The organism is Streptomyces sp. NPDC058221, from assembly GCF_042882365.1.
Classification (GTDB): domain Bacteria; phylum Actinomycetota; class Actinomycetes; order Streptomycetales; family Streptomycetaceae; genus Streptomyces.
In genome coordinates this window covers 55,605-149,371 of record NZ_JBHVWF010000002.1, presented here as the reverse complement: position 1 = coordinate 149,371, position 93,767 = coordinate 55,605, and the positions used below count along the sequence as shown (strand labels likewise).

Sequence of the window (93,767 nt, the reverse complement as noted above, 5' to 3'; positions counted from 1 at the left end):
TTTTTTTTTGCTGGGTTTACTTTTTGTTCACGTTTGCGGGGAGCTTTTCTGCTTGGTGGGTGATGAGGGGGTTTTAATCATCTTGCGGGCCCTAAATACGGGGGGGGCGGCCACTTTGGCCCCCGCGGCCGACTGCACAAGTACTACGGTTGCTCTCAGCCCTCGTCGGACTTCTTGAGCGCCTCCATGGCCCGCTCGGTCACATCGGTGACCTTGCCGAGCGCGGAGATGGTGACCACCAGGTCCTGTGCCCTGTAGTAGTCGATGATCGGCTCGGTCTGCGTGTGGTAGACCTCGAGCCGCGTGCGGACCGTCTCTTCGCTGTCGTCGTCGCGCTGGTACAGCTCGCCCCCGCAGGTGTCGCAGACACCCTCGGTCTTCGGCGGGTTGTACGTCACGTGGAACACGTGCGCGCTCTCGTTGCGGCAGATGCGGCGGCCCGCGATCCGCTTCACGACCTCGTCCTCGGGTACTTCGAGGTCGAGGACCGCGTCCAGCTCTACGCCCTCGTCCTTGAGCATCACATCAAGGGCTTCGGCCTGGCCCACGTTGCGCGGGAAGCCGTCGAGCAGGAAGCCGTTGACCGCGTCCGACTGGGACATCCGGTCCTTGGCCATCCCGATCGTGACCTCGTCCGGCACCAGCTGCCCCGCGTCCATGTAGGCGCGGGCCTGCTTGCCAAGGTCAGTGCCCTGGCTGATGTTGGCGCGGAAGAGGTCGCCCGTGGAGATGTGCGGAATCGACAGGTTCTTGGCAAGGTACGCAGCCTGCGTTCCCTTGCCGGCACCCGGCGGGCCGACGAGGACGATTCGCATCAGCGGAGGAACCCTTCGTAATTGCGCTGCTGGAGCTGACTCTCAATCTGCTTCACGGTCTCCAGACCCACACCCACGATGATCAGGATGCTTGTCCCGCCGAACGGGAAGTTCTGGTTGGCGCCACCGAAGCCTGCCAACGCCATCGTTGGCACAAGAGCGATCAGACCCAGGTACAGCGAGCCCGGCCAAGTGATCCTGTTGAGCACGTAGCTCAGGTACTCGGCAGTAGGTCGACCAGCCCGGATACCCGGAATGAAGCCACCATACTTCTTCATGTTGTCGGCGACTTCCTCGGGGTTGAACGAAATCGCCACATAGAAGAAGGCGAAGAAGACGATCAACAGGAAGTACGCGGTGATGTAGTACGGGTGGTCGCCCTTGACGAAGTGGTCCTTGATCCAGGTCGCCCAGCCCGCGGTGGAGTTGGAGAACTGGACGATCAGGGCCGGGATGTAGAGCAGCGAAGAAGCGAAGATGACGGGAATCACACCCGCCTGATTGACCTTCAGGGGGATGTAGGTGGACGTACCACCGTAAGACCTTCGGCCGATCATGCGCTTCGCGTACTGCACCGGGATGCGGCGCTGGGCCTGCTCGACGAAGACCACGAGGGCCACCATCACGAAGCCGATCAGGATGACGGTGCCGAACTCGATCCAGCCGTCCGCGAGCTTGCCGCTCGTCTTGATCGCCCACAGGGCGCCGGGGAAGCTGGCGGCGATCGAGATGAACATCAGGATCGACATGCCGTTGCCGATGCCGCGGTCGGTGATGAGCTCACCGAGCCACATCACGCAGGCGGTGCCGGCGGTCATCGTGGTGACCATGACGATGGTCGTGAAGATGGAGTGGTTCGGGACGATCTGGTCGGCGACCGGGCAGCCGCTGAACAGCGCGCCGCTGGTGGCCGTGGCCACCAGGCCGGTGCCCTGCAGGATGGCGAGCGCGACCGTCAGATAACGCGTGTACTGCGTGATCTTTGCCTGGCCGGACTGCCCCTCCTTCTTGAGCGCCTCGAGTCGGGGAATCACCACGGTCAGCAGCTGAAGAATGATGCTGGCCGTGATGTACGGCATGATGCCGAGCGCGAAGATCGTGATCTGCAGCAGTGCACCACCGCTGAACATGTTCACCAGGCCGAAGAGGCTGTTGTTGCCCTTGCTTGCCTGGTCAACACAGGTCTGGACGTTCTCGTAGCTCACTCCCGGGACCGGGATATGTGCCCCGAGCCGGTAGAGCACGATGATGCCGAGCGTGAAGAACAGCTTCTTGCGCAGGTCGGGCGTCTTGAACGCCCGGGCGAACGCGGTGAGCACGGTGCCTCCTGCGACCCCCGCGCAATGCGTAGAGGTGACGGTCTTGAGGATCGACGAATACGTAATAGTCAAAGGTCCCCGGACGGATGCGTCCAGGGGTTACCACAGCAACGGAGGCCACCTTACCGGCGTACATGCCCCCCTAGGAACGACCAACCGGGGATGCCCCAAATGAGAGGCATCCCCGGTCGGATGTTCAGGCCACCGAATGGTCCGAGTTGCCTCAGACGAGCTCGGTGACGGTGCCGCCCGCAGCGGCGATCTTCTCCTTGGCGGAGCCGGAGACGGCGTCAACCGAAACCTGCAGCGCCACGGAGATCTCGCCCTGTCCGAGGACCTTGACGAGGTGGTTGTTGCGCACCGCACCCTTGGCGACCAGATCGGCCACCGTGACCTCTCCACCCTGGGGGTAGAGCGTCGCGAGCTTGTCCAGGTTCACGACCTGGTACTCGGTGCGGAACGGGTTCTTGAAGCCCTTGAGCTTCGGGAGACGCATGTGGAGGGGCATCTGCCCACCCTCGAAGCGCTCCGGAACCTGGTAGCGGGCCTTGGTGCCCTTGGTGCCACGTCCGGCGGTCTTACCCTTGGACGCCTCGCCTCGACCCACACGGGTCTTGGCGGTCTTGGCGCCGGGGGCAGGCCGGAGGTCGTGGGCCTTCAGCGGCTGGTTCTCCGCCATGTCAGTCGACCTCCTCAACCGTCACGAGGTGGCGGACGGTGTTAGCCATTCCGCGGAACTCGGGGCGGTCCTCCTTGACAACCACGTCGTGCAGGCGCTTGAGCCCGAGCGAACGAAGGGTGTCGCGGTGGTTCTGCTTGCTGCCGATGTACGACTTGGTCTGCGTGATCTTGAGGCGAGCCATCACACACCCGCCGCTCGGGCACGGAGCAGAGCGGCCGGGGCCACGTCCTCGAGGGGCAGACCACGGCGAGCCGCGATCTCCTCGGGACGCTGCAGGCCCTGAAGGGCCGCCACCGTCGCGTGCACGATGTTGATCGGGTTCGAAGAACCGAGCGACTTCGACAGGATGTCGTGAACGCCGGCGCACTCCAGAACGGCGCGCACCGGGCCACCCGCGATCACACCGGTACCGGGGGAAGCAGGCTTGAGCAGGACAACGCCCGCAGCCTTCTCGCCCTGGATCGGGTGCGGGATGGTGCCCTGGATACGCGGAACCTTGAAGAAGCTCTTCTTGGCCTCTTCGACGCCCTTGGCGATGGCCGCGGGAACTTCCTTGGCCTTGCCGTATCCGACACCGACGCTGCCGTCACCGTCGCCCACCACGACCAGCGCGGTGAAGCTGAAGCGACGACCACCCTTCACGACCTTGGCGACACGGTTGATCGCGACGACGCGCTCGACGTACGCGGTCTTCTCGGCCGCAGCACCGTCACGGCCCTTCCGGTCCCGCCGCTCGCCGCCACCGGCACCGCTTCCGCGGCGCTGGGGTCCAGCCATTGGAATTACCTCTCTCTGTTACGTCCGCTGTGCGTAGGAACCGGGGCTTAGAACTTCAGCCCGGCTTCACGGGCGGCGTCAGCCAGAGCGGCAATCCGCCCGGCGTACTGGTTACCACCGCGGTCAAACACGACGGCCTCGACGCCTGCGGCCTTGGCGCGCTCGGCGACCAGGGCCCCGACCTGCTTGGCGAGGGCACTCTTGTCACCCTCGACGCCGCGGATGGAAGCGTCCAGGGTCGACGCCGACGCGAGCGTGTGGCCCGCGATGTCGTCGATGACCTGAGCGACCATGTGGCGGTTCGAACGCGTCACAACCAAGCGCGGACGCTCGGGCGAACCGGAGATGTGCTTCCGGACGCGGATGTGGCGGCGCTTGAGGGCGGCACGCTTGTAGGCGTCGCCCTTGGCAATCTTTACACCGTATGCCATGGCTTACTTACCCGCCTTTCCGACCTTGCGGCGGATAACCTCGCCGGCGTACTTGACGCCCTTGGCCTTGTACGGGTCGGGCTTCCGCAGCTTGCGGATCTTCGCCGAAACCTCGCCGACCTTCTGCTTGTCGATGCCCTCGACAGTGAACTTCGTGGGCGACTCGACCTTGAAGGTGATGCCTTCGGGGGCCTCGATGAGGATCGGGTGGCTGTAGCCCAGGGCGAACTCCAGGTTGGAGCCCTTCGCCTGGACGCGGTAACCGACACCGCTGATCTCGAGCGCCTTGATGTATCCCGTGGTCACGCCGGTGATCATGTTCGCCACCAGCGTGCGGGACAGGCCGTGAAGGGCCTTGTTCTGACGCTCGTCGTTCGGGCGGGCGACGTTCAGGACGCCGTCCTCACCCTTGGTGACCTCGATCGGCGCGGCAACGGTGTGCGAGAGGGAACCCTTGGGGCCCTTCACCGCGACCGTCTGGCCATCGATGGTGACGTCCACACCGGCGGGAACCTGGATGGGGAGCTTGCCGATTCGCGACATGAGCTTTTCCTCCGTTCCCGACTACCAGACGTAGGCGAGGACTTCCCCACCTACGCCCTTCTTGCTGGCCTGCTGGCCGGTCAGGAGACCGTGGGACGTGGAGATGATCGCCACGCCCAGGCCGCCCAGGACCTTCGGCAGATTGGTGGACTTTGCGTATACACGCAGACCCGGCTTCGAGATTCGCTTGATGCCGGCGATCGAGCGCTCGCGGTTCGGCCCGAACTTCAGGTCGAGAACGAGGCTCTTACCGACCTCGGCGTCCTCGACCTTCCAGCCGGTGATGAAGCCCTCCTGCTGGAGGATCTCCGCGATGTGCGACTTGATCTTGCTGTGCGGCATCTTGACGTCGTCGTGATACGCCGAGTTCGCGTTACGCAGACGCGTGAGCATGTCTGCGATGGGATCAGTCATGGTCATGAGTTGGCCTTCGGCCTCTCTCGCCGGGGTTTCCTGTATGCGCCATCCCTCTCCCCACTCAGTGGCGGGACGGGTGCGGTGCGGGGACCTACGGCGTAGTAAGTCGGTCTAGGGCGGCAGGCGCCCAACCACACAAGCCTACGGCATGTGCGGGCGGGCTCCTGCCGACCAGATACTTACCGAGAGCTTCCGGATAATCCCAACGCCCAAGGGGCGAAGGAGGATTACCAGGAGCTCTTGGTCACGCCCGGCAGCTCGCCACGGTGAGCCATCTCACGAAGGCACACGCGGCACAGGCCGAACTTGCGGTAGACGGAGTGGGGCCGGCCGCAGCGCTGGCAGCGGGTGTACCCGCGGACGCCGAACTTCGGCTTGCGGGCGGCCTTAGCGATCAGGGACTTCTTCGCCACGGTCAGTTCTCCTTGAACGGGAAGCCGAGGTGACGAAGGAGGGCACGACCCTCGTCGTCATTGGTCGCCGTGGTGACCACGGTGATGTCCATGCCCCGGACCCGGTCGATCTTGTCCTGGTCGATCTCGTGGAACATGACCTGCTCCGTGAGACCGAAGGTGTAGTTGCCACGGCCGTCGAACTGCTTCGGCGACAGACCACGGAAGTCACGGATACGCGGCAGCGCGAGCGACAGCGTACGGTCCAGGAACTCCCACATGCGGTCACCACGGAGGGTGACGTGGCAGCCGATCGGCTGCCCCTCGCGCAGCTTGAACTGCGCGATCGACTTGCGGGCCTTGGTGACGGCCGGCTTCTGGCCGGTGATCGTGGTGAGGTCGCGCACGGCGCCATCGATCAGCTTGGAGTCGCGGGCGGCGTCGCCCACACCCATGTTGACCACGATCTTGACCAGGCCGGGGATCTGCATGACGTTCTCGTAGGAGAACTCCTCACGCAGCTTGCCGGCGATTTCCTCGCGGTAGCGCGTCTTGAGACGCGGCGCTGTGGTGGTAGTCATCAGATGTCCTCACCGGTGCGCTTGGCAACGCGGATCTTGTTGCCCTCGTCGTCAAAGCGGTAGCCGACGCGAGTAACGACCTTGTTGCCGTCCTTCTCAACAACCAGCTGCACGTTGCTGATGTGGACGGGGGCCTCGGTCGTCACAATGCCACCGGTCTGCGAACCGCGAGCGGTCTGACCGGCCTTCGTGTGCTTCTTGACCCGGTTGACACCCTCGACGAGGACGCGGTCCTGAGCAGGGTAGGCAACGATGACCTTGCCCTGCTTGCCCTTGTCCTTACCGGTGATGACCTGAACCAGGTCGCCCTTCTTGATCTTCATGCTTACAGCACCTCCGGCGCGAGCGAGATGATCTTCATGAACTTCTTCTCGCGCAGCTCACGGCCCACCGGGCCGAAGATACGGGTGCCGCGGGGGTCGCCGTCGTTCTTCAGAATGACGGCGGCGTTCTCGTCGAAGCGGATGTACGAGCCATCCTGGCGACGACGCTCCTTGACGGTGCGAACGATGACGGCCTTGACGACGTCACCCTTCTTCACGTTGCCACCGGGGATCGCGTCCTTGACGGTAGCGACGATGACGTCACCGATGCCCGCGTAGCGGCGACCCGAACCACCGAGAACACGGATGGTGAGAATTTCCTTCGCACCCGTGTTGTCGGCGACGCGAAGTCGCGACTCCTGCTGGATCACGTCTATCTCCTGATCGTCTGCCGGTTCCCGGTGGGGAGCTCCGTAAGTGACTTACGAAGGCTCCCCACCGAGCCTGGCGGAACCTGCCTGAGGGGAATGCCCCTCAGGAATTACTTGGCCTTCTCGAGGATCTCGACGACGCGCCACCGCTTCGTGGCGGACAGCGGCCGGGTCTCCATGAGGATGACACGGTCGCCGACGCCGGCGGCGTTCTGCTCGTCGTGAGCCTTGAGCTTGTTCGTACGGCGGATGACCTTGCCGTACAGCGCGTGCTTGACGCGGTCCTCAACAGCGACGACGACGGTCTTGTCCATCTTGTCGCTGACGACCAGACCCTCACGGGTCTTGCGGAAACCGCGGTCAGTGTTCGTCTCAGTCACAGTCTTCTCGCTCATCAGACGCTCTCCACCGTCTCGATGCCGAGCTCGCGCTCGCGCATCAGGGTGTAGATCCGGGCGATGTCCTTACGGACGGACTTGAGCCGGCCGTGGTTCTCGAGCTGTCCGGTCGCCGCCTGGAAACGGAGGTTGAACAGCTCTTCCTTGGCCTCGCGGAGCTTGTTGAGGAGCTCCTCGTTGCCCAGCTCGCGCAGCTCGGACGCCTTGGTACCGGCCGACATCACGACTCACCTGCCTCGCGCCGAACGATCCGGCACTTCATCGGAAGCTTGTGAGCAGCGCGGGTGAGCGCCTCACGAGCAATCTTCTCGTTCGGGTAGGACAGCTCGAACATCACCCGACCCGGCTTGACGTTCGCGATCCACCACTCGGGAGAACCCTTACCGGAACCCATGCGGGTCTCGGCAGGCTTCTTCGTCAGGGGACGGTCCGGGTAGATGTTGATCCAGACCTTGCCGCCACGCTTGATGTGACGGGTCATCGCGATACGAGCGGACTCGATCTGACGGTTCGTCACGTACGCCGGGGTCAGCGCCTGGATGCCGTACTCGCCGAACGCAACCTGCGTGCCACCCTTGGACATACCGCTGCGCTTCGGGTGGTGCTGCTTGCGGTGCTTGACCCTACGGGGGATCAGCATTTCGGTCAGGCCTCCGTTCCGGTGCTCTCAGCAGCCGGAGCAGCGGCGGGCGCCTCGGCCTTGGGGGCCTCGGCGGCCGGAGCCGACTGCTGCGGCTTGCGGCCGCGACCGCCACGCTCGCCACCACGGCCACCGCGGCCGGCCGGACGGTCAGCGCCGCCACGGGCCGGGCGGTTGCCCGCACGGGCAGCAGCGTTCTCGGCGCGGACCTCGGCGATGTTCTTGACGTCGCCCTTGTAGATCCAGACCTTCACGCCGATACGGCCGAAGGTCGTCTTGGCCTCGAAGAAGCCGTAGTCGACGTTCGCACGGAGGGTGTGCAGGGGCACACGGCCCTCGCGGTAGAACTCCGAGCGGGACATCTCGGCGCCGCCGAGACGACCGCCGCACTGGATCTTGATGCCCTTGGCGCCGGCCTTCATCGTGCTCTGCATGCTCTTGCGCATGGCACGACGGAAGGAGACGCGGGAGGAGAGCTGCTCGGCGACGGCCTGGGCCACCAGCTGAGCGTCCACCTCGGGGTTCTTGACCTCGAGGATGTTCAGCTGGACCTGCTTGCCGGTCAGCTTCTCCAGCTCGCCACGGATGCGGTCGGCCTCGGCGCCGCGGCGGCCGATGACGATGCCCGGGCGGGCGGTGTGGATGTCAACGCGGACGCGGTCGCGGGTGCGCTCGATCTCTACCTTCGAGATGCCGGCCCGCTCCATGCCCTTCGTCATCATGCGACGAATGGCGACGTCTTCCTTGACGTAGTCCTTGTACAGCTTGTCGGCGTACCAACGGGACTTGAAGTCCGTGGTAATGCCGAGCCGGAACCCATGCGGGTTAACCTTCTGGCCCATTACCGGGTTCCTTCCTTGCTGCTGACGACCACGGTGATGTGGCTGGTCCGCTTACGGATCCGGTAGGCACGGCCCTGAGCACGCGGACGGAACCGCTTCAGGGTCGGACCCTCGTCCACAAACGCCTCGCTGATGACCAGCGAAGAAGCGTCGGGGTGGTCGTAGTTGTGTGCAGCGTTGGCGATGGCGCTGTCAAGCACCTTGCCAACCGGCACGCTCGCGGCCTGCGGGGCGAAACGCAGGACCGCCTGAGCCTCCGTGGCATCCATGCCACGGATGAGGTCCACCACTCGGCGGGCCTTCATGGGCGTGACGCGGATGTACCGCGCCTGGGCCCTGGCTTCCATGGTTGTCCCTTCGGTGTGAGTCATAGTCGTTTCCACCCCGCGCTAGCGGCGCTTCGACTTCCGGTCGTCCTTGACGTGGCCGCGGAAGGTGCGAGTCGGCGAGAACTCGCCGAGCTTGTGGCCGACCATCGACTCGGTGACGAACACCGGGACGTGGATCTTGCCGTTGTGCACCGCGATGGTGTGACCCAGCATGGCCGGGATGATCATCGAGCGACGGGACCAGGTCTTGATGACGTTCTTGGTGCCAGCTTCGTTCTGGACGTCCACCTTCTTGACGAGGTGGCCGTCGACGAAGGGCCCCTTCTTGAGACTGCGCGGCATCTAAACCCGCTCCTAGCGCTTCTTGTTCGTCTTGCGGCGGCGGACGATGTACTTGCTCGATGCCTTCTTCGGCGAGCGAGTACGACCCTCCTTCTGACCCCACGGCGAGACCGGGTGACGTCCACCGGAGGTCTTGCCTTCACCACCACCGTGCGGGTGGTCGACCGGGTTCATCGCAACACCGCGGACGGACGGGCGAACGCCCTTCCAGCGCATGCGACCGGCCTTGCCCCAGTTGATGTTCGACTGCTCGGCGTTGCCGACCTCACCGATCGTGGCGCGGCAGCGGGCGTCGACCAGGCGGATCTCACCCGACGGCATACGAAGGTGGGCCATGGTGCCCTCCTTCGCCAGCAGCTGCACGGAGGCACCCGCGGAACGGGCGAACTTCGCGCCGCCGCCGGGCCGCAGCTCGATGGCGTGGATGGTCGTACCGACCGGGATGTTGCGCAGCGCCAGGTTGTTGCCGGGCTTGATGTCGGCGGCCGGGCCGTTCTCGACACGGTCGCCCTGCGCCAGGCCACGCGGCGCGACGATGTAGCGCTTCTCGCCGTCGGCGTAGTGCAGGAGCGCGATGCGCGCGGTGCGGTTCGGGTCGTACTCGATGTGCGCGACCTTGGCCGGCACGCCGTCCTTGTCGTGACGACGGAAGTCGATCACGCGGTAGGCGCGCTTGTGGCCACCACCCTGGTGGCGAACGGTCACACGACCGGTGTTGTTACGGCCGCCCTTGCTGTGCAGGGGGCGGACCAGCGACTTCTCCGGCGTGGACCGCGTGATCTCGACAAAGTCGGCGACGCTGGAGCCACGACGGCCCGGGGTCGTCGGCTTGTACTTGCGGATACCCATTTCTCAGTCCTCGTCCGATTCCGGACGACTCGACCTCCGTTAGGAGGTCGGGCCGCCGAAGATGTCGATTCGGTCGCCCTCAGCGAGGGTCACGATGGCGCGCTTGGTGTCAGCGCGCTTGCCGAAACCGGTCTTGGTGCGCTTGCGCTTACCCTGCCGGTTGATCGTGTTGACCCCGGTGACCTTGACCGAGAAGACCGCTTCCACGGCCTGCTTGATCTGGGTCTTGTTGGAGCCGGGTGCGACGATGAACGTGTACTTGTTCTCGTCGAGCAGCGCGTAGCTCTTCTCCGAAACAACCGGCTTGACGAGAACGTCACGCGGGTCGGAGTAGGTCTTGCTGGTAACGGTCGCCTCACTCATCAGGCGTCGCTCCCTTCGGTCTCAGCGGTCTGGGGGCCAGACACGAAGGACTCGAAAGCGGCCTGGGTGAAGACCACGTCGTCAGAGACGATCACGTCGTACGTGTTCAGCTGGCCCGGGTCCAGGATGTGCACCTGGGGCAGGTTGCGCGCGGAGAGCCACGCGGCCTCGTCGTTGCGGTCGACGACCAGGAGCACGTTCTTGCGCTCCGAGATCTTGCCGAACAGCGTCTTGGCGGCCTTCGTGGACACTGCGGCACCCTCGACCACGCCGGTGACGACGTGGATGCGGGAGTGACGCGCCCGGTCGGAGAGGGCACCGCGCAGGGCGGCGGCCTTCATCTTCTTCGGGGTGCGCTGCGAGTAGTCACGCGGCTGCGGGCCGTGGACGACGCCACCGCCGACGAACTGCGGCGCGCGGGTCGAACCCTGGCGCGCACGGCCGGTGCCCTTCTGGCGGTAAGGCTTGCGCCCACCACCACGGACTTCGCCGCGACGCTTGGTCTTGTGCGTGCCCTGACGGGCAGCTGCCAGCTGAGCGACAACGACCTGGTGGATCAGCGGAACGCTGGTCTTCGCGTCGAAGATCTCCGCGGGGAGCTCGACGGTACCGGCCTTGTCGCCTGCCGGCGAAAGGATGTCAATGGTGCTCATTACCTCAAGCCCCCTTGGCCGCGGTACGGACCAGGACGAGGCCGCCGTTCGGACCGGGGACCGCGCCCTTGATGAGGAGCAGACCCTTCTCCGCGTCAACCGCGTGGATGGTCAGGTTCTGGGTGGTGACGCGCTCGTTACCCATCCGGCCGGCCATGCGCATGCCCTTGAAGACACGCCCAGGGGTGGCGCAGCCACCGATCGAACCGGGGGAACGGTGCTTGCGCTGGACGCCGTGGCCGGCGCCGAGGCCCTTGAAGTTGTGACGCTTCATGACACCGGCGAAGCCCTTGCCCTTGCTCTTGCCCGTGACGTCAACCTTGACGCCGGACTCGAACACCTCGGCAGTGACCTCCTGGCCCAGCGTGTACTCGCTGGCGTCAGGGGTGCGGAGCTCCACCAGGTGGCGGCGCGGAGTCACGTCGGCCTTGGCGAAGTGGCCCTTGAGGGGCTTGTTCACCTTGCGCGGGTCGATCTCGCCGAAGGCGATCTGGACCGACTCGTAGCCGTCGCTGTCGTTCGTGCGGACCTGCGTCACGACGCACGGACCGGCCTTGACGACGGTCACCGGGACAACCCGGTTGTTCTCGTCCCAGACCTGGGTCATGCCGAGCTTCTCGCCCAGGACGCCCTTGATGTTCTTGCTCATCTCGGCCCGTCCCCTCAGAGCTTGATCTCGATGTCGACGCCAGCCGGCAGGTCGAGGCGCATCAGCGAGTCAACCGTCTTCGGCGTGGGGTCGAGAATGTCGATGAGGCGCTTGTGCGTGCGCATCTCGAAGTGCTCGCGAGAGTCCTTGTACTTGTGCGGCGACTTGATGACGCAGTACACGTTCTTCTCAGTGGGCAGCGGCACCGGGCCTGCGACCGACGCACCAGTGCGGGTCACCGTCTCGACGATCTTCTTCGCCGAGGAGTCGATGACCTCGTGGTCGTAGGCCTTGAGCCGGATGCGGATCTTCTGTCCCGCCATGGCTACTAGTAGTCCTGTCTCTCGTAACGCTCTGGAACCCGGGGTTCTGATTACTCCGCCTCCGACCCACGCGGTCGGGCGTGTCGCATCCCCTCTACGAAAATCTTCCGGAGAAGATCCCAACCAAGGGGGTGCGGGCCTGAGACCGCGGATGCCGGGGGAGGAACCCCACCGGGTGCCTGGCCGGTGGCACACATACGCTTCCCGAAAGATTCCCGTACGTCCGGCCCATGGGGCCGACGAGTACTGTGGGACTCGCTTCCGGTCCTCCCGGCGGGAGGCGCGCAGCATTGACACTCAACCGAGCAACCTGGTCAGTGTGCCATACGGGGTGTGAGCCTGGCCAATCGGGCGGAGGATCTTACCCCCCGGGGTCCGATGGTCAAACGCGGGCACGCATCGCCCGTGCCCGTTCGCCTCCCCCGGCAGCTAATTCGGTCGAGTGCGGCGCCCGCCGCCCCTACAGTGGCCGGCCGGGAAGGGCATCGTCACCGGGGGCAGGAATCATGCGTACGCACTATCCGCGGACACCGCATCTTCCCTGGTCGCCCGGGGCCACCTCGGACGACGTACGGATCACGGACCTCGCCGCGCTCACCGGCTCGCAGGTCGTGGTCACCGAGAAGCTGGACGGCGAGAACACCACGCTGTACGCCGACGGCCTGCACGCCCGCTCCCTCGACTCCGCGCACCACCCCTCCCGGGGCAGGGTCAAGGCGCTCCAGGGGCTCATCGGCCCCCGCATCCCCGCGGGTTGGCGGATCTGCGGCGAGAACGTGTTCGCCCGCCACTCGATCCCGTACGACGATCTGGCGGGCCATTTCTACGGCTTCTCCGTCTGGGACGGGGACCGCTGTCTGGACTGGGACCGCACCGTGGCCTTCCTGCGGGACCTGGGCATCCCGACCCCGCCGGTCCTGTGGCGCGGGGTGTTCGACCCCCGTGCGGAGCGGACGCTGCGGGCCCTGCGCCTGGACACCGGACGCCAGGAGGGTTACGTCGTACGGCCCGCCGGGGAGTTCCCCGCCGCCGCGTTCGGCCGCCGGGTGGCCAAGTGGGTGCGGCCGGGCCACGTCCGTACGGACACCCACTGGATGCACGCCGCGGTGGTGGAGAACGGGCTGGGCCCTTCCGCCGCCCTGTGGGACGTGCGCTCGGGCGCCCCGGTGGACCCCGTCGCACTCGCCACCGCCGTGGGCAGCGCCCCGGGCGACGCACCGGCCGCCCGCGCGACGGCCGACGCCCTGGACGTACTGGGCCGCACGGGTGACGACCGGCTGACCGGAGTGCTGGCCGCCCTGCTGCACGGCACCCGCCGGGCCGCGCTGGCACCGACACTGGCCGGTCCGCTCGGCATGCCGCTCGCACGCCGCACCGCGGACCTCGCGGGCCTCGCCCCCCTGCTGCACCGCCCCTACCCGGACGAGGAACGCCGCAGCGGACTGGTGCGGATGTCGTGGGCCGCCGGCCTGCCGGTGCTGCACGCGGTGGCCTCCGGCCTTGCCGCCACCCCGGACGCCCGCGAACAGGTGGAGTGGTCGCAGCTGCACGCCCAGGAGGTGCACGAGCCGGACGGGCTCCGGGAGGCGTTCGCCGGTCTGGAGCCCGATGCGGCCGACCGCTGCCTGGCGCAGGCCCGGGAGGCGTACGCCCTGGGCCGGATCAGCACCGCGGAGGAAGCGGTGGCCGCGACCTGGCGGTGGCGGTCCGGCGACTTCCCCCGCCTGGTCCACCTGGCCGGCCCGTCGGGCAGCGGCAAGAGCACCTTCGGCCGCGGGCTGCCCGGCACCGACACCTGCATCTCCCTCGACGACCTGCGCCGGGCCCGCGGCTCCCGCGCCGACCAGAGCGCCAACGGGGACGTGCTGCGCGAGGGACTGCGACGGCTGGACGAAGCGCTGGTCCCCGGCGCCACCGTGGTCTGGGACGCCACCTCGCTCAACGTGCACCAGCGCTCCCTGGTGCACGCCACCGCCCGCCGCAGGGACGCGCTGGTCACCCATGCCGTGGCCTGGATCGGCGAGGAGGAGCTCACCGCGCGCAATGGGCGGCGCGACCACCCAGTGCCCCCTCCGGTGCTGGCGTCCCAGCTGCACCGCTTCGTGCCGCCGTACCCCGGCCAGGCACACCGCACCTGGTACATCGGCACCAGTGGAACCGTGGAGGACCGGACCTGATGCGTACGAGCGAGGAGATCTACCACCGGGTCCGCTGGGACGCCCGGTTCGACCCGGCACGGTTCGTCCTGGGCGTCGCCCAGCGCGGCCGGGACCCCAAGCGGATACCGCTGGACCGGTTCACGCCGGGCGGCGACATCCCCTGGCACCGGGTGCTGTTCTTCGAGGCGGACGGCGAGACGGTGTGGGACCGCTCAACGGGCGTCGACCGGATCGACGCGACGGACGCCGGGCGGATACGTGCCGCGCGCCGGCTGCCGTCGCCGTACTTCACCTCCCGCGTGCCGCACGCCTTCTCCCCCGCCACGGGCACCTGGCAACCGGCCACGCCCGGGCCTGCGGGCCCGGCCGCCCCGCTCACCGTCCTCACCTGGAACACCCTCTGGGACCGGTACGACAGCGACCGGATCGACACCGCCCGGCGCCGCCCCCTGCTGCTCGACGCCCTGCACGCGGCGGACGCGGACGTCATCGCCCTCCAGGAGGCGGAGCCAGCCCTGCTGGATCTGCTGCTGGGCTGCGGCTGGGTGCGGGACCGGTACACGCTCGCCACCGACCCGGCCGGAGCCGACGTCCGCGACTGCGGTCTGCTGCTGCTCAGCCGGCTGCCCGTGCGCGAGGCGGCGCTGCACTCCCTCGGCCCGCACAAGGCCGTGGCGGCAGCCGTCGTGGACACCGCCGAGGGCCCCCTCACAGTGGCCGTGACCCACCTCAGCAGCGACCACTCCCCCGCGGGCGCCGCCCGCCGGGACACCGAACTCGCCGAACTGGCAACGGGGTTGGCCGGAGTCGAGGGTGAGGTGGTGCTCGTCGGCGACTTCAACGACGGCGGCGACCGCCCGCAGGCACGGCTCGCGATGACGGATGCCTGGCACGAGGTGCACGGCACCGCCGACCGGACCCCGACCTTCGACCCGTCCGCCAACCCCCTGGCAGCCGTCTCCTCGCTCTCCGGCCGCGTCTCCCGGCTGGACCGGGTACTGCTGCGCACGGAACGGCTGCGCCCCCGCACGGCGACCCTGACCGGCGACGTACCCGGCCCCGGGGGGCTCCACATCTCCGATCACTACGGGGTACGGGTCGAGCTGGGCCCGCCCGTACCGACGGCGGCCGCCGGAATCGCGGACCGGGTCGCCGCCGCCCTCCCCGGCGCCCGGGTCCACATCGTCGGCTCCCGGCGCACCGGCTGCGCGCTGCCCGGAGCGGACCTGGACCTGGTGGCGGCGCTGCCCGGCCCCGGCGACCGGACCCTTGTACGGCAACGGCTCGCCGCCGCGCTCCCGGAGGCACGAGAGCTCCGCGAGGTCACCGGAGCCCGGGTGCCGGGGCTGCGCTGGCGCCTGGACGGGATCGGCGTCGACCTGGTCACCGTGGCGACCGGGACGCTCTCCCCCGCCGAGGCGGTGGCCCGCCGGAGCGAACTGGGCGAGGCGGCGGCCGTGGCCCTGAGCGCGGTGAGCGACGCCGACGCGGTGCTCGCGGCCGCGGAGCCCCACCGGCCGGCCTTCACCGCCCTCGCCCGCGACGTCAAGGCATGGGCACGGGCCAGGGGCCTCGACTCCGCCCCCTGCGGCGGGCTGCCGGGACTGGCCTGGACCGTCCTCGCGGCCCGTACCGCCCACGAGGCGGGCGGCCTGCCACCGCTCCCACTGCTCCGGCACTTCTTCGCGACCTGGGCCGCATGGGACTGGCGCGAGGCGATCGGCCCGGTCCCGGCCACCGCCACCGGCGCCCCCGTCACCGTGCTGACCCCGACCGCCCCCGTACGCTCCTGCACCACCCAGGTCTCCCCCGCGGGCCGCGATCTCCTCACCGCCGAGCTCTTCCGCGCCTGGGAGATCCTGGAGGCCGCGGAGGACGGGGCCGACCCGCACGCCCTCCTCCGCACCCCGCCGCCGCCGCACGAACAGCACACCGCCTGGGCCCTCGCCTCCGTCCCGCCCGGCCCGGACGAGGGGCGGCTGCGCGGCCGTCTCCTCGCCCTGACCGGCGCCCTCGCCGACGCGGGCGCCGCCGGCTGCCGCATCTGGCCGCACCCGCTGACGGCCGGCGGCCGTACGGGATACGCGATCGGGCTCGGTACGACGCCACCGGACGGGACCCGGCTGGCGGAGATCGGGGCGGAGGTGCTGCGCGGTATCCGGGACGCCGCGCTGGCGCCGGTGGCCCTCGCGGCCCTGCCGTCCCCTCGCTGAGGGCTGTCCGGCCCTGATCCGCCGGACCGGACCTGGCGCCCGAGGTCCCCGGGTGCCTCCGGGTGTGCGGTGCGCATCCCACTTCAGACAGATATGCCCACCTCCAACTGCCACCGGCCAGGGCCCCTGCGTCCCCCTCTGACAGACTCCCGCCATGCATGTACGTACCACTCAGGACTGGGCTCTGCGCCCCGCCACCCCAGAGGATCTTGAGGCCATGGTCGAGATCCGGGCCGTCGTGATGCGCCCGGACCTGGTCCGCCTCGGCCGCTACGACGAACACCGGGTGCGGCAGAGGCTGCGCGACTCGTACCTGCCCGAGTACACCTCGGTGATCGTCGTCGACGGCCGATTCGGTGGCAGTGTCACGCTGCGGCCCTTCGAGGACGGCCGGTGCCTGGAGAACTTCTTCCTCGATCAGCGGCTCCAGGGGCGGGGCATCGGCTCGGCCGTACTGGGCACCCTGCTGGCCCGTACGGACGCCGAGGGAGCACCGGTCCGCCTCAACGTGCTCCAGGGCAGCGCGGCCCGGCGGCTGTACGAGCGGCACGGGTTCGTCCTGGAGCGCGAGGACCCGGTGGATGTCTTCATGATCCGGCGCCCCACGGCCACCGCCTGACGGCATGCAGAAGGGCCCCGTCCCACCGCTTGCGCGGCGGAACGGGGCCCTTCTCGGTGCTCTGTGCGGAGCAACCAGGTCAGACGATCAAGCAGGAACTACTTGATGATCTTGGTGACCTGGCCGGCGCCCACGGTCCGGCCACCCTCACGGATGGCGAACTTCAGGCCCTCTTCCATGGCGACCGGCTGGATCAGCGCGACGTCCATGAGGGTGTTGTCACCCGGCATGACCATCTCGGTGCCCTCGGGAAGGGTCACAACGCCCGTCACGTCCGTGGTACGGAAGTAGAACTGCGGGCGGTAGTTGTTGAAGAAGGGGGTGTGACGGCCACCCTCGTCCTTCGACAGGATGTAGGCCTGGGCCTGGAACTCGGTGTGCGGCGTGACCGAACCGGGCTTGATGATGACCTGGCCGCGCTCGACGTCCTCGCGCTTGATGCCACGGAGGAGCAGACCGACGTTCTCACCGGCCTGGCCCTCGTCGAGCAGCTTGCGGAACATCTCGATGCCGGTGACCGTGGTGGTGGTCTTCTCCTGCTTGATGCCCACGATGTCAACGGTCTCGTTGACCTTCAGGACACCACGCTCGATACGGCCGGTGACGACCGTACCGCGACCGGTGATCGTGAAGACGTCCTCGATCGGCATGAGGAACGGCTTCTCGACGTCACGCTCGGGCTGCGGGATGGACTCGTCGACGGCCTTCATCAGGTCGAGGACGGTCTGGCCCCACTCCTTGTCACCCTCAAGAGCCTTGAGCGCCGAGACCTTGACGACCGGAAGGTCGTCGCCCGGGAACTCGTACTCGGAGAGGAGCTCACGGACCTCGAGCTCGACGAGCTCCAGGATCTCCTCGTCGTCCACCATGTCGGCCTTGTTCAGCGCGACGACGATGTACGGAACGCCGACCTGGCGGGCCAGGAGCACGTGCTCCTTGGTCTGCGGCATCGGGCCGTCGGTCGCGGCGACAACGAGGATGGCGCCGTCCATCTGCGCCGCACCCGTGATCATGTTCTTGATGTAGTCGGCGTGACCCGGGCAGTCGACGTGAGCGTAGTGACGCTGCTCCGTCTGGTACTCGACGTGCGCGATCGAGATGGTGATACCGCGCTGGCGCTCCTCAGGAGCCTTGTCGATCTGGTCGAAGGCCGAGGCCTCGTTCAGGTCCGGGTACGCGTCGTGAAGCACCTTGGTAATGGCGGCCGTGAGGGTCGTCTTACCGTGGTCGATGTGACCGATGGTGCCGATGTTGACGTGCGGCTTAGTCCGCTCGAACTTTGCCTTCGCCACTGGGTCCTCCTGCGGAGTGGTTCTGTACGCCTTGCTTCATCGGCGCCAGGTGATCTTTGCTGGGATGCCGGGTCCCGGGGGCATTCGCCGCGGTGCTTGCGCGCCGCGCCGAATGCCTCACCGGGCTCCGGTGACAAGCCTAAAGCGTGAGCTCGGGAGAGTTACTCGCCCTTGGCCTTCGCGATGATCTCCTCGGCGACGTTCCGCGGAACCTCGGCGTAGGAGTCGAACTGCATCGAGTAGCTTGCGCGACCCGAGGTCTTGCTGCGGAGGTCTCCGACGTAGCCGAACATCTCCGAGAGGGGCACGAGGCCCTTCACGACGCGAGCGCCGTGACGCTCCTCCATGGCCTGGATCTGGCCACGGCGGGAGTTGAGGTCGCCGATCACATCGCCCATGTAGTCCTCGGGCGTGGTGACCTCGACCGACATCATCGGCTCGAGGAGCACGGGGGACGCCCTGCGGGCACCCTCCTTGAACGCCTGCGAACCGGCGATCTTGAACGCGAGCTCGGACGAGTCGACCTCGTGGTAGCCACCGTCGAGAAGGGTGACGCGAATGCCGACCATCTCGTAACCGGCCAGGATGCCGAACTGCATGGCTTCCTGAGCGCCCGCGTCCACCGAGGGGATGTACTCACGGGGGATGCGGCCACCGGTGACCTTGTTGACGAACTCGTAGGACGCGTCGCCACCCTCGATGGGCTCGATGGCGATCTGCACCTTCGCGAACTGGCCGGTACCACCAGTCTGCTTCTTGTGCGTGAAGTCGATGCGCTCGACGGCCTTGCGGATCGTCTCGCGGTAGGCGACCTGCGGCTTGCCGACGTTCGCCTCGACGCGGAACTCGCGCTTCATGCGGTCGACGAGCACCTCGAGGTGAAGCTCGCCCATACCACCGATGATGGTCTGGCCGGTCTCCTCGTCGGAGTGCACCTGGAAGGACGGGTCCTCCTCGGAGAGGCGCTGGATGGCGACACCCAGCTTCTCCTGGTCGCCCTTGGACTTCGGCTCGATGGCGACCTCGATGACCGGCGCCGGGAAGTCCATGGACTCCAGGATCACCGGCTGCTTGTCGTCACAGAGCGTCTCACCGGTCGTGGTCTGCTTGAGCCCCATGACGGCGATGATGTCGCCCGCGCCCACCGACGCGATCTCCTCACGCTTGTTCGCGTGCATGCGGTAGATCTTGCCGATGCGCTCCTTCTTGCCCTTGACCGAGTTCAGCACCGCGGTGCCGGCCACGAGGCGACCGGAGTAGATCCGGACGAAGGTGAGCTTGCCCAGGTGCGGGTCGCTCGCGATCTTGAACGCCAGGCCGGAGAACGGCTCGTCGTCCGAGGGACGGCGCTCGATGACCTTCTCCGGGTCCTTGACGTCGTGGCCTTCGATGGCCTCGACGTCCAGGGGGGAAGGCAGGTAGCGCACGACCGCGTCGAGCAGGGGCTGAACGCCCTTGTTCTTGAACGCGGTGCCACAGAACACCGGGGTGACGGTGACCGAGTCGGCACTGCCCTTCGACGCCAGGGTGATCCGACGGATCGCCTCGTGCAGCTGCTCCTCGGTGGGCTCGGTGCCCTCCAGGTACAGCTCCATCATGGCGTCGTCGTTCTCGGCCACGGCCTCAAGGAGCTTGCCGCGCCATTCCTCGGCAGCTTCCTTGTGGGTGTCCGGGATCTCGATGGTGTCGTACATCTCGCCCTTGGCGGCCTCTTCGGGCCACACGAAGGCCTTCATCGACACGAGGTCGACGACGCCCTTGAAGTCGGCCTCGGCGCCGATGGGGAGCTGCATGACGAGCGGGACAGCGCCGAGGCGCTGAACGATCATGTCGACACAGCGGTGGAACTCGGCACCGGTGCGGTCGAGCTTGTTGACGAAGCAGATACGCGGCACGCCGTAGCGGTCCGCCTGACGCCAGACGGTCTCGGACTGCGGCTCGACGCCGGCCACACCGTCGAACACGGTGACGGCACCGTCGAGGACGCGGAGCGAACGCTCCACCTCGACGGTGAAGTCGACGTGACCGGGGGTGTCGATGATGTTGATGGTGTGGTCAACATCACTGAGCGGCCAGTGACAGGTCGTCGCGGCCGACGTGATCGTGATGCCGCGCTCCTGCTCCTGCTCCATCCAGTCCATCGTGGCAGCGCCGTCGTGGACTTCACCGATCTTGTAGCTCACACCGGTGTAGAAGAGGATCCGCTCGGTGGTGGTCGTCTTCCCCGCGTCGATGTGGGCCATGATCCCAATGTTGCGGACCTTGGCCAGGTCAAGCGAAGTGGTGGCCATAAGGCTCAATCTTCTCTCGGTCTCGATGGGGTGAGCGACTACCAGCGGTAGTGCGCGAAGGCCTTGTTCGACTCGGCCATCTTGTGGGTGTCCTCGCGCTTCTTGACGGCAGCGCCAAGACCGTTGGAGGCGTCGAGCAGCTCGTTCATGAGCCGCTCGGTCATCGTCTTCTCGCGACGGGCGCGGGAGTAACCGACGACCCAGCGCAGCGCGAGGGTGGCGGCACGACCGGGCTTGACCTCGATCGGCACCTGGTAGGTGGCGCCACCGACACGGCGGGACTTGACCTCGAGCGAGGGCTTGACGTTCTCAAGCGCGCGCTTCAGCGTGATGACCGGGTCAGCGCCGGTCTTCTCGCGGAGGCCTTCCATGGCGCCGTACACGATCCGCTCGGCGGTGGAACGCTTGCCGTTGAGCAGGATCTTGTTGATCAGCGAGGTGACAAGAGGAGAACCATAGACCGGGTCAATGATGACCGGGCGCTTCGGGGCGGGGCCCTTACGAGGCATTCTTACTTCTCCTTCTTGGCGCCGTAGCGGCTGCGGGCCTGCTTGCGGTTCTTGACACCCTGGGTGTCAAGGGAGCCGCGGATGATCTTGTAACGAACACCCGGCAGGTCCTTCACACGGCCACCACGCACGAGCACGATGGAGTGCTCCTGCAGGTTGTGTCCCTCACCCGGGATGTAGGCCGTGACCTCGATGCCGGAGGTCAGACGCACACGTGCGACCTTCCGGAGCGCGGAGTTCGGCTTCTTCGGGGTGGTCGTGAACACACGCGTGCAGACGCCGCGGCGCTGGGGAGAACCCTCGAGCGCGGGCGTCTTGTTCTTCTCGACCTTGTCCTGCCGGCCCTTCCGGACCAGCTGCTGAATCGTAGGCACTACTTCTCCGGTTTCTGTGTGCCGTCGGTGAAACTAACCTGGAACATCGCCGACCCACGCGGTCGGGTGTGTCGAATACTGCGGGCCACTGCCCTGAGACAGTGAATGCACAGATCACGGTGGCCAAAGACGGACTCGCCATGCGGTTGAGGACACGCACACGAGCCCAGGCACACCCCAGGCACAAGGTCTGAGCGTACCTACCTCATCGACTCCGGTCAAAACAAGTGCTGTCCACCCGGACCTGCTGTGCGCCCGTAGCGTCCACAGGAGCCCCGTGAGCGCCGCCCACCAGCACTGTCGTCCCGACGGGTGCCCGGCCCTCGCACACGCCTGAGGGCGGCCACCCCGCATACGGGATGGCCGCCCTCAGGTCGTATCAAGCGACTCGCTTACTGGTTGTACGGACCGTAGTCGTAGTCCTCCAGCGGAACGGCCTGACCGGAGCCCGTGCCGAACGGCGAGTAGTCGATGTCGTCGTAGCCGACGGCCGAGTACATCGCGGCCTTGGCCTCTTCGGTCGGCTCGACCCGGATGTTGCGGTAGCGGGACAGACCCGTACCGGCCGGGATGAGCTTACCGATGATGACGTTCTCCTTGAGGCCGATCAGGGAGTCGGACTTGGCGTTGATAGCCGCGTCCGTAAGGACCCTGGTCGTCTCCTGGAAGGAAGCCGCGGACAGCCACGACTCCGTCGCCAGCGAGGCCTTGGTGATACCCATCAGCTGCGGTCGGCCGGAGGCGGGGTGACCGCTCTCCTGGACCACACGACGGTTCTCGGTCTCGAACTTCGAGCGCTCGACGAGCTCGCCCGGCAGCAGTTCCGCGTCGCCGGACTCGATGATCGTCACGCGGCGGAGCATCTGCCGGATGATGATCTCGATGTGCTTGTCGTGGATCGACACACCCTGCGAGTTGTAGACCTTCTGGACCTCGCCGACCAGGTGGACCTGGACCGCGCGCTGACCGAGGATCCGCAGCACGTCGTGCGGGTTGGTGGCACCCACGGTGAGCTTCTGGCCCACCTCGACGTGGTCGCCCTCGCCGACCAGCAGACGGGCGCGCTTGGAGATCGGGAAGGGGATCTCGTCGCTCCCGTCGTCCGGGGTGACGACGAGCTTCTTGGTCTTCTCGGTCTCCTCGATACGGACCCGGCCTGCGGATTCCGAGATCGGGGCGACACCCTTGGGCGTACGGGCTTCGAAGAGCTCGACGACTCGGGGCAGACCCTGGGTGATGTCGTCACCGGCCACACCACCGGTGTGGAAGGTACGCATCGTCAGCTGGGTGCCGGGCTCACCGATGGACTGGGCGGCGATGATGCCGACCGCCTCACCGATGTCGACCAGCTTGCCGGTGGCGAGCGAGCGTCCGTAGCAGAAGGCACAGGTGCCGACCGCGGACTCACAGGTCAGGACCGAGCGGGTCTTGACCTCCTCGACGCCGGCGCCCACCAGGGCGTCGATCAGGACGTCACCGAGGTCGACGTTGGCAGGCGCGATGACCTTGCCGTCGACGACGACGTCCTCGGCGAGCATGCGGGCGTAGACCGAGGTCTCGACGTCCTCCGTCTTGCGGAGCACGCCGTCGGCGCCCTTGACGGCGATCTTCAGCTTGAGGCCGCGGTCGGTGCCGCAGTCCTCCTCGCGAATGATCACGTCCTGCGAGACGTCCACCAGACGACGGGTCAGGTAACCCGAGTCGGCGGTACGCAGGGCGGTGTCCGCCAGACCCTTACGGGCACCGTGCGTGGAGATGAAGTACTCCAGAACGGTGAGGCCCTCACGGAAGGACGCCTTGATGGGACGGGGGATCGTCTCGTTCTTGGCGTTGGACACCAGACCACGCATACCGGCGATCTGACGCATCTGCATCATGTTTCCTCGGGCACCCGAGTCAACCATCATGAAGATGGGGTTCGTCTTGGGGAAGTTCGCGTTCATCGCCTCGGCAACCTCGTTGGTCGCCTTGGTCCAGATCGCGATGAGCTCCTGCGTGCGCTCGTCCTTGGTGATCAGACCGCGCTCGTACTGCTTCTGGACCTTCTCGTCCTGGTCCTCGTAGCCCTTGACGATGGCCTTCTTGGCCTCGGGGACGACGATGTCCGCGACGGAGACGGTGACTCCGGAACGGGTGGCCCAGTGGAAGCCCGCTGCCTTCAGGTTGTCGAGCGTCGCCGCCACGATGACCTTGGGGTAGCGCTCGGCGAGGTCGTTGACGATCTCGGAGAGCTGCTTCTTGCCGACCGAGTAGTCGACGAACGGGTAGTCCTCGGGCAGCAGCTCGTTGAAGAGCGCGCGGCCCAGGCTCGTCCGCAGCCGGAAGGTGTCACCCGGCTGGTACTCGGGCTCGCCCTCCTCGGCGACCGGCGGCACCCAGCCACGCGGCGGGATGGTGCCCACCGGGAAGCGGATGTCGACGGACGACTGGAGCGCCAGCTCGCCGGCGTCGAACGCCATGATCGCCTCGGCCGTGGAGCCGAACGCGCGGCCCTCGCCCTTGGTGTCACGGAGCTCACCGTCGGTGGTCAGGAAGAACAGACCCAGCACCATGTCCTGGGTCGGCATGGTGACGGGACGACCGTCGGCCGGCTTCAGGATGTTGTTCGAGGACAGCATCAGGATGCGGGCCTCGGCCTGCGCCTCCGCGGAGAGCGGCAGGTGCACGGCCATCTGGTCACCGTCGAAGTCCGCGTTGAACGCGGTGCAGACGAGCGGGTGGATCTGGATGGCCTTGCCCTCGACCAGCTGCGGCTCGAAGGCCTGGATGCCGAGACGGTGCAGCGTGGGCGCACGGTTCAGGAGAACCGGGTGCTCAGCGATGACCTCTTCCAGGACGTCGTACACGACCGTGCGGCCGCGCTCGACCATGCGCTTGGCCGACTTGATGTTCTGCGCGTGGTTCAGGTCCACGAGGCGCTTCATCACGAACGGCTTGAAGAGCTCCAGTGCCATGGCCTTCGGCAGACCGCACTGGTGCAGCTTGAGCTGCGGGCCGACGACGATCACGGAACGCGCGGAGTAGTCCACACGCTTACCGAGAAGGTTCTGACGGAATCGGCCCTGCTTGCCCTTCAGCATGTCGCTGAGGGACTTGAGCGGGCGGTTACCGGGACCGGTGACCGGGCGACCGCGGCGGCCGTTGTCGAACAGCGCGTCGACGGCCTCCTGCAGCATCCGCTTCTCGTTGTTCACGATGATCTCGGGGGCACCGAGGTCAAGGAGACGCTTGAGGCGGTTGTTGCGGTTGATCACACGGCGGTACAGGTCGTTCAGGTCGGAGGTCGCGAAGCGGCCACCGTCCAGCTGCACCATCGGACGCAGGTCCGGCGGGATGACCGGCACGCAGTCGAGCACCATGCCCTTGGGCTTGTTGCTGGTCTGCAGGAACGCGGAGACGACCTTGAGGCGCTTGAGCGCACGGGTCTTCTTCTGGCCCTTGCCGGTGCGGATGATCTCGCGGAGGCGCTCGGCCTCCTCGTCGAGGTCGAAGGACTCCAGGCGCTTCTGCAGAGCAGCGGCACCCATGCAGCCGTCGAAGTACGTGCCGAAGCGGTCACGCAGCTCGCGGTAGAGCAGCTCGTCGCCCTCGAGGTCCTGGACCTTGAGGTTCTTGAAGCGGCTCCACACCTCGTCGAGACGGTCGATCTCGCGCTGCGCACGGTCACGCAGCTGCTTCATCTCGCGCTCGGCGCCTTCGCGCACCTTGCGGCGCACATCGGCCTTGGCGCCCTCGGCCTCCAGCTCGCCGAGGTCGGTCTCGAGCTTCTTCGCGCGGTTCTCGAGGTCCGAGTCGCGACGGTTCTCGACCTGCTGGCGCTCGACGGAGACATGCGCCTCCAGCGACGGAAGGTCGCGGGTGCGGCGCTCCTCGTCGACGAACGTGATCATGTACGCGGCGAAGTAGATGACCTTCTCGAGGTCCTTCGGCGCGAGGTCCAGCAGGTAGCCCAGGCGCGACGGGACACCCTTGAAGTACCAGATGTGGGTGACGGGAGCGGCAAGCTCGATGTGGCCCATGCGCTCACGGCGCACCTTGGCACGAGTTACCTCGACGCCACAGCGCTCACAGATGATGCCCTTGAAGCGGACACGCTTGTACTTGCCGCAGTAGCACTCCCAGTCCCGGGTCGGACCGAAGATCTTCTCGCAGAAGAGTCCGTCCTTTTCGGGCTTGAGCGTGCGGTAGTTGATGGTCTCCGGCTTCTTCACTTCGCCGTGGGACCAGGTCCGGATGTCGTCCGCGGTGGCAAGGCCGATCCGCAGCTCGTCGAAGAAGTTGACGTCGAGCACTTGTCGTCAATCCCTCTTTCGGGGGTTCGAGCCCCCTCGCATCACGCGAGAAATCGGGGCACTTCAGCAATGGTCTGAACGGGTCCGGGGAGAGCCGGCCGGATCACAGGGATCCGGCCGGCCAACCCGTCAGACCTCTTCGACGCTGCTCGGCTCGCGCCGGGACAGGTCGATTCCGAGCTCCTCCGCCGCGCGGAAGACGTCCTCGTCCGTGTCGCGCATCTCGATGGACATGCCGTCCGAGGACAGCACTTCCACGTTGAGGCAGAGCGACTGCATTTCCTTGATGAGCACCTTGAAGGACTCGGGAATGCCGGGCTCGGGGATGTTCTCGCCCTTGACGATGGCCTCGTAGACCTTCACGCGGCCGGTCACGTCGTCGGACTTGATCGTCAGCAGCTCCTGGAGGGCGTATGCGGCGCCATAAGCTTCAAGGGCCCACACCTCCATTTCACCGAAGCGCTGTCCACCGAACTGAGCCTTACCACCCAGCGGCTGCTGGGTGATCATGGAGTACGGACCCGTCGAACGAGCGTGGAGCTTGTCGTCGACGAGGTGGTGGAGCTTGAGGATGTACATGAAGCCGACCGAGACCGGCTCGGGGAACGGCTCGCCGGAGCGGCCGTCGAACAGGTTGGCCTTGCCCGAGGGCTGGACCAGCCGGTCGCCGTCGCGGTTCGGGATCGTGGCCTGGAAGAGGCCGGTGATCTCGTCCTCGCGGGCACCGTCGAAGACCGGGGTCGCGACGTTGGTACCGGCGGCGACCTGGTCGGCGCCGATGGCCTGCAGGCGCTTGGCCCACTCGTCACCGAGACCGGAGACGTCCCAGCCGCGGCTGGCGAGCCAGCCGAGGTGGATCTCCAGGACCTGTCCCGGGTTCATTCGGGACGGGACACCCAGCGGGTTGAGGATGATGTCGACCGGGGTGCCGTCCTCAAGGAACGGCATGTCCTCGATCGGCAGGATCTTCGAGATGACGCCCTTGTTGCCGTGACGGCCGGCGAGCTTGTCACCGTCGGTGATCTTGCGCTTCTGCGCGACGTAGACGCGGACCAGCTGGTTCACGCCCGGCGGCAGCTCGTCGCCCTCTTCGCGGTCGAAGACGCGGACGCCGATGACCTTGCCGATCTCACCGTGCGGCACCTTCAGCGAGGTGTCGCGCACTTCGCGCGCCTTCTCACCGAAGATCGCGCGGAGCAGACGCTCCTCGGGGGTCAGCTCGGTCTCGCCCTTGGGCGTGACCTTGCCGACGAGGATGTCACCGGCGACGACCTCGGCACCGATCCGGATGATGCCGCGCTCGTCGAGGTCGGCGAGGACCTCTTCGGAGACGTTCGGGATGTCCCGGGTGATCTCCTCCGGGCCGAGCTTGGTGTCACGGGCGTCGACCTCGTGCTCCTCGATGTGGATCGAGGAGAGGACGTCGTCCTGCACGAGGCGCTGCGACAGGATGATCGCGTCCTCGTAGTTGTGACCCTCCCACGGCATGAACGCCACGAGCAGGTTCTTGCCCAGGGCCATCTCACCGTTCTCGGTGGCCGGGCCGTCGGCGAGCACCTGGCCCTCGATGACCCGCTCACCCTCGGCGACGACGACCTTCTGGTTGACCGAGGTGCCCTGGTTGGAGCGCATGAACTTCGCGATGCGGTACGTGGTGTACGTACCGTCATCGTTCGTCACGGTGATGTAGTCCGCGGAGACCTCCTGGACCACACCGTCCTTCTCGGCCTTCAGAACGTCACCGGCGTCGGTGGCGCAGCGGTACTCCATGCCGGTGCCGACGAGCGGCGCCTCGGACTTGATGAGCGGCACCGCCTGACGCATCATGTTCGCGCCCATGAGGGCACGGTTGGCGTCGTCGTGCTCCAGGAACGGGATCATCGCGGTGGCGACGGACACCATCTGGCGCGGCGAGACGTCCATGTAGTCGACTTCGGTGCCGGGCACGTAGTCGACCTCTCCGCCACGACGGCGGACCAGGACGCGGGGCTCGGTGAAGCGCAGCTCGTCGTCGGAGAGCGTCGCGTTCGCCTGGGCGATGACGTAACGGTCCTCCTCGTCGGCCGTGATGTAGTCGACCTCGTCGGTGACCTGACCGTCGACGACCTTGCGGTACGGCGTCTCGATGAAACCGAACGCGTTGACGCGTCCGTACGAGGCGAGCGAACCGATCAGGCCGATGTTCGGGCCTTCAGGGGTCTCGATCGGGCACATGCGTCCGTAGTGGGACGGGTGCACGTCACGGACCTCGAAGCCGGCCCGCTCACGGGAGAGACCACCCGGGCCAAGAGCCGACAGACGGCGCTTGTGGGTGAGACCCGACAGCGGGTTGTTCTGGTCCATGAACTGCGACAGCTGGCTGGTGCCGAAGAACTCCTTGATGGAGGCGACGACCGGCCGGATGTTGATCAGGGTCTGCGGCGTGATCGCCTCGACGTCCTGAGTCGTCATGCGCTCACGCACGACGCGCTCCATCCGCGCCAGGCCCGTACGGACCTGGTTCTGGATGAGCTCGCCGACGTTGCGCAGACGACGGTTGCCGAAGTGGTCGATGTCGTCGGTCTCGACGACGATCGAACGGCCGGACTCGCCCACCGTCTCGGTCTCGCCGGCGTGCAGCTTCACCAGGTACTTGATGGTCGCGATGATGTCGTCGCTGGTGAGAACACCGGCGTCGAGCGGCTCTTCCGCGCCGAGCTTCTTGTTCACCTTGTAGCGGCCGACCTTCGCGAGGTCGTAGCGCTTCGGGTTGAAGTAGAGGTTCTCGAGCAGCGTCTGAGCAGCTTCGCGGGTGGGCGGCTCGCCCGGACGCAGCTTGCGGTAGATGTCGAGCAGCGCGTCGTCCTGGCCCTGGGTGTGGTCCTTCTCCAGGGTGGCGCGCATCGACTCGTACTCGCCGAACTCTTCGAGGATCTGCTCGGTGGTCCAGCCGAGAGCCTTCAGGAGCACGGTGACGGACTGCTTGCGCTTGCGGTCGATGCGGACACCGACCATGTCGCGCTTGTCGATCTCCATCTCCAGCCAGGCACCCCGGGAAGGGATGATCTTGGCGGAGAAGATGTCCTTGTCGGACGTCTTGTCGATCGACGAGTCGAAGTAGACACCCGGCGAGCGGACCAGCTGCGACACAACGACACGCTCGGTGCCGTTGATGACGAAGGTGCCCTTGTTGGTCATGAGCGGGAAATCGCCCATGAAGACCGTCTGGGACTTGATCTCGCCGGTCTCGTTGTTGGTGAACTCGGCCGTGACGAAGAGCGGAGCGGCGAACGTGAAGTCGCGCTCCTTGCACTCGTCGATCGAGTTCTTCGGGGGCTCGAAGCGGTGGTCGCGGAACGTAAGCGACATCGACCCGGAGAAGTCCTCGATCGGTGAGATCTCCTCGAAGATCTCCTCCAGGCCGGACTTGGTGGGGACGTCTTGTCCACTGTCCAGAGCAGCCTCGACGCGAGCCTTCCAGGCGGCGTTGCCGAGGAGCCAGTCAAAGCTCTCGGTCTGCAGCGCGAGGAGGTTCGGAACCTCGAGGGGCTCCTTGATCTTTGCAAAAGAGATGCGCAGCGGGGCGGTGCTGGCGCCGTTGTTCGTATTCGCGGTCGAGGCGTTGCGCGAGGCGGCCAAGAGGGGGTCCTTCCGAGGGCTCGGACTCACTACGCGCGTACCGGTCCCAAACTGGACACATGGATAGATGTCCCTCTTCAGGGAGTCTCAGTCCACGGTGCACAAGATGGGTATGCCCCTGGTGACGGGCAGGAGGCAGCTAACAGGCAGCGCAAAGGGTCAGTGTAGCCAAGCGGCACACTGATGTCCAGTCGGGGTTCTCAGAGACCCACGTTGCTCTCAACAGCTTGTTCTCAACGCCTATGTCTAGCCCTGCATAGCCCTGCTTGAGCTGCGCTCTTCTTTACTGCCCTCTTCGCCGACGATCCATGCCTCGGATCCGGATCGATATGGCGACGCGCCTTGAGAATTGCGCGCCTCGTGCGGTTCGTCAAGGCCCCCCAGCCCGTACAGGGCCCGGAGACCCGCCCATGCCGCCCCTCAGCAGCGTCCACGCCCCCCTCGGAGAGGCGCACGGCGAAGATCACCATACTCGTCAGCACGGCAAGAGCAAGGCACCCGCCACGGGTACGCCGAAAGGCGACCACCCGTACGGGTGATCGCCTTTCGCGGTGTGACGTCCGTGCCTCGCGGCACGGGTGTCCAGACGAGTCAGATGACTCGCAAGGTCACTTGACCTCGACGGAGGCGCCGGCGCCCTTGAGGGACTCGGCGGCCTTCTCGGCGGCGTCCTTGGCGACCTTCTCGAGGACGGGCTTCGGGGCGCCGTCCACGAGGTCCTTGGCCTCCTTGAGACCCAGCGAGGTCAGCTCACGCACGACCTTGATGACCTGGATCTTCTTGTCGCCGGCGCCGGTGAGGATGACGTCGAACTCGTCCTGCTCGGCCTCGGCCTCGACAGCGGCACCGGGGGCACCCGGGGCGGCGACGGCGACGGCCGCGGCGGCGGTGACGTCGAACTTCTCCTCGAACGCCTTAACGAACTCGGAGAGCTCGATGAGGGTGAGCTCCTCGAACTGAGCGAGCAGGTCTTCCTGGCTGAGCTTCGCCATGATGGCGTCCTTCCACTAATTCGGCAGGTGCCGGGTGTATATGAAGGCGGGCGTACATTCGGCCCGCTGCGACCGTCGCCCTAGCGGGCGGCGGTCAATGCGCGAGCCGAATTACTCGGCACCGCCCTGCTCGGCCTTCTTGGCGCGAAGCGCTTCCGCGGTGCGGACGAACTTCGACGGCAGAGCCTGGAAGAGCTGCGCAGCCTGAGTCTGCTTGCCCTTCATGGCACCGGCCAGCTTGGCGAGCAGAACCTCGCGGGACTCGAGGTCCGCGAGCTTCTTGATCTCATCGGCGGACAGCGCCTTGCCATCAAGGACACCGCCCTTGATGACGAGGTTGGGGTTGTCCTTGGCGAAGTCACGAAGACCCTTCGCCGACTCCACCGGGTCACCGGTGACGAAGGCAACCGCCGTCGGACCTGCGAACAGGTCGTCCAGCGTGTCGATCCCGGCCTCGTTGGCCGCAATCTTGGTCAGCGTGTTCTTCACCACGGCGTACTGGGCGTTCTCACCGAGCGAACGGCGCAGCTGCTTGAGCTGTGCCACGGTGAGACCCCGGTACTCGGTCAGCACGGCGGCGTTCGAGCTGCGGAACTGCTCCGCGAGCTCGGCTACCGCGGCAGCCTTGTCGGGCCTTGCCATGAGCGTCGGCCTCCTTCCGGGTGATGAGGACCGCTCAGAAGGGGCCGTGAAAGACGAAACGCCCCGGCACAGGTGCCAGGGCGTAGCTCGACCGCACGAAGTCCGGGAGCTTTCCACAGTCACCTGCGCAGGTCGTCCGTGCTCAACGGATCCTTCGGTTGCTGTTCCCCCTTGCGGGAGTGCAGCAACGACCAGCGGTCTTTGGCTTCTGCAGAAGAGTACGCGACCGGGGTCGCGCTGAGCAAATCCGTCCCTCTTCGTCCGCTGCGGGAGGTTTAGGACGCGCCCGCCGTCGCTCCCTGCTGCTGCTTCAGCAGGTCCTTGAACTCGATCGTCTCGCCGGCCGGCGGCCGCTCCGCCGAGACCTTGGTCCCGTAGTCGCTGTAGAACACCGTCGAGTTGAGCTCGCCGGTCTTCATCTGACCGCGCTCGGTCTTCTTCACCAGCAGGTCGTTCCCGTCGACCCAGATGTCGACCTTCTCCGTGGTGATACCGGCGTCGTTGAGCTGCTTCTTGAGTGCGGTGAGCTGCTCGGCGTCGAGCTTCGAGGTCTTGGCGGTCAGGTCGGCGACGTCGACCGTGCCTGAGTAGTGCGTGGTGGTGACACCCCGGACGTTCTCCTTGCCGACCTTCTTCACGTCGCCGGAGGCCAGCAGGGGCTTCACGCCCTGGTCGGGGCTGGTGTTCTGCATCTGCTCCTGCATGGCCGCTCCCGAGGCTCCCCCGATCGCGGCGAGGTCGTCGTAGGAGTAGCTGATCCAGCGCTTGCCACCGGTCTGCTGGGCCAGCGCAGCGCCCATGTCCGCCGCGTAGCCGTCCTTGAAGTAGCGGGCCTGCATCGTGCCGTCGCTGCCGAGCTTCTTCATGGAGTCGGCCATGTCGCCGCCCGTGTACGCGATCGTCATGGCGCCGGTGATGCCGTCGGACCAGTCCAGGGCGCCCGACTGCTTCATGGACATCGTGGAGCCCATGGTGGTGGTGCCCTCGACCTTGGCGGAGCTCGCCGCCCCGGTCTTCTTCTGCACGGTGAGCAGTGCGGATATCGAGTCGGCCTTCACCACCGAGCCGGTGTCGCTCCCGGCCTTGCCGCTGTCGTCCTTGTCCGAACCGCCGCAGGCCGCGACCGACGTCAACGCCGCTGCCACTGCCACGGACAGCCCCACGCGCCGTACGGTACTGGTCCTCATATCCGCTCCCACCCCTAGTTCGGCCCTCGGTGACCCCACGCTAACGCACGGCTCCGACAGCCACTGGTACACACGTACGAAGACGGGCCCCGCACCTCGAAAGGTTGCGGGGCCCGTCAATGTCACACGTGACGCGGCGTACGTACGAGCACGGAGGCTCAGACGGAGGCCGGGTCCTCCTCGACGAGGAGGTTACGGGTGCGGTTGGCGTCCAGCGGGATGCCGGGGCCCATCGTGGTGGCCAGGGTGGCCTTCTTGATGTAGCGGCCCTTGGCGGCGGACGGCTTCAGACGGAGGATCTCGTCCAGCGCCGCTGCGTAGTTCTCCACCAGCTTGGTCTCGTCGAACGAGCTCTTGCCGATGATGAAGTGCAGGTTCGAGTGCTTGTCGACGCGGAACTCGATCTTGCCGCCCTTGATGTCGTTGACAGCCTTCACGACATCGGGGGTGACGGTGCCGGTCTTCGGGTTCGGCATCAGACCACGCGGACCGAGCACGCGGCCGAGGCGGCCGACCTTGCCCATGAGGTCCGGGGTCGCGACGACGGCGTCGAAGTCCAGACGGCCCTTCGCCACCTCGTCGATGAGCTCGTCGGCGCCGACGATGTCGGCGCCCGCGGCTTCCGCGGCCGCAGCACGGTCACCGGTCGCGAAGACCAGGACCCGGGCGGTCTTGCCGGTGCCGTGCGGGAGGTTCACGGTGCCACGGACCATCTGGTCGGCCTTGCGAGGGTCAACACCCAGAGCAAACGCGACCTCGACGGTGCTGTCGAACTTCGTGGAGGCGGTGTCCTTGGCGAGACGGACGGCCTCGAGGGGGGCGTAGTTGCGCCCCGCGTCGATCTTGGCGTCCGCAGCGCGGAGGTTCTTGCTGCGCTTCACTTCTACTCCTGTGGTTTCAGAGTGTGGAGTCGTGGTGCGGACCAGCGCTTGGTCCTACCACTGAGGGGGTGGGGCTGAATCAGCCTTCGACCGTGATGCCCATGGAACGGGCGGTGCCGGCGATGATCTTCGACGCGGCGTCGAGGTCATTGGCGTTCAGGTCGGGGAGCTTCGCCGTGGCGATCTCACGGACCTGGTCAGCCGTCAGCTTGGCGACCTTGGTCTTGTGCGGCTCGCCGGAGCCCTTGTCCACACCCGCGGCCTTGAGGATCAGCTTGGCGGCCGGCGGAGTCTTGGTGATGAAGGTGAAGGAGCGGTCCTCGTAGACCGTGATCTCCACCGGCACGACCATGCCACGCTGCGACTCGGTCGCGGCGTTGTAGGCCTTGCAGAACTCCATGATGTTGACGCCGTGCTGACCCAGTGCGGGGCCGACCGGCGGGGCCGGGTTGGCCGCACCGGCGTTGATCTGGAGCTTGATAAGCCCCGTGACCTTCTTCTTCTTGGGAGGCATGTGCTCTCTCCGGGTCCTAGTGAGAGTTTTCGCCGTCATCCGGTCATCCGGATGCAGGCATACCGCACAACGATAACGGGTATAGCTGCGCGACCAAAAACCAAGCAGGTCAGACAGGCTTTGACAGCCGGTCTGACCTGCTCGGTAGGCATGTGTCCAGAAGCTGGCGGGCGCCCTCTCGGGCAGTCGCTAGTTCTTCTGGATCTGGTCGAAGCTGAGCTCGACCGGCGTCTCGCGGCCGAAGATCTCGACGAGACCCTTGACCTTCTTCGAGTCGGCGTTGATCTCGTTGATCGTCGCCTGCAGGGTCGCGAACGGACCGTCGGTGACGGTGACGGAGTCGCCCACCTCGAAGTCCAGCACCTGGACCTCGACCTTGCGGGACGGAGCCGGCTTGCCCTCGGCCTCGGCGGCCTCACGGGCTGCCTTCTCCTCGGCCTCCGGAGCCAGCATCTTGACGATCTCGTCCAGCGTCAGCGGGTACGGGTCGTAGGCGTTGCCCACGAATCCGGTGACACCGGGAGTGTTGCGCACGACGCCCCAGGACTCGTTCGTCAGGTCCATGCGCACCAGGACGTAGCCCGGGAGCTTGTTCTGACGGACGTTCTTGCGCTCGCCGTTCTTGATCTGGACGATTTCCTCCTCAGGCACCTCGGCCTGATAGATGAACTCCTCCACGTTCAGCGAGACGGCGCGCTGCTCCAGGTTGGCCTTCACACGCTTCTCGTAACCGGCGTACGTGTGGATGACGTACCACTCGCCCGGCAGGCCGCGCAGTTCCTCGCGCAGGGCCGTGACGGTGTCGACGGGCTCGGCCTCTTCCTCGGCGGCGGCTTCCTCGGCCTCGTCGGCGGATGCGTCCGCCTCGGCGGCCTCGTCGTCGGCGTTCTCGACCTCGGCGTCGGCCTCGGTGTCGTCGGCGGCTGCGATCACGGCCTCGACCTCGGCGTCATCGGTGGCCGCGGCCTCGTCGGTGGACTCGGGGTGCACGGCGGCCTGCTCGGCGGGCTCGCCTGCGGCTTCGTCGGCAGCTTCAGCCTGGTCCGGCTCCACAGCGTCCGCCGCCTCGACGATGTCGAGCTCGTCCTCGGCGGACTCGAAGGCGCCCGCCGTCGGCTCGACGGCGTCGTTCAGGTTCGGGTCAGACACGGTGGCTGCTTCTTCCTGGATACAAATGGGTGGAACATGCGAAAGGGGCGCCCATGAGGCGCCCTCCGCGGGATCAGCCGAAGACGTACTTGATGACCCGCTGGAATCCGAAGTCAATCACGGTCACGAGACCAATCATGACGACTACGAACACAATCACCACTGAGGTGTATGTCGTCAGCTGGTTGCGAGTCGGCCAGACAACCTTGCGGAGCTCGGCGACGATCTGGCGGTAGAAGAGCGCGAGACGGCCCAGAGGGCCCTTCTTGCCGCGCTTGCCGCCCTTCCGGGTCTTCTTCTTCGACTCGGGGACTTCATCCTCGGCATCAGGCATGTCGATGGAGCCCACGGCGTCCGTCACGCTTCTCACCTGATTCCGGGTCATGGCCGTGCCGCGCCCGGTGGAGCCGCACGGCGATGCATTGAAGTACGTACATGCGCACACATCCTGGCGAAGGAGTGTGTAGCAGGGCCGGAGGGACTTGAACCCCCAACCGCTGGTTTTGGAGACCAGTGCTCTACCAATTGAGCTACGACCCTTTGTGGTTTCCACCAACCTACCGCATGCTCCCGGATGCTCCGAGTGCAGGAACGGCGTGACTGGTGAAGGCCAACGACAGGTGAGTGTACGTGTTCAGCGGCCCGGCGTCGAACAGATAGCTCCCGACCGTTCCTGTCCGATGCTGCCCGGTTGTCTGTCCGCATGCTGTCCAGGTGCTGTCCGGTCCCTGAAACCCCTGTGCCGACGCGGAATGCGGTCTGCGAGCATGGGGCGCATGAGCGCTGCTACTTCTCCCTCCGAGCGCCGGGTCTCCGCCCGCGTCGGTGCCATCTCAGAGTCCGCCACCCTCGCCGTCGACGCCAAGGCCAAGGCCCTCAAGGCCGCCGGCCGTCCGGTGATCGGCTTCGGTGCCGGCGAGCCCGACTTCCCGACCCCCGGCTACGTCGTCGACGCCGCGGTCGAGGCCTGCCGCAACCCGAAGTACCACCGCTACACCCCGGCCGGCGGGCTCCCCGAGCTCAAGGCCGCCATCGCGGAGAAGACGCTGCGCGACTCCGGCTACGCGGTCGACGCCTCCCAGATCCTGGTGACCAACGGCGGCAAGCAGGCCATCTACGAGGCGTTCGCCGCGATCCTCGACCCGGGCGACGAGGTCATCGTCCCGGCTCCGTACTGGACCACCTACCCCGAGTCGATCCGCCTCGCGGGCGGTGTTCCGGTGGAGGTCGTCGCCGACGAGACCACCGGGTACCGGGTCTCCGTGGAGCAGCTGGAGGCGGCCCGTACCGAGCGTACGAAGGTCGTCCTGTTCGTCTCCCCGTCGAACCCGACGGGTGCGGTCTACAGCGAGGCGGACGCCGAGGCGATCGGCCGCTGGGCCGTCGAGCACGGTCTGTGGGTGCTGACCGACGAGATCTACGAGCACCTGGTCTACGGCGACGCGAAGTTCACCTCGCTGCCGGCGATCGTGCCCGAGCTGCGCGACAAGTGCATCGTCGTCAACGGGGTCGCCAAGACGTACGCGATGACCGGCTGGCGCGTGGGCTGGATCGTCGGCCCCAAGGACGTCGTGAAGGCCGCCACCAACCTGCAGTCGCACGCCACGTCCAACGTCTCCAACGTGGCCCAGGTCGCCGCGCTGGCCGCTGTCTCCGGGAACCTGGACGCGGTCGCCGAGATGCGCACCGCCTTCGACCGGCGCCGGCAGACCATCGTGCGGATGCTCAACGAGATCGACGGCGTGCTGTGCCCGGTGCCCGAGGGCGCGTTCTACGCGTACCCCTCGGTGAAGGCGCTGCTCGGCAAGGAGATCCGCGGCAAGCGCCCGGCCACCTCGGTCGAGCTTGCGGCGCTGATCCTGGACGAGGCCGAGGTCGCGGTCGTCCCGGGCGAGGCCTTCGGCACCCCCGGCTACCTGCGCCTCTCCTACGCACTGGGTGACGAGGACCTCGTCGAGGGCGTCTCGCGGCTCCAGAAGCTGCTGGGCGAGGCCAAGGCCTGACACCGTCCGGATCCTGAGAGCGACCCCCGGCCTCGGCCGGGGGTCGCTCTTTCGTTCGGTCCCTTGTTCGATGGGCAACTCGATGGGGAAAGCGGGTACCGCGACACCCCGTCCGTGCGGCAAGATCTTGGAATGGAGCGTGATGTACGGCTGTTGCCCAAGGCCCACCTGCACCTGCATTTCACCGGGTCGATGCGGCCCACGACGCTGCTCGAGCTCGCCGACAAATACGGCGTGCGGCTGCCGGAGGCGCTGACCGGCGGCGAGCCCCCCAGCCTCCGCGCGACGGACGAGCGCGGCTGGTTCCGGTTCCAGCGGCTCTACGACATCGCCAGGTCCTGTCTTCGGTCGCCCGAGGACATCCAGCGGCTGGTGCGCGAGGCGGCCCAGGAGGACGTCTCGGACGGCTCGGGCTGGCTGGAGATCCAGGTCGACCCCACGTCGTACGCCCCGCTGCTCGGCGGGCTCATCCCGGCGATCGAGATCATCCTGGACGCCGTGGACAGCGCTTCGCGCGAGACCGGGCTGCCGATCCGGGTGGTCATCGCGGCCAACCGGATGAAGCACCCGCTGGACGCCAGGACGCTGGCCCGGCTGGCGGTGCGGTACACGGACCGGGGCGTCGTCGGTTTCGGGCTCTCCAACGACGAGCGGCGCGGCATGGCCCGCGACTTCGACCGGGCCTTCGCGATCGCCAGGGAGGGCGGCCTGCTGGCCGCCCCGCACGGCGGTGAGCTCTCCGGCCCCTCCAGCGTCCGCGACTGCCTGGACGATCTCGACGCGTCCCGGGTCGGGCACGGCGTACGGGCCGCCGAGGACCCGCGGCTGCTGCGCAGGCTGGCGGAGCGCGGGGTGACCTGCGAGGTGTGCCCGGCGTCGAACGTGGCACTCGGCGTCTACGAGAAGCCGTCCGACGTCCCCCTGCGCACGCTGTTCGAGGCCGGTGTGCCGATGGCGCTCGGCGCCGACGACCCGCTGCTCTTCGGCTCCCGGCTGGCCGCGCAGTACGACCTCGTGCGGCGCCACCACGCGTTCACGGACGAGGAACTGGCGGAGCTGGCACGTCAGTCGGTACGGGGCTCGGCGGCGCCCGACGCGGTGCGGGCCGAGCTACTGGCGGGCGTGGACGACTGGCTGGCGAAGCCGGTGGCCTGACAGCTGCCGGCAGAGGACTCGCCGCCGAAGCCGGTGGCCTGACAGCTGCCGGCAGACGACTCGCCGGCCAAGCCGGTGGCCTGACAGCTGCCGACGCGGCCCAGGGTCTGTCCGACCCTGATCCGCCGGGCAGGCCCTACGCCGTCAGTCCGCTCAGCAGCATCCGGGCGACCGACACGGCGAAGGCGTCGAGCGACTGCGGCGGCCCGCCCGTCTCCGTGGCGTCGTAGGCGAACGCCCGCTGGGCGCAGGCCCCCATCAGCAGGGACGCGGCCGCGTACGTGTCGGCGTCCGCCCGCACCCGGCCCGCGGACTGCTCGGCGCGCAGATACGCGTCCACCCCGCGGATCGGCACGTGGGGTCCGGTGCCCAGCTCCCGCATGGCCGCGTTGTGCCGCTCCTTGAGCCTTGGCTCGGCGTACAGGGACGCCGCGATCGGGAAGCTCTGCTCGTAGAAGAGGGCGGCCTCCCGGGCGATCTCGGTGAGGTTCCGCTCGACCGTCCGCTCCCCCTCCCCCGGGTCGGCGATCAGCCGCTTCAGGATGCCGTCGACCTTGGGCAGCCGTTCCTTCAGGACCACCACGAAGAGCTCCTCCTTGCTCGGGAAGTGCTTGTAGAGCGCGGCCTCCGAGCAGCCGGCGGCCTTGGCGATCTCCTTGGTGGTGGCGCGGGCCAGGCCGATGGTGAGCATCAGCCGGTGAGCGGCGTCGATGATGCGGGCGCGGGCCGGCTTCTGCTCCATGTGCACTCCAACGAAGCTTGACGAGCGGGTGAGTACTCACTCACTCTAGAGGTGAGTGAATACTTACCCACCCTAGGAGGGTGTGCCATGAGGCTCACAGTGTTCGGCGCGACAGGCGGTATCGGACAGGAGATCGTCCGCCAGGCGGTGGCAGCGGGGCACGAGGTGACGGCGGTGGTGCGCGATCCCGCGCGGCTGCCGGTCCCGCTCTCCGACGTCACGGTCCACACGGTGGCCCGGATCGACGATGCGGAGGCGCTGCGCGAGGCGGTCGCGGGCCGCGACGCGGTCCTCTCCGGTCTGGGGTCGCGGGGCCGCAAGGCCGACGGGATCGCGGAGCGGCTGACCCGCGCCGTACTGGCGGCGATGGAGGCCGAGGGGACGCGGCGGCTGCTCGTGGTGAGCGCGGCCCCGGTCGCACCGAAGCCGGCGGACGACCCGCTGCTCGACCGGATGATGCTCGGGGCGATCGGCGCGATCCTGAAGGAGGTCTACGCGGACCTCGCCGCGATGGAGGCCGCGCTCGCCGCCTCCGCGACGGACTGGACGTCCGTACGGCCTCCGAAGCTCACCAACGGCCCGCTGACGGGCACGTACCGGACCGTCCACGGCAGCAACCCGCGCAGCGGCCGGTCCATCTCCCGGGCCGATGTGGCGCACGCGATGCTGGCGCTGATCGACGACCCGGCGGCGGTGAAGCAGGGCGTGGGCGTGGCGTACTGAGCGGCATGCCCGTGCGGGGCCTTGCTACAGCCAGGGCCCCGCTACAGCGTCACGCCCACGGTCACCGGTTCGTTGACGAGCGTGACGCCGAAGACCTCATGGACCCCGGCGACGACCTCGCGGGCCAGGGCCAGCAGGTCCTCGGTGCTCGCGGCGCCCCGGTTGGTGAGGGCGAGCGTGTGCTTGGTGGAGATACGGGCCGGTCCGGTGCCGTATCCCTTGGTGAATCCGGCCCGGTCGATGAGCCAGGCCGCCGAGGTCTTGGTGCGTCCCTCGCCCGCGGGGAAGGCGGGGGGCGCCACCTCCGGGCCGAGCCGGTCCGCCACCCGGGCGAGGAACGCGTCGAACTGCTCCTGGTCCAGGATCGGGTTGGTGAAGAACGAGCCCGCCGACCAGGTGTCGTGGTCCTCCGGGTCGAGCACCATGCCCTTGCCGGCCCGGAGCCCGAGCACGGTCTCGCGGGCGGCGGCGGCCGGTACGCGCTCGCCCTCCGCGACGCCCATGGCACGGGCTGTCTCGGGGTACTTGAGGGGCGCGGACAGACCACCCGCCTCTTCGAGCCCGAAGCGGACGCGCAGCACCACGAAACGGTCGGGTTCGGCCTTGAAGCGGCTGTGCCGGTACGAGAAGTCGCACTCGACGTTCGGGATGGTGACGGTCTCGCGGCTGTGCCGGTCGTAGGCGACGACCTCCGTGATGGTGGACGACACCTCCTGGCCGTACGCCCCGACGTTCTGGATGGGGGTCGCTCCGGCGGAGCCGGGGATGCCGGCCAGGCATTCGAGCCCGGCGAGTCCGGCCTCCACACTGCGGGCGACGGCGTCCGTCCAGATCTCTCCGGCGGCCAGTTCGAGCGTCGCGCCGTCCAGCACGAATCCCTTGGTGGCGATGCGCAGGGCGGTGCCGTCGAAGCCCTTGTCGCCGATGACCAGATTGCTGCCGCCGCCGATGACCAGGAGCGGGGTACCGCTGTCGTCGGCCGCGCGCACCGCGTCGACGACTTCCGCGTCGGTCGTCGCGGTGAGGAGACGGGTGGCGGGGCCACCGAGCCGGAAGGTGGTCAGGGGGGCGAGGGGCGCGTCGTGGAGTTCCTGCACGGGGACAAGAGTACGGTCCGCTCCCCCGCCGTCAGGGCGGGGCCGCGGACCGTACGGGAGTGCCGACCCGTCAAGCGGGTACGGGGACCCGCTCCTCGGCCTGGCCGGGTTCCTGCGCGGGGGTGGTGGCACGGCGCGGGATCAGCAGGGCGACGAGCGCGGCGAGGGCCACCACCGCGGCGCCGATCCAGACCGCGGGGACGGTCCCGTCCGTGAAGAGCCGCGGCGTGCCGTAACCGCCCTGCGCGGAGAAGACCGCGGCGAGCACGGCGACCCCGAGGGCGCCGCCGACCTCGCGCAGTGCGTTGTTGGCACCAGAGGCGATGCCCTGTTCGCCGGGGCGGACGCTGGACATCACCAGGCTGGCGGCGGGTGCGAAGTACAGGGCCATTCCGACGCCGCCGACGATCAGCCCGGGCAGCTGCGCGGCGTAGGAGACGTCGGGGGCGAGGACTATGGCGAACAGCGCGAGGCCGAGGGCCTGGAGGGCGAGCCCGGTCACGACCACCGGACGGCCGCCGAACCGGTCGGCGAGTATCCCCGCGACGGGCGCCACCAGCATCGGCATCCCGGTCCAGGGGAGCATCCGCAGACCGGCCTCGGTGGGCGAGTAGCCCAGGGCGCCCTGCAGGTACTGGCTGAGCAAGAAGATCGAACCGAACATGCCGAGGAACATCAGCATGCTGGCCATGTTGATCCCGAAGAACGCCCGGTCCTTGAAGAGCCGCATGGGCAGCATCGGGTTCTTCGCGTGGAAGCCGTGGTGGATGAACCCTCCTATGAGTGCGGCACCGGCGATCAGGGCGGTGAGGACGGTGGGGCTGGTCCAGCCGTCGGCGTTGGCGTTGACCAGCCCGTAGACGATCCCGAAGAGCCCGCCGCTGACGAGGAGGGTGCCGGGGATGTCGATCCGGGCGTTCGGCGCGTACGACTCGGACAGGCGCAGTCGGGCGAGCGGCAGGAGGAGCAGACCGATCGGGACGTTCAGCCAGAAGATCCACTGCCAGGAGATGTGCTCGGTGAGGCTGCCGCCGATCAGCGGCCCGCTGGCCACCGCAAGACCGGTCACGGCGCTGAAGATACCCAGCGCGGCGCCCCGGCGGGCGGGTGGCACGGCAGCCGTGAGCAGGGTGAGGGTCAGCGGCATCATGACCGCCGCGCCCACGCCCTGGACCGCCCGGAAGGCGATCAGTTCGCTGATCCCCGGCGAGAGCGCGGCCGCGGCGGAGGCCCCGGTGAAGACGGTGAGTCCGGCGATGAAGAGCCGGCGCCGGCCGAACCGGTCACCGAGGGAGGCGCCGAACATCAGCAGGACGGCGAAGGTGAGGGTGTACGCGTTCACGGTCCATTCCAGCTCCTCCAGCTCACCGCCGAGGCTCTCGCGGATGGACGGCAGGGCGGTGGTGACGACGAGATTGTCGAGGGCCGCCATGAAGCCGGCCACGCTGGTGATGACAAGAGCCCAGGCCGCCCCCGAGCGGCCTTTCGTCTGCTGGTTCACTGCTCGCTCCCCCTGAGGGTTAGTAATCGATGACTAACTTTTCTGGGCAGAAATCCGGGCCGAACCCGGGGTTTGCACGGTTCAGACGGCCGGCCTGGCCGGTTAGCAGAACTTGGACCAGATCCGGTGACCCATGGGGAAGCCGAGTGAGGTCAGCGTGTTCATGAGCATGCCGTGCGCCAGGAACTCGGTGGCCTCTTCGGTGTCGCCACCGAGCGCGAGCGTGAGGTCGTCGAACATCTGCAGCCAGCCCGCACGCACCGACTCGCCGAACTCGTGGTCCCCGGCGGCCTCCGCGGCCGCGACGGCCGCGTACATCTGCATCTGCATCAGCAGCCGGTCGGGGTCGTCGACGATCAGGCGCTCGTACGCCGCGGCCATGGCGCCCTGCGCCTCTTCACCTTCGAGCCCCTCGGCGGCTTCCGCGAGGACCCTGCGGGTGTCCGTCAGGCACCGCTCGGATGCGGCGAGGAACATGGCCTGCTTATTGGGGAAGAGCCGGAAGAGATACGGCTGCGAGACACCTACACGCCTGGCGATCACCTCGGTGGACGTGGCGCTGTACCCGCCGCGCGCGAATTCGGTGATCGCCGCCCGGATGACACTCTCGCGCCGCTCGTCTGCACTCATCCTGACCATGCGGCAAAGTTAGTACTCAATCACTAACCTGGTCAAGCCGTGAGGAGCCGGTGCCCATGGGTAAGGGGCACGGCCCCATGGACCGCGCCCCTTACGTCCCTCAGCTCTTCACGGTGTCAGCCGAGCTGCACCACGGCGCGGGACATGCCCAGCACCTTCTTGTCGTCGCTCATCGCCGTCAGATCGACGCGCACCCGCTTGTCGTCCAGCAGGGCGGCCACCTTGCCGCTGACCTCGATCAGGGCGCCCTTGTCGTCGTTGGGCACCACGACCGGCTTGGTGAACCGCACCCCGTACTCGACGACCGCACCGGGGTCGCCGGTCCAGTCCGTGACCACCCGGATCGCCTCGGCCATCGTGAACATGCCGTGCGCGATCACGTCCGGCAGTCCGACCTCGCGGGCGAACTTCTCGTTCCAGTGGATCGGGTTGAAGTCCCCGGAGGCGCCCGCGTACTGCACCAGCATCGCCCGGGTGACCGGGAACGACTGCGCCGGCAGCTCCGTACCGACCTCGACCGAGCCGTAGCTCACCTTCGCCGTCATCACGCCTCCTCGGCGGCGCGCGCCACCAGCTTCGTCCACGCCGTCACGACATGCTCCCCGGACGCGTCGTGGACCTCGCCCCGGACGTCCAGGATGTCGTTGCCCGCCATGGACTTGACGGCCTCGATGGTCGAGGTGACCGTCAGCCGGTCCCCCGCCCGCACCGGACGCACGTAGACGAACTTCTGGTCGCCGTGCACCACCCGGCTGTAGTCCAGGCCCAGCTGGGGGTCCTGTACCACCTGCCCCGCGGCCTTGAAGGTGATCGAGAAGACGAAGGTCGGCGGCGCGATCACATCGCTGTGACCGAGAGCCCTGGCCGCCTCGGGATCGACGTACGCGGGGTTGGCGTCGCCCACCGCCTCGGCGAATTCCCGGATCTTCTCCCGGCCGACCTCGTACGGCGCGGTGGGCGGATAGGTCCGCCCCACGAAGGACTGGTCGAGCGCCATGAGCTCGCTACCTCCTGATGAAAGACGAATGGGCCGAAGTACAGACCTATACAACACAGCCCTGTACAACGACACGAGGCCGCCCCCAACGGGGACGGCCTCGTGTACGAGCCTGATTCAGCGCGTTTCGCGGTGCGCAGTGTGCGAGTTGCAGCGCGGGCAATGCTTCTTCATCTCAAGACGGTCCGGGTTGTTACGCCGGTTCTTCTTGGTGATGTAGTTCCGCTCCTTGCACTCCACGCAGGCCAGCGTGATCTTCGGGCGGACGTCGGTGGCAGCCACGTGAGTGCTCCTTGGACGGACGATGGACGGATGAACGCAAAAAAGAGTAGCCGATCGAAGGACCGACCCCACAATCGGCTACTGTTAGTAGCGGTGACCGGACTTGAACCGGTGACACAGCGATTATGAGCCGCTTGCTCTACCGACTGAGCTACACCGCTTTGATGACGAGTCTCCCCGCCGAAGCGGGGTTTCCCGATCACCAGAGCCCCAATGCGGAATCGAACCGCAGACCTTCTCCTTACCATGGAGACGCTCTACCGACTGAGCTATTGGGGCGAGCGATGAAGACATTACACGGTCGGTCGCCGATCGCCCAAATCCGTTTCGAAGCCCCATCCCGAGCCCTTGATCGACCCCGCCACGGACCCTCGATCTGCCGCTCGTCCGGCACTTGATCAGCGGTTCGGCGGCGGCCCGCCCGCCTCTCGTCCGGCACTCCCGAAGGGTCGGCGTGCCCCTCCGGACGGCACCGGTACGACTATTCAGCTCCTCCTCGAACCTGACACATCACACCTCTAGGCTCGACTCACTCTGCGTGACCCTGTCCCCTTCCCTGGAGCGCGATGCCCGACAGCCGGCCGCGGCCGCCAGAAGACCACGCCGCCGACGCGGCGAACGGCCAGAGTTCCGCGCTGACGCTCCGCGGCGCCCGTCTCACCGACGGCCGCATCGTGGACGTACGGCTCGGCAACGGCCGCATCGAGGCCGTCGGCACCGCGGGCAGCCTCGTCGCACCCGGCACCCGTATCGATCTGCGCGGCCACCTCCTGCTCCCCGCGCCGGCCGAGCCGCACGCCCACAGCGACACCGCGCTCACCGCCGACGGCGCCGGACCCGGCCTCCCCGGACCGGCGTCACAGCGCCCCGAGGACGTCCAGCGGCGCGCCACCGAGGCCGCGTTGCTGCAGGTCGGCCACGGCGCCACGGCGCTGCGCTCGCACGTACGGATCGGGGACGTACAGGGCCTCGCCGCCCTGGAGGCCGTCCTGCAGGCACGCCGCTCGCTGCGCGGACTCGCCGATCTGACCCCGGTAGCCGTCCCCCGGCTGCTCACCGGCGTCGCGGGCGCCGACGGCCTGGCCATGCTGCGCGACGCGGTGAAGATGGGGGCCGGTGCGGTCGGCGGTTGCCCCGACCTGGATCCCGACCCCACGGGCTACGCGGAAGCGGTCCTGGAGATCGCCGCCGAACACGGCTGCCCCGTCGACCTGCACACGGACGGTGACGACCCGGCGCGGCTGGCCCGGTTCGCCGCCATGGCAGGCGGGCTGCGCCAAGGGGTCGCCATCGGCCCCCTGGCGGGCCTTTCGCTGCTCGGCGGCGCCGCCGCCGGCCGCGCGGCCGACCAGCTCGCCGCATCCGGGGTGACGGTGATCTGCCTGCCCCAGGGCGGCTGCTGCGGAGCGGAGCGCCGGGGCACCGCTCCGGTACGACTGCTGCGGGCGGCCGGGGTACGGGTCGCGGCGGGCAGCGGGGCGCTGCGGGACCTCGCCAACCCGGTGGGACGCGGCGACCCGCTGGAGGCCGCCTTCCTGCTGGCCTCGCAGAACGGGCTGCGGGCCGAGCAGGCCTACGAGGCGGTGTCCGCGGAGGCCAGGCTCGCCATGGGGCTGCCGGAGGTGCGGATCGAGGCGGGCTTCCCGGCCGAGCTGCTCGCCGTGCGCGGCGAGCAGCTCACGGGGGTGCTCTCACTGGCCTACAGCCGGATCGTGGTGCACCGCGGCCGGGTGGTCGCCCGGACCAGCGCGGTACGCGAGTACTGCGACTCGGATACGGACGGCGGACAGGGTCTCCCCCGCCAGGGGCGGCCGGAAACCGGTGTCGGCGGCGGGCCTTGAGCGCGCCGCGGCGCGCTCCGGCGTACGGTCGTGACCATGCGCATTGTCATCGCAGGTGGACACGGTCAGATCGCGCTGCGGCTGGAGCGGCTGCTCGCTGCACGCGGGGATGAAGCGGCAGGCATCATCCGCAATCCCGAACAGAGTGACGACCTCCGGGCCGTCGGCGCCGAGCCGGTGGTCCTGGATCTCGAATCGGCCACCGTGGAGGAGACCGCGGAGGTGCTGCGCGGTGCCGACGCGGTGGTCTTCGCGGCCGGAGCGGGCCCCGACAGCGGCACGGGCCGCAAGGACACGGTGGACCGGGGCGCCGCGGTGCTCTTCGCGGACGCGGCGGAACGGGCGGGGGTGCGGCGCTACGTCGTGGTCTCGTCCATGGGCGCAGACCCCGACCACCCCGGCGACGAGGTGTTCGATGCGTACCTGCGGGCCAAGGGTGCGGCGGACGCCTATGTGCGCTCCCGCACGGCGCTCGACTGGACGATCCTGCGCCCCGGCATGCTGACCAACGACGCGGGCACCGGCGAGGTGCTGCTCGCCGCGTCGACCGGCCGCGGCCCGGTGCCGCGCGACGACGTGGCGGCCGCGCTCCTGGAACTGCTGGACACCCCGGCGACCGCGGGACTGACGCTGGAGCTCATCTCGGGCAGCGTGCCGGTGATGGTCGCGGTGAAGGACATCGCGGGGAACTGACGCACTGACCGGGACGGCGGTGCGCCCGCCGTCCCGGTCAGCCGCCGGGTGCCGGCCGTACGGTGATGCCGTGCCGCTCCAGCAGGGCCGCGGTGACGCCGTCGCCCGCGCGCAGCCGGCCGGCGAACGTACCGTCATGGACCGTGCCGCGCCCGCACGAAGGGCTGCGGGGCATCAGCAGCGCCTCGGCGCAGCCGGTCCTCCGTGCCGCCTCCAGCGCCCGCTGCGCACCGTCCAGGAAGGCTTCGGTCACATCGTGCCCGGCGTCGTCCACGACGCGTGCGCGGCCGTCCAGGACGTCGTGCCCGTCGCCCCCGACGATCTCCGCGGGGCGACGGGGCGTGGGCAGCCCCGCGGCGACCTCGGGGCAGAAGGCGACGGGCCGGCGGTCACCGATGGCGGCCGCCATCTCGGGCGAGGCCTTGCCCCTGCCGTCGAATCGGCAGGGAACCCCTTGAAGACAGGCACTGACCAGCACGGGTTCCATGTTCACGCCTCTCACCACGGCACAACAGAGAAGGCCCCCGTCCGAGGACGAGGGCCTTGCTTTGTGGCGGCGCCAGGGTTCGAACCTGGGTAGGCTGAGCCGGCAGATTTACAGTCCGCGCAGGCCACCGCCTCTGAGCTGCGATTTCCCGCTCGGCCTGGCCCCCTGCCCCACTGGCGCCCCGCGCGGCTTAACGACCCAGCCCGCGCGCTTGATGTAACCCCGTGCACCCGCCGGTCAAAGTCGAAGCGACAGCCCCGCAGAAGGCTCCGCCAACCCCTTCCCACCTGAGTCTTCTGCGTCGCCAGGTGCCCCTGGGTAGGGGCTCCAAGACCACCTCTGGGCTCCCGCAGTGGGCTTCGCTCAGCCTGGCGGGTGGCTCCGGTGAACGATGGCGACCGCCGCTGTCTGCTGCCGTTAATGCCAGGCGCGGATGTCAGCGAGTCCAACTTTGCCACCGTTAAAAGCGGGCGGCCGCCCAGACCACCCGTTAAGCCCCTGGGTCGTGGTGAATTAATCTCGGCGAGGCCAGGACTATGGAATCACAAAACGAACAACCGCGTCTGCACGCCTCCCTATCGCAGGTCAAGACTCAAAACCAGACACGGCGGTTGATCTCGTCCGCCAAGGATGACTGGGAGAGCCCAGATAGGATATACGCACTACCCCAAAGCGGACCGCTGGAATTGCAGCCCGGAGCCATATACTTTTTCACCACGAAACAGCCCGACTATGCCATTTCTGTAAAATTTTCGCTCTTTCCTCGGAGACACAAATGGAATCTCCACTTCCCAAGCATTCTCGATTGCCTCATAAAGCTCGTCAATAAGCGTCCTCTCCATGCTCAAATCCTCTGACCAATAGCGACTAAAGGAACCTCGACTACTTCGCTCGTTGACGTAGTAGACCACATTTTCTACCCCATCCAACTGAACCTCCTTGTCCCCGAGAAAGGTACTAGACTGTGAGTAGTCAACGGCCCGAAACTTCTTCCGTTGACTGATCCATTGAACCAGGCTGGCCCAGTCAACCCAATCATTTTCAACACGCCATATACGTAGTGGACGGACATCCGCACCGAATGCACATAGCGTCTCAGCCGCATTCGCGCACCATTCACCGTATGCATCGTCGCGGGCAGAAAGGTTACCCACCTGCAGGTCGGCCCAAGCCGTGTACTGCTCACGGGCTGCCAGAGGACGCGCCGCGTCTCTCGCTGCCCGCGCCGGCTTGCCGATTAGGAGTCCTGCTATCGACTCCTGCGTACTACGCGTTCGAGTGGGTCCTGCTGTTATGAGACACGTTTCATTCATCATGTACGACTCGGACAGGGTATGCGGGTCAAGAAGAGCTATTCTACCGACGTGCACACCATTCTCGTCATCCACGAATGACAACTCGTTGGCTACTTCTCTGGCAATTTTTCGAGCTTCCTCGAACGGGCTAATTCTGTAATCTTTGATTCGCCCCTCTGTCTCTTCCTCTTCTTCTTCCTCTTCCTCTTCGTATTCCTCTTCGTATTCCTCATAGCCTTGATCTGGCAGTTCCAGGGGAACCCCAAAAACCCTCATAAGAAAGTCCTTGCCATCAAGGGTCATCCAGTCATCTTTTTCCATTATTCTTCGTGGATCGGCTCCATCGGATACCCAAACATCTACCTCTGGCGCGGGAATCAGGTACCGGACGAGGTCACTCAGTGACAGGTAACCGCTAAATATGGTCTTCGCCATCCTAAGATCTCGAATCCGTAGGGCAGGCTTGCCATCAATCTTCTGGACCAGCGGCTCCTCAAGACATACACTCACTTCCGTACCTGGCTCGTCCAATTGCTCAGCATGAGTCGCACGACGTATGATTGGCCGACCTTCGATACCCTCACCAAATTCAAGTACCCAAGTGTCTGCTGGACCACCCGCGATTGCGCGAGACGTAACGCGAACCCTTTTCCCCATCATAAAGACCGAAAAGAAGCCGATGCCGAACCTTCCAGTGGGTTCAAAGCTGCTTGCCAGCAGGCCGGGATTTTCCCTGACCACTTCTTGACTAAGCCATGATGACGTGCCGAAATCCAGGAGTTTGCCTCCAAGGACAGCCGGACTCATTCCAATGCCGTTATCAGTGCACGATAGCCAATAAGACGATCCATCCTCCTTAAGGATGACGGATACTCGACCAAGGAACTGATGACCGCCCTTGTATGATGAGAGAGCCATTCTGGCTTTGGTTGCATCGCTGGCATTCGTTATCAGTTCACGCAACCCGATACTCCAGTCTTGTCCGTATAGCTCCGCTCCGCCGAGGCGCCGCACTAGACCTGCCACATCGCCAACATGTACTTGGGCAGCAACCGGAGCCCAGCCCCGACAAAGAACCATCTGGCTCAGCTCTTTCGGCGACTCAACGTTCGCTACTCCACGAGCCGCAAAGACACTCCTGCCGTTCTCAGACAGAATGCTGTCTGTGCTTCTGAGCTCATTGTCAACTACTCGAAGAGCGTCGTACCCGAGCCACCATGCTCCAATTTCTTCCTGGGAAAATCCATCCGGAGCAGTGAAAACTAGCCGCCCGTTATTCAGATATGGCCGCTGAAATCTACTCTGAAATATCCAGTGCTCTTTCGACGACGTTGGAAGATTTCGCACCGCTGCAAGCAGGTCGGGTGCTCGTGTTGAATCTAGATGAGCTGAGTCTGCAGTCCTAAGCAAACAAGCAATAAGCAGGGTGTCTACTTTCCACTCAACGGGCGCAAATCCAGGCGCCCCCACGGGCGAAGCCAGCCGTGTCACGAGCTCGTCGTGATTCCAGTGATGGCTTGCAGCAACTTGACCAATGAGCCGCCCGTAAGCACTTCTCAGCTCTGGATCCACGATCAAATTAACAATGCTTGAGTCCAATGCTTTCCACGACCCTAGAGGCAACTGCTCGGCCAATTCCGCATGTAGAGACCTAAGCAATACTTTTTCGGCTCTTTGCGCAATGTCCGCTGGGGGTGATGCCAGCTCAGAGGTGTATGGGGACCTGTTGTATTCCTTCCTGAGCTCATGAGCCAATGCATCTGGCCACTCTCGACGCTCTCGTATGGCTGCTCCGGAGACGTGGTAGGCCGCATTAGACATGGCCAAGTCGTGGACAAGTATGGATGCACCCAGGACGAATGCCTCGGCTGGGTTCAATGTGATCTCTGGACCCGCGATCAGGTCAGCCACTTCCCACAAGGCGGTCATATGAGAACCGTCGTGCTGCGTAAGTTCAGGCAAGTCGCGTGCTGTCTCGTTGGAGAGCGTGAATGCGCGCTCTCGCATATCTTCCAAGGCTCGCAAGAAACGTATTTTAGTGCCATCGTGGTCGTTGAATGCTTCTGGGCCAAAGGAACGCCGGTAGAGGCTGCTTCTACTTGTGCTCGCCTGGGTCATGTGCGGTAGTATGCCGCCTGGGCGGTTCAGCCACTAGCGGAACTGAGATAATCGCAGGTGGCTGGGGGTTCCAGGGTCACTCAGAGGGATGTCTGGCTGCACAAGGGGTGGGAAAGAGTGGCGTCAGAAAGCATCAAGAAGACCGATGAATCAGATCTCGCGAAGGGCATTGTGCCGCGATTTGCGTGGAGTTCCAGCGAGGCTTCCGAATCGACGAATGGACTTTTTCGCTGGGTCGAGTCGGAGGCATTGAAAGCGCATGACTGGTACCTTGTCGAGAAACAAGCAAAGTCGCGGGCATCGAAAATCCTAAGGATCATCGCGATTGGCGCTGTCACAATCGGCGCGGTTCTGCCAGTGGTGTCATTGCTCACTGATGGGGGCGTCAGATCAGAATCTGGCTACGTTGCGCTAGCACTCGGCGGTGGAGCGATGCTGCTGGATCGTGCGTTCGGATTTTCTGCATCCTGGACCCGCTATATGGCCACTGCAAGCTCTCTATCGAAGAGCATAATAAAATATCAAATAGAATGGACCCTTTGGCAAGCGAGCAATCCCGACGCGTCCAGTGCTGACACCCTCAAGGCAATCGAGGACATTATCCTGCCGTTTTCGAATGATGTGGCCGAGCTGATCGAACTGGAAACGTCATCTTGGTCTTCAGATTTTTCAGATAACCTCTCCGAGTTGCATTCATCGCTTTCTCAGTGAAGTTTCAGTCTGGGCGCATGATGTTCGCAATGTCGCGTTCTATGGTCGTGTTGGAAGCGACCATGGACCTTCTGATCTTATGCTTCCGCGCCCACGTCTGGGTGGGCGTCGGCGCAGCCGGAAGCCCGCCCAGCCAAGCGGAGCCGGGTGCTTGATGAGGTAGAGGAAGTTCCACCGCGCTGGAATCAGGACGACTCCTTAATGCCGTGCCCCTCACCGTCCGGTACGAGCCGACTCGTAAAGCCTGCGCTGCGCAGTCGCTCGTACGCTGCCGTTACATCCGTTGGCACCGACTGGCTGATCATGAACCCCTGGTCCGGGTAGATCAACAGACGCTGAAGTGCACCAACAAGCATGTCGATCACCAGGCGAGCATCTCCGATCGACTCGACGTAGTCGTCGAACGTCATCAGCGTGGACGCACTCACGATCTCGACCGCAGGCCACAGTTTGCGCGCTGTCGCATAAGCACGCCGCTCTTCGTACGGTTTGCTGACGAGCAGGACTGACGAGACATTCGTACCCGACTCCTCAAGAAGAGCCCGGGAGAAGCGGATGTTTTCTCCGGTGTTTCGAGCGTTCGGTTCAACTAGCACGTCGACGCTCGGGACGCCGAGTTCCAAGGCCCTTTCGCGGTAGTGGACCGCCTCGCCGCGCGGCATCCGCTCCTGGGTGGTGCGACTGGTAGCCCCAGTGAAGACGATGAGCGGCACTAGGCCGCGTTTGTATAGCTTGACCGCGGCATCAGCCACGCCAAGGTCGTGGCTACCCAAACCGACCGCCACAGAGCACGGCCGCAGCTCGTGCTGCATCTGGTGGTAATCCCACAGACGATGTGCATCTGCCCATGATTCTGTCGTGATCACCGTTCTGCCTTTCAGCCCTGTGTCGAATCGGGCACCTTGAAGTCGTACTCCCACGCGAAGCGGGACGCCGCGTGAACACCGATCGCGAACTCGACCACCGTGTCGTCGGCCGTGAACGTGGTCCTGTGCAGCTCGACTACCCATTCGCCGGCCGCCAGCTGCAGGAGCTTCGCCTCGTCCGACGTGGGTACGCGCGCGAAGAGTTGCTCCTTCATGTGGTCGATCTCGTAACCCGCGTCGTACAGGACACGGAAACCCCCGCCGCGGCCGGCGGGACCCGGTGTGGGGTCGACGATGCGCGTGCCCTCGACGTGCTCGGGCCTGTAGTAGCTGGTCAAGGTGTGTGTGGGCTGGTCGCCCTCCTTCACCAGCCGGGCTCGTGCGTAGACATCCGCACCGACCGGTAGGCCGTGCGCCTCCGCTACAGCCGGCGGGGCTTCGACGAGGGAGACCGTCTGCGTCTGATCTCCCCGGCGGTAGGCCCGGCCAGTGGCAACCCTGTCAGCAATGAACGCCACCTGGTCGCCGTCGCGCCACTTCGCCTTGTCGTACCGGGCGACGCCGAGCCGCTTCAGCGGTGTCTGCTGACGCACGACCGTTCCGTGCCCCCGCGATGACGCAACCAGCCCTTCGGCCTCCAGCGCCTTGTAGGCCGCGTGAACCGTGGACTTTGAGCCCTCGCCGGCCTCGACGAGCTCCCTGATGTGCGGCAGCTGCTGGCCAGGGGCGTACTCGCCCGACCTGATCCGAGCAGCCAGTGTGTCGGCGAGCTCTCGCCATTTCGGTGCCATTCCAGCCTCCTCTCTACTCGCCCAGTCAAACACAGTCCCAGGACTGCTGACAGTCCTGGGACTGTGGGTGCATTGTCTCACTAGCGGTCAAGCAGTCCCGGGACTACAAGGCTTGGGGGTCTCTTCTGCGTGCCTGCTCGCACCGCCCGGAGGGCTCCGTGAAACGGGTCCAAAGGAAGCGGCCGTTCATTGAGAACTGAACAGTGTGCCAAGGATCGCCGGCTCTCCTGCGCCCCAAGCAGGCGGCAGCGCGGGGCCTCGTCCCGCGCGCTCGACCGCGTCACTCGACCACTTCGCAGCGCCCATGACCGCTGCGGCCGGTTGCCTCCTCCGCCCGTCCGGCCCCATTCCTGGGCTGTACGGGCGGGGCTGAGGGGAGCCGGATGGTCCGGAACCAGGAGCGGCACCCCGGGGGCAACCGGGGTGCCGCGAACAGGCACCTGTGTAGGAGGCACCTGTGATTAGCAGTCTGACAGAGCAGGAACGCGACGAACTGTCCAAGAAGGTCAGCGAAGCCAACCGCCGTTCCTCCGGCGGCTCCGGTCGCTGAGCATGCACCGCCCCGGATCACGGCGTGAGGCCGCTGGATCGAATCCGGCCCGGGGCACTCGCCGCCAGGTCCTGGCGGCCGGGCCGGCCACATGACGTGGCAGCCCATCCCTGAACGGCGCGCGGCCCCGGTGGGCAAACACCGGGGCCGCTTTCAGGCCGTCTCACTGCGAGGAGAAAACGACCCATGAAGCACATCGCTGCTGGTCGCGAGCCTGTTACCGCGACCGAGTTCATTGAGCTGGCTCTGGGCATCGACTTGGAGCTGTTCACCGGCTCGGCCACGGAGTCCGCGATGGAGCGGGCCGCGCGGCTGGACGTCGCCCAGGAGGTCCTCTCGGACCTGTGGGAGAGCGACCCGGAGACCGCGGCCTACGCCGCGAGCCTGCTGCGGACGCTGCCCCTGAAGACGCAGGCGAACGGCCGGCGCCCGCGCCGTACGGGTCGCCGCCCGGCCAAGCGGCGCACGGTTCCGGGTTCGGCGGTGGCCGCATGAGCGAGCACACCGCGCAGTTGTCCGTCCGGACTGGTTCTTGGGGCCTGTACGTGGCGCTGATGGGCGTTCCGGTGTCCCAGTGGCCGGAGCACGACTTTGGCCGCGGGCCCGTCGTGCCGACGCCGGCCGAGCGTTCACGGGCACTCGCCGCTCTCGGGTTCGTGTTCACCGTGGGCGCTGAGTGGGAGTGGACGGAGTACAGCGAGAGGCCGGATGACGGCACGTCGCCGGTGCGGTTGCTGGCTTCGGCCCAGGTGTGTTCACGGGACGGGGACGTGTCGTGAACAGTGTTCAGATTCGTTCAGCGGAGCGCGCCTTGTCCGCCGGAACGTGGTTGATCGTCGGTGGCGCAATGCTCTTCTCTATCCTCACCGTCACTCCGCTGATGGCTGCGCACACCGCCGAGCAGTGGCGGTGGACGGCTCCGATCCTGCCTCTGGTGGTGGACGCCGCGGTCGTGATTGTGGTCCGTCTCGACTCGGTGCTCGCCCGCTTGGGCGGGCATGGGGGCCGGTGGCCGGTGGTGCTGCGTTGGATGACCGGGTCCATGACCCTGGCCCTGAACGTGGCCGACTCCGCGTTGAAGAAGGACCTGGTGGGAGTGGCCGTGCACGCGGTGGCTCCGCTGCTGCTGATCGTCACGGCGGAGACCGGGCTCGCCTACCGGCGGGCCATTAACACCGCCCAGGCCGCCCATGAGGCCCGGCAGAAGGCCGAGCAGCGCGAGTGGGAAGAGGCCGCCACCGCCCGCCGGGAGGCCGCCGAGCGGCACGAGCGGGAGGCGCGCGAGCACGCTGCGGCGGAGGCGCGTGAACAGCGCGAGCACGAGGCCCGGCTGCTCCGTGAACAGGCGGCGCGGGAAGAGGCCGCACGGCGTGAGGAGGGCGAGCGGACCGAGGCTCGGGAGTGTGCTGAGCGGGAGGCCCGTGAACGCCGTGAACGCGAGCGTGAACAGCAGCAGGTAGAGCGTGAACGCCTCGAACAAGTGGCCGCTCAGCGCCGTACGGCTGAGCGCTTGGAGCGTGAGGAGCGTGCACGACGTGAAGAGGCCCAGCGGCAGGAGCGGGCCACGCGTGAACGTGCCGCGCTCCTGGCGGCCGGCCCCGCGACGGAGAAGCAGCCCGAAGAGCTGGCCCGGGCAACTGCCCGCGCCGCGTTCGAAGCCGAGCTGTCGGTGCGGGCCGCTGCCGAGTTGACCGGCTGGTCTGTCGGCTGGATCTCCAGCCGCTACCAGGAACTGCGCGACGACTCGGCCACCCGAGCGCTTGAAGGCGCGCACCAGTGAGCGCGTTGCCAATTGGAGTTCACGCGGGTTCCTTCGCGATGTGCCTGCTGAGAAGAGTGCAAGTGGGGAGGTGGGAGGCCTTCTACCGGGCTTCATCCGTACGTGTGAGGTATTCGCAGTAACTGGCAGATTCCACGAGTACGGCCAGTAACTTGCGATGCCATGCAGGATTCGGGAAGTCACCGCCGTCTGAAGCTGCTGACTGGGCAGGCAGAGGACGGTGACGCACAGGGCACGGTCGAGACCGAGGACCGCGGTCTGGCCGATGTCCAGATACTCCAGCGGCGGGCTGCCGCACTGAGCGATGCCGTCGATGAACAGGGCTTCTATCTGGAAACCGTGTCGGAGTATCTGTGGGCCCGCGATGTCGCCGGTCTTGCTCCCAGCACCTTGGAGAACCTGGTCAGGCCGGTGCTGGAGCTGTGTTCCTTTTACGACCTGGTGCCGTGGCGGCTCATTCCGCGCCATGTGGACCGGTTCTACACCGGGCCGGGACGCCGGGCCCGTTCGACGGTACGGAGCAAGCTCACCAAGCTCGACAGCTACTTCGCGTTCCTGGAACAGCGATACGCAGGGGAGATCGCACGCCGCTTCGGCGCGAGGGTGGAGTCACCGGTCGACACGTTCAACAGGCCGGTTCATCGCGGGGACTTCGGACTGCGGATTCCTCCCTCGCAGCGAGCACTGGCCGAGTGCTTCTCGAAGTGGCGGGCGTCGCTTCCGTCAGCACGCAAGTATCCGGTGGCCGTACGCGACTACGTGATGGCGAAGATCGCTTACGTCTCCGGTGTCCGGGCGAGCGAGCTCTGCGCGGTCCGTCTCGGGGACATTCACTGGGAGCTTGGCCAGTGGGGCCGGTTTGTGGTCCAAGGCAAAGGGGCCGGAGGGTCGGGCAAGCGCGAACGGCAGGCCTACCTCTTCGCGGAGGGGCGTGAATTGCTGTGGTGGTACATCGAGGACGTCCGCGGTCTGTTCAGCGACGACGCCCTGGACCCAGCTGCGCCGCTGTTCCCCTCGGAACGGCGGCCGCGGGCGGTGGCGGACCTGAACATCGCGGTGGGTATGCCGGTGCGTCCTGATGCGTTCCGCAAAGCGCTCAAGACTGCCGGCGGTCTCTACCTTCCAGGCCCGGTGACCTGCTTGTTCCCACATCTGCTGCGGCACGCGAGGGCGACGCACCTCTACGAGAGCGGCATGGCGCTCTGGGACGTGCAGAAGGTCCTCGGCCATATCTGGGCCAGTACCACGGTCGGCTACCTCTCGACCGTCCAGGCCGATCCCGAACTGGCGAGTCTGCAGTCCGCGCGCCGGGCAGTTCGACGTTTGAGCATGGAGGCATGAGGGTGAAATGGAATCTGCGGATGGTCGCCGCCCAACGTGACATCTGGCGCCCGACCCAGTTGCAGGCGGTTCTGGCCGAGGTGGGCTTCACTCCCTCGTTGAGCAAGGTCGCGGCGTTGTGGAGCGGGAAGCCCGTGACGGTGAGGCTGGAGGATCTGGACAAGATCTGTGCGGCTCTGGACTGCACCGTCGCGGACCTGATGCAGGCCGAGCCCGAGCCGCACCTCGCCTCCCGGGAGCAGGAGGAACGCAGGGTGGCCGGCGCCCGGCCGGACCGCGGTTCCGCGGTCCGGCCGATCCCGGGAACGGGCCGTGGGCCGCGCGGCCTTCCGCCCAACTGAGGCCAGGACCCGATGCACTGGCGTCAGCGGGTTTTCCGATTCCCCGAGCTGCCCATACCGGACGGCCACTGGCGGCCCTTGGCGCTGGAGCCACAGGCGCCGCTGGTCCGTGACGACCCACGGATCTGCCCGGCACAGGTACACGGCCAGATGTCCTGGCCGTCACCACCGCGGGCACTGAGGGTCGATCACGCACAGCGGATCATGGACCGGGACTTCCCGGAACTGCCCGCCCTGACCCCCGTCATCGCGCAGATGACAGCCGAGCGGAACCTGAGCGACGCCTGGGAAAGGCTCGCCCTCCACATGGCCCGCCTCGCGCTCGCCGTCCGGGAGGCCGACCAAGTCCTGGTGAGCGAACAGGACATCGCTCAACTGCCACAATTACGTGGACCCATAGTGGAGATCTTCCGTCGCGCGGGTCTGCTTCGGCGACGCCCGAACCAGTGGCACCTCGCACTTCACCCCCAACCGTCGGCCGTCAGCTGCGGGCACTGCCTGTCCTGGTCGGGAACCACCGCGAAACTGTGCTCCGCCTGCAAGAACTGGCGACGCTCCAGCCAGAACGGCCCTTGCCGACGCTGCCACCGGACGCTTCCTCTCTCCCTGGGACGCTGCCGTCGCTGCCGCGTCGTCGAGCTGGAGCAGACGCTCGCCGATGCCCCGATCCCTGACCAGCTGTGGTTCGGCGGCGACGTCGACATCTACGTGAACAAGACCGGCCGCGACCTCAACAACGCGCGCGACCGGCAGGCTCAACAGCGCCGGGCAGAGCTTCGCTACTGGCCCCGGCACCTGATCGACCCCACACAGCTCGAACTCTTCCCGGCACCGGAGAGGCACTGGAAGGCCATCCAGAACCCTGGCCTGCTGAGGATCAGCGAACCGGGACAGGCGATCGTCAGCGAGCTCGACCGGCTCGCCCGCGACCAGGCATGGTCGAGCGCCACCCGCAAGAAGAGCCTTCGCACCCTGCGAGTTCTGATGGCCTGGCTCGGCACCGGAACTCCGATCCCTGAACGGGACGTCGTGGGCGTCGGTGACCTCTCCCCGCACTACAACACCGTCCGAGTCGCCGGATTCCTGCAGACCAAGGGCATGCTGGCGCTCGACTCGGACACCATCGGCACCCACGAGGCATCGGTTCGCCGATGGGTGGACCAGGCACCAGCCCAGTTCCAGGCAGACCTCCGCTCCTGGATGGCCGTGCTCCGGGGCCGCGGCAAACGCCCCTCCCCGCCCATGCGCTGGGACACGATCCGCGGCTACACCCTGCACGTCGTGTCCGTCCTCGGCACGTGGGAGCATCTCGCCTCGCTGGGCGAAGTGACCGAGCAGGAAGTGAAGACGGCGGCCGTGAACTATTCGGTGTTCACCTCACTGCGCTCGCTGTTTCGAGCCCTGCGACGCGAGCGCCGCATCTTCCGCGATCCGGCCAGAAACGTGCACCTCACCACCCCGGTGAGAGTCCCCCGGCCGATCCCGGCGGACCGCCTCAAAGGCCTGCTCAACCTGGCCGGCGGCGCCAAGGACCGGCTCGCCCTGGTCCTGATGGCTGTCTACGCGGTTCGCCCCAAGCAAGTTGCTGAAATTTTTCTCGACGACCTTGACCGGTCCACAGGGCGGCTACGGATCCGCAGGCCGAACCGGCTCGATCACGTGATCTGCCTCGACGAGTTCGCTCTGCGACTCGTCAAGGAGTGGCTGGTCGAACGTCACCGCAGGTGGCCCCTGAGTACCAATCCCTATCTGATCGTCAGTCCTCTCACTGCACTGCACGTCGATCGTCCGTCCGTGGGAATCGCCAACTTCTCATCGCTTCGCGACCGCGTCGGCATCAACTTCACCCAGCTGCGACAGGACCGGTTCCTGGACGAAGCACGGGAGACCGCTGACCCGGTCAGGCTGATGCGTCTCTTCGGGATCACCTCCTACACCGCGATCCACTACGTCCGCACCGCCCACCCCGAGCGCTTCGCCATCGATCCGACGCAGGCATAGCAGCTGCGTCACAGCCAGCCGACCTTCTTGATCACATCGGCTGCGACCTCGCCAACCGAGCGCGTCGTGGTGTCAACGCTGAAGTCATCGACTGCTGCTTGGTCGAGGATCCTAACCAGCTCGCTAGCTCTGGCCAGGTGCCATCGCAACGCGTCGGGCTCGTTCTCGTGGCGCCGCATGAGTCGCTGGTGGTTGACAGGCAAATCGACCTGAAGTCGACACACCGAAAGCTCAGTGCCGACTGCATCGCCGCACAGTCTTCGCTCGCCCAAGTTCTCGATCACACCGGCGAGGACCAGCCGAGTAGCCCCAGCAGCACGGTAGTTGCCAGCCATGCTGCGCAGGTTCCGCAACATCATGCCGAAGTTGAAGCGGTCTCCCGAAGGCGTTGGCCAAGACTGGCGCAGCCAGTCGAGGTCGATAACGGCATGAGGTATCCCGGCATCGGCGAGAAGGTCGCCCACGCTCTCAGCCACCGACGTCTTGCCGACGCCGACAGTGCCGTTGATCAGGAGAGAACGTGGTTCCAGAGAGCTATCTGCTTGCATGCACGAGACCCTACGGCCCAGCGCGGTGGCAAGCCCGTCGGCCTCTTTCAGGGGCGCAGACCAACGGTCCCGAACTTACCCTCCATCCGGCGACCGCACCTCAGTCACAAGCGGGTTCGCTGATCGACCACCTTCAGAATCCGCGAACCCACTGGTTTCGGTCTACCGGTGGCGTCTCGCACCGCCCGGCTACGCCACGGTTCGGCAGCTTCGCGCTCTGGGGCTGCGGCCGGGCGGGCAGGACGGCGCTGCGGTGCTCGAGTGCCCGCGGAAGCGCCGGGGCCCACTGGTCGCCTACCTCTACCTCGTCGCCCGGGCCAAGCCGGTCCGGCCGATGACCCCGGCCCGTTGGGCGGCGCTCACCAAGGCGAACGCCGCCCGGCAGGTCTGCCCGAACTGCCACCAGGACGCCGGTTACCGCATCCCGAGCTCGCTCGGCATGTGCGTGACCTGCGCCTACCCCGAAGAACAGTGCGCCGCCTGAAAGTTCGCAGGGCCCGGCTCTTCTCCGCTACAGATCCGGCCGGGCCCCTTACTCCGTGAAGGAGTGCACTCAGCATGACCGACACCACCTTCACCCCGGTAGTGGCCCCCGAGGCCACCCCGGGCACCCCGCCCCCGGCACCCGAGCCCAAGCCCGCACCAGTCGATGCCGGGGTGGAGCACACCCCGGGCGGCTGGCCGGTCGTCCCGCTCGCGGTGACCGGCACCAACGCCACCACCTCCCTGCTCGCCGCCGCAGCCCTCGTCGGAGGCCCGGCCGCCCTGGCCGTCGCGGCCACCGGCGCCGTCGTTCTCGGCACGGCAGCAGCAACCCGCAAGCACCGCGACAAGAAGCAGCCCCACAAGGCCACCGGCCGCACGCAGCGCTCTGGGTCCGGTACGGGATCGGCTGGTCGGTCCTCCCGGCACGGCGGATCCGGGCGGGTGCCGGGCCAGGGCCGTAGCGGGAGCGCCGGCACTAGTAAGAGCGCAGGTCGTGGCCGGGGAAAGTCGGGCCGCGGCGTTGCCGGTTCGCTGCTCAGCTCTGGCAAGTCGAGCCGACCGAAGAGCAGCCCGGCCGCTCTCCGCAAGGCGTCGGCCAAGAAGGCTTCCGCCGGGGCTGCCCCGGGGAAGTCGGCGGGCCTTGTGGGGCAGGTCAAGGCTCTGCGGGACTCGGCCCGTAGGGCGCCCGCGTCCCGGTCGGGCCGCCGGTCCGAGACCACCGGGGCACGGCGCTCTCTGGCCGATGCCCGCCGGGGTGCCAAGACCGCAGCCCGGTCCGCGTCCATGGCCCGTCAGGGGCCGGTCGGCCGGTCGGTGAGCAAGGCCGCGGGGAAGGTCGGGGCCGTCAAGGGCCGGGCGATCGAGCGCAACAGGAAGGCCCGCGACCAGCGGACCGCCGGACAGGTCGCCGCACGGCGCGACGACGTGCGGAAGGCACCGGCCAGGAAGAAGGCCCGCAAGGCCCTGCGGCGGTCCGCCGTCCGGTTCCAGGGACGGCGCCTGCTCGCCGCACTGCTTGCCGGAGCCTTCGGACTCATCGGGATGGTCTCCACCCCGCTGGGCCGGAAGCGCGGCTTGGCCTGGCTCCAGTACCCCGGGCGCCGCCTCTACGCCCGCCTCACCCGCACCGCCGAGGAACAGCGCCAGGAGCGGGACGACGCCATACACGCCGCCCAGCAGGAAGACGAGGCCGCCGCCGACCAGGAAGCGGCAGACACCCACGAGCAGATCAGCGACACGGCCGAGCGCCCCGAAGGGCTGACGCCGGCAGCACCCACCACCACCCCGGATGAGGGAGAGAACGTGTCTGGTTTCCGGTTCGAGGAGTACGCCGCGGAGATGGAATCCGCAGCTCAGCAGTACGACCCCGAGAACGCCATGGAGATCCTGGCCATGGTCGAAGGGCTCCCGGCCGCGCTCACGAGCGTGGCGAACGTAATGCGGGTCCTGGCCGAGCGGGCCGACTCGGAGTTCCCGCTGGAGAAGGAGGTTGCGGACGGCTTCAACGACATCTTCGGCGCCGTCATGAGCGCCGTGGCGGTGGCCGAGGACATGGGGCCGCTGTTCCGCCAGTCCCACAGTCCCACGAACAGGACATCGCCCGCCACGAGGACCCGCGCAACGGGTCCGAGGCCGAGAAGGGATGGAACGTCTGACATGACCACCACCACACAGGCCAACACTGGGCCGGTGTGGGACTGGGCCGCCGGTCACGGACCCGTGACCGGCGCCCTATCCGCCACCACCGGATGCCTTGCAGTCGCCACCACCGGCGCCGCTACGTCCATGCCTGCGGGCTGGGTCCTCACGGTCGGCGCGGCCGGGGCGATCGGCCACACCATCAGCAGCCTGCGCGAACGCCTCTCCGCCCGCACCATCGCCATGCGCTCCGCCTCCTGGCTCGTCGGCGCCGGGTGGACGACGTGGGCCATGACCACCGGCCCCCTCACGTGGGCCGCACTCGGCTCCCTGGCCACGATCGGTGTCGGCATCGGGGCCGCCGCCCGCTCCACCCTCCTGTACGAGGAGGCGCGGGAGCTGGAGGCCATCGCCGCCGATGAACACCAGGTCTCCCGGGAGCTCTCTGCGGAGCGTCGGGCGATTGCTGCGGAGTGGGTGGACCGGGTTCAGCGGGTCTGCAACCTCACGCTGCGGGTCCTCGCGGTGGAGATCTGGCCCACCGGTACCGGGTTCACGATCGACGCCGAACTCCCCGCCGGCGGAACGACGTACGACCGGATCGCGCAGCACTCCGCAGCGCTGTCGGCCGATGCCCGGCTGCCTCACGGCTGCACGGCGGTCGCCTCGCAGGGTGTGCATCAAGGGCGGGTGCTCATCGACGTGACCACGGTCAACGTGCTTTCCGAGGAGCGCACCTACCCGACGGACTACACGCCGGTGTCGATCTACACCGGGATCCCGTGGGGTTACCGCACCAATGCCGAAGAGATCTGCGTGTTCCTGCGCGAGCAGTGCGCGCTGGTCGTCGGCCCCACCGGGTCTGGGAAGACGAACATGGTCCACGTCATCCTGGCTGGGTTCGCCCGTGCCACCGACGTCCTGACCTGGGTGATCGACCTGAATGCCGGGTCCGCCGGCCTGCCCTGGGTCCGCGCGGCGTTCGACTCCGACGGGTCCCCGGTCGAGGGGGTGCGGCCGGGTGTTGACTGGCTCGCCTCGACTCACGAGGAGGCCGCACGGATGCTCGATGCGGCCCTGGCGATCGGCATGCGCCGCAAGGTCGCCTACCAGGACCTGATGGCCGAGCGGAACACCGACCAGCTCCCCATCAGCACGAAGATCCCGCAGATCATGCTGGTCGTGGACGAGGGTGCGGAGATCCTGACCAGCACCGACCGGTCCATGAAGGACCTCGCGAAGAAGATCCTCGAAGTGATCCGCATGCTGCGGGCCATGGGCGTCCGCACGGTCCTCACCGCACTCGGTGCCACCGGGTCCGTGCTCGGAAACCTGATGATCCGCCGCGAGGCCAAGGCGCGGGTCTGCCTCACCGGCGGTGAGGTGGAGGGCATGGACTTGAGCAAGGTCTTCCCCGGCGCCCGTGGGCTCCGTGTGGACCAGGCTCCGTACAAGGGGGCCGGGTTCATGGGTACGCCGGAGTCCGCGGCGGCGCTGTTCAAGAACTGGCGGATCCTGCCCAACCAGATCCGCGACATCGTCCACGCCACCTCCGACATGCACCCCACCCTCGACGACGTCTCGGCCAAGGCCGGTGGCGACGCCTACGCGAACCGGTGGGCACCGGAGCGCACCGCGTGGATGCGGGACACCGCCAACACCCCTGCCACCGGAGCGGACGAGCAGTCCGCAACTGGTGGCGGGCTGAACCTGTCTGCGCTGCGAACCGGCCTGGAGTCGCAGGAAGAGGCGCTGGCCCGGAAGTTCCGGGAGCAGATCGATGCCGAGTTCGCCACGTTCACCCAACCCGACGCCAACACCGAGCAGCCGACGTCAGGCGGGCTGAACCTGTCGGCGCTGCAGAACGAGGACAACGCCGCCCGGCAGGCCGCCCACTCCCTGCTGCTCGCCGCCGGACCGGACGGCACCGGCGCCTCTGCGATCGCCCGCGCGCTCGCCGAGGAGCACGGCACGACCCGGCAGACAGTCGTCGGCTGGCTCAAGACCTGGACCGAGGACGGCACCGCCGTACGCGTCGGGACCGGCACGAAAGCCCGCTACGTCCACCGCCAGCACGCCCCCGACAACCCCGCCGAGGGCTGACCGCCTGTCGCTTGTCGTCACCGGTTCAAGAAGGGCCCTGGATGGGTCCGTGCGGGCCGGAAACGGCTTGTGACCTACAAGGCGACAAGCGACAAGGCACACGACAAGCCGGACGACAAGCAACACGACAAGCCGCCGGGGACCACACCTTGACGATCAGGGGTGGTCCCCACGCGCTGCTGAAGGAGCCCCGTCGTGCATGAGACCGCGTACGAGATCACCACCCTCACCCCCCAGCAGCCCACCCAACACCCCACGATGCTGCCCACCGAGATCCCCCCGGGAGTCCAGATGGTCACCCTCCCCGGCGGCATCCGCACCCTCGCCTACACCCCCCAGCAGGCCCCGCCCGCGCCGCCCGTCCCGGTCGCGCAGCCGATCCCGACATGGGCCAAGACCACCGCCCTGCTCACACCGACGATCGGCGGGGGCGTCGCCGCCGCCGGTATCGGCATCTCCTACGCCGCCCCCGGACTGATCGCCATGAGTGAAGCCCTCTGGGCCGCCGTCGCCCTCATCGCCGCCGCAGCCGTCGGCGTCCCGGTCCTGCTCCGGCTCGGCCGCAGTACGGCCAGCACGGGGCGGGGGACGACGCACATCACGCAGAACATCACCGCGTCCGGGATGTTCGGCAAGGCCAACGGCACCATCAACCACCACTAACCCCGGGAGCTGGTCGTGCCGCTCCTGGACTGGCGGGACGCCCGCCACTTCGACGCCTCCCGGGACCTGCCGTGCGTGCTCTGCGGCAAACCCACCCCCATGCGCAGCCACGACCGCGAACCGGTCCACAAGGTGTGCGCCGAGGAATGGTGCGACCAACACCCCCGCTCCGACCGCTTCCACAACTGACCCGAGAGCAGGAACCCATGCCCAACCTGAAGCCCTACGCGAACCAGGTATCCGACGCCATCGCCCGACTCAACGGCATGCGCACCCTGCGCTGTCCGGCACCGGACTGCACCCTGCGGATCCGCTACCGCGCCGTCACCCCCGACGAGGCCGGCCGACTGGCCGCCCTCGCCCACGACCACACCCGCCACGGCAACCGGAAGTAGCTACGCCGACGGCGGCCCCTCTCTCGCCAAAGAACCAGGGCCGCCGTCGTCTGCCAGCACTCAACACAGAACTGGAGACATCCAGCATGACCCATGATGTACGTTCCGCGCTGCTGTCCGCAGCGCTCGATGCCGCCGCCCGCGGCTGGGCGGTCTTCCCGTTACGGCCTGGCGGCAAGCCGCCCGCCCTGCACGGTGAAGCCTCCTGCCCCCGCACGGGCGACTGCACCACCGGTCACCGCAAGTGGGAGCAGCGCGCCACCACCGACCCCGACCGCATACACCGCGCGTGGTCCACCGGCCGGTTCAACATCGGGATCGCGACCGGCCCTTCCGGTCTGGTCGTCGTCGACCTCGACATGCCCAAGCAGAAAGGCAACACGGACACGCCTTGCGGCCTGACGACCTTTGAGGCGCTCTGCGAGCGCGCCGGGCAGCCAGTCCCCACCACCTATCGGACCCGGACCGCGAGCAGCGGAGAGCACCTGTACTTCAACGCCCCGGACAGCATCAGGCTCGGCAACACCGCAGGGTTCCTCTCCCCCTCGATCGACACCCGGGCCTGGGGCGGATACGTCGTCGCCCCCGGCAGCACCGTCAACGGCCGGGCGTACGAGGTGATCGACCCCGCGTCGGTGGCTGCGATGCCCGGGTGGCTGCTGGCCGCACTCAGACCCGTGGAGCGTCCCGCCGTGCCCCTGCGGCTGTCCGTTCCGAAGCGGGGCAACCGGGCTGCTGAGACCGCGCTGGAGCGCGAGACCGCCCTCGTGGCAGGCACCGCCGAGGGCGGCCGTGAAGCGCAGCTCTTCGAGAGCGCCCGGAAGGTGGCCCGCTTCGTCGGATGGGGCGACCTCACGCGGCACGAGGTGGAAGAGGCATTTCAGAGGGCGGGCGAAGCGGCCGGACTCCCTGCCTCCCAGTGCCGCTCGACTCTGCGCAGCGTTCTGAACTGGTCCCTGCGCACCTGCCGGCCACGGGAGACAACATGAGCCCCCGGCCGAACCCCCCTCTGAAATGCCTGCCCTCCACCCCCACCGGCCCCTACCTCGCCGAACCGGCCCCGGCAGTCACCGGCGGTGGGGCGGCGAAGGGCGTCGCCGAAGGCGTCCTCACTGATGCTCTCCCTGACCAGCAGATGGGAGACGGGCGTTACCCCATCGCCTGGCTCACCGTCAGCGCCCCCCGCGGCGCGGTCCCGACCGCCACGAGCATCTGCGCGTGCGGCCGCAACCGGTTCGCCGCCGGCCAACGCAAAGCCCTCGCCCTGATCGAAGACCACACCCGCCACCGCGACCTCTGCCCGCTCCGCACCCACCAGGAAGGCGCCGCCGTATGAACGCGACACCGACGAGCCCGCCCATCGACGGCGCCGCCCTGCTCAACGAAGTGGAGACCTTCCACCGGCGGTTCAACGCCTTCCCGGCCGAGGCCGCGTACGTCGCCGTCGCTCTGTGGGACGCGCACACCCACCTGCTCGACGCCTTCGACTCCACCCCGCGCATGGCCTTCTTGAGCCCCGAACCGGGCAGCGGCAAGACCCGGGCACTCGAAGTCATCAGTACCCTCGTGCCGCACCCCATGCACGCGGTGAACGCTTCACCAGCCGCTCTCTTCCGCGCGGTAGCGGACACCGCAGGACGGCCCACGATCCTCTTCGATGAGATCGACACCGTCTTCGGCCCGAAGGCCAAGGACAACGAGGACCTGCGCGGCCTGCTGAACGCCGGACACCGCAGGAGCGGCGTCTCCTACCGGTGCGTTGGAGACGGCGGCGCACAAACGGTCGTCGCCTTTCCCTCGTACTGCGCGGTCGCCATGGGCGGACTCGGATCGCTGCCCGACACGATCCTGGCCCGCTCGGTCATCATCCGGATGCGACGCCGGGCCCGCAACGAGACCGTTGAGCCGTTCCGCGCCCGCATCCACGAGCCGCAGGGCCATGCCCTGCGCGAACAGCTCGCCGCCTGGGCCGACCAGGTCCGGGACCGGATCGAAGGTGCCTGGCCGGACATGCCCGACGGCATCACCGACCGCCCCGCAGACGTCTGGGAACCCCTGCTCGCCGTCGCCGACGCAGCCGGTGGTGACTGGCCGCAACGGGCCCGCCAGGCATGCGTCGACCTGGTCAACGCGGTAAACGAAGACGACCGCGCCTCGCTCGGAGTCAAGCTCCTCACCGACCTGCGGGACCACGTCTTCCCCGGAGCCGACACCGTGTCCACAGCCGAGATGCTCCACATGCTCAACGCCATGGAGGAGTCCCCTTGGGGCGACCTCGACGGCCAGCACCTCACCGCGCGAGCCCTCTCCAAGATGCTCAAGGAGTACGTCACCTCCAAGAACAAGCCCATCTCACCCCGCCCTCTGCGCATCGGCGGCCAAGTCGTCAAGGGCTACCACCGCGACGACCTGGCCGACGCCTGGAGCCGGTACTGCCCCCCGCCCCCCGAATCCTCGGTTACACCGGTTACACCCCTCTCACTGCCTGTCTGACCTGCGGCGCACCTGTAACCGATCAAGGCGGTGTAACCGGTACACCCCCGGTTACACCGCCCTCGGCACTCGTCGCCCGTAACCGCACGCCATCGGTTACACCCCGCCCGTCGGTTACAGAAAACAGGCCCCTGACCTGCGCTGTAACCGACGTAACCGCTGTAACCGCACTCGTGAGACCGAACCGAGCCAAGGAGTCGGGCCATGGCACGCCCTCAGATGCTCAAACTTCCCGAAGTCCTCGCCGAACTCGGCATGAGCCGCGCCGCCTTCTACCGCATGCGTGCTCGCGGCCAGGCACCGCTCATCCGGAAGTTGCCGAACGGGCAGGTCCGTGTGAGCCGTAGCGACCTTGACGCCTGGTGGCAGTCCTGCGCGCAGTCCGCCGTATAGGCGCCACAACCAATCACCTGGGGGCCCGTCACACCGGCGGGCCCCTTCTCCATGGGAGCAACATGCACACGTACGACGTGCGAATCTGGGCAGTGCGTCAGCGAAAGGACCGAGGACAGAGTTCCGCGGAACTGCGGTGGAAGACCGGCCTGACGCCGCATTCACAGACGTTCCGCACCAAGACGCTCGCTGACGGCAGGCGGGCAGAACTGCTCCGCGCCGCCCACGCGGGCGAGCCCTTCGACGAAGCGACCGGCGTACCGGTTCGGGAGCTCCGTCAACGCAAGGACGTGAGCTGGTACCAGCACGCGCGTGACTACATCGAGATGAAGTGGCCGCACTCCCCCGGGTCGACGCGACGCACTCTTTCCGAAGCGATGGCGACCATCGCGCCCGCCCTGGTCACGGACACCAAGGGCATGGCTGACCCGAGGACGGTACGCACCGCGCTCTACGGCTGGGCCTTCAACATGAACCGGCGTTCCGAGGAGCCCCCTGCCGAGGTGGCCAAGGTGCTGGCCTGGTTCGAGCGGAAGTCGCTGCCCACGTCGGCTCTGGCCGACCGCATGCACGTCCGGGCCGCGCTCGATGCCCTCACCAAGAAGCTGGATGGCGCCACCGCGGCCGCGTCGACCATCCGTCGGAAACGTGCGATCTTCCACAACGCCCTGGGCTATGCCGTCGACGCCGGGCACCTGCCGCTGAACCCCTTGCCGCAGGTCCAGTGGAAGGCGCCCGAGCAAGTCGAGGAGGAGCTGGACCCGGCCACCGTCCCCGATCCTCGGCAGGCTCTCGCCCTGCTCGATGCCGTGCGGGCCCAGAGCGCTCGTGGGCGCCACCTGGTCGCCTTCTTCGGGTGCATGTACTACGCCGCGGCGCGGCCGGCGGAAGTGATCGGTCTATCCGTCAACGACTGTGACCTCCCCCGCCGCGGTTGGGGCACGCTGAGGCTGCGCGAGACGCGTCCCCGCTCCGGATCGGCCTGGACGGACAGCGGAACTGCCCACGACCGGCGAGGGCTCAAGCACCGCCCGCGGAAGGCAGTCCGCACGGTGCCGATTCCGCCTGACCTGGTCGCCCTGCTCCGCTGGCACCTCGTGGCCTACGGAGCGGCCCCGGACGGGCGGCTCTTCCGCACCCAGCGTGGTGGGCTGATCCAGGACACGGGATACGGGGAGGTCTGGGCAGAGGCCCGCTCGCGAGCCCTGACTTCTGCTCAGCGGGCTTCGACTCTGGCCAAGCGCCCGTATGGCCTACGTCACGCAGCCGTCTCGACCTGGCTCAGTTCGGGTGTGGAGCCTCAGGTGGTGGCTCAGCGCGCCGGCCACAGTGTGGCCGTACTGTTCCGCGTCTACGCCAAGTGCCTGGACGGAGCCGCAGCGACAGCGAACGCCCGGATCGAAGCGACGCTGCGGGGCGGCCGGTAGCCGCCGAACGTGCCCCACACCCGCCCCACACAAGCTGATCAACAGTGGGATTCGGGTGAGACAGGGTGAGAACACCGGGCCGCTCGGCACCTTCCGCGGCCACGCCTCCACACATGCAGAAACCCCGCCCGACCTGCGGTTTAAGCAGGTCGGACGGGGTTTCACTTCCAGTGGCGGCGCCAGGGTTCGAACCTGGGTAGGCTGAGCCGGCAGATTTACAGTCTGCTCCCTTTGGCCACTCGGGCACACCGCCAAGGGATGCTGCCGTGAGACCCGTCTGTCGACGGCGCTCTGTGGCAACGACGTAAACGATACCTGATGCCCAGGGGTGCTACGCCACTGGATTGACCAGCGGCCCCGGGGGGCGCGGGTGGCTAGGCTTTGGGGGCGGGCATGGCGCCGACAGGCGTTGCGGCCGCCCCGTACGCATTCCGTTTCCAGCACCCCGATACAAGGAGCCACACGTCATGGCCGACTCCAGTTTCGACATCGTCTCGAAGGTCGAGCGGCAGGAGGTCGACAACGCCCTCAACCAGGCCGCCAAGGAAATCTCGCAGCGTTACGACTTCAAGGGAACCGGCGCCTCGATCTCCTGGTCGGGCGAGAAGATCCTCATGGAGGCGAGCGGCGAGGAGCGGGTCAAGGCGATCCTCGACATCTTCCAGTCCAAGCTGATCAAGCGCGGCATCTCGCTCAAGTCGCTGGACGCGGGCGAGCCGCAGCTGTCCGGCAAGGAGTACAAGCTCTTCGCGACCATCGAGGAGGGCATCTCCCAGGAGAACGCCAAGAAGGTCGCGAAGATCATTCGCGACGAGGGCCCCAAGGGCGTCAAGGCGCTGGTCCAGGGTGACGAGCTGCGGGTCAGCTCGAAGAGCCGGGACGACCTGCAGGCCGTTCAGGCACTGTTGAAGGCCCAGGACTTCGACTTCGATGTGCAGTTCGCGAACTACCGGTAGGACCCGACGGTCCGGGCGCGGAGCGGAATGCGTTGTTCCGCGTCCGGACGTCATGTCCGAATACCGCCGGTTGCGGCAGTTCGGGCGACGCAGACTGGTCCGTGGGCTGCCGATGATCCGGCCGCCCGAGGACGAGGAGAGGGACGAGCCATGACCATCTACGCGACGGTCGACAGCCCGCTGGGCGAACTGCTGCTGGTCGGCGAGGAGGCCACGGGACCGGCCGGGGTTGCGCTCCTCTCGCTCTCCCTGCCGGGCCAGAAGGGCGCTGCGGCCGTCCAGGACGACTGGACGTGTGCGCCCGGGGCCTTCGCGGGGATCGCCACCCAGCTGAGGGAGTACTTCGAGGGGCGGCGGACCCGTTTCGACGTCCTGTACGCGGACGGCCGGGGCACGGAATTCCAGCGCCGGGTCTGGGCCGCGCTGGACGACGTCCCGTACGGCGAGACGGTGTCGTACGGGCAGATCGCCGAGCGGGTCGGTGCCTCCGGGGCCGGGGTACGCGCCGTGGGCACGGCGATCGGGCGCAACCCGCTGCTGGTCCTGCGGCCGTGCCACCGGGTGATCGGCGCCGACGGGGCGCTGCGCGGCTACGCGGGCGGCCTGGAGCGCAAGGAGCGGCTTCTGGGGCTTGAGGGCGCCCTGGCGGTGCGCTGATGTCCGGTCTCTTCCCCAGGCCGCGTGCGGTGGTCGCGCCGGGGGCCGTGCATGTCCCCGAGTGGCTGTCGGCCCAGCAGCAGCGGGAGTTGGTGGCGGCCTGCCGGGAGTGGGCGCGCGGGCCCGTACCGCTGCGGCACACGGCGTTGCCGGGCGGCGGGGTGATGTCCGTGCGGACGGTGTGCCTGGGGTGGCACTGGCAGCCGTACCGGTACTCCCGTACGGCGGATGACGTGAACGGCGCGCCGGTAGCTCCGTTCCCGGAGTGGCTCGGGGAGTTGGGGCGGGCGGCGCTGGTGGAGGCGTACGGGCCGGACGGTGCGGCCAGGACGTACGCGCCGGACACCGCGCTGATCAACTTCTATGACGACGCGGCGCGGATGGGCATGCACCAGGACAAGGAGGAGCGGTCCGGTGCGCCTGTGGTGTCGCTGAGCATCGGTGACACCTGTGTGTTCCGCTTCGGCAACGCGGAGACCCGGGGACGGCCCTACACGGACGTGGAGTTGGCCTCGGGGGATCTGTTCGTCTTCGGCGGGCCGTCGCGGTTCGCGTTCCACGGAGTGCCGAGGATCCGGCCGGGAACGGCCGGTCCCGCGACAGGCATGAGCGGTGGTCGGCTCAATCTGACCCTGCGCGAGACCGGGTTGGACGTCTGAAGGACCTTCGGATCAGCGGCGTTCGCGGGAGTTGCCGAAGAACAGCCGGTAGACGATCAGCAGGACCAGCGATCCGCCGATGGCCGAGACCCAGGTCCCGGCGTCGAAGAAGTCCCCCGAGATCGGACGGTCCAGGAACTTCGACGATATCCAGCCACCCAGGAAGGCACCGACGATGCCGGTCAGGGTGGTGCCCACGAGGCCGCCCGGGTCGCGGCCCGGCAGCAGAATCTTGGCGATGACGCCGGCAATGAGTCCGAGAATGATCCAGCCAATAATGCTCATGCGTGCGAACCTACCCGTCACTCGGTCTTGGAATCCAAAGACGTTCGTGACGGCCGGGCGGTTGCGGGGCACCGCAGGTGAACTGCGTGTGCCCCTCCCGCCCGGACGCTCTACCAGCCGGCGAACTGCTCGTCGGTGCTGACGATCTCCTTGCCGAAGGGCATCAGCGACACCGGGATCAGCTTGAAGTTCGCGATGCCCAGGGGGATGCCGATGATCGTGATGCACAGGGCGATGCCGGTGGTGATGTGCCCCAGCGCCAGCCACCAGCCGGCGAGGATCAGCCAGAGGACGTTGCCCACGCAGGAGGGGGCGCCCGCGTCCCGGCGGTCGACGACGCGGTGCCCGAAGGGCCACAGGGCGTAGACGCCGATCCGGAAGGCCGCGAGGCCGAACGGGATGCCGATGATCGTGATGCACAGCAGGAGGCCCGCGGCGAGGTAGCCGAGGAACATCCAGAAGCCGCACAGGACCAGCCAAATGACGTTGAGAATGGTTTTCACGGACGATGACCTGCCATCTGCTCGAGTCGGGCAATGCGCTCCGCCATCGGCGGATGTGTCGAGAACATCTTGGACATGCCCTGCCCGGGGCGGAAGGGATTGGCGATCATCATGTGGCTCGCCGTCTCGATCCTGGGTTCGGGCGGCAGGGGCAGCTGTTTCGTGCCGGCGTCCAGCTTGCGCAGGGCGCTCGCCAGAGCCAGCGGGTCCCCGGTCAGCTGGGCGCCCGAGGCGTCCGCCTGGTACTCACGGGAGCGGCTGACGGCCAGTTGGATCACGGAGGCGGCGAGCGGGCCGAGGATCATGATCAGCAGCATCCCGACGATGCCGGGGCCCTCGTCGTCGTTGGAGCGGCCGACCGGGATCAGCCAGGCGAAGTTGACCAGGAACATGACGACGGAGGCGAGGGCGCCGGCGACGGACGAGATCAGGATGTCGCGGTTGTAGACATGGCTGAGCTCGTGGCCGAGGACGCCGCGCAACTCCTGCTCGTCCAGGATCTGGAGGATGCCGTCGGTGCAGCAGACCGCGGCGTTGCGCGGGTTGCGGCCGGTCGCGAAGGCGTTCGGGGCCTGTGTCGGGGAGATGTAGAGCCGGGGCATGGGCTGGCGGGCGGCGGTGGAGAGCTCGCGGACCATGCGGTAGAGCTGGGGCGCCTCGAATTCACTCACCGGGCGGGCGCGCATGGCCCGCAGCGCCAGCTTGTCGCTGTTCCAGTACGCGTAGGCGTTGGTGCCGACGGCTACCAGGAGCGCGACGATCAGGCCGGTACGTCCGAAGAAGCTGCCGATGAGGATGATGAGTGCGGACAGGCCCCCGAGGAGTACGGCGGTTCTCAGCCCGTTGTGCCGGCGGTGCACGGTACGCCCTCCAAGTGGTGCAAGCAGGGGAACCCTTTGCTTGGTGGTGCTCCACTCCCCAGTGGAGCCTCCCGTACTGGTCAACGCCAGGCGAGGAGAGCTAGTTCCCTTGTGCTCACGCCCGCGGGACCGGGCCGCTCCGGCTGATCGCGGCGGAGCGGCCCGTAGGCCGTACGGGTGGAGGGGCGGGTGGATCAGCGCTGGACGGGGACCTTCGCGAGCGCCACGGCCTCGGGGTCGGGCTCGACCTCGCTGGTGCAGTGGGCGCACCGGGAGGCGATGGCCGGGATCTCCGTGTAGCAGCGGGGGCAGTCGCGCAGGGCTGCCTTGATGTCGATCTCTTCCTGGTTCTTCCTGGCGGTGAAGCGGTCCTGGACCTTGGACATGGGCATGACGACGCAGAAGTAGAGGACCGCGGCGGTGATGAGGAAGGCGATGGCGGCGCTGATGAAGATTCCGTACGGGAAGGTCACACCGTCGAACGTGAACTCGGCCTTGCTGAAGTCGCCGGTGCCTCGGGTGATGAGACCGATCAACGGCACGATGAAACCGTTGCTGAACCCGGTGACGACTGCGGTGAACGCGGCTCCGACGGCGAGGCCGACCGCCATGGAGATCACGTTTCCGCGCAGGATGAAGTCCTTGAAGCCGCTCAGCACTGCTCTTGCTCCTCTGTGATGTCGACGCTCTCTGCGTCGTGTGCGGGCATGACCCTGCCCTGTGCGGGCTGCCGGGGGCAAGCCGATCTTGGGGCCGTCGGAACGGTTCGAAGCCGTCAGAACAGGCTGACGGCGGCGAACCTGAGGACGGTCTGCGGGGCTCCGGAGAGGGCGATCCCGGCGACGGCGGTGAGGACGATCGCGACGGTCAGCGGGACCGGCGTCCGGTGCCCGGTGGTGGTCTGCGGCTGCTCCGTACCGTCCTCGGCGGGACTCCGGAACAGGGCGGCGGTCCACTGCAGGTAGTAGTAGAGCGCGATCACGACGTTGACGGCCATGACGACGGCGAGCCAGCCGAGTCCGGCGTCGACGGCCGAGGAGAAGACGGTGACCTTGGCGAAGAGGCCGATGATGCCCGGCGGCAGTCCGGCCAGGCAGAGCAGGAAGAAGCCCATAGCGAGGGCGGCCAGGGGCCGGGACGCGTACAGGCCGCGGTAGTCGGCGATGCGGTTGCCCGGGTGGGTACGGGCGACCAGGGCGGCCACCGCGAAGGCGCCGAGGTTCACGACGGCGTACATCAGGGCGTACGCGACAGTGGAACCGATCTGCCGGTCGCCGGCGTACGCGGCTGCGGCGATCGGCACCAGCAGGTAGCCGGCCTGGGCGACGGACGACCAGGCGAGGAGGCGTACGGCACTGCGGGCGCGGGTGGCGCTCTGGCGCAGTGCGGCGACGTTTCCGACGGTCATGGTGAGCGCGGCGAGGACGGCGAGTGCGGGGCCCCAGACGTCCGAGTACGACGGGAACGCGACCACCGTGACGAGGATGAGGCCGGAGAAGCCGACTGCCTTGCCGACGACCGAGAGGTAGGCGGCGATCGGCAGGGGGGCGCCGACGTAGGTGTCGGGCACCCAGAAGTGGAAGGGCGCCGCTGCCGTCTTGAAGGCGAAGCCGACGAGAGTGAGGGCGACGCCCGCCTCGGCCAGGGTGGAGAGCTGTCCGGGCACGTCGTCGAGACGGCCGGCGATCTCCGTGAGGTGGAGGGTACCGGTCGCCGCGTACACGAAGCTGACGCCGAGGAGCATCACGGCGGTCGCGACGACGGAGGACAGGAAGAACTTCAGCGCGGCCTCGGAGGAGCGCCGGTCGCCGCGCTTGATGCCGACGAGGGCGAACGCGGGCAGTGAGGCGACTTCGAGGGCCACGACGAGGGTGGCCAGGTCGCGGGCGGCGGGCAGCAGGGCCGCGCCCGCGGCGGAGGACAGCAGCAGGAACCAGAACTCGCCGGCGGGGAGCTTGCGGGTGTCGCCGATCGAGAGCAGCGCGGTGAGCAGGGCGCCGCCGAGCACGAGGGCCTGGATGACCAGGGTGAAGTGGTCGGCGGTGTAGCTGCAGGCGCGGGTGCCACCGGTGAGGCAGAAGGTGGAGCGGTCGCCGTCGAGCAGCGGGACGAGGAGGGCGAGGGCGGCGACGAGCCCGGCGACGGCCCCGTAGCCGAGGAGCGGTTTGCGTTCCTGGGGTACGAAGAGGTCGGCGACGAGGACGACGAGTGCGACGGCCGCGACGGTGACCGGGGGCGCGATGGCGAGCCAGTCGACGGACTGGACGAGGCCCGTGGTGCTCTCGGCCGCTGACTGGACGAGGCCGGTGGTGCTCTCGGCCGCTGACTGGACGAGGCCGGTGGTGCTCTCGGCCGCTGACTGGACGAGGCCGGTGGTGCTCTCGGCCGCTGTGGTCACGACTTGCCTCCTGCGAGGAGCTTCTGCACGGCCGGGTCGGTGAGGCCGAGGAGGACGGCGGGCCACAGGCCGGCCAGGACGGTGAGGGCGGCGAGGGGGGTCCAGGCGGCGAACTCGTGGTGCTGGATGTCGGGGATCCGGTGCGGTTCGTCGCGCTTGGCGCCCATGCAGACGCGGCGCACCAGGATGAGCATGTACGCGGCGGTGAGCAGGGTGCCGAACGCGGCGATGGCCATGAAGGTCAGGAACGCGGGGCGGCTCAGGCCGTCGGCGGGGTCGAAGGCGCCGAACAGCGCGAGCATCTCGCCCCAGAACCCGGCGAGGCCGGGCAGGCCGAGGGAGGCGATCGCGGTGAACGCGAGCAGGCCGCCGAGGCGGGGCGCGCTGCCGTAGAGCGCGGCGCCGGTGGCGCCGGAGAGGGTGTCGAGGTCGGCGGTGCCGTAGCGGTCCTTGACGGCGCCGACCAGGAAGAACAGCAGGCCGGTGATGAGCCCGTGGGCGATGTTGGCGAAGAGCGCGCCGTTGACGCCGGTGGGCGTCATGCTGGCGATGCCGAGGAGCACGAAGCCCATGTGGCCGACGGAGGAGTACGCGATCAGGCGTTTCAGGTCGCCCTTGGCGCCGGGCCTGGCGAGGGCCAGGCAGGCGAGCGATCCGTAGATGATGCCGGCGACGGCGAAGGCCGCGAGGTAGGGCGCGAACGTGTGCATGCCGTCGGGGGCGACGGGGAGCAGGATCCGGACGAATCCGTACGTGCCCATCTTCAGCAGGACGCCGGCGAGCAGGACCGAGCCGACGGTGGGGGCGGCCGTGTGGGCGTCCGGGAGCCAGCTGTGCAGCGGCCACATCGGGGTCTTCACCGCGAGCCCGATGCCGATCGCGAGAACGGCGACGACCTGCACGGACGAGGTGAGGCCGCGGCCGTTGTCAGTGGCGAGTGCCACCATGTCGAAGGTGCCGCTCTTCAGTCCGATGAGGAGCAGCCCGAGCAGCATGACGACCGAGCCGAGCAGTGTGTAGAGGATGAATTTCCAGGCCGCCGCCTGCTTCTGCGCACCGCCCCAGCGGGCGATGAGGAAGTACATCGGGATGAGCACCATCTCGAACGCCAGGAAGAACAGCAGCAGATCGAGGACGGCGAAGGTCGCGAGGGTGCCGGACTCCAGGACGAGGACGAGGGCGACGAAGGCCTTCGGGGAGGGGCCTTCGGGCATCTTGAAGTAGCTGTGGAGCGCGCAGAGGAAGGTCAGCAGCGCGGTCAGTACGAGAAGGGGGAGCGAGATGCCGTCGGTGCCGAGATGGATGCGGACGTCGAGCGCCGGGATCCAGCTGATGTCGGTGGTGGCCTGCATCTTCGACGGGTGGTCGTGGTCGAAGCCGAGGGCGAGCACGATCGCGGCGACGAGGATCACGCCGGTCACGGTCACGCCGTGGCGGAGCACGGCCTGGTCGGGGTTGCGGCCCTTCATTCCGGGCGGGGCAGGGAGCAGCGCTGCCACGGCGCCGAGCAGCGGGGCGGCGACGATGAACGCGAGAAGGAACTGCATCACGGATTCGCTCATATCGATCACAGCTCACGACCCGGCGTTGACGTTGGCGAAGACGACGGCGGCGACCGCCAGGACCAGGGAACCGGCGAGCAGCGCGCTGAGGTAGGTCTGCGCGTTGCCGGTCTGGGCGCGGCGGACGGCGGTGCCGAGCCAGCGTGCGCCGGTGGCGGAGCCGCGTACGTAGGTGTCGACGACCTCGCGGTCCAGGAAGCGGACGAGGCTCGCCGCCGCCTGGACGGGGCGGACGAACAGCGCCGCGTACAGGGCGTCCAGGTGGAAGCCGGTGGCCGCGTGGCGGTGGAGGGGGCCGAGCAGCAGCCGGCCGGGGTCGGCCGGGTCGGGGGCGTCACCGGCGTCTCCGTAGGCGGCGGTGTGGCTCTCCAGGGCCTCGGCCTCGATGAGGGCGGGTTCCGCGTCGGGGTGGGCGGTGACGGATCCCATGGGGATCCGGGCCGCCATGGCCGCGGTGTGGCGCCAGGCTCCGTAGGTGACGAGGCCGCCGACGAGGCCCACGCCGGTGGAGAGGACGGCGGTGGTCAGGGACGGGGTGAGGCTGTGGCCGTCGAACCAGTCGCCGATCACGCCGACGGTGAGTCCGAAAGCGATGGTGGGGACAGCCAGTACCCAGAGGACCGAGGTCATGGCGACGGGCTGCCTGCCGTGGTCGGGGGCCTCGGCGCCGCGGCCTCGGAAGGCGAGGAGCCAGAGGCGGGTGGCGTACGCGGCGGTGAGGACGGCGGCCAGCAGTCCGGCGATCAGGACGGTCCAGCCGGCGGCGGCCGGGGCGACGTGCCGGTCGCCGAGGGCGGTGTGCTCGGCGGCGACGAGGACGGCTTCCTTGGAGAAGAAGCCGGCGAACGGCGGGATGGCGGCCAGCGCGAGGAGCGCGACGGTCATCGTCCAGTACGCGTCCGGGATGCGCTTGGCCAGGCCGCCCATGCGGGACATCGCGGCCAGTGAGTTGGTGCCGGCGGCGTGGATGACGACGCCCGCGGCAAGGAAGAGGACGGCCTTGAACGCACCGTGCGAGAGCAGGTGGAAGACGGCGGCGCCGCGGTCGCCGACGGCCAGGGCGCCGGACATGTAGCCGAGCTGGCCGATCGTGGAGTAGGCGAGGACGCGCTTGATGTCGTCCTGGGCGAGGGCGGCCAGACCGGAGCCGATCATCGTGACGGCGGCCATGACGGCGAGGACGACGAGCGCCGCGCCCGAGGACGCGAAGACGGGGAGGAGCCGGGCCACGAAGTAGATACCGGCGGCGACCATCGTCGCCGCGTGGATCAGCGCGGAGACGGGGGTGGGGCCGGCCATCGCGTCGGGCAGCCAGGTGTGCAGCGGGAACTGCGCGGACTTCCCCGCGACACCGGCCAGGAGCAGCAGGGCGATCACGGTGGGGTGGTCGAGACCGCCGTGGGCGACGGAGCCCAGGATGCCGGTGATGCGGAAGGTGCCCGTGTCGGCGGCGAGGGCGAACAGACCGATGAGGAAGGGGACGTCGCCGAGCTTGGTGACCAGGAACGCCTTGAGGGAGGCGGCGCGCGCCTCGGGCGTCTCCCAGTAGTGGCCGACCAGGAAGTACGAGCAGATGCCCATGATCTCCCAGCCGACCAGCAGCACCATCAGGTCGCCGGAGTAGACGACGAGCAGCATCGCGGAGGTGAAGAGGGAGACGAGAGCGGCGTACGAGGGGTAGCGGGGGTCGTCACGCAGATACGCGGTCGAGTAGATCTGCACGCAGCTCGCGACCAGGGCGACCAGGACCGCGACCAGGACCGCGAAGCCGTCCAGGTGCAGGGCGAGGTCGACCGGGACCGAGCCGGTGGGGGTGAGCTGGGTGGCGGCGTCGATGGCCCGGCCGCCGCCCTGGCGTGCCGCGACGACGGCGGCGATGACGAGGGAGGCCAGGGACGGCAGGACCGCGAGCGGGCGGACGAATCCGGGGGCGTTGCGTCCGAGCAGGAGTCCGGCCGCGGCTCCCAGGAACGGCAGGAGGGGGACGAGGACGGCGAGGGTCGTGGTGGTCACGGGGTGGCCTCTGCCTTCTTTGCCTTCCCTGCCGGAGCAGTGGCCTGGTCTTCGGTGCCGGTCCCGGCGTCGGTGCCGGCGCGGTCGGTGCCTTCGTCGTCCTCGTCGTCTCCGTCGGGGACCGTCTCGGCCTCGTCGGTCTCGGCGGTGTCGCGGAGGCGGTCGACGTCGGAGCTGCCGCGGTTGCGGTACACGGCGAGGACGATGGCCAGTCCGATACCGATCTCCGCCGCAGCGATGGCGATGGTGAACAGGGTGAGGGCCTGGCCGGAGTGCAGGGCGTCGCGGAGCCAGACGTCGAAGGCGACGAGGTTGAGGTTGACGGCGTTGAGCATCAGCTCGACGGACATCAGGACCAGGATCGCGTTGCGGCGCGCGAGCACTCCGTAGAGCCCGGTGCAGAAGAGGAGGACGGCGAGCACTGCGGGATAGGCGAGGTGCATCAGCTCTTGTCCTCTCGGCCCTTGCCGGCCAGTCGGCCCTTGCGGGACAGGACGATCGCGCCGACGAGGGCTGCGAGCAGGAGAACGGAGAGCGCTTCGAAGGGCAGCACCCAGTGCCGGAAGAGGAAGGCGCCGGTGGCCTCGGTGGAACCCTGTGCCGGTCCGTCCAGCTTGATCCAGGTGGTGCGGAAGGCGTCCACGACAACCCAGACGAGCGTGCCCGCCGCGGCGACGGCCACCGCGAGGGCGGCCCAGCGGTTCTCCGAGTCGGCGTCCGGGGAGCGGCCGATGGGGGCCCTGGTGAGCATCAGGCCGAAGAGCAGGAGGACGACGACGGAACCGACGTAGATCAGTACCTGTACCCAGGCGATGAACTCGGCCGTGAGCAGGAGGTATTCGACGGCGAGGCCGCCGAGCGCCACGATCAGCCAGAGGGCGGCGTGCACCAGCTGCCGGGTCGTGACGGTGACGAGGGCCGCGCCGAGGGTGGCGATGCCGACGAGGACGAAGGCGATCTCGATGCCGGTCGGGGAGAGGAAGCCGGAGTGGCTTTCGGTGATGGTGACGACGGGGCCGGAGGCGGCGCCGAGTGCGGTGCCGGTGGCGGCGATCACGCCTGGCCCTCCTGGTCCGTCGGAGCGGGCGGTTCGGACGCGGGCGGTTCCGCGGCGGGCGGTTCGGACGCGGGCGGTTCCGCGGCGGGCGGTTCGGACGCGGGCGGTTCCGCGGCGGGCGGTTCGGGCGCGGGCGGTTCCGCGGCGGGCGGTTCGGGCGCGGGCGGTTCCGCGGCGGGCGGTTCGGGCGCGGCCGCCGCTTCCTGCTCGCGCTGGGTCCGCAGCTTCTCCGCGCTCTTGCGGGCCGCGGCGATCTCCTTCGGTTCCTCGGCTCCCGGGTCGAGCGCGGGTGGTTCGGGCACCGTCCACATCCACTCGCGGAGCTTGTCGCGCTCATGGGTGAGTTCGAGGATGTCCGTCTCCGCGTACTCGAACTCCGGCGACCAGAACAGCGCGTCGAAGGGGCAGACCTCGATGCAGATCCCGCAGTACATGCAGAGCGAGAAGTCGATGGCGAAGCGGTCCAGCACATTGCGGCTGCGCTCGCGGCCGCCCGGGGCCGCAGCGGGCACCGTCTCCTTGTGGGAGTCGATGTAGATGCACCAGTCGGGGCACTCACGGGCGCAGAGCATGCAGACCGTGCAGTTCTCCTCGAACAGCGCGATGACACCGCGCGAGCGGGGCGGCAGTTCGGGCTGCACGTCCGGGTACTGGGCGGTGACGGTCTTCTTCGTCATCGTCCGCAGGGTGACGGCGAGGCCCTTGGCCAGGCCGGCTCCGGGGATCGGGGCCACTAGTTGATCGCCACCTTCACGATGCCGGTGAGCGCGATCTGCGCGAGAGCGAGCGGGATGAGTGTGGTCCAGGCGAGCTTCTGCAGCTGGTCCTCACGGAGCCGGGGGTAGCTCACGCGCAGCCAGATGACGACGAAGGCGAGGATGCCGGTCTTCAGGAGCGTCCAGACCCAGCCGAGTCCGTCGGCGCCCATCGGACCGTGCCAGCCGCCGAGGAACAGGACGGTGGTCAGTCCGCACAGCACGACGATGCCCGCGTACTCGGCGAGCAGGAACAGCGCGAAGCGGAGGCCGGTGTACTCGGTGTACGCGCCGAAGATGATCTCCGAGTCCGCGACCGGCATGTCGAACGGCGGGCGCTGGAGTTCGGCGAGTCCGGCCACGAAGAAGACCAGGGCGCCGATGATCTGCCACGGCAGCCACCACCACTCGAAGGCGTCGAGGATGCCGGGGAGCGAGACCGTGCCGGCTGCCATCGCCACGGAGGCGGCGGCGAGCAGCATCGGCAGCTCGTACGCGAGCAGTTGTGCGGCGCTGCGGAGGCCGCCGAGCAGGGAGAACTTATTGGCCGACGCCCAGCCGGCCATGAGCGAGCCGAGCACACCGATGCCCATCACGGCGAGCACGAAGAAGATGCCCGCGTCGACGACCTGGCCGACCGCGCCCTCGCCGGGGCCGATCGGGATGGCGACGAGCACGAGGAGGTACGGGAGCAGCGCGACGGCGGGCGCGAGCTGGAAGACACGGCGGTCGGCCTCGGCCGGGACGATGTCTTCCTTCTGTGCGAACTTCACGCCGTCCGCGACGAGCTGGGCCCAGCCGTGGAAGCCGCCGGCGTACATGGGGCCCAGGCGGCCCTGCATGTGGGCCATGACCTTGTGTTCGGCCTGACCCACGATGAGGGGGACGACCATGAACACCGCGAAGACGATGACGAGGCGGAGGGCGACGTCCAGTACGTCGTTCACTCGGTATCGCCTCCGGCGGGGGCGTCGGGGTCGGGGGCAGGGGTGTCCGGGCTTTCCCGGGTTTCCCGGGTTTCCGGTGCTTCCCGGGTTTCCGGTGCTTCCCGGGTTTCCGGTGCTTCCGGTGCTTCCGGTGCTTCCGAAGTGCGGGGGGTCTCGGGGGTGGCGCTGCGCTGGGCCTCTCCCCCACCCGCCCCTTCCCGAACCGGGGGCTCCGCCCCCGTACCCCCGCTCCTCAAACGCCGGAGGGGCTGGGGTGTCGACCGGAGGGGCTGGGATTTCGATGAGTCGTCGAACGCCGGGCGGGCGTTGTGCCAGGGTGCGTCGTCCGTGGTCGGAGCGGCGTCCGAGGACGCGCTCTTCCCTGCTGGATCCTTCCCTGCCGCGTCCTTCTCCGCCGCGTCCTTCCCCGCCGCATCCTCCACCGACCCTTGGCTCGCCGATCCCTGGGACGCGGTGCGGGTGCGTCGCGGAGGCCGCGTCCCGGGCGCCGGTTCCGTACCCGCGGCGCCCTCGCCACCTGCACCGGAAGCAGCATCCGCACCCGCGCTCGCCGTCTCTCCCGCCGCCGGCCGGCCCGTCGAGCCGTCGCTCGCGCTGCGGGTGCGGCGGGCCGGGCGGTCGCCCGCAGGCCTCGCGCCGCGCGCCGGGCGGGCGGGGGCCGGGGGAAGCTGGCCCTTCAGCGGGCCCCATTCGTTCGGGTCGGGGACGCCGGGCGGGAGCATCGTGCGGCGCTTCGGGCCGCCGTGTTCCGACTCGCCCGGTTCCTTGGCGCCCGGCCAGGCCTTGGCCACCCGGGCCGCCAGGACGAAGTCCTTGCGCAGGGGGTGGCCCTCGAAGCCCTCGGGCAGCAGCAGCGGGACCAGGTGCGGATGGCCGTCGAAGCCGATGCCGAACATCTCGTGCGTCTCGCGCTCGTGCCAGGCCGCGCCCGCGTAGACGTCGATCGCGCTGGGCAGCACGGCCGCCTCGTGCGCGACGGTCGTACGGACCATGAGCCGGCGGACGCTTCCGCCCGGGGCCGGCAGTGCGACGAGATGGGCGCAGACGCGGAAGCCCGTGCCCGGTTCGTCCACGGCGCTCAGCCAGTCGAAATAGGTGCAGCCGAGGCCGTCGCGCGCTGTCTCCAGGGCGCTGATCCAGGAGGCGGGCGGCACATCGACGGTCAGCAGGTCGTACGCCCGCTCCGCCGTGGCGTCCTCGCCGAAGATCTCGGTGACGGCGTCCGGAAGCCGGTCGTAGGTATCGGTGCTCTCGGCGGCGGTCACTTCCCCTCCCCCGAGGCACCCGCGTCACCGGAGCCACCCGAGGCGCCAGGGGCACTGGAGGCACCCGAACCACCCGACGCGTCCGACGCGTCCGACGCCGGAGCCGGCGGCGCCGGAACCAGGCCGCTGCGCAGCGCGGACGTGGACGGGCGGGCGGCGCCGCCCGTCGCATAGCGCTCGCCCAGCGATTCGCGCGCGATCTTCTCCTGGAGCTTGAGGATGCCCTGGAGCAGCGCCTCCGGCCGTGGCGGGCAGCCGGGGACGTAGACGTCGACCGGGATGATCTGGTCGACGCCCTTCGTCACGGAGTACGAATCCCAGTACGGGCCGCCGCAGTTGGAGCAGGCGCCGAAGGAGATGACGTACTTGGGCTCGGGCATCTGCTCGTAGAGCCGCTTCACCGCCGGGGCCATCTTGTCCGTCACCGTGCCGGAGACGATCATGAGGTCGGCCTGCCGGGGACCCGGGGCGAACGGGATCACGCCGAGCCGGATGAAGTCGTGGCGCGCCATGGACGCGGCGATGAACTCGATGGCACAGCAGGCGAGTCCGAAGTTGAACACCCAGAGGCTGTAGCGACGGCCCCAGTTGAGGACCACCTTCATCGGCTCGGGTGCGAGCCGGGACAGCACACCCAGCCGCTTCGGCTCGGGGAGGAATGTGGGGACGGGCTCGGGCGCGGAGGCCTCGGCGGCTCCCGCCTCCGCTCCCGGCCGACCGGAGGACGACGGGCTCGTCACGTCCATTCGAGGACGCCCTTCTTCCATGCGTAGAGCAGTCCCACGGCCAGGAAACCGAGGAAGATGAACATTTCCACCAGCGTCGTCGCGCCGTATCCCGGCGCGGCGAAGACGGTCGCCCACGGGAACAGGAAGATCGAGTCGACGGCGAAGATCACGTACAGGAAGGCGTACACGTAGTAGCGGACCTGGGTGTGGGCCCAGCCCTCCCCCACGGGGTCCACGCCGCATTCGTACGTGAGGAGTTTCTCCGGCGTCGGGACCACGGGGCGCAGCAGTCGGCCGGCCCCGAAAGCGACGGCGACGAACAGCACCCCGACCACGGCAAGGAGTCCGACGACCGAGTAGCTGTGGAAGTAGTCCGACGCGAGAACGGCCGGTCCCGACGGGTGCGTCACGTCCGACAGGTGCGTCACGTCCGACAGGTGCGTCACGTCCGACAGGCCGGACAGGTCCGTCACATCCGACAGGTCTGCCACGTCCGTCACGTCCGCCCCTCGCTCCCTCAAACCTGTTCGACGATCTGTACGCACGGGAGTCTAGGCCCTGTAAAGGGACGGTAAGCAGCCGCGTCGGACAACTGGTGGGGTTATCCCTACTTCATCGCCACCCATGAGCCCCATGGCGTCCGGGTGCCTCACCGGGCAGGCTGGGCATATGACCATGAGCCCCCAGGTACCCGACAACGACCGGCCGCCGCCCGTCCGCTCCGCCCTCGACGCGTGGACGTGGAAGGAGATCGCGCATCTCCTGTCCAATCTCCCGACGGCGATCCTCGGGTTCGTCTACACGGTCCTGATGGTCAGCGTCGGTGTGGGGCTCGCGGTCACGGTGATCGGCCTGCCTCTGCTGGCCGCCGGACTGCAGGGTGCGCGACTGCTCGGCCGGTCCGAGCGGGGCCGGGCGCGGGGACTGCTCGGTCTGCGGATCGACGAGCCGAGCGCGATGGCTCCGGTCCGCCGGGAGGAGGGCTTCTTCGCCTGGCTCTGGTCGACCCTGAAGGATCCGGTGGGCTGGCGCGCGGTGCTGTACTCCTTCATCCGGCTGCCGTGGGGGGTGCTCACCTTCACGTTGACGTTCGTGAGCCTCTTCGTGCTGTGGCCGGTGCTCCCCTATACGGCGCGGCTCATGTCCAACGCCGACCGGGGCATGGTGCGCGGGCTGCTGTCGCCCTCCGACGAGCTGGAACGCCGGATCGTGGAGCTGGAGTCGGACCGGGGCGTGGTCGTCGACACGGCCGCCGCCGACCTCCGTCGCATCGAGCGCGATCTGCACGACGGCGCGCAGGCCCGCCTCGTCGCCCTGGCCATGGGACTCGGGCTGGCCAAGGAGAAGCTGACCGCCGATCCGGAGGCCGCGGCCAAGATGGTCGACGAGGCGCACGGCGAGGTCAAGGTCGCCCTCCAGGAACTGCGCGACCTGGCCCGCGGCATCCACCCGGCCGTCCTCACCGACCGTGGACTCGACGCCGCACTCTCCGCCATCGCCTCCCGCTGCACCGTCCCCGTCACCGTGGGGGTGGATCTGCCGGGACGGCCGGCGCAGGCCATCGAGGGCATCGCCTACTTCACCGTGTCCGAGCTCCTGCAGAACGTCAGCAAGCACAGCGGGGCGCGTTCGGCGTCCGTCGATGTGTGGCGGACGGCGGACCGGCTGCTGATCCAGGTCACCGACGACGGTCAGGGCGGGGCCTCCATGGACGGCGGTACGGGGATGTCGGGGCTGGCGGAGCGGCTGGGCGCGGTCGACGGTCTGTTCGTGCTCGACTCCCCGCCCGGCGGCCCGACGACAGTCACCGCCGAGCTGCCCTGGCGCGACCGGGAGGACGAGAAGGGCGCCGCCGGGCCCCGTACGGACCGGGCCGGCGCGTCCGAGCGGCGCTGAGGGTGGGGAAAACCCCCGGCCGAAGACGGATACCGCCCTCATGGTGGGCGGGCCCACGGAGCAGCACCCTTGACGTAGGCACAGCGGCACGCGGAAGTACGCACGGCGGCACAGGCTGCCGCACAGAAGCGTCGGACAGACACGTCGGACAGAAGCAGAGAAACGGACGGAACCCATGGCCACGGCATACGGACCTGACACACGGGACCATGAGCGACCGGGAACCGGCTCCGGGACGGGGCACTTCCTCCCGGCCTGGCTGCGTGCCCCCGTCGAGGCCAGGACCTGGCGCGAGTTCGCCTATCTGCTGCTGAGCTTCCCGATCAGCACCGCGCTGTTCTGCTTCGCGATCACCATGACGTCGGTGAGCGCAGGCCTCCTCATCACCTTCCTCGGGATCCCGCTGCTGGCCGTCGGGCTGGCCGTGTGCCGCGGCTTCGGCGCGTTGGAGCGGGCCAGGGCCCGTGCTCTGCTGGGGCTGGACGTGCCCGCTCCCGCGCGGGTGCGGGGCCGGACCGGCGGTCTGATGTCCTGGGTCGGGGCGGTCCTGAAGAGCGGGGTGTCCTGGCGGCACCTGCTCTACTCGGTGCTGCACTTCCCGTGGGCGGTCTTCGCCTTCTGCGTCTCGCTGACGCTCTGGTCGTGGGGCTGGGCCGCGTTCACCTACCCGCTGTGGCACTGGGTCTTCCCGACGCACGTGGGCGTCAGCGGCATCCAGCTGTACGGGGACGCCACCCACCAGTTCTATCTGGACTCCGATCTCGAACTCGCGGCGACCTGCGCTCTCGGTCTGGTGATCGTCCTGATCACTCCGTGGGTCATCCGCGGCCTCGCCTCCGTGGACCGGGTGATGGTGGCCGGGCTGCTGAGTCCGTCCCAGCTGGCCACGCGCGTCACCGAGCTGGAGTCGGACCGGGGCGTGGTCGTCGACACCGCAGCCGCCGACCTCCGTCGCATCGAGCGCGATCTGCACGACGGCGCGCAGGCCCGCCTCGTCGCCCTCGCGATGGATCTGGGACTGGCCAAGGAGAAGCTGACGGCCGACCCGGACGCCGCGGCCAAGATGGTCGACGAGGCGCACGGCGAGGTCAAGGTCGCCCTCCAGGAACTGCGCGACCTGGCCCGCGGCATCCACCCCGCCGTCCTCACCGACCGCGGACTCGACGCCGCACTCTCCGCCATCGCCTCCCGCTGCACCGTCCCCGTCACGGTCGAGGTCGATCTGCCGGGACGGCCGGCGCAGGCCATCGAGGGCATCGCCTACTTCACCGTGTCCGAGCTCCTGCAGAACGTCAGCAAGCACTCCCGCGCCACCCGTGCCTCGGTCGACGTGTGGCGGACGGCGGACCGGCTGATGCTCCAGGTCACCGACAACGGCCGCGGCGGCGCCGACCTGGCGTCGGGCAGCGGTCTGGCCGGGCTGACCGACCGGCTGGACGCGGTGGACGGCGTCCTGGTCGTCGACTCCCCGGCCGGCGGCCCGACCAAGGTCACCGCCGAGCTCCCGTGGCGCGGCTGACCGACTCCCGCTCCTCCCGGCCCGGCTGCCGGGCGGGCCCTGACCCGGGCCTGCCCGGCAGCCGGGCGTTCCGCACGGGGCGAGGTGACGCAACCCTTCGGGCGTTCGTTACGTCACCGCCGGTGCCGGGATGCTGGGATGCTGAACGGCATACGGGCGGGACCATCGAGCAGTGGGGGAAGAAACGTCGTGGTGGAGGACAGGGTGCGCGTAGTCATCGCCGAGGATTCGGTACTGCTCCGGGAGGGACTCACCCGGCTGCTGACAGATCTCGGCCATGATGTCGTGGCAGGCGTCGGGGACGGGGAGGCGCTGATCAAGACGGTGGGCGAGCTGGCCGCTGAGGGCGTACCGCCGGACGTGGTGGTCGCCGACGTGCGGATGCCGCCGACGCACACCGACGAGGGTGTGCGGGCCGCGGTGCGGCTGCGCAAGGACCACCCGGGGATCGGGGTGCTGGTCCTTTCGCAGTACGTCGAGGAGCAGTACGCCACCGAGCTGCTGGCCGGATCCAGCCGGGGTGTGGGATATCTGCTGAAGGACCGGGTCGCCGAGGTCCGGGAGTTCGTGGACGCGGTGGTCCGGGTGGCGCAGGGCGGTACGGCGCTGGACCCCGAGGTGGTGGCGCAGCTGCTGGGCCGGAGCCGTAAGCAGGACGTGCTGGCCGGGCTGACGCCCCGTGAGCGCGAGGTCCTCGGCCTGATGGCGGAGGGGCGGACCAACTCCGCGGTGGCCCGTCAGCTGGTGGTGAGCGACGGCGCGGTGGAGAAGCACGTCAGCAACATCTTCCTGAAGCTGGGGCTCTCCCCCAGCGACGGCGACCACCGGCGGGTACTGGCCGTGCTGACCTACCTCAACTCCTGACCCTGAACTCCTGCCTCTGAACTCCTGCCCCGGAAGTCCGCACTCCGGAGTGCGGATCCTGCAGGCCCTGGTCCTGAAGCCCTGACCCCGAATCCCTGATACCGCACCCAAAGATCTGACACCCTGTCAGATAGTTGCCGGGACCCCTCCCGGCGACGTCCGGACAGGGGGTCCGGCGACTCGCTCCACGTCGGCTCCCGCGAGGGTCCGACGAGGAACCGGGTGGCTGATGAATCATGACGGAACAGCGCAGAGAAGCGTCTCAAAATGCCGTCCATCATGTGATCGGCCAGAGGAAGGCGACCCTTACAGACGTAGGGTGGGGCCAGGGACCGCCGGCGGGCCGGACGGTTCCGAGCCGCCGCGCCGAGGGAGGTCCAGTAAGTGACCAGCCAGGTCAGTAGCCCAGCCGAACAGGCCGATGAGGCCAGTGACGCGCTCGTAGGGGGACAGCGTGCCCCCCAGTCCGCAGCCGGCAACGGTGACAAGGAGATCCGCCGCCTGGACCGGGTGATCATCCGTTTCGCGGGTGACTCCGGTGACGGCATGCAGCTCACGGGTGACCGGTTCACCTCGGAGACCGCTTCCTTCGGGAACGACCTCTCCACCCTGCCGAACTTTCCCGCCGAGATCCGGGCCCCCGCAGGCACCCTGCCGGGCGTGTCGTCGTTCCAGCTGCACTTCGCCGACCACGACATCCTGACCCCCGGCGACGCGCCCAACGTGCTCGTCGCGATGAACCCGGCCGCACTCATGGCGAACATCGCCGATGTGCCGCGCGGCGCCGAAATCATTGTCAACACCGATGAGTTCACCAAGCGGCCGATGGCGAAGGTCGGTTATGCGTCAAATCCGCTGGAGGACGGCTCGCTGGAGGCGTACAACGTCCACCCGGTGCCGCTGACCACCCTCACCATCGAGGCGCTGAAGGAGTTCGGGCTCCCCCGCAAGGAGGCCGAGCGCTCCAAGAACATGTTCGCGCTCGGGCTCCTCTCCTGGATGTACCACCGGCCGACCGAGGGCACCGAGGCCTTCCTGCGGGCCAAGTTCGCCAAGAAGCCGCAGATCGCCGAGGCGAACGTGGCCGCGTTCCGGGCCGGCTGGAACTTCGGCGAGACCACCGAGGACTTCGCGGTCAGCTACGAGGTGGCGCCGGCCTCCCAGGCCTTCCCCACCGGTACGTACCGCAACATCTCGGGGAACCTGGCGCTGGCCTACGGGCTGATCGCCGCGGGCCGCCAGGCGGACCTGCCGGTCTATCTGGGCTCGTACCCGATCACCCCGGCCTCCGACATCCTGCACGAGCTGAGCAAGCACAAGAACTTCGGCGTACGCACCTTCCAGGCCGAGGACGAGATCGCGGGCATCGGCGCCGCACTGGGCGCCGCGTTCGGCGGTGCCCTCGGGGTGACGACCACGTCGGGGCCCGGGGTGGCGCTGAAGTCGGAGACCATCGGCCTGGCCGTCTCCCTCGAACTGCCGCTGCTGGTCATCGACATCCAGCGCGGCGGCCCCTCCACCGGCCTGCCCACCAAGACCGAGCAGGCCGACCTGCTCCAGGCGATGTACGGGCGCAACGGCGAGGCCCCGGTGCCGATCGTGGCCCCGAAGACCCCGGCGGACTGCTTCGACGCGGCGCTCGACGCCGCCCGGATCGCCCTGACCTACCGCACCCCGGTCTTCCTGCTCTCCGACGGGTACCTGGCCAACGGCTCCGAGCCGTGGCGCATCCCGGAGGTCGACCAGCTCCCGGACCTGCGCGTGCAGTTCGCCGGCGGCCCCAACCACGAGCTGGCCGACGGCACCGAGGTCTTCTGGCCGTACAAGCGCGACCCGCAGACCCTGGCCCGCCCCTGGGCGGTCCCCGGCACCCCCGGCCTCGAACACCGCATCGGCGGCATCGAGAAGCAGGACGGCACCGGCAATATCTCCTACGACCCCGCCAACCACGACTTCATGGTCCGCACCCGGCAGGCCAAGATCGACGGCATCGAGGTCCCCGACGTGGAGGTCGACGACCCCGCCGAAGCCCGGACGCTGGTCCTGGGCTGGGGCTCCACGTACGGCCCCATCACCGCCGCCGTCCGCCGGCTGCGCGCCGCCGGACAGCCCATCGCCCAGGCCCATCTGCGCCATATCAATCCGTTCCCGCGGAATCTCGGCGAGGTGCTGAAGCGTTACGACAAGGTGGTCGTCCCGGAGATGAACCTCGGGCAGCTGGCCACGCTCATCCGGGCCAAGTACCTGGTGGACGCGCACAGTTACAACCAGGTCAATGGCATGCCGTTCAAGGCCGAGCAGCTTGCGACGGCCCTCCAGGAGGCCATCGATGCCTGAGACCAACGAACTCCTCCAGCTGGTGCCGAAGACCGAGGCCAAGCAGTCCATGAAGGACTTCAAGTCCGACCAGGAAGTGCGCTGGTGCCCCGGCTGCGGCGACTACGCGGTCCTCGCCGCCGTGCAGGGCTTCATGCCCGAGCTCGGTCTGGCGAAGGAGAACATCGTCTTCGTCTCCGGTATCGGCTGCTCCTCCCGTTTCCCGTACTACATGAACACCTACGGGATGCACTCGATCCACGGCCGCGCCCCGGCCATCGCGACCGGACTCGCCTCCTCCCGGCGGGACCTGAGCGTCTGGGTGGTCACCGGTGACGGTGACGCGCTCTCCATCGGCGGCAACCACCTCATCCACGCGCTGCGCCGCAATGTGAACCTGAAGATCCTGCTGTTCAACAACCGGATCTACGGGCTGACCAAGGGCCAGTACTCCCCGACCTCCGAGGTCGGCAAGATCACCAAGTCGACGCCGATGGGCTCGCTGGACTCCCCCTTCAACCCGGTGTCACTCGCCATCGGCGCGGAGGCGTCCTTCGTCGCCCGTACGGTCGACTCCGACCGCAAGCACCTCACGAGCGTGCTGCGGGCGGCGGCCGACCACCCCGGCACGGCCCTGGTGGAGATCTACCAGAACTGCAACATCTTCAACGACGGCGCGTTCGAGGTCCTCAAGGACCGGGAGCAGGCCGAGGAGGCGGTGATCCGGCTGGAGCACGGGCAGCCGATCCTCTTCGGCGCCGACGGCTCCAAGGGGGTCGTCCGGGACTCGCTGACCGGCGATCTGTCGGTGGTCGCGGTCACCGAGGAGAACCGTTCGCAGATCCTCGTCCACGACGCGCACGCCACGAGCCCGAACACCGCGTTCGCGCTGTCCCGGCTCGCCGACCCGGACACCCTGCACCACACCCCGATCGGGGTGCTGCGCAGCGTCGAACGGCCGGTCTACGACACGTTGATGGCCGAGCAGCTGGACACGGCTGTGGAGCGGGACGGCAAGGGCGACCTGGCCGCGCTGCTCGCGGGCAACGACAACTGGACGGTCGTCGGCTGACACCCGCCCGCTGGCCATGCGCCGGCCCTGCCCACCACGGGCAGGGCCGGCGCTTCTGTCTTCACTCCCCCTGTTGACGCGCGTCGTACGCCGTGCGCGCCGCGCCGACCGCGTCGAGGCTCCGCTCCGACCAGCGCGCCAGGGCCCACACCTGCTCGGCGGCCTCCCGGCCCAGGCCGGTGAGGCTGTAGTCCACCCGGGGCGGGATGACCGGCCTGGCATCCCGGTCCACGAAGCCGTCGCGCTCCAGCGTCCGGAGTGTCTGCGCCAGCATCTTCTCGCTGACCCCGCCGACCTCGCGGCGCAGCTCGCTGAAGCGGTACGAGCGCTCCAGCAGGGCGGCGAGGACGAGGACGCCCCAGCGGCTGGTGACATGCTCCAGCACCAGCCGGGAGGGACACATCGGCTCCCGTACGTCGGGCACGCGCTCCAGGTTGCTCACGCTCATACAGGTACCTTACTTCAAAGTGGGTACTTTCGTTTGGTTAGTGCTGCCCCTAGGGTGAGTGACAGAGCACGCGAACAGGAACATGAGCACCTGAAGAGGAGCAACCCCCCATGAGCATCGTCGTCACCGGAGCCACCGGAGCGCTCGGCCGTCTCGTCGTCGAGCAGCTGCTGACCACCGTCCCGGCGAGCGACATCGCCGCCGTCGTCCGTGACAAGGAGAAGGCCGCCGGCCTCGCCGCCCGCGGTGTCGAGCTGCGGATCGCCGACTACAGCAGGCCCGAGACGCTGACCGGCGCCTTCCGGTCCGGCGACCGGGTCCTGCTGATCTCCGGCAACGAGGTCGGCAGCCGCGTGCCCCAGCACACCGCGGTCATCGAAGCGGCCAGGGCCGCGGGCGTCGCGCAGCTCGCGTACACCGGCATCCTGGGCGGCCCCGACGCGGACGTCGTGCTGGCCGACGAGCACAAGGCGACCGAGCAGCTGATCCTCGACTCCGGCCTGCCGTACACCTTCCTGCGCAACGGCTGGTACACCGAGAACTACACGGAGAATCTGGCGCCGGTCCTGGAGCACGGCGCCGTCGTGGCCAACGCGGGCGACGGCAGGATCGCCTCCGCCACCCGCGCCGACTACGCCGCCGCGGCCGCCGCCGTACTGACCGGCGAGGGCCACCTCGGCAAGGCCTACGAGCTGGGCGGGGATGTCGCCTGGTCGCTCGCGGAGTACGCGGCCGAGGTCGCCAAGGCGTCCGGCAGGGAGATCGTCCACAACGACGTCCCGGCCGCCGTGCACCAGGAGATCCTGGTCGGCGCCGGCCTGCCCGAGGGGTTCGCCGCGATCCTGGTGGACGTGGACGAGGGGGTGCGGCGCGGGCTGCTGGCCGGCACCAGCGGGGACCTGGCCCGGCTGATCGGCCGCCCGACGACCCCGCTCGCCGAGACCGTCGCCGCGGCGGTCGCGGCCCAGTAGCGGCAGACGGCAGTTTGACGACGACAGGCCCTGGCCCCCCGGCCCGGTGTCATGACCGTCTGGCGATACGGCAATGACACCGGGCCCGGTCGGCGCTACCTTCGTCTGGCCGGCGAAGCGTCGGCGCACAGCTGCCGGGAGGGCCCGTGAAGGGGACGAACGAAAAGCGGGCCGGACTCCTGTCCGGGTTCGGCGCCTACGGACTCTGGGGTGTGATCCCGCTCTTCTGGCCGCTGCTGAAGCCGTCCGGCGCGGTCGAGATCCTCGCCCACCGGATGGCCTGGTCGCTCGGCGTCGTCGGCATCGCACTGCTCGCGCTGCGCCGCTGGTCCTGGATCGGTGAACTGCTGCGACAGCCGCGGAAGCTGGCGCTGATCGCCGTCGCCGCCGTCGTGATCAGCATCAACTGGGGCCTGTACATCTGGTCCGTGAACCACGGCCATGTCGTCGAGGCCTCCCTCGGCTACTTCATCAATCCGCTGGTCACCATCGCCATGGGCGTCCTGCTTCTGGGCGAGCGGCTGCGCCCCGTGCAGTGGGTGGCGGTCGGCACCGGCGTGGCATCGGTGCTCGTCCTGGCGATCGGCTACGGGCAGCCGCCGTGGATCTCGCTGGTCCTGGCGTTCTCCTTCGCGACGTACGGCCTGATGAAGAAGAAGGTCAACATGGGCGGCCTGGAGTCGCTCGCGGCCGAGACCGCGGTGGTGTTCGTGCCCGCGCTCGGCTATCTGCTGTGGCTGGCCGCGCGGGGCGAGTCGACGTTCACCTACGGGGGCGCCGGACACGCGGCCCTGCTCGCCGCGACCGGAGTGGTCACGGCCGGTCCGCTGATCCTGTTCGGGGCCGCCGCGATCCGCGTACCGCTCTCCACGCTCGGCCTGCTGCAGTATCTGGCGCCGGTCTTCCAGTTCATCCTCGGGATCGTGTACTTCCACGAGGCGATGCCGCCCGAGCGATGGGCCGGGTTCGCTCTGGTCTGGCTGGCACTCACGCTGCTGACCTGGGACGCGTTGCGGACGTCACGGCGCACCAGGGTGCAGGCGCCGGCCGCACGGGCAGTCGCGGCGAAGCCGTCCCCGGCCGCTGCGGAGGATTCCGGTTCCCCCTCCTCGATGACGACCCCGGCACCGTGACCCACACCTCTGGATAATTACCCGGTTGCCTT

Annotated in this window: 98 protein-coding genes and 5 tRNA genes; 36 read left to right on the top strand and 67 right to left on the bottom strand. The window is 68.1% G+C overall.

Translation table 11 applies throughout. The features are described 5' to 3' along the window. Positions 1-155 precede the first annotated feature (155 nt). From ACFVW8_RS01630 to rpsJ, 23 genes are all read right to left on the bottom strand, one after another. The gene (locus ACFVW8_RS01630) at positions 156-815 is read right to left on the bottom strand and encodes an adenylate kinase (protein ID WP_389685540.1); all 660 of its coding nucleotides are present in this window, start codon (positions 813-815) and stop codon (positions 156-158) included. After that, positions 815-2,134 (bottom strand): preprotein translocase subunit SecY, encoded by a 1,320-nt coding sequence (gene secY, locus ACFVW8_RS01625; protein WP_384123298.1) that lies wholly within the window; start codon positions 2,132-2,134, stop codon positions 815-817. The genes ACFVW8_RS01630 and secY overlap by 1 nt, the downstream gene beginning before the upstream one ends. A gap of 223 nt (positions 2,135-2,357) precedes the next feature. Further along, positions 2,358-2,813, bottom strand: coding sequence for a 50S ribosomal protein L15 (rplO, locus tag ACFVW8_RS01620; RefSeq protein WP_123524185.1), 456 nt, complete (start codon positions 2,811-2,813; stop codon positions 2,358-2,360). 1 nt (position 2,814) lies between these two features. Continuing rightward, complete coding sequence (gene rpmD, locus ACFVW8_RS01615) at positions 2,815-2,997, bottom strand: 50S ribosomal protein L30 (RefSeq protein ID WP_024491595.1); 183 nt, start codon at positions 2,995-2,997, stop codon at positions 2,815-2,817. Beyond that, the gene (rpsE, locus tag ACFVW8_RS01610) at positions 2,997-3,593 is read right to left on the bottom strand and encodes a 30S ribosomal protein S5 (RefSeq protein ID WP_384123300.1); all 597 of its coding nucleotides are present in this window, start codon (positions 3,591-3,593) and stop codon (positions 2,997-2,999) included. Before rpsE ends, rpmD begins: the two co-directional genes overlap by 1 nt. Positions 3,594-3,640: 47 nt before the next feature. Further along, positions 3,641-4,024 (bottom strand): 50S ribosomal protein L18, encoded by a 384-nt coding sequence (gene rplR / locus ACFVW8_RS01605; RefSeq protein WP_024491593.1) that lies wholly within the window; start codon positions 4,022-4,024, stop codon positions 3,641-3,643. Positions 4,025-4,027: 3 nt separating this feature from the next. After that, complete coding sequence (gene rplF, locus ACFVW8_RS01600) at positions 4,028-4,567, bottom strand: 50S ribosomal protein L6 (protein WP_389685539.1); 540 nt, start codon at positions 4,565-4,567, stop codon at positions 4,028-4,030. 21 nt (positions 4,568-4,588) lie between these two features. Further along, positions 4,589-4,987 (bottom strand): 30S ribosomal protein S8, encoded by a 399-nt coding sequence (gene rpsH / locus ACFVW8_RS01595; RefSeq protein WP_024491591.1) that lies wholly within the window; start codon positions 4,985-4,987, stop codon positions 4,589-4,591. A 224-nt stretch (positions 4,988-5,211) separates the two neighbouring features. Next, on the bottom strand, positions 5,212-5,397 hold the full coding sequence (locus tag ACFVW8_RS01590) for a type Z 30S ribosomal protein S14 (RefSeq protein ID WP_024491590.1): 186 nt from the start codon (positions 5,395-5,397) through the stop codon (positions 5,212-5,214). Positions 5,398-5,399: 2 nt separating this feature from the next. After that, the gene (rplE, locus tag ACFVW8_RS01585) at positions 5,400-5,957 is read right to left on the bottom strand and encodes a 50S ribosomal protein L5 (RefSeq protein WP_018550615.1); all 558 of its coding nucleotides are present in this window, start codon (positions 5,955-5,957) and stop codon (positions 5,400-5,402) included. Continuing rightward, positions 5,957-6,280, bottom strand: coding sequence for a 50S ribosomal protein L24 (rplX, locus tag ACFVW8_RS01580; RefSeq protein WP_389685538.1), 324 nt, complete (start codon positions 6,278-6,280; stop codon positions 5,957-5,959). The genes rplE and rplX overlap by 1 nt, the downstream gene beginning before the upstream one ends. A 2-nt stretch (positions 6,281-6,282) precedes the next feature. Next, the gene (gene rplN / locus ACFVW8_RS01575) at positions 6,283-6,651 is read right to left on the bottom strand and encodes a 50S ribosomal protein L14 (RefSeq protein WP_003966950.1); all 369 of its coding nucleotides are present in this window, start codon (positions 6,649-6,651) and stop codon (positions 6,283-6,285) included. A gap of 110 nt (positions 6,652-6,761) precedes the next feature. Next, positions 6,762-7,046: a 30S ribosomal protein S17 gene (gene rpsQ, locus ACFVW8_RS01570; RefSeq protein WP_024494977.1), complete on the bottom strand. Its 285-nt coding sequence runs from the start codon at positions 7,044-7,046 to the stop codon at positions 6,762-6,764. After that, a complete protein-coding gene (gene rpmC / locus ACFVW8_RS01565; RefSeq protein WP_014047786.1) occupies positions 7,046-7,270 on the bottom strand; it encodes a 50S ribosomal protein L29 in 225 nt (74 codons plus the stop codon). Before rpmC ends, rpsQ begins: the two co-directional genes overlap by 1 nt. Further along, entirely contained in the window at positions 7,270-7,689 is a 420-nt protein-coding gene (gene rplP, locus ACFVW8_RS01560) for a 50S ribosomal protein L16 (RefSeq protein WP_003966953.1), read from the bottom strand. The genes rpmC and rplP overlap by 1 nt, the downstream gene beginning before the upstream one ends. Before the next feature lie 5 nt (positions 7,690-7,694). Beyond that, positions 7,695-8,531 carry a 30S ribosomal protein S3 gene (gene rpsC, locus ACFVW8_RS01555; protein ID WP_250968190.1) on the bottom strand — a complete coding sequence of 279 codons (837 nt, stop codon included), beginning with the start codon at positions 8,529-8,531 and terminating at the stop codon, positions 7,695-7,697. After that, positions 8,531-8,878, bottom strand: coding sequence for a 50S ribosomal protein L22 (rplV, locus tag ACFVW8_RS01550; protein ID WP_073733141.1), 348 nt, complete (start codon positions 8,876-8,878; stop codon positions 8,531-8,533). Before rplV ends, rpsC begins: the two co-directional genes overlap by 1 nt. Before the next feature lie 42 nt (positions 8,879-8,920). Continuing rightward, positions 8,921-9,202, bottom strand: a complete 282-nt coding sequence (gene rpsS, locus ACFVW8_RS01545) for a 30S ribosomal protein S19 (protein ID WP_015610726.1) — start codon at positions 9,200-9,202, stop codon at positions 8,921-8,923. A 12-nt stretch (positions 9,203-9,214) separates the two neighbouring features. Further along, entirely contained in the window at positions 9,215-10,051 is an 837-nt protein-coding gene (rplB, locus tag ACFVW8_RS01540; RefSeq protein WP_123461066.1) for a 50S ribosomal protein L2, read from the bottom strand. A gap of 39 nt (positions 10,052-10,090) precedes the next feature. Further along, on the bottom strand, positions 10,091-10,414 hold the full coding sequence (gene rplW, locus ACFVW8_RS01535) for a 50S ribosomal protein L23 (protein WP_014154589.1): 324 nt from the start codon (positions 10,412-10,414) through the stop codon (positions 10,091-10,093). After that, a complete protein-coding gene (gene rplD / locus ACFVW8_RS01530; RefSeq protein WP_389685537.1) occupies positions 10,414-11,067 on the bottom strand; it encodes a 50S ribosomal protein L4 in 654 nt (217 codons plus the stop codon). The genes rplW and rplD overlap by 1 nt, the downstream gene beginning before the upstream one ends. Before the next feature lie 4 nt (positions 11,068-11,071). Beyond that, positions 11,072-11,716: a 50S ribosomal protein L3 gene (gene rplC, locus ACFVW8_RS01525; protein WP_014154591.1), complete on the bottom strand. Its 645-nt coding sequence runs from the start codon at positions 11,714-11,716 to the stop codon at positions 11,072-11,074. A 14-nt stretch (positions 11,717-11,730) separates the two neighbouring features. Then, entirely contained in the window at positions 11,731-12,039 is a 309-nt protein-coding gene (gene rpsJ, locus ACFVW8_RS01520; RefSeq protein ID WP_003948644.1) for a 30S ribosomal protein S10, read from the bottom strand. Positions 12,040-12,545: 506 nt separating this feature from the next. Between rpsJ and ACFVW8_RS01515 the strand changes: the two genes are divergently transcribed. From ACFVW8_RS01515 to ACFVW8_RS01505, 3 genes are all read left to right on the top strand, one after another. Next, on the top strand, positions 12,546-14,216 hold the full coding sequence (locus ACFVW8_RS01515) for an RNA ligase family protein (protein ID WP_389685536.1): 1,671 nt from the start codon (positions 12,546-12,548) through the stop codon (positions 14,214-14,216). Continuing rightward, positions 14,216-16,411, top strand: a complete 2,196-nt coding sequence (locus ACFVW8_RS01510; protein WP_389685535.1) for an RNA repair domain-containing protein — start codon at positions 14,216-14,218, stop codon at positions 16,409-16,411. Before ACFVW8_RS01515 ends, ACFVW8_RS01510 begins: the two co-directional genes overlap by 1 nt. Before the next feature lie 154 nt (positions 16,412-16,565). Further along, entirely contained in the window at positions 16,566-17,030 is a 465-nt protein-coding gene (locus ACFVW8_RS01505; protein WP_389685534.1) for a GNAT family N-acetyltransferase, read from the top strand. Between the two features lie 98 nt (positions 17,031-17,128). Here the strand turns inward: ACFVW8_RS01505 and tuf are convergent, their stop codons facing one another. From tuf to ACFVW8_RS01435, 14 genes are all read right to left on the bottom strand, one after another. Beyond that, positions 17,129-18,322, bottom strand: coding sequence for an elongation factor Tu (tuf, locus tag ACFVW8_RS01500; RefSeq protein ID WP_389685533.1), 1,194 nt, complete (start codon positions 18,320-18,322; stop codon positions 17,129-17,131). 161 nt (positions 18,323-18,483) lie between these two features. Beyond that, positions 18,484-20,613, bottom strand: a complete 2,130-nt coding sequence (fusA, locus tag ACFVW8_RS01495) for an elongation factor G (RefSeq protein WP_389685532.1) — start codon at positions 20,611-20,613, stop codon at positions 18,484-18,486. A 38-nt stretch (positions 20,614-20,651) separates the two neighbouring features. After that, the gene (rpsG, locus tag ACFVW8_RS01490; protein ID WP_014047773.1) at positions 20,652-21,122 is read right to left on the bottom strand and encodes a 30S ribosomal protein S7; all 471 of its coding nucleotides are present in this window, start codon (positions 21,120-21,122) and stop codon (positions 20,652-20,654) included. Between the two features lie 2 nt (positions 21,123-21,124). Next, positions 21,125-21,496 carry a 30S ribosomal protein S12 gene (gene rpsL, locus ACFVW8_RS01485; RefSeq protein WP_003948652.1) on the bottom strand — a complete coding sequence of 124 codons (372 nt, stop codon included), beginning with the start codon at positions 21,494-21,496 and terminating at the stop codon, positions 21,125-21,127. 392 nt (positions 21,497-21,888) lie between these two features. Next, a complete protein-coding gene (locus ACFVW8_RS01480; RefSeq protein WP_389685531.1) occupies positions 21,889-25,788 on the bottom strand; it encodes a DNA-directed RNA polymerase subunit beta' in 3,900 nt (1,299 codons plus the stop codon). 129 nt (positions 25,789-25,917) lie between these two features. Further along, positions 25,918-29,406 (bottom strand): DNA-directed RNA polymerase subunit beta, encoded by a 3,489-nt coding sequence (gene rpoB, locus ACFVW8_RS01475; RefSeq protein ID WP_389685530.1) that lies wholly within the window; start codon positions 29,404-29,406, stop codon positions 25,918-25,920. A 608-nt stretch (positions 29,407-30,014) separates the two neighbouring features. Beyond that, positions 30,015-30,398 (bottom strand): 50S ribosomal protein L7/L12, encoded by a 384-nt coding sequence (gene rplL / locus ACFVW8_RS01470; RefSeq protein WP_389685529.1) that lies wholly within the window; start codon positions 30,396-30,398, stop codon positions 30,015-30,017. A gap of 111 nt (positions 30,399-30,509) precedes the next feature. Then, a complete protein-coding gene (gene rplJ, locus ACFVW8_RS01465; RefSeq protein ID WP_389685528.1) occupies positions 30,510-31,040 on the bottom strand; it encodes a 50S ribosomal protein L10 in 531 nt (176 codons plus the stop codon). A 275-nt stretch (positions 31,041-31,315) separates the two neighbouring features. Further along, positions 31,316-32,227, bottom strand: coding sequence for a hypothetical protein (locus ACFVW8_RS01460; RefSeq protein ID WP_389685527.1), 912 nt, complete (start codon positions 32,225-32,227; stop codon positions 31,316-31,318). A 158-nt stretch (positions 32,228-32,385) separates the two neighbouring features. Continuing rightward, entirely contained in the window at positions 32,386-33,108 is a 723-nt protein-coding gene (gene rplA / locus ACFVW8_RS01455) for a 50S ribosomal protein L1 (protein WP_389685526.1), read from the bottom strand. A gap of 79 nt (positions 33,109-33,187) precedes the next feature. Further along, on the bottom strand, positions 33,188-33,622 hold the full coding sequence (gene rplK, locus ACFVW8_RS01450) for a 50S ribosomal protein L11 (protein WP_389685525.1): 435 nt from the start codon (positions 33,620-33,622) through the stop codon (positions 33,188-33,190). A 189-nt stretch (positions 33,623-33,811) separates the two neighbouring features. Further along, positions 33,812-34,771: a transcription termination/antitermination protein NusG gene (nusG, locus tag ACFVW8_RS01445; protein ID WP_389685524.1), complete on the bottom strand. Its 960-nt coding sequence runs from the start codon at positions 34,769-34,771 to the stop codon at positions 33,812-33,814. Positions 34,772-34,844: 73 nt separating this feature from the next. After that, positions 34,845-35,132, bottom strand: a complete 288-nt coding sequence (secE, locus tag ACFVW8_RS01440) for a preprotein translocase subunit SecE (protein WP_073732696.1) — start codon at positions 35,130-35,132, stop codon at positions 34,845-34,847. Positions 35,133-35,238: 106 nt separating this feature from the next. After that, positions 35,239-35,311 (bottom strand) — tRNA-Trp (locus ACFVW8_RS01435). Positions 35,312-35,547: 236 nt separating this feature from the next. Between ACFVW8_RS01435 and ACFVW8_RS01430 the strand changes: the two genes are divergently transcribed. Next, the gene (locus ACFVW8_RS01430) at positions 35,548-36,774 is read left to right on the top strand and encodes a pyridoxal phosphate-dependent aminotransferase (RefSeq protein ID WP_389685523.1); all 1,227 of its coding nucleotides are present in this window, start codon (positions 35,548-35,550) and stop codon (positions 36,772-36,774) included. Between the two features lie 132 nt (positions 36,775-36,906). Beyond that, a complete protein-coding gene (locus ACFVW8_RS01425; RefSeq protein ID WP_389685522.1) occupies positions 36,907-37,929 on the top strand; it encodes an adenosine deaminase in 1,023 nt (340 codons plus the stop codon). 136 nt (positions 37,930-38,065) lie between these two features. Here ACFVW8_RS01425 and ACFVW8_RS01420 read toward each other — a convergent pair whose 3' ends face one another. Next, on the bottom strand, positions 38,066-38,671 hold the full coding sequence (locus ACFVW8_RS01420) for a TetR/AcrR family transcriptional regulator (RefSeq protein WP_389685521.1): 606 nt from the start codon (positions 38,669-38,671) through the stop codon (positions 38,066-38,068). Between the two features lie 87 nt (positions 38,672-38,758). Here ACFVW8_RS01420 and ACFVW8_RS01415 point away from each other — a divergent pair, with 87 nt between their 5' ends. Then, on the top strand, positions 38,759-39,394 hold the full coding sequence (locus tag ACFVW8_RS01415; RefSeq protein ID WP_389685520.1) for an NAD(P)-dependent oxidoreductase: 636 nt from the start codon (positions 38,759-38,761) through the stop codon (positions 39,392-39,394). Positions 39,395-39,435: 41 nt separating this feature from the next. Here ACFVW8_RS01415 and ACFVW8_RS01410 read toward each other — a convergent pair whose 3' ends face one another. The 8 genes from ACFVW8_RS01410 to ACFVW8_RS01375 all read right to left on the bottom strand — a co-directional run bounded on the left by ACFVW8_RS01410 (position 39,436) and on the right by ACFVW8_RS01375 (position 44,189). Further along, complete coding sequence (locus ACFVW8_RS01410; RefSeq protein WP_389685519.1) at positions 39,436-40,491, bottom strand: UDP-N-acetylmuramate dehydrogenase; 1,056 nt, start codon at positions 40,489-40,491, stop codon at positions 39,436-39,438. Positions 40,492-40,561: 70 nt separating this feature from the next. After that, positions 40,562-41,992, bottom strand: coding sequence for an MFS transporter (locus ACFVW8_RS01405; protein WP_389685518.1), 1,431 nt, complete (start codon positions 41,990-41,992; stop codon positions 40,562-40,564). Between the two features lie 102 nt (positions 41,993-42,094). Further along, positions 42,095-42,622 carry a TetR/AcrR family transcriptional regulator gene (locus ACFVW8_RS01400; RefSeq protein ID WP_389685517.1) on the bottom strand — a complete coding sequence of 176 codons (528 nt, stop codon included), beginning with the start codon at positions 42,620-42,622 and terminating at the stop codon, positions 42,095-42,097. Positions 42,623-42,747: 125 nt separating this feature from the next. Beyond that, entirely contained in the window at positions 42,748-43,176 is a 429-nt protein-coding gene (locus tag ACFVW8_RS01395; protein ID WP_389685516.1) for a MaoC family dehydratase, read from the bottom strand. Then, entirely contained in the window at positions 43,176-43,628 is a 453-nt protein-coding gene (locus ACFVW8_RS01390) for a MaoC family dehydratase N-terminal domain-containing protein (protein WP_389685515.1), read from the bottom strand. The genes ACFVW8_RS01395 and ACFVW8_RS01390 overlap by 1 nt, the downstream gene beginning before the upstream one ends. A 117-nt stretch (positions 43,629-43,745) precedes the next feature. Continuing rightward, positions 43,746-43,910: a 50S ribosomal protein L33 gene (rpmG, locus tag ACFVW8_RS01385; protein WP_003956487.1), complete on the bottom strand. Its 165-nt coding sequence runs from the start codon at positions 43,908-43,910 to the stop codon at positions 43,746-43,748. A gap of 88 nt (positions 43,911-43,998) precedes the next feature. Further along, positions 43,999-44,071: transfer RNA gene (locus tag ACFVW8_RS01380), tRNA-Met, on the bottom strand. A gap of 45 nt (positions 44,072-44,116) precedes the next feature. Next, positions 44,117-44,189: transfer RNA gene (locus ACFVW8_RS01375), tRNA-Thr, on the bottom strand. A gap of 287 nt (positions 44,190-44,476) precedes the next feature. On the opposite strand from ACFVW8_RS01375, the gene ACFVW8_RS01370 reads away from it, so the two are divergent. Both ACFVW8_RS01370 and ACFVW8_RS01365 read left to right on the top strand, forming a co-directional pair. After that, complete coding sequence (locus tag ACFVW8_RS01370; protein ID WP_389685514.1) at positions 44,477-45,751, top strand: amidohydrolase family protein; 1,275 nt, start codon at positions 44,477-44,479, stop codon at positions 45,749-45,751. A gap of 36 nt (positions 45,752-45,787) precedes the next feature. Next, entirely contained in the window at positions 45,788-46,444 is a 657-nt protein-coding gene (locus ACFVW8_RS01365; RefSeq protein ID WP_389685513.1) for an SDR family oxidoreductase, read from the top strand. Positions 46,445-46,481: 37 nt separating this feature from the next. Here the strand turns inward: ACFVW8_RS01365 and ACFVW8_RS01360 are convergent, their stop codons facing one another. Together ACFVW8_RS01360 and ACFVW8_RS01355 are read right to left on the bottom strand one after the other, a co-directional pair. Further along, a complete protein-coding gene (locus ACFVW8_RS01360; protein WP_389685550.1) occupies positions 46,482-46,931 on the bottom strand; it encodes a DUF523 domain-containing protein in 450 nt (149 codons plus the stop codon). A 662-nt stretch (positions 46,932-47,593) separates the two neighbouring features. Next, positions 47,594-50,344 (bottom strand): ATP-binding protein, encoded by a 2,751-nt coding sequence (locus ACFVW8_RS01355; RefSeq protein ID WP_389685512.1) that lies wholly within the window; start codon positions 50,342-50,344, stop codon positions 47,594-47,596. Positions 50,345-50,461: 117 nt separating this feature from the next. On the opposite strand from ACFVW8_RS01355, the gene ACFVW8_RS01350 reads away from it, so the two are divergent. Next, on the top strand, positions 50,462-51,055 hold the full coding sequence (locus tag ACFVW8_RS01350; protein WP_389685511.1) for an SLATT domain-containing protein: 594 nt from the start codon (positions 50,462-50,464) through the stop codon (positions 51,053-51,055). A 185-nt stretch (positions 51,056-51,240) separates the two neighbouring features. Here the strand turns inward: ACFVW8_RS01350 and ACFVW8_RS01345 are convergent, their stop codons facing one another. Then, entirely contained in the window at positions 51,241-51,921 is a 681-nt protein-coding gene (locus tag ACFVW8_RS01345) for a YdcF family protein (protein ID WP_389685510.1), read from the bottom strand. A gap of 11 nt (positions 51,922-51,932) precedes the next feature. Next, on the bottom strand, positions 51,933-52,712 hold the full coding sequence (locus ACFVW8_RS01340; protein ID WP_389685509.1) for a GntR family transcriptional regulator: 780 nt from the start codon (positions 52,710-52,712) through the stop codon (positions 51,933-51,935). 536 nt (positions 52,713-53,248) lie between these two features. Between ACFVW8_RS01340 and ACFVW8_RS01335 the strand changes: the two genes are divergently transcribed. The 7 genes from ACFVW8_RS01335 to ACFVW8_RS01305 all read left to right on the top strand — a co-directional run bounded on the left by ACFVW8_RS01335 (position 53,249) and on the right by ACFVW8_RS01305 (position 58,725). Then, a tRNA-Ser gene (locus ACFVW8_RS01335) sits at positions 53,249-53,319 on the top strand. Positions 53,320-53,448: 129 nt separating this feature from the next. Next, entirely contained in the window at positions 53,449-53,757 is a 309-nt protein-coding gene (locus ACFVW8_RS01330; RefSeq protein WP_389685508.1) for a hypothetical protein, read from the top strand. After that, entirely contained in the window at positions 53,754-54,041 is a 288-nt protein-coding gene (locus tag ACFVW8_RS01325) for a DUF6303 family protein (RefSeq protein ID WP_389685507.1), read from the top strand. Before ACFVW8_RS01330 ends, ACFVW8_RS01325 begins: the two co-directional genes overlap by 4 nt. Beyond that, complete coding sequence (locus ACFVW8_RS01320) at positions 54,038-55,042, top strand: DUF2637 domain-containing protein (protein ID WP_389685506.1); 1,005 nt, start codon at positions 54,038-54,040, stop codon at positions 55,040-55,042. Before ACFVW8_RS01325 ends, ACFVW8_RS01320 begins: the two co-directional genes overlap by 4 nt. Before the next feature lie 162 nt (positions 55,043-55,204). Further along, complete coding sequence (locus ACFVW8_RS01315) at positions 55,205-56,383, top strand: tyrosine-type recombinase/integrase (RefSeq protein ID WP_389685505.1); 1,179 nt, start codon at positions 55,205-55,207, stop codon at positions 56,381-56,383. 2 nt (positions 56,384-56,385) lie between these two features. Further along, positions 56,386-56,724: a helix-turn-helix domain-containing protein gene (locus ACFVW8_RS01310; protein WP_389685549.1), complete on the top strand. Its 339-nt coding sequence runs from the start codon at positions 56,386-56,388 to the stop codon at positions 56,722-56,724. Positions 56,725-56,874: 150 nt separating this feature from the next. Next, entirely contained in the window at positions 56,875-58,725 is a 1,851-nt protein-coding gene (locus ACFVW8_RS01305; RefSeq protein ID WP_389685504.1) for a hypothetical protein, read from the top strand. Between the two features lie 8 nt (positions 58,726-58,733). Here the strand turns inward: ACFVW8_RS01305 and ACFVW8_RS01300 are convergent, their stop codons facing one another. Continuing rightward, positions 58,734-59,273, bottom strand: a complete 540-nt coding sequence (locus ACFVW8_RS01300) for a hypothetical protein (RefSeq protein WP_389685503.1) — start codon at positions 59,271-59,273, stop codon at positions 58,734-58,736. Positions 59,274-59,424: 151 nt separating this feature from the next. On the opposite strand from ACFVW8_RS01300, the gene ACFVW8_RS01295 reads away from it, so the two are divergent. The 10 genes from ACFVW8_RS01295 to ACFVW8_RS01250 all read left to right on the top strand — a co-directional run bounded on the left by ACFVW8_RS01295 (position 59,425) and on the right by ACFVW8_RS01250 (position 68,871). Then, positions 59,425-59,757, top strand: a complete 333-nt coding sequence (locus ACFVW8_RS01295) for an RRQRL motif-containing zinc-binding protein (RefSeq protein WP_389685548.1) — start codon at positions 59,425-59,427, stop codon at positions 59,755-59,757. A gap of 1,658 nt (positions 59,758-61,415) precedes the next feature. Continuing rightward, positions 61,416-63,500, top strand: a complete 2,085-nt coding sequence (locus ACFVW8_RS01290) for an FtsK/SpoIIIE domain-containing protein (protein ID WP_389685547.1) — start codon at positions 61,416-61,418, stop codon at positions 63,498-63,500. Between the two features lie 195 nt (positions 63,501-63,695). Then, a complete protein-coding gene (locus ACFVW8_RS01285) occupies positions 63,696-64,163 on the top strand; it encodes a hypothetical protein (protein WP_389685502.1) in 468 nt (155 codons plus the stop codon). Positions 64,164-64,178: 15 nt separating this feature from the next. Continuing rightward, positions 64,179-64,352, top strand: coding sequence for a hypothetical protein (locus ACFVW8_RS01280; protein ID WP_389685501.1), 174 nt, complete (start codon positions 64,179-64,181; stop codon positions 64,350-64,352). 17 nt (positions 64,353-64,369) lie between these two features. Then, positions 64,370-64,558 carry a hypothetical protein gene (locus ACFVW8_RS01275; RefSeq protein ID WP_389685500.1) on the top strand — a complete coding sequence of 63 codons (189 nt, stop codon included), beginning with the start codon at positions 64,370-64,372 and terminating at the stop codon, positions 64,556-64,558. Positions 64,559-64,644: 86 nt separating this feature from the next. Next, the gene (locus tag ACFVW8_RS01270) at positions 64,645-65,547 is read left to right on the top strand and encodes a bifunctional DNA primase/polymerase (RefSeq protein WP_389685499.1); all 903 of its coding nucleotides are present in this window, start codon (positions 64,645-64,647) and stop codon (positions 65,545-65,547) included. Next, positions 65,544-65,894: a hypothetical protein gene (locus ACFVW8_RS01265; protein ID WP_389685498.1), complete on the top strand. Its 351-nt coding sequence runs from the start codon at positions 65,544-65,546 to the stop codon at positions 65,892-65,894. Before ACFVW8_RS01270 ends, ACFVW8_RS01265 begins: the two co-directional genes overlap by 4 nt. Beyond that, entirely contained in the window at positions 65,891-67,051 is a 1,161-nt protein-coding gene (locus ACFVW8_RS01260) for a DUF3631 domain-containing protein (protein ID WP_389685497.1), read from the top strand. Before ACFVW8_RS01265 ends, ACFVW8_RS01260 begins: the two co-directional genes overlap by 4 nt. A gap of 204 nt (positions 67,052-67,255) precedes the next feature. After that, the gene (locus ACFVW8_RS01255; RefSeq protein WP_147959020.1) at positions 67,256-67,444 is read left to right on the top strand and encodes an AlpA family transcriptional regulator; all 189 of its coding nucleotides are present in this window, start codon (positions 67,256-67,258) and stop codon (positions 67,442-67,444) included. A gap of 62 nt (positions 67,445-67,506) precedes the next feature. Further along, positions 67,507-68,871 (top strand): tyrosine-type recombinase/integrase, encoded by a 1,365-nt coding sequence (locus ACFVW8_RS01250; RefSeq protein ID WP_389685496.1) that lies wholly within the window; start codon positions 67,507-67,509, stop codon positions 68,869-68,871. A gap of 171 nt (positions 68,872-69,042) precedes the next feature. On the opposite strand, the gene ACFVW8_RS01245 is transcribed toward ACFVW8_RS01250, so the two are convergent. Next, positions 69,043-69,124 (bottom strand) — tRNA-Tyr (locus ACFVW8_RS01245). 214 nt (positions 69,125-69,338) lie between these two features. Between ACFVW8_RS01245 and ACFVW8_RS01240 the strand changes: the two genes are divergently transcribed. The 3 genes from ACFVW8_RS01240 to ACFVW8_RS01230 all read left to right on the top strand — a co-directional run bounded on the left by ACFVW8_RS01240 (position 69,339) and on the right by ACFVW8_RS01230 (position 71,143). Beyond that, a complete protein-coding gene (locus tag ACFVW8_RS01240; protein WP_389685495.1) occupies positions 69,339-69,827 on the top strand; it encodes a YajQ family cyclic di-GMP-binding protein in 489 nt (162 codons plus the stop codon). 150 nt (positions 69,828-69,977) lie between these two features. Beyond that, positions 69,978-70,484 carry a methylated-DNA--[protein]-cysteine S-methyltransferase gene (locus tag ACFVW8_RS01235; RefSeq protein WP_389685494.1) on the top strand — a complete coding sequence of 169 codons (507 nt, stop codon included), beginning with the start codon at positions 69,978-69,980 and terminating at the stop codon, positions 70,482-70,484. Next, positions 70,484-71,143 (top strand): alpha-ketoglutarate-dependent dioxygenase AlkB family protein, encoded by a 660-nt coding sequence (locus ACFVW8_RS01230; RefSeq protein ID WP_389685493.1) that lies wholly within the window; start codon positions 70,484-70,486, stop codon positions 71,141-71,143. The genes ACFVW8_RS01235 and ACFVW8_RS01230 overlap by 1 nt, the downstream gene beginning before the upstream one ends. A gap of 12 nt (positions 71,144-71,155) precedes the next feature. On the opposite strand, the gene ACFVW8_RS01225 is transcribed toward ACFVW8_RS01230, so the two are convergent. The 14 genes from ACFVW8_RS01225 to ACFVW8_RS01160 form a co-directional block, all read right to left on the bottom strand. Next, positions 71,156-71,428 (bottom strand): GlsB/YeaQ/YmgE family stress response membrane protein, encoded by a 273-nt coding sequence (locus tag ACFVW8_RS01225; protein ID WP_389685492.1) that lies wholly within the window; start codon positions 71,426-71,428, stop codon positions 71,156-71,158. 110 nt (positions 71,429-71,538) lie between these two features. Then, positions 71,539-71,931 (bottom strand): YccF domain-containing protein, encoded by a 393-nt coding sequence (locus ACFVW8_RS01220; protein ID WP_389685491.1) that lies wholly within the window; start codon positions 71,929-71,931, stop codon positions 71,539-71,541. Continuing rightward, entirely contained in the window at positions 71,928-72,791 is an 864-nt protein-coding gene (gene htpX / locus ACFVW8_RS01215; RefSeq protein ID WP_389685490.1) for a zinc metalloprotease HtpX, read from the bottom strand. The genes ACFVW8_RS01220 and htpX overlap by 4 nt, the downstream gene beginning before the upstream one ends. 194 nt (positions 72,792-72,985) lie before the next feature. Next, on the bottom strand, positions 72,986-73,450 hold the full coding sequence (mscL, locus tag ACFVW8_RS01210) for a large conductance mechanosensitive channel protein MscL (RefSeq protein WP_389685489.1): 465 nt from the start codon (positions 73,448-73,450) through the stop codon (positions 72,986-72,988). A 116-nt stretch (positions 73,451-73,566) separates the two neighbouring features. Further along, positions 73,567-75,033 carry an NADH-quinone oxidoreductase subunit N gene (locus ACFVW8_RS01205; protein ID WP_389685546.1) on the bottom strand — a complete coding sequence of 489 codons (1,467 nt, stop codon included), beginning with the start codon at positions 75,031-75,033 and terminating at the stop codon, positions 73,567-73,569. A gap of 152 nt (positions 75,034-75,185) precedes the next feature. After that, positions 75,186-76,736 carry a NuoM family protein gene (locus ACFVW8_RS01200; RefSeq protein WP_389685545.1) on the bottom strand — a complete coding sequence of 517 codons (1,551 nt, stop codon included), beginning with the start codon at positions 76,734-76,736 and terminating at the stop codon, positions 75,186-75,188. A gap of 27 nt (positions 76,737-76,763) precedes the next feature. Further along, positions 76,764-78,764, bottom strand: a complete 2,001-nt coding sequence (locus ACFVW8_RS01195; RefSeq protein WP_389685488.1) for an NADH-quinone oxidoreductase subunit L — start codon at positions 78,762-78,764, stop codon at positions 76,764-76,766. Beyond that, positions 78,761-79,207, bottom strand: a complete 447-nt coding sequence (gene nuoK, locus ACFVW8_RS01190; RefSeq protein ID WP_389685487.1) for an NADH-quinone oxidoreductase subunit NuoK — start codon at positions 79,205-79,207, stop codon at positions 78,761-78,763. Before nuoK ends, ACFVW8_RS01195 begins: the two co-directional genes overlap by 4 nt. Beyond that, a complete protein-coding gene (locus tag ACFVW8_RS01185) occupies positions 79,207-79,767 on the bottom strand; it encodes an NADH-quinone oxidoreductase subunit J (protein ID WP_389685544.1) in 561 nt (186 codons plus the stop codon). Before ACFVW8_RS01185 ends, nuoK begins: the two co-directional genes overlap by 1 nt. Positions 79,768-79,817: 50 nt before the next feature. Beyond that, positions 79,818-80,555: a NuoI/complex I 23 kDa subunit family protein gene (locus tag ACFVW8_RS01180; protein WP_389685486.1), complete on the bottom strand. Its 738-nt coding sequence runs from the start codon at positions 80,553-80,555 to the stop codon at positions 79,818-79,820. Further along, entirely contained in the window at positions 80,555-81,523 is a 969-nt protein-coding gene (locus tag ACFVW8_RS01175) for an NADH-quinone oxidoreductase subunit H (protein WP_389685485.1), read from the bottom strand. Before ACFVW8_RS01175 ends, ACFVW8_RS01180 begins: the two co-directional genes overlap by 1 nt. Beyond that, entirely contained in the window at positions 81,520-82,788 is a 1,269-nt protein-coding gene (locus ACFVW8_RS01170; protein WP_389685484.1) for an NADH-quinone oxidoreductase subunit C, read from the bottom strand. The genes ACFVW8_RS01175 and ACFVW8_RS01170 overlap by 4 nt, the downstream gene beginning before the upstream one ends. Next, positions 82,785-83,534 carry an NADH-quinone oxidoreductase subunit B gene (locus tag ACFVW8_RS01165; protein WP_389685483.1) on the bottom strand — a complete coding sequence of 250 codons (750 nt, stop codon included), beginning with the start codon at positions 83,532-83,534 and terminating at the stop codon, positions 82,785-82,787. The genes ACFVW8_RS01170 and ACFVW8_RS01165 overlap by 4 nt, the downstream gene beginning before the upstream one ends. Further along, on the bottom strand, positions 83,525-83,935 hold the full coding sequence (locus ACFVW8_RS01160) for an NADH-quinone oxidoreductase subunit A (RefSeq protein ID WP_389685543.1): 411 nt from the start codon (positions 83,933-83,935) through the stop codon (positions 83,525-83,527). The genes ACFVW8_RS01165 and ACFVW8_RS01160 overlap by 10 nt, the downstream gene beginning before the upstream one ends. Before the next feature lie 250 nt (positions 83,936-84,185). On the opposite strand from ACFVW8_RS01160, the gene ACFVW8_RS01155 reads away from it, so the two are divergent. The 5 genes from ACFVW8_RS01155 (at position 84,186) to ACFVW8_RS01135 (ending at position 91,183) form a co-directional block, all read left to right on the top strand. Next, the gene (locus ACFVW8_RS01155) at positions 84,186-85,412 is read left to right on the top strand and encodes a sensor histidine kinase (protein ID WP_389685482.1); all 1,227 of its coding nucleotides are present in this window, start codon (positions 84,186-84,188) and stop codon (positions 85,410-85,412) included. 175 nt (positions 85,413-85,587) lie between these two features. Next, positions 85,588-86,931 (top strand): sensor histidine kinase, encoded by a 1,344-nt coding sequence (locus tag ACFVW8_RS01150; protein ID WP_389685481.1) that lies wholly within the window; start codon positions 85,588-85,590, stop codon positions 86,929-86,931. Positions 86,932-87,135: 204 nt separating this feature from the next. Beyond that, positions 87,136-87,795 (top strand): response regulator, encoded by a 660-nt coding sequence (locus tag ACFVW8_RS01145; RefSeq protein WP_389685480.1) that lies wholly within the window; start codon positions 87,136-87,138, stop codon positions 87,793-87,795. A 384-nt stretch (positions 87,796-88,179) separates the two neighbouring features. Beyond that, a complete protein-coding gene (locus tag ACFVW8_RS01140) occupies positions 88,180-90,132 on the top strand; it encodes a 2-oxoacid:acceptor oxidoreductase subunit alpha (protein ID WP_389685479.1) in 1,953 nt (650 codons plus the stop codon). Beyond that, the gene (locus ACFVW8_RS01135) at positions 90,125-91,183 is read left to right on the top strand and encodes a 2-oxoacid:ferredoxin oxidoreductase subunit beta (RefSeq protein ID WP_389685478.1); all 1,059 of its coding nucleotides are present in this window, start codon (positions 90,125-90,127) and stop codon (positions 91,181-91,183) included. Before ACFVW8_RS01140 ends, ACFVW8_RS01135 begins: the two co-directional genes overlap by 8 nt. 61 nt (positions 91,184-91,244) lie before the next feature. On the opposite strand, the gene ACFVW8_RS01130 is transcribed toward ACFVW8_RS01135, so the two are convergent. Next, a complete protein-coding gene (locus ACFVW8_RS01130) occupies positions 91,245-91,631 on the bottom strand; it encodes a winged helix-turn-helix transcriptional regulator (RefSeq protein ID WP_389685477.1) in 387 nt (128 codons plus the stop codon). 110 nt (positions 91,632-91,741) lie between these two features. Here ACFVW8_RS01130 and ACFVW8_RS01125 point away from each other — a divergent pair, with 110 nt between their 5' ends. Then, positions 91,742-92,602, top strand: coding sequence for an SDR family oxidoreductase (locus ACFVW8_RS01125; protein ID WP_389685476.1), 861 nt, complete (start codon positions 91,742-91,744; stop codon positions 92,600-92,602). Positions 92,603-92,748: 146 nt separating this feature from the next. Beyond that, positions 92,749-93,735, top strand: a complete 987-nt coding sequence (gene rarD, locus ACFVW8_RS01120) for an EamA family transporter RarD (RefSeq protein WP_389685475.1) — start codon at positions 92,749-92,751, stop codon at positions 93,733-93,735. The last annotated feature ends 32 nt before the right edge of the window (positions 93,736-93,767 follow it).

Bases quoted from the DNA above. Each gene is read 5' to 3' on its own strand.
- ACFVW8_RS01630 (WP_389685540.1), bottom strand. From the start codon at position 815: ATGCGAATCGTCCTCGTCGGCCCGCCGGGTGCCGGCAAGGGAACGCAG.
- rplO (WP_123524185.1), bottom strand. From the start codon at position 2,813: ATGGCGGAGAACCAGCCGCTGAAGGCCCACGACCTCCGGCCTGCCCCC.
- rpmD (WP_024491595.1), bottom strand. From the start codon at position 2,997: ATGGCTCGCCTCAAGATCACGCAGACCAAGTCGTACATCGGCAGCAAG.
- rpsE (WP_384123300.1), bottom strand. From the start codon at position 3,593: ATGGCTGGACCCCAGCGCCGCGGAAGCGGTGCCGGTGGCGGCGAGCGG.
- rplR (WP_024491593.1), bottom strand. From the start codon at position 4,024: ATGGCATACGGTGTAAAGATTGCCAAGGGCGACGCCTACAAGCGTGCC.
- rplF (WP_389685539.1), bottom strand. From the start codon at position 4,567: ATGTCGCGAATCGGCAAGCTCCCCATCCAGGTTCCCGCCGGTGTGGAC.
- rpsH (WP_024491591.1), bottom strand. From the start codon at position 4,987: ATGACCATGACTGATCCCATCGCAGACATGCTCACGCGTCTGCGTAAC.
- rplE (WP_018550615.1), bottom strand. From the start codon at position 5,957: ATGACTACCACCACAGCGCCGCGTCTCAAGACGCGCTACCGCGAGGAA.
- rplX (WP_389685538.1), bottom strand. From the start codon at position 6,280: ATGAAGATCAAGAAGGGCGACCTGGTTCAGGTCATCACCGGTAAGGAC.
- rpsQ (WP_024494977.1), bottom strand. From the start codon at position 7,046: ATGAGCGAGAAGACTGTGACTGAGACGAACACTGACCGCGGTTTCCGC.
- rpmC (WP_014047786.1), bottom strand. From the start codon at position 7,270: ATGTCGGCCGGTACCAAGGCGTCCGAGCTGCGCGAGCTGGGCAACGAG.
- rplP (WP_003966953.1), bottom strand. From the start codon at position 7,689: ATGCTGATCCCCCGTAGGGTCAAGCACCGCAAGCAGCACCACCCGAAG.
- rpsC (WP_250968190.1), bottom strand. From the start codon at position 8,531: ATGGGCCAGAAGGTTAACCCGCATGGGTTCCGGCTCGGCATTACCACG.
- rplV (WP_073733141.1), bottom strand. From the start codon at position 8,878: ATGGAAGCCAGGGCCCAGGCGCGGTACATCCGCGTCACGCCCATGAAG.
- rpsS (WP_015610726.1), bottom strand. From the start codon at position 9,202: ATGCCGCGCAGTCTCAAGAAGGGGCCCTTCGTCGACGGCCACCTCGTC.
- rplB (WP_123461066.1), bottom strand. From the start codon at position 10,051: ATGGGTATCCGCAAGTACAAGCCGACGACCCCGGGCCGTCGTGGCTCC.
- rplW (WP_014154589.1), bottom strand. From the start codon at position 10,414: ATGAGTGAGGCGACCGTTACCAGCAAGACCTACTCCGACCCGCGTGAC.
- rplD (WP_389685537.1), bottom strand. From the start codon at position 11,067: ATGAGCACCATTGACATCCTTTCGCCGGCAGGCGACAAGGCCGGTACC.
- rplC (WP_014154591.1), bottom strand. From the start codon at position 11,716: ATGAGCAAGAACATCAAGGGCGTCCTGGGCGAGAAGCTCGGCATGACC.
- rpsJ (WP_003948644.1), bottom strand. From the start codon at position 12,039: ATGGCGGGACAGAAGATCCGCATCCGGCTCAAGGCCTACGACCACGAG.
- ACFVW8_RS01515 (WP_389685536.1), top strand. From the start codon at position 12,546: ATGCGTACGCACTATCCGCGGACACCGCATCTTCCCTGGTCGCCCGGG.
- ACFVW8_RS01510 (WP_389685535.1), top strand. From the start codon at position 14,216: ATGCGTACGAGCGAGGAGATCTACCACCGGGTCCGCTGGGACGCCCGG.
- ACFVW8_RS01505 (WP_389685534.1), top strand. From the start codon at position 16,566: ATGCATGTACGTACCACTCAGGACTGGGCTCTGCGCCCCGCCACCCCA.
- fusA (WP_389685532.1), bottom strand. From the start codon at position 20,613: ATGGCCACCACTTCGCTTGACCTGGCCAAGGTCCGCAACATTGGGATC.
- rpsG (WP_014047773.1), bottom strand. From the start codon at position 21,122: ATGCCTCGTAAGGGCCCCGCCCCGAAGCGCCCGGTCATCATTGACCCG.
- rplL (WP_389685529.1), bottom strand. From the start codon at position 30,398: ATGGCGAAGCTCAGCCAGGAAGACCTGCTCGCTCAGTTCGAGGAGCTC.
- rplJ (WP_389685528.1), bottom strand. From the start codon at position 31,040: ATGGCAAGGCCCGACAAGGCTGCCGCGGTAGCCGAGCTCGCGGAGCAG.
- ACFVW8_RS01460 (WP_389685527.1), bottom strand. From the start codon at position 32,227: ATGAGGACCAGTACCGTACGGCGCGTGGGGCTGTCCGTGGCAGTGGCA.
- rplK (WP_389685525.1), bottom strand. From the start codon at position 33,622: ATGCCTCCCAAGAAGAAGAAGGTCACGGGGCTTATCAAGCTCCAGATC.
- ACFVW8_RS01430 (WP_389685523.1), top strand. From the start codon at position 35,548: ATGAGCGCTGCTACTTCTCCCTCCGAGCGCCGGGTCTCCGCCCGCGTC.
- ACFVW8_RS01425 (WP_389685522.1), top strand. From the start codon at position 36,907: ATGGAGCGTGATGTACGGCTGTTGCCCAAGGCCCACCTGCACCTGCAT.
- ACFVW8_RS01420 (WP_389685521.1), bottom strand. From the start codon at position 38,671: ATGGAGCAGAAGCCGGCCCGCGCCCGCATCATCGACGCCGCTCACCGG.
- ACFVW8_RS01415 (WP_389685520.1), top strand. From the start codon at position 38,759: ATGAGGCTCACAGTGTTCGGCGCGACAGGCGGTATCGGACAGGAGATC.
- ACFVW8_RS01400 (WP_389685517.1), bottom strand. From the start codon at position 42,622: ATGAGTGCAGACGAGCGGCGCGAGAGTGTCATCCGGGCGGCGATCACC.
- ACFVW8_RS01395 (WP_389685516.1), bottom strand. From the start codon at position 43,176: ATGACGGCGAAGGTGAGCTACGGCTCGGTCGAGGTCGGTACGGAGCTG.
- ACFVW8_RS01390 (WP_389685515.1), bottom strand. From the start codon at position 43,628: ATGGCGCTCGACCAGTCCTTCGTGGGGCGGACCTATCCGCCCACCGCG.
- ACFVW8_RS01370 (WP_389685514.1), top strand. From the start codon at position 44,477: ATGCCCGACAGCCGGCCGCGGCCGCCAGAAGACCACGCCGCCGACGCG.
- ACFVW8_RS01365 (WP_389685513.1), top strand. From the start codon at position 45,788: ATGCGCATTGTCATCGCAGGTGGACACGGTCAGATCGCGCTGCGGCTG.
- ACFVW8_RS01360 (WP_389685550.1), bottom strand. From the start codon at position 46,931: ATGGAACCCGTGCTGGTCAGTGCCTGTCTTCAAGGGGTTCCCTGCCGA.
- ACFVW8_RS01355 (WP_389685512.1), bottom strand. From the start codon at position 50,344: ATGACCCAGGCGAGCACAAGTAGAAGCAGCCTCTACCGGCGTTCCTTT.
- ACFVW8_RS01340 (WP_389685509.1), bottom strand. From the start codon at position 52,712: ATGGCACCGAAATGGCGAGAGCTCGCCGACACACTGGCTGCTCGGATC.
- ACFVW8_RS01330 (WP_389685508.1), top strand. From the start codon at position 53,449: ATGAAGCACATCGCTGCTGGTCGCGAGCCTGTTACCGCGACCGAGTTC.
- ACFVW8_RS01325 (WP_389685507.1), top strand. From the start codon at position 53,754: ATGAGCGAGCACACCGCGCAGTTGTCCGTCCGGACTGGTTCTTGGGGC.
- ACFVW8_RS01315 (WP_389685505.1), top strand. From the start codon at position 55,205: ATGCAGGATTCGGGAAGTCACCGCCGTCTGAAGCTGCTGACTGGGCAG.
- ACFVW8_RS01305 (WP_389685504.1), top strand. From the start codon at position 56,875: ATGTCCTGGCCGTCACCACCGCGGGCACTGAGGGTCGATCACGCACAG.
- ACFVW8_RS01300 (WP_389685503.1), bottom strand. From the start codon at position 59,273: ATGCAAGCAGATAGCTCTCTGGAACCACGTTCTCTCCTGATCAACGGC.
- ACFVW8_RS01290 (WP_389685547.1), top strand. From the start codon at position 61,416: ATGACCACCACCACACAGGCCAACACTGGGCCGGTGTGGGACTGGGCC.
- ACFVW8_RS01275 (WP_389685500.1), top strand. From the start codon at position 64,370: ATGCCCAACCTGAAGCCCTACGCGAACCAGGTATCCGACGCCATCGCC.
- ACFVW8_RS01270 (WP_389685499.1), top strand. From the start codon at position 64,645: ATGACCCATGATGTACGTTCCGCGCTGCTGTCCGCAGCGCTCGATGCC.
- ACFVW8_RS01265 (WP_389685498.1), top strand. From the start codon at position 65,544: ATGAGCCCCCGGCCGAACCCCCCTCTGAAATGCCTGCCCTCCACCCCC.
- ACFVW8_RS01260 (WP_389685497.1), top strand. From the start codon at position 65,891: ATGAACGCGACACCGACGAGCCCGCCCATCGACGGCGCCGCCCTGCTC.
- ACFVW8_RS01255 (WP_147959020.1), top strand. From the start codon at position 67,256: ATGGCACGCCCTCAGATGCTCAAACTTCCCGAAGTCCTCGCCGAACTC.
- ACFVW8_RS01250 (WP_389685496.1), top strand. From the start codon at position 67,507: ATGCACACGTACGACGTGCGAATCTGGGCAGTGCGTCAGCGAAAGGAC.
- ACFVW8_RS01240 (WP_389685495.1), top strand. From the start codon at position 69,339: ATGGCCGACTCCAGTTTCGACATCGTCTCGAAGGTCGAGCGGCAGGAG.
- ACFVW8_RS01235 (WP_389685494.1), top strand. From the start codon at position 69,978: ATGACCATCTACGCGACGGTCGACAGCCCGCTGGGCGAACTGCTGCTG.
- ACFVW8_RS01230 (WP_389685493.1), top strand. From the start codon at position 70,484: ATGTCCGGTCTCTTCCCCAGGCCGCGTGCGGTGGTCGCGCCGGGGGCC.
- ACFVW8_RS01225 (WP_389685492.1), bottom strand. From the start codon at position 71,428: ATGAGCATTATTGGCTGGATCATTCTCGGACTCATTGCCGGCGTCATC.
- ACFVW8_RS01200 (WP_389685545.1), bottom strand. From the start codon at position 76,736: ATGCAGTTCCTTCTCGCGTTCATCGTCGCCGCCCCGCTGCTCGGCGCC.
- nuoK (WP_389685487.1), bottom strand. From the start codon at position 79,207: ATGCACCTCGCCTATCCCGCAGTGCTCGCCGTCCTCCTCTTCTGCACC.
- ACFVW8_RS01165 (WP_389685483.1), bottom strand. From the start codon at position 83,534: ATGGACGTGACGAGCCCGTCGTCCTCCGGTCGGCCGGGAGCGGAGGCG.
- ACFVW8_RS01155 (WP_389685482.1), top strand. From the start codon at position 84,186: ATGACCATGAGCCCCCAGGTACCCGACAACGACCGGCCGCCGCCCGTC.
- ACFVW8_RS01150 (WP_389685481.1), top strand. From the start codon at position 85,588: ATGGCCACGGCATACGGACCTGACACACGGGACCATGAGCGACCGGGA.
- ACFVW8_RS01135 (WP_389685478.1), top strand. From the start codon at position 90,125: ATGCCTGAGACCAACGAACTCCTCCAGCTGGTGCCGAAGACCGAGGCC.
- ACFVW8_RS01130 (WP_389685477.1), bottom strand. From the start codon at position 91,631: ATGAGCGTGAGCAACCTGGAGCGCGTGCCCGACGTACGGGAGCCGATG.
- ACFVW8_RS01125 (WP_389685476.1), top strand. From the start codon at position 91,742: ATGAGCATCGTCGTCACCGGAGCCACCGGAGCGCTCGGCCGTCTCGTC.